This is a genomic window from Ignavibacteriota bacterium, from assembly GCA_013285405.1.
In the GTDB taxonomy this organism is placed as follows: Bacteria; Bacteroidota; Ignavibacteria; order Ignavibacteriales; family Ignavibacteriaceae; genus IGN2.
The window spans coordinates 1,960,827-2,076,169 of sequence record CP053446.1; the positions used below are offsets into that span (position 1 = coordinate 1,960,827).

Sequence of the window (115,343 nt, forward strand, 5' to 3'; positions counted from 1 at the left end):
TACAATCCAGATATTTTTCTTTGAATTAGAAGCAATTATTTTTTCGTTAAGAAGAGCGCCGCCACCACCCTTTATTCCATTCAGATTTTCATCAACCTCATCAGCGCCATCAATATTTAAGTCAATCTCATCAACCTCGCTGAGCATGGTTATTTTAATTCCAAGTGAGGAAGCAAGTTTTGTTGTAGCCTGTGAACTGGATACCGCAGTAATATTCAATCCTGATTTTATTCGTTCTGCAAGTTTATTAAGCATAAATGAAACAGTTGAACCGGTGCCAAGTCCGATAACCATCCCATCTTCGATATAATCAACTGAATATTCAGCGGCATTTTTCTTTTCATTCATAAATTATCTCCCAAATCATTAAAACTTACAAATGAAAAATCATTTATTTATTTTTACAAAGCAAATTTAGAGGAGAATTAATATGCACCACTTTGACCCTTCAAATGAAATACAGGATTACCTTGTATTTGGAGAATACGGCGACGTAAATCCATCAATAACTGATTCATCAACATTTACTTTTTTAAGTCCCGAAAAAATGAAAGAGCTTTTTGAACAAGAAGTTGAAGGCTGCTTTCTCTATTCACGTCACTGGAATCCAACAAATAAATATTTAGCAGATGCACTTGCAAGATTGGAAGATAGCGAAGCCGCACTCGTTACTGGTTCTGGTATGGCAGCTATTGTCTGTTCAATTTTACAAGTGTGTAGTTACGGTGATGAAATAATTTCCAGCAGAACAATTTATGGCGGTACTTATGCATTTCTGAAAAACCTGTTACCAAGATTCGGTATAAATGTTAAGTTTGTTAATACTCAGGATCTTGAAACGGTAAAAAAAGCTATCACTAAAAAAACAAAAATTATTTATTGTGAAGCAATAAGTAATCCATTACTTGAAATTGCTGATATTCCAAAACTCAGCGAAATTGCAAATGCAAACAATGTTAAGTTGATGATTGATAATACATTCAGCCCGATAATTATTAGTCCGATTCAATTAGGCGCACATATCGTCGTTCATAGTCTTACAAAATTTATTAATGGAACAAGTGATTGTGTTGCAGGATGTGTTTGCAGCAGCAAAGACTTTATTTGCCAGATGATGGATATAAATTCAGGTACGGCAATGCTGCTCGGACCGGTTCTGGATAGTCACAGAGCCGCGAGTATTTTGAAGAACCTTCATTCACTTCATATCAGGATTGAGAAGCACGGGAAGAATGCGCTGTATCTTGCAGAAAATTTTGAGAAACTTGGTTTGAAAGTTTACTACCCTGGTCTTCCATCACATCGGGGTCATATTCTATTAAAAAAAATAATGAATGAAGGATTTGGTTTTGGTGGAATGCTTGCAATTGATGCCGGCGATGAAAAAACAGCAGATGCATTAATGAAAAAAATGCAAGAAGAGAAAGTCGGTTATCTTGCTGTTAGTCTCGGTTATTTCAAAACATTGTTCAGTTCGCCCGGACATAGTACTTCATCTGAAATTCCGAAAGAAGAACAGGAAAAGATGGGATTGAGTGAAGGTCTGGTGCGTATTTCAATTGGGCTGGATAACAACATTCACAAAACTTTCGAACGAATAAAAAAATGTCTGGTTGATGTGGGATTGCTTAAAGCTTAGTGGTTATAAAAATCTTTTTCCACTAAGGAACTAAGATCACCTGGAAGTACTCAGCGAAAGTTAAAATCTACTACTTCCTGAACAGCCAAATTATGAGAGTAACTATCAGGCTGATTATTATCATCGTTGTGATTGGAATGTAAATTTTAAAATTTGGCTTATCTATTATTATGTCTCCCGGAAGTTTTCCAATTGGTAGTTTTATAAGCCAGGGCCAGAGTAAACCTGCCAGTAAAATTATTATTCCAATAACAATTAAAGTTCGCTGCAAGGTCCTATCCTTAATAATTTTAATTTAAAGTTCATATCGAATTATAACAGATATTAATCAAAACTGAAAGATGACCATTTTTTAAACGCAACAAAATCCATCTTCCAATTTATTATTTTTGAATTGACAAAAATTATTTACTTCGTTTTAATCATCAATGAACAAAACAGTAAAAAAAATTGCATTTATACTAATAATACTAATTCTGCTTCCTGCTGCATTCCTGACAATTAATGAAATGATTTCCCTGAACCAAAATGAAGAAGTAATTGGCAAGATATATTCTAACCAGCTTGATGCAATTCTTTTTTCAGTTAATCAGTATTCGGAAGATGTTGTAAGCAGTTGGGCAAGCAAGCTAGATATGTTTATTGATAAGGTTCAGAATATTGAAGAAAAAAAAATACCATCTGCAGTTGACAGTTTCCGGAACCAGTTCCCTTCCGTATATAATATATTCATTGCTGATAGTGTTGGGGATAAACATATAGAACTCCTCGGATTCGATAAAAATAAAAATCGTAATTCGACGTTTCAGATTAAAATGGATTCTTTGATTAATTATGTATTAAGTGAAAACAAAGTTCAGGTGGAAAAACTTTTCTTATATAGTCAGTCTGGATACAGAAAACTCGAACCAGTTAAACTTGGAATTCCCAAACAAAGAGGATATTTTCTTTTATTCATCAAAAAAACAAATTTTGGGACAAAACAAATAGTAGGAATGTTTATTGAACCTCAGGAATTTACTTACAGAATTCTTTCTCCAAAGATTCAAGAGATTGCTCAAGGTGAATTTGTAATTTCTGTTTTTAATAATGACGAAAAATTTCACCTCAATTCTGCGAAAGATCCTGATCTGCAAAAAGTTCAACAATCAAAAGCTCTGTGGATCTTTCCTGATTATCAAATTGGAATTTCGCTTGTTGGACAAACTATTGAAGACCTCGTTCAGCAAAGAGCATTGACAAATATTTTGCTCATAAGTTTGTTGACTGTTGTTTTGATTCTTGGTGTATGGATAGTATATCGGAATATCAAAAAGGAAGTCGAGCTTGCCCAGATTAAATCTGATTTTGTTTCGAATGTCTCTCACGAGCTCAGAACACCGCTTTCATTAATTAGTATGTTTTCGGAAACACTGGAGATGGACAGAGTAAAATCTGATGAAAAGAAAAAAGAATATTATTCAATCATCAGTCAGGAAGCAAACAGGCTGAGTAAGATAGTCAATTCAATTCTCAACTTTTCTAAAATGGAGGCTGGTAAGAGGCAGTTTAATTTTGTTGACAGTTATCTTAATGATGTTGCTGAAAATGTTTATCGTTCCTACAAATTTCATCTTGAACAGAAAGGGTTTTCGTTTAATATTATTAAGGATGAATCAATCCCGATAATCAAAATAGATGAAGAAGCAGTTTCGGAGTCTATTGTAAATCTTGTGGATAATGCAGTTAAGTACAGCAATGAGAAAAAAGAAATTACAATTCGTACTGGAATGGAGAGCAATTTTGCTTTTGTTGAAGTTGAAGACAAAGGCATCTGTATTCCCGAAAAAGATCAGAAAAAAGTTTTTGAAAAATTTTTCAGAGTGAGTTCCGGCGATGTTCATAATGTGAAAGGTTCTGGTTTAGGTTTAAGTATTGTTAAACATATTGTCGATGCGCATAAAGGAAAAATTGAGTTATACAGTGAAGTTGGTAAAGGAAGTAAGTTTAGATTACTGTTTCCGTTAAGTAAAATGTAGCTTTAAGCTATAAGCTGTAAGGAGAATATAAAAATGAGAGATTTTAGAAAATTAAAAGTTTGGGAAAAAGCTCATGCAATAACTTTGAAGATTTATAAGGTTACGGAGAAATATCCGCGTGAGGAATTATATGGATTAACTTCTCAAATTCGTAGAGCTTGTGTTTCAATTCCAACTAATATTGCAGAAGGTTGTGTGAGAAGTTCTGATGCTGATTTTTCTCGATTCCTTTATATTGCGCTTGGATCAACAAGCGAATTAGAATATTTAATATTGTTATCAATGGATCTAAAATTTATTAATGCAGAATTGCATATTGAATTAAATAACGAGATCAATGAAATCAAAAAAATGCTGATCTCAATGATTCAAAAACTTAAAGCTTAACGCTTAGAGCTTAAAGCTAAACGGATATTATTATGGTCAGAATTTTAATTATCGAAGACGAACCAAATATGCGAATGGGTTTGCGTGACAACCTCGAGTTCGAAGGTTACGAAGTAAACATCGCTGAAGATGGTGAAAAAGGTTTGAAGTTGATACGTGAAAAACAATACAATCTTATCATTCTTGATGTGATGATGCCGAAGATGTCTGGCTTGGAAGTTTGTAAGATAATCAGAAAAGAAGGAGTGCAGACTCCGGTTATTTTTCTTACCGCAAAAGGCGAAGAGATTGATAAAGTTCTTGGACTTGAATTAGGTGCCGATGATTACGTAACAAAACCTTTCAGTCTTCGTGAACTGCTTGCAAGAGTAAAAGCTGTTTTAAGACGAGGTGAAACTTCTATTAACACAAATGCTTCTGATGCGGTTATTGGAAAATTGACAGTGCATTTTACTGGTTACCAGGCTTATGATAAAGGAATTCCTGTGCAGATGTCTCACAAAGAATTTGAAATACTCCACTATCTCTGGAAAAAAAGAAACCAGACTGTGAGCAGAGATGAATTACTTAATAACATCTGGGGATATGAAGAAAATCCTGCAACACGTACTGTAGATAATTTTATTGTTAAGCTAAGAAACAGAGTCGAAAAAGATCCCAACCACCCGCAAATAATTTTAACTGTCCACGGGATTGGATATAAGCTGGTGAGTTGAGTAATTTAATTCGGGCTTAGACATTTCAACTAACGGATTGAAAACTTATTTATATAGTTTTTTTCTATATTCTCAGTAATCTTTCTTGTAACATTTTCTGGACTTCTCTTCGACCATCCAGAATACAATGTATAAACACTTCGTCCTGAATTATCTGATAAATTATTCTATAAGGTTTGTAAAAAATTTCCATAAAATCTTCAATCTCGAATAACTTTAATTCGGGCAGGGTACGACCTCTTTTAGGAAACGCTTGAAGCGTTAAACATTTTTTATACAAATTATCATATAATTTCTCTGCATTCGCTTCTGAATCATTCAAGTAAACATATTTATATATATCAAGTAAATCTTCTTCAGCATCATTAATAAAATTAACTTTGAATCTCATTTGGTTTCTTTTTTAAACTTAGAAATCTTTTTTCGAATGTCTTTGAAGGTTTTATCCATAGGTTTATATCTTTTATTTTTCAAATTCTTTCCACTCATAGCTAGAATTTTTAAGAGAGCCAGAGCTTCTTGAGTTTGTTCAAATACTTTTATATCCTGAACAATAACCTTTGCTTCACCGTTCTGAGTTATAACGTAAGTTTTTTGGTTTTGGTTGATTTCTTCTATCATATTGGCAGCGTTTGCTTTCAGATAGCTGATTGATTTTACTGATTCGCTGAGTCTCATATCGTGGTCCTTTTTTAGACCAAATATAGTCTATCAAACCAATTAAGTCAATTGAATTTTAATTGTTCACGGGATTGGGTATAAGCTGGTGAGTTGACTTTTTAATCACTGATTATAAACTGTATTCAATACTGCATTAGGATATTTTGCAGCAACATTTAATAAAACCTTTGCTGGTCCATCGGGTTTTCTCCTACCTTGTTCCCAATTCTGAAGTGTTGATGTGCTAATGCCAAGTAGCTTTGCAAATTTATTTTGTGATAAACCTAATCTTTCACGGATCTTTTTTGGATCGGGATTCTCGAAAATAAATTCTCTTCCAGGTTTTCTATTTCCCTTCAAGATTTTACCACCCTGTTCAACGCTTTTCTTCAATTCTTCAAATAATTTGTCTCTCATTGTAATTCCTTTTCAACTAATGATTTTAATATTTTTAATTGTGATGAAGTTAAATCATCTTGTTCATTCTTCGGATAAACCAGTAGCATCAGAATTATGTTCTTCTTTAGTAACCAGTATTATATAATTCTAACACCGCCACTTTTTCCTTTTCCCGAAATTCCCCACCTGATTTTTCTCAATCCACCACTGCCACTTATAACTTTTCCTCTTTGAGGATTTAATATCAATGCATTCTGAAGCTTACGATATTCCTCAGCGGTTAATAAAGAACTTATCTTTTTAGTAAAAATTGATGTCTCGATAATCTTCATAGAGCAAATATACCCCAATGAACGATAGATATCAAATTATGTATTATTCCTTAACATCTGGGATTATGATGAAAATTCTGCTGCACGCACAGTTGATAATTTTATTGTTGAGCTGAGGAACAAAATTGAAAATGATCCAAACCACCCGCAAATTATTTTAACTGTTCACGGGATTGGGTATAAGCTGGTGAGTTGAAAAAGTGTAACGGCGTTGTTGCTAAGCCGCCGCCCATAACAGCAATGTCGATTTAATTAGTAAATTTTATAACTAAAAAAAATCATTCACAGAAAGAAAACCTTGAACAAGAAACTAAGCACGGAATGACAAACCCTAAAATTCCAAAATTGCCAAGAGCGAAATCGCTGTCGACTTGAGCCGCGGGTTATATGGCTTTTAAGGATAATCAAAATAATCTTCTTTTACTTTTTGCCAATTGCCGTTTATAAGTTTGTGAGTAGAACTTCTAAATTTCCATTCTCCGTTGATTTCAACTTGTTCTGTTTCGGAAGTTTCAATTAACACCAGATGATTATCATTGACTTTATAAGTGCTTTCTGAACCACACATTCCCACACAGCCTCCTTGACAACCAGTTGATATGGTAGAGTCTCTTGAATTAAAATCTAAATTACAAACTAATGAATCTGAAAATTCTTGATTTATTTCAAAAGTATTATTTGCCGGATTAAAAATCCAGAAGTGATAACCCGGTTGAGCCTTAACATCTCTATTAATAACAGTCCAAAAATCAAGATAACCATCAAAATTAAAATCACCGAATTCATGGTCTGGCCAATAGACAAAATCATAAACTGTATCTACAACTTGTGTAAATAAAGATTTATCATTCAGATTTAAAAATTTAAATTCATATAAACTTGAACTAGTTTTTTCATTATCTAATTCGAAAATTTTAAACTTACCAATGAGAATTGGAATGCTTTGATTTAAGGAAACTTGATATGTTGAATCATATAGAATTTTAACAGTCTGATTTCCATTTGTTTGAGATAGAATCAGCTTATGAAAAAAAATCAAAACAAAACTTGTAATAATTAATTTATTCATTTTGTTTAAATATCTGCCATATAACGACTTGCCGATAAGCCGACGCCCAGAACAGCAATGCAGTTTAAAACGACAAAGCCAAAAATTTAGCAAACTGCACTTATCTTTCTTTGCAAGTGCAGTTTGCAACAATGTTAATTAATAGAACTACTTAGAACAAAAAACTTAAAACGGAACAACAAAGCCAAAAATTTAAAAACTGCCAAGCCTGCCTGTCGGCAGACAGGTGCGAAAAGGCAGTCGGGTTGATTGGCTGGTTAGGTTGAACATATAAAAAATTAAAGAGATATTCCTGTTTTCTCATTCAATAAAGGACCAAATGATCCTTTTTGTAAAAAGAAATCAATTAAATATCGATGTCCTTTCTCAATTTTAATATTAAACAATATTGCTTTATCAAATCCTATACAAGAAGCTTTAATATTATAAATGCCAGGTGGAATTTTTGACATTTTATAATTTCCATTGTAATCTACTGCAGCTCCAATCAAAGTTGAATCAATAATTATATTAGCATTAATAACCGGTTCGTTAGTGTCTTTAGCAACAACCCTTCCAAATATTACAGAGTTATCATCAAGATTGACATCAAGTTTACCAGAATAAAGTAAAACCGCTTCAGAATTACTTGCACAACTCGATAATAATAAGCTTGATAATATTATGAATAAATAAAATTTGATCATCTCTTAGAATGAAATTATTACTTCAACCTAACGACGTTGTTGCTAAGCCGCCGCCCAAAACAACAATGCCAAATTTATTAATTAATATTAATGTTTATAAAAACTTTTTACTATTCAACTAAGTTGAACAAGTTTGTTATAGCGGAGAACCAAAGATTAAAATTTGCAAAAAGCCGAATGCGTAAGAAGCGGTCGGCTTGAGCAACTTGTTATGCGTTTTTTGCTATTTATAAATTCTCCAACTATTTGATTCCCAAACCAAATTTCTTCCATCAAATAATTTATACTCTTTACCATCTCTAAACTTTTTTCTTTCAAAGAAGAACCTTTTAAAGAAAAAATTGAAAAATGATTCTGCATTATTATATAGTGATTCTATCTTGCTTAGCTTAAAAACTTTCTTTGCAGGTTTAACTTTGGATGTTGGTGAATAAAACCTAGTATTGCCAAAAGTTCCATCGGGAGAAATAGTGTATTGGGAATGATAAAATGAATTCCGAAGGTCAGCTTTAAGTAAATATTTTAAAATGCTTCCAATTTTAAGTTTGTTAGTTTTACAAAGAGTAGAAATCTCATCAATCTTTGAAGTTGGGCTTTCGCAGTAAAATGGTTTTCCATTTCTTGTAGTTTTAAATTCCCAATCAGGACTAAGATTATTTAGCAAGCGTAAAAGATTATAAATAATTATATATTGAAAATCATTTTCCATAACTCTACAATACATTTGAATTAATATTCTTGTCCTTTGTCTTTGATTAGAATCATATTGGTCTAACAATATTGTAAATTCACGCAAATAATCTACTAGCTCTTCAAGTTCATTATCAAATGCAAAAGTTTGAAACTGATTCGTGGGAACTTCTGATATTCCGCCGAAAGGAATAAATGCATTGATGGTTTTTTCCTTCAGTTGTGATATAGCAGAATCAAACAAATCATCAATCACATTTTGGATTTTTTCAGTTGATATATCCATAATCTGCTTATTTAATTTTTACGTGGTCACCAAAATCACGACCATAATATTCTAATAATTTTCTTACGCATAGATTTGTGTATTTTTCATAGGCATCTCTGCCAGCACCAATATAACCTTCCCAAATAGTATTAAAATTACCTTCTTTAGCGGATTCTACATCATAGAGATCTAAATAAACTTTTTTTACTGTATATGAATATGTATATGGTATTGTTGTTGTGCCACTTGTAGTTTCTTTGTATTTAGTATTACCAATTTTACCAGTGGTTGTTGTAGTTGAAGGTAGCGAATAAAATGAACTTATATCACTTGTTTTTTCATCCAAAGAAAAAAACAATATTTTATCAGCAATAGGCGCATCATCAATAATTTGAAATCCAATGCTATCCATTTCGTGTTTCAATAAGCGATAAAAGTTTCTCTCAGTAAGTGACGCATTATCAGGAAGATAAATAAATATCTTATCTTTGAAAGAAAATGAATAATCTGGGTCAATTTGTGAATGAATATATATTGAAGGTCCACAACCAATAAAGAATATCGGAAAGAGAAAAAGAAAAACTATTATTGTCTTTTTCATTTCTAACCTCGTATATTTTTGAAACGCATAACTATTACTTATACTGAACTGAATTATTATCTAAGGAAGATATATATGCGTGCAGTTGCATATCTACGTTCCTAATTCTTAGATTTTTATACATAAAGCAAATATTTAAAAATATCCTCTGCATATCTATCATCCTTGTGTTCGCTGGATAAAAATACATCCCACAAGTATAGATCAGGATTTCATCGCATCTGCTATAAACGAAAAACTAATTCAGAGTTATTTCAAAATTACAACAGCAACTTAGACAACACTAAATAAAGAGTAAAGCTATGGCGAGAGAAAATTAATAGCCACGAGCTTCAGCTCGTGGTAGAGTGAACGCCAGCAAAATTGGCTTTAGCCAAAATATTAGCAAGAATTGGGCTGAAGTCCGGATTATTCTTTAAACCAGTCCTTTAGTCCACGACTTGAAAGTCGTGGCAATTAAAGCTTCGAAGCACCTATCCTTGACAACTTTTTACAATTCCTTACTTTACCATGACCCGTGTTGCACTTCAAAAGAGTAGTTTTCAAGTGGAAATTAAATGAATATTAACCACAATAAAAAGTCCGTCGAGACTCCGTCTCGCCGAGACAAGGAGGAAAATCAAATGTTGAACAAAGTGAAATCCCGTCTTTCGGGAAAAGCAACCAAAACTTTCTTCACCGCAGTTCTTCTGACAGCAGTTTTAACAAGCTCGGGGCATACGCAGTTAAATTCTATAAAAGACATCACTGATCATAAGTATGCATTAGAAAATCTTATAGCTGGTATTCATTCAGAAAATGATGGAGTAAGAAGAAATTCAATATACTTCGCTGGTTATTATAAAATACTTGAAACAGAAGATGCACTTATAGATCAGCTTAATAATGAAAAAGATCCAAGCACAAGAATATTAATTGCACTTGTTCTTTACGAATTGGGCAGCGAAGAAGGATTGCTCGAAGTAAAAAATCTTTCACTTAATGATGAGGATGCAAAGGTGCGAAGAATGGCTGTCCAGATCTATAATGAATATCTGGTTAATAGCTCAGGAAGTACAGTTTTCATCGCTGAGTAGTATCTTACAAATGAAATTTAAATATTTGTTAAAATGAAATTAATGTTGATTAAAAAATGTTGAACGTTGAACGAAGTGAAATCCCGACTTTCGGGAAAGAGAAATCCCGCTATGCAGGGAAAAAAATTACTATCAGTTTTGGAATTCTTTTATTAATTATTGCCGGATGCAAATCAGGCAACGATGATCAACAAGAGTTTGATACTAAAAACTTTTTCAGTGAGATGCACAAAATGGTCGGAGCTAATGCAAAAAATTATTTAGATCTTGAAGGAAACTGGAGATTTTCGATTGGTGATGATACAGCCTGGTCTTCCCCTGATTTTAATGATAATAACTGGGAAAAAATTAAAGTACCCGCTGCATGGGAAGATCAGGGATTTCACGGTTACAACGGTTTTGCATGGTACAGGAAAACATTTACTGTCCCAAAAGAATTAGTTGGAAGTAATTTTGTGCTTAGTGCCGGACTTATTGATGATGTTGACCAGACTTTTATAAACGGAAAACTTATCGGAATGTCAGGAGGCTTTCCACCACAGTATGCAACTGCTTACGACGCATACCGCGAATATTATATTTCAAAAGATTTTCTGAAGGAAGGAAAAAACACAATCGCAATTCGTGTTTATGATGCGCAGCTTGGCGGAGGAATTGTGAGCGGCACTGTCGGACTGTTAGCAATTCAATCAAATGCAGGACAAACATCTTTTCCTGATCTCGATATCGATCTTAGAGGGAAGTGGAAATTTAATACAGGTGATATCAGTGATTGGAAAAATCCTGGCTATGATGATAAATCCTGGACGGAAATATTTGTCCCGGCTTTCTGGGAAACACAGGGCTACAAAGATTATGATGGCTTTGCATGGTACAGATTGAAATTCACATTACCGGAAAAATATCTGAATCAAAAAATGGTTTTAATGCTTGGGAAGATTGATGATATTGACCAGGTTTTTATTAATGGAACATTTGTTGGCTCAACCGGTGATTGGAATTTTGATGTTGTGCCTAATAGCTTCAATCAGAATTATGAATGGGAAAAGAATCGTGGATATTATATTCCTGAAAACATTTTACTCCCCGGGAAAGAAAATGTTATTGCTGTTCGTGTTTATGATGGATTTATTGACGGTGGAATTTATAAAGGTCCAATCGGATTGATCACACAAAATAAATATCGTAAATATTAGAAGAGCAGAAGAGAATAGATTTATTGTAAAAATTTATTTTCAAACAAAATCCTAAAAGCCCTCCGATTATTTTAACAAATTAAATTTGAAACTCACCAATAGACTTTGTGGTTCTCCGTGTTACCTCTGTGTAACTCAGTGTAAATTTCTTTTGTTACACAGAGAACCTCAGAGAACGCACAGAGTTTCACTGAGAAATTTTCTGAACCGGTTCAATGATAAAATTTCTTTTGCAGGTGTTAATTAGAAATAACTGTTTGAATAATGGGGTAAAGCCTATTTAACTCCGAGCGTTATCAAAACGATTTTTACTAAACATTAAAAAAGTCATAATAATAAAAAACGATCCAAACAAAACATCAGAAGCATAATGTGCACCAATAACAACTCTGCTCAAAGCTAGAGCAACTGCCCAAAAGAAAATAAAAATAAACACTAAGTTTTTAATCCAAACTTTTTTATTTGAAAATAATATTAGGATTGGTAATAGTATCCAACCCATTGCTGCATGACCGGATGGAAAAGAATCAAATCCTGTAATTCCCTGAGGCAAATACCACGGAGTAAATTGTGAAAATGCTGAGTCGAGTTCTCTGAATCGGACTCTTCCCCAAAAATATTTTACAACCTGAATACAAATAACATATCCAAACAATGCAACCTCGACTACGACTTTAGCGAATTTTATTGCGATAGTGTTCGTTACTTCTTGTTTCTTTTTAATGAAAATAAAGATAATCAGGCTTATTACTGCTGATAATATTGCAAACAAAAGAAAATATGATGATGTGTAGTTTTCAAAAAAAATATCAAATAAATAAAAGATCAGACCAGCACTAACCAGGAAGAAAAAAATTTGTTTGAGATAAGACCAAAAATCAGTTTGTGATTTTATATGCGAGTAGTAAATAAAAACTCCGGAAAGTATGACTAATAATCCAGGAATCATACCATAATCCTGAAGAAATTTTGCCCATCCTGAATTTTGATTTACAATTTGTCTTGATATTTCCAGATCATAAATCCCAAAAATTACAGCGAGAATTATCCAAACAAGCAACAGCAGCAAATAATTAATTTTAATTTGTCCCATTTTTCTTTGTTCTAATACTGAATATCTTTTACATTGATTCCAAATATTTTACGCATTAAGTTGGATTAAAATACATCATATAAAAATAATAAATAATAATTCGGAGATATAAAGTGAAGATTGGATTTATCGGACTTGGCAAAATGGGATTGAATATGGTTCACAGACTTTTAAATGATAAACATCAGATTGTAGTTTATAATAAATCAAAAGAACCAATAAAAGAAGCAGAAAAACTCGGTGCTGTTGTCGCAAACTCTGTGGAAGAACTTATTGGAAAACTTGAAGGAAGAAAAGTAATCTGGCTGATGGTTCCTTCAGGTAAACCCGTTGATGAAAATATAGATGCAATTCTTCCTCATTTAAAGAAAGATGATATAATTATTGATGGAGGAAATTCGTATTTCAAAGAATCACAGCAAAGAGCAAAACTCTGTTCCCAGAAAGGAATTAATTATATAGATTGCGGAACAAGCGGAGGAGTTTGGGGATTGAAAGAAGGTTATTGTCTGATGTATGGCGGAAATAAAAATGCGGTTGATTTCTGTGAACCGATATTCAAAACTCTCGCACCTGAAAATGGTTATTTATATTGCGGCGAATCCGGCGCAGGACATTTCGTGAAAATGGTCCACAATGGAATTGAGTATGGAATGATGCAGGCTTATGCAGAAGGATTTGAGATACTTGAAAAATCAGAATTTAATATTGACTTGAAAGCAGTTTCTAATGTATGGCAGTATGGAAGTGTTGTTCGTTCCTGGCTTCTTGAACTTGCACACCTGGCATTAACAGATGATCCAAAACTTGAAAAGATTAAAGGATTTGTCCAAGACAGCGGTGAAGGCAGATGGACAGTTCAAACAGCAATTGATCTTGGTGTACCTGCTCACATCATTACTTCATCCCTGTTCAATAGATTTCAATCGCGACAGGATGATTCATTTGCGATGAAGATGCTGGCAGCACTACGGAATGAATTCGGCGGGCATGCTGTTAAAAAAAATTAACAAATGAAAAAAGAAAAATGAGAATACCTGAAAATCACATATTGGTAATATTCGGCGCTTCGGGAGATCTGGCGTACAGAAAATTAATTCCTGCAATTTATAATCTTCACAAGCAGAAACTCCTGCCTGAAAAATTTGAAGTGCTCGGTGCAAGTCGCACTGAACTATCTGATGAATCATTTAGAAAAAAAATGAAGGAAGGGATAAAACTATTTTCAAATTATAAAGATGATAATGAAGAAACATTAAATAATTTTCTGAAACAGCTTTTCTATATTAAACTTGATACTGATAAGCATGAAGACTTCAAAAAACTGAAATCTCATCTTGAAAAACTATTTGAAGATAAGCAAATAAACGGCAATACAATTTATTATCTCTCAACTCCGCCAAGTCTTTATGGAGTAATTCCAACTCTTCTCGGTGAAGTAGGTTTAAATAATCATAGCAACGGAAACTGGAAAAAACTTATTGTTGAAAAACCTTTTGGTTATGATCTTGATTCGGCACAGGAATTAAATAAAAAGTTGTCAAAATATTTTAAAGAAGATCAGATTTACAGAATAGATCATTATCTCGGGAAAGAAACTGTCCAGAACATTTTAGTAACTCGTTTTTCAAATGGAGTGTTTGAACCGCTTTGGAACAGGAATTATGTTGATCATGTTGAAATCACTTCAGTAGAAAATATTGGCATTGAAAACCGTGGTGGATATTATGATTCTTCAGGTGCATTAAGAGATATGGTTCAGAATCATCTTCTTCAACTAACAGGATTGATTGCTATGGAACCTCCATCTTCTTTCGATTCAAATGCTATCAGAAATGAAATGGTAAAAGTTTTTCAATCATTAAGACCATTTAGCAGCAAAGACATCCAGAAGAATTCAATCAGAGGTCAATATACAGCAGCCACTATCAAAGGGAAAAAAGTTCCCGGTTATCGTGAAGAGTTAAATGTGAATAAAGATTCACGGACTGAGTCGTACGTCGCAATAAAATTATTTATTGATAACTGGCGTTGGGGCGGAGTTCCGTTTTATATCCGCACCGGTAAAAGAATGCCGACAAAAGTAACTGAAGTTGTAATTCATTTTAAACAGACACCTCATTTTCTTTTTTCAAATCAGGATCAGGTTAACTCCTGTAATCAGCTTGTGCTTCGCATTCAACCGGATGAGGGTATGATATTTAAAATCGGGATGAAAGTTCCTGGTCAGGGATTTAATATTCAAACAGTCAATCTTGATTTTCATTACGCAGATCTTTCAAATACATATTTGCCAACAGCTTATGAAAGACTTCTTCACGATTGTATGATTGGTGATTCAACACTTTACCAGCGTGCTGATGCGGTGGAAGCAGCCTGGAAATTTGTTGATCCTATTTTGAAAGCCTGGGAAAGTGATGACAAGATTCCTCTTTATGGATATCCGGCAGGAACCTGGGGTCCTGAAAAAGCTGATGAAATGATTGAAGGAAAAAATATGACCTGGCGTCATCCGTGCAAAAATATTTCAGGGGATGGAATTTATTGCGAGCTTTAGTTTATGTTAAGAGTTTTTAAGAACAAAGAAGAATTATCATCTGAATTTTGTAATGAATTGCAGTGGATCAGTGTTAATAAAAAGAAGATATTCATAGCTCTTTCAGGCGGGAACACTCCTAAGATCATTTACGATAAACTTGCAAAAAACTATAAAGATAGTATTGACTGGTCGCGGGTTCATCTCTTCTGGAGTGATGAAAGATGTGTGCCTCCTGATGATGCTGAAAGTAATTATGGAATGACAAAAAAATATCTTCTTGATCACATTGAAATTCCGGAAGAAAATGTTCATCGGATTAAAGGAGAAAATGAACCAGAAGCTGAAGCGAAAAGATATTCTGACGAAATAGTAAATAAAGTCACCATTGCTAATGGTCTTCCCAAATTCGATCTTGTGATGCTGGGTTTAGGTGAAGATGGACATACAGCTTCAATTTTTCTTGATCAGATGCATTTGCTCAAATCGAAAAATATTTGTGATGTTGCAATTCATCCTTCATCCAAACAAAAAAGAATAACAATTACTGGTAAAGTGATAAACAATTCAGGAAGAGTTATTTTTTTAGTAACAGGAAAAAATAAAGCTGGTATCATAAAAAAAGTTATTGAAGAGAAAAAACAGATTTGTCCGGCTGAATTTATCAATCCTGTTAGTGGTGAATTATTGTATTTTTTAGATGCTGAAGCTTCATTACAATTGAATTCAGATGAGTCCGGTCAAATGAAAAATTATTAACTTTAAATGGTTAATTTGAACTGAAAAAATTTTAATCTTAATAAATTGAAGAGGAAAAATTATGACTAAGTTAAATCAATTAGAAAAACTGGGGCAATCAGTCTGGCTTGATTACATTGGCAGAAAACTTTTAACAAGCGGTGATCTGATAAAGCTGAGAGAAATGGGTGTAAGAGGGATGACTTCAAATCCTACAATATTTGATAAGGCAATCTCAAAAAGTTCTGACTATGATGAAGATATAAGAACGCTAATGTTGAAAGGATTCTCAGTTGAAGATATTCTGGAAAAGCTTACTTTGAAAGATATCGGGATTGCAGCCGATGAGATGCGAAAAGTTTATAATGAAACGGACGGAGACGATGGTTATATCAGTATTGAAGTCAATCCGCTTCTCGCAAATAATACTGAAGAAACGATCAGGCAGGCGAAGCATCTTTTCAAAGAATTAGGCAGACCAAATATTATGATAAAGATTCCCGGAACAGACGCAGGTATGCCTGCAATAACTGAAACACTTGCTTCAGGAATTAATGTTAACATAACATTAATATTTAGCACTGATAGCTATCGGAAAGTTGTTGAAGCATTTATGGCTGGTCTGGAAAAATACGATGCTGCTGGCGGCGATATTCGCAGACATGCATCAGTTGCTTCGTTCTTTGTGAGCCGTGTTGATACTGCTGTAGATAAAGAACTTGAAGCAAAAGGTAATAAAGATCTTTTAGGAAAAATTGCTGTTGCAAATTCAAAAATAGCTTTTGAAATTTCGGAGGAGATGTTCAGCAGTGAACGTTGGGAAAACCTTGCAGCAAAAGGTGCCCGAAAACAAAAACTACTTTGGGCCAGCAGCAGCACCAAAAATCCGAACTATTCTGATGTACTTTATATTGACGAGTTAATAGGAAACGATACTATAAATACAATGACAATCGATTCTATAAATGCATTTATTGATCATGGTAAAGTTGAACTTACTTTAAATAAAGGAATTGGTGAAGCGAAATCTCAACTGAAAAAATTAAAAGAACTCGGAATAGATTTGAATAAAATAACGGATACGCTTTTAAATGATGGTGTGAAAGCTTTTTCTCATTCATTTGAATCACTGCTCGAAAGTTTGAAGCAGAAAGTGAAAAAGTTTAAAGCTGAGGTCAGTGTATGAAGTATGATCTTGGTCTGTATTCCGGTGTAGTTAAAGAAAAAATTGAACAGCTAAACAGTGAACGAATAATAGAAAGAATATGGGAAAAAGATTTTACTGTTTGGGGAAACGAACCAACTGAGATATCGAATCGGCTTGGCTGGCTCGATTGCAGTGAAGTTACAAAAGAATCTTTTGCCGAGATTAAATCCTTTGTTGATGATGTACGGAAAGAAGGATTCACCGATGCACTTTTGATGGGAATGGGTGGATCGAGTTTGGCTCCTGAAGTTTTTCGATTAACCTTCGAAGTTAAAAAAGATTATCTTGATCTTCATGTTTTAGACAGCACACACCCGGAAGCAATTTCCGAATTCGAAAAAAAACTTCATCCCGGGAAAACATTATATATTGTTTCAACAAAATCAGGCGGAACGGTTGAGACAATGTCCTTTATGAAATATTTTTTTAACACCGTATCAAAGAAACTCGGTAAAGAAAAAGTTTCTAAACACTTTATTGCAATAACTGATCCTGGAAGCGGATTAGAGGAAATTGCAAAGAAATTGAAATTCAGAAAAATATTTTTAAACGATCCTGATATCGGTGGAAGATTTTCAGCGCTTTCACTTTTCGGAATAGTTCCGGCAGCATTAGTCGGTGTTGATATTGAAAAGTTATTTGATGAATTATTAAATATGGAAAATGAAAGTAAGCTTATAGCCGTAGAAAAAAATTCGAGCGCAGTACTCGGCATAATTCTCGGTTCGCTTGCCAATGCAACCGTTGATAAAGTTACAATCATTACTTCACCGAAGATACAGCATCTTGGTGGCTGGCTTGAACAATTAATTGCTGAAAGCACAGGAAAAAACGGTAAAGGGATACTGCCTGTAGATCTTGAACCATCTGCTTCAGTTAACAGTTACGGCAAAGACAGAATATTTGTTTATTTAAAAATTGAAGGTGACAATGAATTCGATGATAGAATAAATAAATTAAAAAAAGCCGGCTTTCCTACAATTGAATTTTCGATGAATAATATTTATCAACTTGGTGCTGAATTTTTCAGATGGGAATTTGCAATTTCTGTTGCAGGACATTTGATCGGGATCCAGCCTTTTGATCAGCCAAATGTTGAGTCAGCTAAAATAATCGCAAGAACAATGGTAAAAGAATTTCAGGAAAATGGAAAACTTCCTGAGTTGAAAAATGAAATGTCTCAACAATCCATTTCATCATTCCTTTCAACTACAAAAAGCGGTCAAAATTATATGGCTATTCAGGCTTATATAAAACCTGATAAAAAAAGCTGGCAGCAGCTTCAATCATTAAGATTAAAAATTTTAGAGAAATATAAAGTTGCTACAACTCTTGGTTATGGTCCAAGATATCTTCATTCAACTGGTCAGTTGCATAAAGGAGATTCTGGAAACGGATTTTTCATTCAGTTTATTTCTGAAATTCAAAATGATTTACCAATACCGGATGAAGCCGGAAGCAATCGTTCTTCAATTTCTTTCGGAACATTGATTAAAGCTCAGGCACTGGGAGACAGACAGGTATTAATCGATAATAAAAGAAAAGTTCTAACGATTAACCTTGGTAAAGATATTATTGAGTCAGTATCGAAGATAGTAGTTTAAGCTCCGTTAATTACCAGAACGGGGCAAGTACAATTGTTCAGTATTCTTTCAACTCTTGGACCGAGATATAATTTATCTGTACCTGGTCTTACATCTGTTCCCAAAATTATTAAGTCAAAATTCTTTTCACGCGACATTTTCAATATAACTTTATCAGGATCTTCACCGATTTCAACTTCGGTGAAAGTATTAACATTAAGTGATTCACCAAGTTTTTTCAATTCGTTTACAATCTGATAAGCAAAAGATAATCTGCGTTCCGTCACGCTTCCTTCAATATCGAGAGAGGCAAAACTATCTTTACTTTCAACAACATTTAGAATGTGAACCTGATCATAATCGTGATAAGCAATTCCAAATGCAACTTCGGCGGCTCTCTTTGATGCAACACTGCCGTTTGTTGGCACAAGGATTCTGCTTGGTCTCCAGTCTTCATCAACATTTCTGCTTTGAACGATTATACTCGGACAAGGTGATAGACGAACAAGATTATCTACAATTGAATTGAAAAGCATTTCAGAATTTTTTTGTTTCTCAGTTGCACCAACTAAAAGCAAATCATAATCTTTCCGCACTTCTTCAAGAATACTTTCAAGTCTGTTTTTACTTTCAATAATTTTTTTACTAACAGGGAATTTGTTGAAAAACCCTGCAAGCGTATTCAGGAATTGCTGACTTTTCGTTTTGTCTTTTTCTTCAGAAATGGTAAACAGAGTTACATCAATTTTTGTTTTTCTTCCGATTCGTTCAAGTATTCTTGCCTCAATCATTTTTGAAAGAGTAACATTACTTGTATCTCTTGTTCTTACAGGCAAAAGCACCCGATGAATTCTGTTGAGAATATTATCTCGTAGAAGTTCTTCCTTTTGAAGTCTTTTTAATTCCTCATCTTCAATTTTGACATGACTCAGCGTCCATCTTAACATAACAGGAGCCATAAGAGAAGTGACAACTGCGGTAATAATTATTAAGGAATAAATTTCCTGTGAAAGGATACCGAATGATAGACCGATAGTTGCAACAATTATTTGAATAGCACCTCTTGCGTTCAAACCAGCGCCAAAACTCAATGCAGTCCAGTGATCGGTTTTTGTCAATAGCCTTGAACCCAGGTACGTTCCAATTATTTTACTAAGTACTGCAACAACTATTAAACAAATACCAATAAGAAGAAGATCGGTTCTGAATAAATAAAGAACATTTACCTTCAAACCGGCGCCAGCGAAAAATATTGGAGCAAAAATTCCAAAGGTGATGCCTTCAATTTTCTCAATTGAATCTTTTGGAATCGAAGGAAGCTGGGCTATTATCATTCCTGCAACAAATGCACCCAGTACGGCTTCAAGATGAATAGCTTGAGCAATCGCACCTACTGCAAAAGTAAAAACAATCACAAGTGTCAGGATTTTATCCCTGGAAGATATTTTGCTAAGTGTGAATGATATCAAATATTTTATAATCAGCTTTCCAAAATAGAAGCTCAGTATTACAAATAATATTACTTTCCCGAATGAATAAGCTATTGTACTGGCTGTGATCGCTCCTCCACCAATTAAGCCGAGGACAATGGATAAAACTATCCAGGCTGTGGTATCATCAATCATTCCTGCTGCAATTGTAATCTGACCAATATCTCGTCTGATTAATTTTAGATCAATTAAAACTTTCGCAATAACCGGTATTGACGAAACTGATATAGCAGTAGCAAAGAACAATTCGAAAACAATTCTCTGAGAGGAATCTGCAAGAAAATGATCGGGTATATATTTGCTGAAAATATACCCGGCAGCAAAAGGAATGAGCAATCCTCCGAATGCTGCTGCTGCTGCTTTTTTAGAATGATGCTTTATAAGTACAAGATCAGTTTCAAGACCGGTAATAAGCAGGAGAAAGATTGCACCAATTAATGTTATAACTTCAAACAGATTAATTTGTACCGGAGTTGTTGGTACAATCCAGTTTTCAATAACCGGAAACAGACTTCCCAGAAGTGAAGGACCAAGAACTATCCCTGCCAATATTTCACCAAGTACTGCAGGTTGACCAACTTTTTGAGAAAGTTCACCAAAAATTCTTGCAGTGAACAATAGTACAGCTATCTGAATCAATAGTTTCAGAATATCATTGTTGAAAGCTGCGTGTATTATTTCGATCGGAATAGTCATTCAGCTAAAAGTGTATAATCTTAAGTAAATCGTAATTTTTTTTTCGTGAAGCTACTCAAAATCGCACTTAATCGAAAGAATTATCAGGGGAAATTTCTCTCCGGATTTTAATGCTGATTAGGGGCATTGACATTTTTAGAATCTATCGTATATTTACGATGAACGATTGAGGAGTTATTAATGGCAGTTTCAAAAAAGAATGAATTTACACAAGAAGATATCTGGCTGGCTGATGTAGCAAAAGCTCTTTCTCATCCGGCAAGAATCAGAATTCTAAAAATTTTAAATGAGATGGAATCCTGTATGGTTGGGAATATTGTTGATCAGTTACCACTTGCACAAGCTACTGTATCTCAGCATCTAAAAGAACTCAAGAGAGTTGGATTAATCCAGGGTGAAATCGACGGACCAAAAATCTGTTACTGCGTAAACAATAAGAATTTACTGAAAGCCAAAACAGCTTTGGATAAAATGTTTACAAAAATTGGTTGTTGTTAATCAGCTTATAGGATTACACGATTTCAAGAATTCAAATTTGCAGGTTTACACGATCATTCTTTAAAGAATTTATTATCATAAAAATAAAAGGAGTAAAAAATGAAAAACCCGAATGAACCAAAAAAAAATGTCCATGAGAAAAATGAACAGAGTGAAAAATCAAATGATTCTTCTAACTGTTGTGGACCTACTTGCTGCAGTAGTTCAGATAAAAACGATTCTCGGAGAAAGGGTAAATAAAATGGGAACAGCCAAAGAATTAAAACAAACCGTAAAGGAAAAATACGGCGAAATAGCTGTGAAGAATCAAACAGGTTGTGGATGCGGCTGCGGCTCAAAATCGAATAAAATAGTTGGTTACACAGTAATGCAGGACAATTATACAAATCTTGAAGGTTATATTGCCGAAGCTGATCTTGGACTTGGTTGTGGTGTTCCAACCGAGTATGCAGGAATAAAAAAAGGTGATACAGTCGTTGACCTTGGCAGCGGTGCAGGAAACGATGTCTTTGTTGCAAGAGCAATTGTGGGAGATGAAGGTAAAGTTATAGGTATTGATTTCACTTTGGAAATGATTGGTAAAGCGATGGCTAATAAATTAAAAGTTGGTTTTGACAATGTTGATTTTAAACTCGGAGAAATCGAAAATATCCCGTTTGCAGATAATGCAGCGGATGTTGTTATCAGCAATTGCGTTCTAAATCTTGTTCCCGATAAACGAAAAGCATTCGCTGAGATTTACAGGATATTAAAACCTGAGGCTCATTTCTGTGTTTCTGATATTGTGATAAAGGGCGAGTTACCTGAAGAATTAAAAAAGTCAGCAGAAATGTACGCTGGTTGTGTTGCTGGTGCACTTCAGCAGGACGAGTATATTGGAATAATCAAAGAAACCGGTTTTAATAATGTTCAGATTAAAAAAACTAAAGTGATAGAAATTCCTGATGATGTGTTAAAAGAATATTTAAGTGATTCTGAAATCGAAAAGTTCAGAAATAATAAAGTTGGAATATTCAGCATAACAGTTGTCGGATATAAGAATTGAAGATTTTAATTTTATGCACAGGAAATTCTTGTCGCAGTCAGATGGCGGAAGGATTTCTTAAATCATTCGATAAAAAACTTGAAGTGTATTCTGCCGGTACAAGTCCGGCTGAAAAAGTAAATCCTTTTGCCATCAAAGCAATGAAGGAAATCGGTATTGATATCAGCAAAGGTATCGCTGAAAATGTTGATAAATATTTACATCAATCTTTTGATTACTTAATTACAGTTTGTGATAATGCAAAAGAGACCTGTCCTGTTTTTATTGGAAATGTAAAGTATCGATTGCATATCGGCTTTGACGATCCTGCAGATGCAGTTGGAACGGAAGAAGAAATTATTTGCGTTTACAGAAGAGTCAGGGATGAAATCAAAAAAGATTTTTATGAGTTGTATCTGAAAAAACTAAAACAAAAATGTGATCAATAACTAAAAGATTTTCTTTTATCTATCGCTATTCGATTTTGTGGGAATAAAGATACCGCTGTTTCTGTACTTTGTGATAATGTTCCTTGTTTCATTTTATCTGTGAAAAAAATGGTGATGTGTAAAACAGCAGCTCTCTCATTCATTTAATCAAGCAACAATTGTGAGCTTTCCATTGCAGTTATCACCATAATTAAAATTGCAGTATTTGAAATAAATTCAGATGAATCATTTGCTGCTTTTATATTCCACCGGATTAATGACCAGTTTAAGTTGTATTGGTTGATGTTGTGTTATGTGTTTAGATAAAATATTTTATTTATAAACCAGATTTAAAAAGAAAAATATTTATTTCTTATCTGTCAACAATTTATTCTTTCACTTTATTTCTATTTATTAAGTATTTGTAAATAGAAAATCATCACCGCAGTTCAGCAATCTTTTTATCGAGAATCAATTTCCTGATTATTAGAAATATTCATTCCTTTAGTCATAGAAAATTCTATGGGTGAACATCATTTCTTTTATTTTCCATTGGTTCACTAAAGTTTATTCTTCGCTTCAACAAGTCTGAGTTCAAAATTTTCCGGGCACAGTAGTTGAAACTTTTCAATTGTTGAAGAAAGTGAACAGATGGAAAAACTAAACAATCACTCATTATTTCTCCTTTCACTTAATCGTTTCTGCTATGATGTTGGAAGAATCATATCCAGAAAATATCATCTTTCAGTAAATGAAAGAAATGCTCTCATTATTCTATCCAATCTTGAAATTAGTTCAGTCAAAGAATTATCCGGGCATCTATCAATTTCAAAAACCAACACTTCCAAAGTCCTTAGTTCACTTGAAAAGAAAGCTTTCGTTCTCAGAATATTCGATAAAAAAGATAAAAGATTTGTCCAGCTTCTTTTAACTGAGCAGGGTAAACTGACTTCAGATCAGGTTGCCAATGAAATAAATGAGTTGTTAATAAAAAGACTTTCTATGGTACCTGGAGAATTGGGTGAAAATTTTAAAAAACTTATTGATGAAAATCACGAGCTAATTAATTATCATACTTTCAAAACAAAAAATCAAAGATAGGAGTTCTTTATGGATAACAACCTTACAAGAAAAGATTTTTTATTAAAATCTTCGAAAGCAGCAGTGGGTATAACTGCAATTGCCGGTGCAACAAGCCTGATAACAACTGCTGTAAATGCGAAACCACCTGTAACACCCTGGCCTTGGCCATATACACAATTAGATCCTGAAGCGGTAAGAATTCAAGCACATAATCTTTATTGGAATGGTAAAGACTGCTGTGCGGGAGTTTTCGGCGCCATAGTTCAAGCACTTGCAACAGCAATTGGCGAACCCTGGGCAAGTCTTCCAATGGAAATAATGCTTTATGGTCGTGGTGGAGTTTCCGGATGGGGAACTCTTTGCGGTGCAATAAATGGAGGTTTGGCACTTATAAGTTTAGCTACAGAAAAAACGCCGTCCGGTGCACTATTAACAGAACTTCAAGGATGGTACACAGAAGCAGAGTTACCCTCTGATGAAGCTAACCAGATTGGTGTTAGTGGTGGTTACCTGGTACACAATTTTGATGGAGATCTGGTGCAAAATATTTCCGGAAGCCCTTTGTGTCATACATCTGTTACTGAATGGTGTATAGCTGCTAATAAGAAAGTGAGTGATGTGGAAAGGAAAGAAAGATGTGCACGTATTGCGGGAGATTGTGCTGCAAAAACAGTTAAAATACTTAACGAATTCTTTGCTGGAACATTTGTACCATCTTATGTTGATCCAGCCTCTGTTACTGCATGTTTAAGCTGTCATGGTTCAACCGGGTTCAACAATGTAATGACAAGAATGGATTGTCAGCCATGTCACGGTGACCCACACAATCCACAAGCAGTCGAGACTCTTATTGGGTCTGCAAACGCATTTGAATTGAGTCAAAATTATCCAAATCCATTTAACCCAAATACTAAAATTCAGTTCGCGGTTTCTGAAACTGAAAAAGTTAGCCTCGCAGTTTATGACATTCAAGGAAGATTGATTAGAAATTTAGTTGATCATGAATTGTATCAAAGAGGAAAGTATGAAGTAACCTGGGATGGACGTGATAGTAAAGGTAACATTGTTGCAAGCGGAGTTTATTTTGCCAAGATGCATGCTGGAAAATTTGCAAATACTAAAAAGATGATAATGAACAAATAGTTTAAATGATATAATTGATCAGGTGCTTAAGTATTTTATTTATACATAAGCACCTGATGTTTTATTGAAAGCCTCGTTCCACTCTGAATAATGAAATTTTAACCAGCTTATCTATTTCCTTAATGATAATGTATTGCCTCGATTAACCATTGTGACACCAATTAAAATTAAACTTGAAGCGACAAAAACTGTGATAGTCAGCGGTTCATTTAGAATGTACCATCCCAAAAAAATTGCGATGATGGGATTGATATAAGCATAAGTTGAAAGCAACGAAAGCGGAAGTTTTGTAACTGAATAAATGTATGAAGCATAACCGATTATTGACCCAAAAATTATCAGGTAAGCAAAAGCCAGCACCCCGTTCTGTGTAAGATGAAAACTATTTTGTTCACCAAGAATTAAACCCAGTGCGGTCTGTAATATTCCGGCAATCAGCATTTGTATTGAGGCGCCCATCATAGGTTTAACATCGGATTTTTTATATTTCCAGTATATGCTGCCCGCTGCCCATGCAATCACAGCACCGAGCAAACACAAACCACCAAGCACTACATTAAATTCCAAAGAGATTTTCAAGTCTTCTGCAAATATTAAAACAACTCCTGCTGAACCTAAAAATAATCCGGTAATTATAAATAAATTTATTTTTGGTTTGTTAGGAAGAAAAAATTCAATACCAACAACCCAAAATGGAAGTGTGCTGAGAATGAGTGCGGTTAATCCACTTGGCAGCCATTGTTCAGCAACAACTACCAAACCGTTTCCGAGTCCGAGCAGCAAAATCCCGACTATCGCGAGCTGCTTCAAATCTTTTAATCTAGGGAACTTATATTGCCTCAGTTTTAAAAATACTGTCATCAACAATCCAGCAATAATCCACCTCAAGCCAGCAAATAACATTGGTGGTAAATCATTAACCCCAACTCTGATTGCTAAATAAGTAGTTCCCCACACTATACAAATTGTTAACCAGGCAAGATAAGCTTTTAATCCGTACTTCTCGTGCATTTGATATGATACTTAATTTATTAATGGCTGTAAAAATAGACTAATAACTTCAAGCAGCAATCTACATTTGATGACCGGTTGAGTGGTTGTTATCCTTATCACATATTTAAAGTGAACATTCGGTTTGTTTGTCTTATTTTATCTTTAATTACCATTCACATTCTATCTTTGGCTTGTTTAGCCAAGCCGAGTTCGGTAATTTTCTAAACACAAATATTATAATTAATTGAAATCCCCACGGAGAATAAAATGACCACAATTATTGATGTAATTGCAAGAGAAATACTTGATTCAAGAGGTAATCCCACAGTAGAAGTTGAAGTGATGCTTGAAGGCGGAGTTATCGGAAGAGCTGCCGTTCCAAGCGGTGCATCAACCGGTGAACACGAGGCTGTTGAATTACGTGACGGTGATAAAAATCGTTATAACGGCAAAGGAGTTCAAAAAGCAGTTGAGAATGTAAATGAAAAAATAGCAGATCAAATAATTGAACTTGATGCTTCTGATCAGGTATCGATTGATAATCTTTTAATTGATCTTGATGGAACGGAAAACAAATCAAACTTTGGCGCTAATGCAATTCTTGGAGTTTCACTTGCTTGTGCAAAAGCTTCTGCTGCTTCTCTTGATCTCCCGCTTTATAGATATATCGGAGGAACAAATGCAAAAACTTTGCCTGTTCCGATGATGAATATTTTAAACGGCGGAAAACATGCTGATAATAATGTTGACTTCCAGGAATTTATGGTTATGCCTGTTGGTGCACCAAGTTTTGCTGAAGCCTTGAGAATGGGTACGGAAACTTTTCATGCTTTAAAATCCGTTCTTTCAAAAAAAGGCTACAACACAGCCGTTGGTGATGAAGGTGGTTTCGCACCAAATCTCAGATCGAATGAAGAAGCAATTGAAGTAATTCTAGAAGCAATTCAGAAAACTGGTTACAAGATTGGTGATGAAATTGCAATTGCTCTCGATCCTGCTGCAAGTGAGTTCTTCATTAAAGAAAGAAATGCATATCATCTATTTAAATCCGCGCCAAATCAGGAAATCCCGATTGAGAAAATGGTTGACTATTGGGCTGGATGGGCAAGTAAATATCCAATCGTGTCAATTGAAGATGGTCTTGCTGAAGATGACTGGAACGGCTGGAGATTACTTACTGAAAAAATCGGAGATAAAATTCAGCTTGTTGGTGACGATCTTTTTGTAACAAACACAAACAGACTTGCAAAAGGAATTGAGCTCGGTGTGGCGAATTCAATTCTGATAAAAGTTAATCAGATTGGAACTTTAACTGAAACACTCGATGCAATTGAACTTGCAAAAATAAATGGCTACACAAGTGTTATCAGTCATCGCTCCGGTGAAACCGAAGATACAACGATTGCTGACATTGCGGTTGCAACCAATTCCGGTCAGATAAAAACAGGTTCTGCATCCAGAACTGATCGCATTGCTAAATACAATCAACTGCTTCGGATTGAAGAAGAACTGGATGCAACAGCGGTTTACCCAGGACTTGATGCACTGAATTACAATATGTAATTCCTCAGCCCGGTTGATTGAATTCTGCCGGGCATTTTTATCTTTAATAAAATTATAGTTGAAAAAAATACACACCATAAAAAGGTCGATTTATGAAAAACAATTATCTCCAGTACTGTAACAACATAATCAAAAAAAACAAGATAGAATTCATTGATCTTAAAGCGATAGATCTGGTTGGAAGATTACATCATATCACACTTCCATATTATCCGAATATTCTTGAGAAACTATTGAGTGAGGGTGTAGGATTCGATGGTTCGAGCTACGGTTTTAGAAAAGTTGAGAACAGTGATATGATACTTATTCCTGATCTTTCAACTGCGAAAATAGATCCATTTCGGGATGCACCAACTTTAAGTTTCTATTCACATATTGTTTTAACGGATGCTAAACGGACTCCTTTTAATCAGGATGGAAGATTTATTGCAAGGAAAGCAGAAGAGCTTCTGAAAAAAACTACCGGGGCAGAGCATTCATGGTGGGGACCAGAATTTGAGTTTTATATCTTCTCCAAAGTTGAATTCGATACAAGAACGGCATCATCTTTTTACAGAGTTGAACACGCTGAAGAGTTTTATAAAAAAGCTTACCACGCTGCAAATCCATTTGATGAGTATGATGATTTCAGAGATGAGCTGACAAAACTTTTAATTCATCAAGGTGTAAAAGTTAAATATCATCATCACGAAGTAGGTGAACGTGGTCAGCAGGAAATTGAAACATATTTCTCCACGTTACTTGACTCTGGTGATAACATTGTAACCACAAAATATATTCTGTTCAACTTTGCGAAACAGAAAGGATTGTACATTACCTTTATGCCGAAACCGATGTACCAGCAAGCCGGGAACGGTATGCATCTTCATTTATATCTTACCAAAAAAGGAAAGAATGCTTTCTATAAAAAAGGCGAGTATGGTAACATCAACGAGCTTGGAAGATTTTTTATTGGCGGACTTTTAAAACATGGTCCGGCACTTTCTGCTTTTACAAATCCAAGTACTAACTCATACAAACGATTAGTACCAGGTTTTGAAGCACCTGTCGCATTGACTTACGGACAGGGTAATCGTGCATCCGCAGTACGAATTCCGAAATACATTTCTAATCCTGATGAAACCAGGTTTGAGTATCGTCCACCAGATGCAACTGCAAATCCGTATTTATGTTTAGTCGCAATGCTTCTTGCCGGAATAGATGGTGTTGTAAACAAAATCGATCCGGTTAAAGAAGGATTCGGACCTATCGATAAAAACTTTCTGGCAGATGACTACAAAGGTAAAATTCATTTTCTTCCGAGAAATCTTGCTGAAGCCTTGGATGCTTTGGAAGCAGATAACGACTTTTTACATCGCGGCGGAATTTTTACAGATGAACTTCTTGATCAATGGGTGAAGATAAAGAATGAAGAAATTCATTCTATTGGTACGATGCCGCATCCGTTTGAATATAAGATGTATTTTAATCTTTAATGTTTTGTGGTGAAAAATATTTTAAATATTTTTTATTTCAATTGACTGAACAGAATTTTTTAATAAAAATTATCTTATTTAAGTTTAGCCCGCTTTTTTATGCGGGCTTTATTAATTTTAGTCTTTCTTTTAAAATATGAGTGAAAATATTTGAACTTTGTTGGTGAATTAGCAGCACTCGCAACAGCTTTTTGTTGGGCTATAACTTCGTATGCATTTACAAATGCATCAAGAAGAGTCGGTGCAATTCAGGTCAATATTGATCGAATGGCATTCGCAAGCATTCTGCTTTTTCTTATCATTTTCGTTTCCGGCATCAGTCTGCATTTATCTTTCAACCAGATTTCAAATCTTGTAATCAGCGGAATACTTGGTTTGGTTCTGGGCGATTCATTTCTGTTTAAATCTTTTCAATTAATTGGCGCACGGCTTGGTATAATTTTAATGGCATCTGTTCCCGTTCTTAGTTCCATACTTGCATTCTTCTTTTTGAATGAAGTTATTTCATATCTTGGAATGTTCGGAATGGTTTTAACGATTGCAGGAATATTGATTGTTGTATCAGAAAAAAAAACAGGTGAGACGAACAGTATTACTTTTAACAAACTTGGAATATTTTACGGATTTCTTGGTGCACTTGGTCAGGCAAGCGGATTAATATTCGCAAAGTTTGCTTTTTTAGAAAACGCGGCACTTAACGGGCAGGGTGGAGAACTGAATGGATTTGCAGCCAGCTTTATAAGATTATTTTCCGCATCAATAATTATTCTTCCTTTAGCTTCTATGTTCAAAAGATATAAAAATCCAATTAGGATTTATTCCAAAGACAAATACTCTGCGAAAGTAATTTTAATTGGAACCATATTCGGACCTGTGCTCGGAATTACAGGAAGCCTTATAGCAATTGCGTATGCAAAAGTTGGAATTGCTTCAACATTAATGGCAACAATGCCTATAATTATGTTACCCATCTCAAGATTTTATTTTAATGAAAAGCTGGATTGGAAAGCAATTGCAGGTGCATTTGTGGCAGTAATTGGTGCAGCGATAATTTTTTTAAGGTGAGATAGAGGTGATAGCTCTTAATGAGAATTGATTATCTTACCTTTATTCAATAATTTTAAATAAATAATTGGAGCATATAAATGTTATTAGAATATATAAACAAAGCGATGATAAAAGCGCATTATGAAATTCTTCAAGATGATCGATCTTATTATGGTGAAATTCCTGGATTTGAAGGCGTCTATGCTAGTGCTTCTGATCTTGAAACATGTCGGAATGAATTAAAAGAGGTCTTGGAAGAATGGATTCTGCTCAGAGTCTCACGGAATCTTGAGATACCTAAAGTAGAAGGACTAAGTCTTAAAATAGTTGATGTAGCTTAGTGCCAACTGTTAAGCCACTAAAAAGAAAAGAGTTAATTCATTTTTTGAAAAAGCTTGGATTTGTAGGACCATATTCTGGGGGGAAGCATCAGTTTATGATTAGAGATAAATTAACTTTAACTATTCCAAACCCACATAAATCCGAAATTGGAAAAGAATTGCTGATACGAATTTTAAAACAAGCTAAAATAGAAATTAGTGAATGGGTAAAACTCTGAGTTAATACTTAGAAGCTAAAACACTTTTATAAATCTCATAAGTTTCCTCATCAAAGCAAACAAAAATTACTTTCTCAATAGAGTCATTTTTCTCTAAAAACTTTTTCACTTCAGTAATAGCAATCTTTGTTGCTCTCTCCAATGGAAAGCGATAAATACCCGTACTAATTGCAGGGAAAGCCATTGATTTTATTTTGTTTTCTACTGCAAGCTTTAATGAATTGATGTAGCAATCAGCAAGTAATTTATCTTCATTATGTTTTCCGCCATTCCAAACCGGACCGACTGTATGAATAATAAATTTTGCTGGAAGATTAAATCCCGGAGAAATTTTTGCTTCACCTGTTTTGCATCCACCAAGCTTCTTGTTGAATTTAAGTAATTCTGGTCCGGCTGCTCTATGGATAGCTCCATCAACTCCACCACCGCCAAGAAGAGAAGTATTTGCTGCGTTGACTATTGCATCAACTTTTAGTTTGGTGATATCGCCTTTGTAAAGTTCAATTCTCATCATTCAATTTTTTAATATTTGTTCATTAAAATAAAAAGCCCCTCCTTTGGAGGGGTTGGGGAGGCATTATATTCCCATCTCCTTTTTCACCTCAACAAATTTTTCTACCGCAAAATCCAGATCATCTTTTGAATGAGCTGCAGAAATCTGTACACGGATTCTTGCCGTGCCTTTTGGTACTACAGGATAGAAAAACCCAATAACATAAATTCCTTTTTCAAGTAATCGTGCAGCCATCTTTTGTGAAAGCACTGCATCACCGAGCATAATCGGTACAATTGGATGAATACCGTCTTTAATTTCAAAACCTGCTGATTTGATTTTCTCTCTGAAATATTTTGTGTTCTCTTCGAGTTTATCTCGTAAATGAGTCGTTGAAGAAAGCATTTCAAGAACTTTTAAAGATGCTGCCACAATACTTGGTGCAACCGTATTTGAAAATAAATATGGACGTGATCGTTGTCTGAGTAATTCCACAATTTCTTTTCTTGCAGATGTATAACCACCACTTGCACCACCGAGTGCTTTTCCTAATGTGCCAGTTATTATATCAACTCTTCCCAAAACATTATTATGTTCATGAGTTCCTTTTCCGTGCTTACCCATAAAACCAACTGCGTGAGAATCATCAACCATTACCATTGCATTGTATTTATCAGCAAGGTCACAAATTCCTTTCAGGTTTGCGATGTATCCATCCATTGAAAACACACCATCAGTTGCAATCAGAATCTGCTTTGCGTTATTTGCTTTTGCTTCTTTTAATTTTTCTTCGAGGTCATTCATATTGTTATTTTTATAACGATATCGTTGTGCTTTACACAATCTTACTCCATCTATAATACTTGCGTGATTTAGTTCATCACTTATAACCGCATCATTTTCATTTAATATTGTTTCAAATAATCCGCCATTCGCATCGAAGCAGGAAGTGTAGAGGATTGTATCATCCATTTCAAGAAACCCGGAAATCTTTTTCTCAAGCTCTTTATGAATTTGCTGTGTTCCGCAGATGAATCTTACAGATGAAAGCCCATAACCCCATTTATCATAACTTTCTTTTGCTGCTTTGATTATATCAGGATTATTTGCGAGACCGAGATAATTATTAGCACACATATTTAAAACTTTTTGTCCGCCTGTAACTTCTATGTTTGCGCTTTGTGGAGAAGTGATAACACGCTCATTTTTGAAAAGTCCATCTTGTTTGATTTGCTCAATAATATTTGAATAATGTGTTTTAATATTTGTAAACATTTGTTCTCCTGTTAATTACACAATTAAAAGATTACAAAATTGAAAAATTGTTTAGTGAAATATTGCTGTAATCTTTTAATCTTTCAATTTTTTTATTAGCTATTTTCCCAATCCAAAATAACTTTACCTGAATTTCCCGACTTCATTATCTCGAATCCTTCAAGGTAATTATCAATCTTGAATCGGTGAGTTATGATTGGTTGAATCGACAAACCACTCTGAACCATTGCCTGCATCTTGAACCATGTTTCAAACATCATTCTACCGTAAATCCCTTTGATAGTAAGCCCGTTAAAAATAATTTTATTCCAATTGACACCAGCTTTTTCAGGAAGTATTCCAAGCAACGCAATTTTTCCACCGTGATACATAACATCAATCATATCATTAAATGCATGAATGCTTCCACTCATTTCTAACCCGACATCAAAACCGCCAACCATTCCAAGTTCTTTCATTACATCAGGAAGTTTTTCTTTTGTAATATTGACTGTTCTTGTGGCTCCAAGTTTTTTTGCAAGTCCAAGCCGGTATTCATTCATATCTGTAATTACAATATTTCTTGCACCTGAATGTTTTACTATTGCCGCAGCCATAATTCCAATTGGTCCGGCTCCGGTTATGAGCACATCTTCACCAAGCACATCAAATGAAAGTGCAGTGTGAACAGCATTTCCAAGAGGATCGAATATTGAAAAAATTTCGGTTGAAATTTTTGGATCGCAATGCCAGATGTTTGAAACAGGAATAACAAGATACTCTGCAAAACATCCCGGACGATTTACCCCAACTCCTTTTGTATTCGGGCAAAGATGACCTCTTCCTTCACGGCAGTTTCTGCAAGTTCCGCAAACGATATGACCTTCACCACTAACAAGTTCACCAACTTTTACATCGTGAACGTTATTTCCAAACGCTTCAACTGTTCCGACATACTCATGTCCGGTAACCATTGGAACAGGAATAGTTTTTTGTGCCCACTCATCCCAGTTATAAATGTGAATATCAGTTCCACAGATTGCAGTTTTATGGATTTTAATTAATACATCATTTGGTCCGTATTCAGGAACAGGAACTTCATCCATCCAGATTCCGGGTTTTGCAAATTTTTTTACGAGTGCTTTCATTTTTTTCATGCCATTACCTTTCAGGAAATGATTACGAGCAGGCTTTTATAGTTTTACAAAAAAGAAAAATATTTAACGGTTTAAAATTAGATATAAGGATAGTAATCAGCAATAAATTGTGGAAGTAAATAGGATAGAGTATGCGTTGATTCTAAATCAGATCAAAGAAAACAAAGCAAATTCTGATTTCATTAATGAAATTGGCTTTGCTTTAATTTCCTTAATTTTTTTATCAACTAATTCTTCATCAAAGCCATTAACTTTTGCTGTGTCTTTTAACCAGGAAATTTCGGCTTCGTTTATTGTATTCTCAGACAATGCAAGTTTTAATCCATCTTCGATAAAAGATTTTGAAATACTTTGACTGGAAAATTTTAATGGATCTTCAGTTATATATTTATTTTCAAGAAGATTTTTTATTGTTTCTGTAACAAAGTCCGAAGAAAAGCCCATTCTTTTTGCGAACTTATTAATGATAGAAATCTCAGTTTCGCTTAGTTGATTATCCATTCTTGCGATAATCAGCAATCCTTTAAGGTAGTTGCTTCGATCGAGCAGGGGAATTTCCAATTTTGCCTCTTGTAATTTTAATGCTTTTCAAAGCTAAAAAATTTGTGATGAGAAAAAAACTCATTAATAATTACACTCAAACTTAATACCACACCTTCCTGAAAAAATTTGATTGATGAAGAGTCAAATTATAAAGTGATTATCAGTTGCTCCTTCAAATTATCTGAGAATTACGTAATTAATAGTGCAACAACTTCTATTTGTCATGTTTTTATTACCGGTCTCAAATGTAATTTTCAGAAATTACTTCACTGAGAATCTAACTATTTATGAATAAAAACGCGGAGATAAACTCCGCATTCAAAATTTATTGTTTAACCAAAATAAGATGTGGTGGTATCGGATCCGGAACTTTATTCTTCACTGCAGGTAAAGATTTCAAAAACATAAATATTGCTTTTAAGTCTTCATCAGTTTGCTGAGCCAGATTTTGCCATGGCATTGGTGGTAATATTGGTCGTCCTTCTGCAACACCAAGATGCTTACCTGTTTTCATTGCAGATACAAACATCTCCAACTGCCAGCTACCGATTCCGGTTTCATTATCAGGTGTAATGTTGGAAGAAAAAGTAATTCCCCACGGACCAACTGCCGTTGTCATATCATGCGAAAGAAATGCCCAGTATTTCATCAGTGAAGTATCAACTGGTGGAATCTGTGTGCCTTCAGGATGACCTGAAAATCGTCTGCTCATATCAAGTTCAGGACCTTTCGGACCAAATATTTTTGGTGTATGACAATCATCACAGCCTCCAACTGTAACGAGCAGCTTACCGCGTTCAAGCATTTGCTGTTCAGTCATTTCAGTTTTAGCTTCTTGCTGATTACAGCCAATGAAAAGAATAATTGCTGAAAAAGAGAGGAAAGACAAATAAACAAAAATAAACCTATTGAACCTCATAAAAATTAAACCTCCTTAGTTTAGGGATAATTTATAAAAATATGGTAAATGAACGGGGACAAATTTAGAATGACTAAAGCTGATCAGCAACAAAATTGATGATGAACGGTTTTTTATAAAGTTGAAATGTATCTGATGCGTATAAAATTTCTTCACGAGTTTATGATGCTTATTAATGAATGATAGTAAAATAAAATTGTATTAAATTTCGGTTATCAATTATCAGGATTACTAATTTTTTCAGCTTTAAGCTGTTCCCGCTTTACGGGAAATTTTTCAACTTAGCAGGGAGATTAAAATGAACTACCGCATTGAAAAAGACACAATGGGAGAAATCAAAGTTCCTTCCGATAAATATTATGGCGCACAAACTGCACGATCACTGATGAATTTTAAAATCGGCGGCGATCGTTTTCCAAGAGAATTAATCAAAGCACTTGGCATACTAAAAAAAGCCGCAGCTTTGACAAACCAGGAATTGGGAACGCTTCCAAATGAAAAAGCTGAACTTATTATTAAAGCTGCTGATGAAGTGATTGCAGGAAAGCTTGATGAACATTTTCCTCTGGTAGTATGGCAAACCGGAAGCGGAACGCAAACTAATATGAATGCCAATGAAGTCATATCAAACCGTGCTATTGAACTTGCTGGCGGCGAAATCGGAAGCAAGAAACCTATTCATCCAAACGATGATGTAAATAAATCGCAATCATCGAATGATACATTTCCAACAGCAATGCACATTGCAGCAGTTGAAGAAATTCACCGCAGATTAATACCAATGGTAACAAAACTCAGAGATGCGCTCCAGAAAAAATCTGATGAGTTTAAAAATATTATCAAGATTGGAAGAACTCACTTGATGGATGCTGTTCCGCTAACACTCGGACAGGAATTTGGTGGTTACGCTCAGCAATTAACAAATGGACTCGAAAGAATTAATGCAGCCTTACCAAGATTATATGAATTAGCTCTTGGTGGAACTGCAGTTGGAACTGGATTGAACACTCATCCACAGTTTGCTGTTAAATCGGCGGAACATATTGCTAGAATCACTGGATTAAAATTTGTAACTGCACGAAATAAATTTGAAGCGCTTGCAGCACACGATGCACTTGTTGAATTCAGTGGAGTTTTGAAAACTCTTGCTGCTTCATTAATGAAAATTGCAAATGATATAAGATTACTTGGTTCCGGTCCTCGCTGTGGTTTGGGTGAAATACATCTTCCTGAAAATGAACCAGGTTCCTCAATTATGCCGGGAAAAGTAAATCCAACTCAAAGTGAAGCAATGACAATGGTTTGTGCTCAGGTTTTTGGGAATGATGTCGCTGTAAATTTTGGTGGTGCAACAGGACATTTTGAATTAAACGTTTTTAAACCAGTGATAATTTTTAATATTCTAAATTCAATCAGATTAATTTCTGATGCGTGTGAAAGTTTTACTGATCATTGTGTAGTTGGAATTGAAGCAAACACAGGCAACATTAAAAAGCATCTTGAAAATTCTTTGATGCTTGTAACTGCATTGAATCCGCACATTGGTTATGACAACGCCGCTAAAGCGGCGAAGAAAGCTCACGCTGAAGATAAAACTTTGAAGGAAGCAGTAGTTGAACTTGGATTATTGACAGCAGAAAAATTTGATGAAGTTGTCAGACCGGAAAAAATGATTGGTCCAAAAGCGTAAAACATTGCGGTTGCACAGATTAGTAATCTGTGCAACAATTAATATTAAAATATCAACTTTTGAACGAAACTATTTTAAATATTTATCCGGTAATAATTGACAGATAAAAAACAATTCTTTTTAACGGTAAAATTTTTTACACAGCCGTGAAAATTTCTGCTTCATCACTTACTGTTTTACACACTCACAATTTTTTGGATTGATATTTTGACCGATATACAAAGTTTCATCTTAGTATGATTGTTGATTAATAAAATCGGGGCTCTAAAATTTTGTTCTGAGGTTATAAAGAAAAAATGTCTCTTTAAATTCTTTCTCCATTAACTAACGAGATAATTGGAGTTATTAACTTGAATATTTTTTGGCACAATATTTTACTCTCTCTCTGCGAAATTTTCGGAGCGGAGTATGAAAATATCCTCTCATACTACTATCCTTAACCACATTATACTCTTATTTATAACTAACCGATTACTGTTATATTTTTTATTTTGCTTAAAGTTTTTAACAAAAAGACAAAATGCAATGAATACAAAAATAATTCTGCCGGTAACTTTACTATTATTAAACATAGTAGCTTGCAACACAACCGATCCACCTCCGGACAGTGAAAAGCCAACGCTTAAACTAAAGCTTGAAGATGTATCCTGTATCGAAGCGTGGATAAGACTTACAACCACAAATCTACAACTGCCAGCAACTGTAATAATAAAACAATATAACTCAACAGGTGATACATTATCTCATATCTCAATACTAGATACTCAAGACTCACTTCTCTACATTGATTCTCTTTTACCAAATCAAACATATAAATTTCATACAACCATACAGTCATACAACCAAGCAGAAGTAAAAAGTAATGAGCTAAGCGTTACAACTATGGACACAACAAGCCACAATTTTACATTTGAAACTTTTACTTTTGGCGGTACAGCGGGCAGCAGTGTGCTTTACGATGTAGCAATTATAAATGATAACTATATAATTGCTGTTGGTAATGTTTTTTTACTTGAATCAATTGGTCAACCAGATCCTCAACCGTATGGGATTGCTATTTGGAACGGACAATCCTGGGAATTAAAAAAGATATTCCATAGCACAAATATACCAGTAACACCGAGAGGAATACTTGTAATCAGTGAGAATGAAATATATCTGGCAGCAGGAAGTATATTCCGATGGGATGGTGTTTCATCCACAGTACAAATGGTCTATTCAAGACTCAGTTTACCAAATCCAAATGCAACAATAGAAAAGTTATGGGGAGAATCAAACTCACAGATTTATGGAGTAGGGAATGCTGGCAGTATTGTTTTCTACAATGGCACATCGTGGAGCCGGATAGAAAGTGGAACGGAATTGAACATAAACGACATTTGGGGAGATTATAATCAGAAAACCGGTGAATGGGAAATACTGGCTGTAGCATCAAATAAGTTTTTTAATGAGGGTAAAAAAATTTTCAAAATTGATGGTCTTTTGGTAACTGAAATAAATGTTGTTGGTTTAACGTGGAGCTTAAGTTCAATTTGGTTTAATGCAGCAAGAAAATATTTCATTGCAGGAGACGGTATTTATTATAAGAAAACATTAAATGAAAGCTGGGTAAAAGACTTAACATTTATACAAATCTATAAGGATAGAATTCGGGGCACCCAACTCAATAATATTTTGGTAAGCGGATCAAACGGTTTGATATCGCATTTTAATGGTGTGAATTGGAAACACTACATTAACAATGAACTTCCGTACTACAGTGGCCGGTTACTTTCCTGTGATGTCAAAGATAACATACTCATTGCTGTTGGGTGGAAAGAAATACAAGCCATAATAACAATGGGTAAAAAGTAAAGAAAGGAGTTATAGTAAGATGAGTCCGCCGTACAATAAAACTAGCGAGTAGCGATGTAGCAGCATCGCTACTCAGAAAATGCAAATAATAAAGGTTGGGTTGAATAATTCAATGAATCATTCTGCCTTTTTATTTGCCTGCTAAACTTAACATAATTATTCAAAAAAATAAGGGAGAATAAAAATGAAAACTTTATCAGTTATGCTATCTACAGTAAAATATTCTACACACTTTTACCTTTAGAGAAGTTGTATTTTAATTCTTAGAATAAAAACCAATAAAAATAAACAGCATCATTTTTGTTATATAATATTAGTGGCATTCTTCTCTGTATAATTTTAAATTAGGACTAAATAACTAATAGTTTTTAGGAGAGAAAAATGAAACGGGTAATTTTTGGTGCACTAATAATAAGCCTTAGTTTGTTACTACAGGCTTGTAACACAACCGATCCTCCACCACCCGACGGTGAGAAGGCAACGCTTGAGTTAAAACTTGAAGATGTATCCTGTATCGAAGCGTGGATAGAACTGACTACAACCAACCTGCAGCTGCCAGCAACCATAACATTAGAACAAATTAATCCTGCGGGTGATACTACTTCTCATATCGCAATACTAAATACTCAAGACTCATTACTCTACATTGATTCTCTTTTACCAAACCAAACATATAAGTTTCATACAACCATACAGGCATACAATCTTACAAGCAATGAGTTGAGCGTTACAACTATGGACACCACAAGCCACAATTTTACATTTGAAACTTTTACTTTTGGCGGTACAGCGGGCAGCAGTGTGCTTTACGATGTTGCTATAATTAATGAAAACAATATATGGGCAGTGGGTGAAATTTATGTTGCCGATACAAGCCAGAATGGATACACAATGTATAATGCAGTTCATTGGGACGGAAATCAGTGGGAATTAAAAAGGATTTTATATGATGGAAATATTTGGACTATTAAAACAATTTTTGCATTTAACCAAAACGATATTTGGTTTTCTGCATTTGTAAGATATGATGGTCAAAAATTTATTGAACTGCCAATCTCTCCTATACTAACAGGGTGGTCGATAAACAAAATCTGGGGAAGCAGCAGCCGTAATCTGTATGTGGTTGGAAATAATGGAAATATTGTTTTCTACAATGGCACATCGTGGAGCCGGATAGAAAGCGGAACGGAATTACAATTTACTGATATATATGGTGCAAGTGATCCTAAAACTGGTGAGCCGGAAATACTTGCTGTATGCACAAGAAACCTTCCGTTAGCTAAAGGCATATACAGAATAAAAGGAAATACTGCTGTTGAAATTTCGTCTGTTCCAATTCAGTGGGAATTAGCAGGTGTTTGGTTTATACCTAATAGACATTACTACGTAGTTGGTAGCGGAATTTATGAGAAGAAATCTCTTACAGATAGTCTGTGGTTAAACAAACCACTAGATATTACACATTACGTAACACCAAAGATTAGAGGAAATGGTTTGAACGATGTGTTCGCGGTTGGAGCTTTTGGTGAAACGCTTCACTATAATGGAGTTAGCTGGAAAAGTTATATTGAGGAAACAGGTCTTAATTCAGGAGGATATTTTTCTGTTTGTGTAAAAAATAATACAATGGTAGCCGTTGGATTCACCTACCAAAGTGCAGTCGTAACAATAGGAAAACGAACAAATTGAAAACGAAAGGAGGTAAAAAATGAGTCCACCAGACAAAACTAAAAGCGAGTAGCGATGCGGCAACATCGCTACTCAGAAATGCAAATAATAAAGGTTGGGTTGAATAATTCAATGAATCATTCTGCCTTTTTATTTGCCTGCTAAACTTAACATAATTATTCAAAAAAATAAGGGAGAATAAAAATGAAAACCTTATCAGTTATGCTATCTACAGTAAAATATTCTACACACTTTTACCTATAGAGAAGTTGTATTTTAATTCTTAGAATAAAAACCAATAAAAATAAACAGAATCATTTTTGTTATATAATATTAGTGGTATTCTTCTCTGTATAATTTTAAATTAGGACTAAATAACTAATAGTTTTTAGGAGAGAAAAATGAAACGGGTAATTTTTGGTGCACTAATAATAAGCCTTAGTTTGTTACTACAGGCTTGTAACACAACCGATCCTCCACCACCCGACGGTGAGAAGGCAACGCTTGAGTTAAAACTTGAAGATGTATCCTGTATCGAAGCGTGGATAGAACTAACTACAACCAACCTGCAGCTACCAGCAACCATAACATTAGAACAAATTAATCCTGCGGGTGATACATTATCTCATATCTCAATACTCAATACTCAAGACTCATTACTTTACATAGATTCTCTGCTGCCAAACCAAACATATAAGTTTCATACAACCATACAGGCATTCAACCATACAAGCAATGAGTTGAGCGTTACAACTATGGACACCACAAGCCACAATTTTACATTTGAAACTTTTACTTTTGGCGGTACAGCGGGCAGCAGTGTGCTTTACGATGTTGCTATAATTAATGAAAACAATATCTGGGCAGTGGGTGAAATTTATGTTGCCGATACAAGCCAGAATGGATACACAATGTATAATGCAGTTCATTGGGACGGAAATCAGTGGGAATTAAAAAGGATTTTATATGATGGAAATATTTGGACTATTAAAACAATTTTTGCATTTAACCAAAACGATATTTGGTTTTCTGCATTTGTAAGATATGATGGTCAAAAATTTATTGAACTGCCAATCTCTCCTATACTAACAGGGTGGTCGATAAACAAAATCTGGGGGAGTAGCAGCAGTAATCTGTATGTGGTTGGAAATAATGGGAATATCGTTTTCTACAATGGCACATCGTGGAGCCGGATAGAAAGCGGAACGGATTTGAATATTGGAGATATCTGGGGAATAACAGACGACAGTGGAGGTTACAATAAATACATAGCTGCAGATAATGCAATGTTAAAGTTAGACGAAGATAATAATTTATCAAGAATTGATGCTGAACCAGGAATGATTCTTAATTCAGTTTGGGGAATTTCGAACAGATTAATATATACAGCAGGAGATGGAATAGTTTTATATAAAAATAATAATTGGGAAAAAATATACAGCCAGGGAGTAAACACTATATACAGAATCAGAGGACAATATTATAATGACATTTGCGGAATTGGTTCTCCAGGTTCAATCATTTATCACTTCAATGGATATAGCTGGGCATCTATTAACCCTGATCCAAATAATCGGTATCGAAGTATTGATATAAAGGAAAATACTATAGCTGTCTCTGGCTACCAGGGAGAAAAAGCAGCCATTACAATATTAAGGAGAAACAATTAAAGAGAGGTAAAAGCATAAAAATAAAAAATCTCATCCCCGTGGTGCAACGCAGGGATGAGTTAAGCTGCATACAAAAATTTACGTTACGCAAAAGCCTCGCAAGCTAATGCTTTTTTTGTACGCAGTTTAAGATAAACATAAAACGACTAATCTTAAATTAAAAGGAGATGACAATGAAAAACCAAATTCTCTTTCTTGCGTTATTCACGTTATTCTATATCAGTAGTGCAGTATCGCAGGATAACACCCCGGTTCTGGAAGGAACACATAATAATGCTTACACGACGGTTGAGCCGCCATCAATTTTTAAATACAGAACATTACTTGGTAAAACGGCAACATCTGATTTTCAGATTAATTACGAAAATCCCGCTCCCCCTTATCAAGCACAAATAGCAATTGAGTATGCAGTTAAAATTTGGGAATTTTTGATCAACTCCAACCAGATAATCAAAATAAATATTAAGTGGGAAGATTTAGGTTACAGCAGTACGTCAGGTTATACATTAGCAAAGTGTGGCACAGATACTTTTTATAATTCTCCTTCTCTGCCTGAATCAAATGTTCAATACCCTATAGCACTTGCTGAACATTTGCTGGGTCAGAATTTAAACGGAAGTAGTTTTGATATTGTAATGTATATTAATTCAAATGACAGTATTGATTGGTATTTTGGTACAGAGGGTATTCCACAGGAAGATAAAAATGATATGGTAAGTGTTATTTTACACGAAATTGCACACGGGCTTGGGTATATTGGTTTCTTTGGTGTCAGCGGAAGCTACGGCTACAGAGGAATAAGTGGTATTCCTGTTGATACAAACTCGCACCCTTCTATTTATGATACTTACGGGGCGTTAGCAAATTATTACCCGGCTTTAGATTTTTTAATTAATTATCCGAATCATTCTACAGAATTAAAAGGCAAGCTTACAGGAAACAGTGTTTATTTCAGCGGAGATAATTCCTGGATTCAATACGGACGTAACATCCTTCCAAAACTTTACGCACCTGCAAGCTGGAAATCAGGTTCTAGTATTTTTCATCTTGATGATGAAACTTTTCCTCAGGGTAATAGTAATTCATTAATGACTCCTTCAATAGACCAAGCAGAAGTGATTCATTCGCCCGGTGAAGTAGGTCTTGCAATATTACAAGACATTGGATGGAGCATAAACAGACTTGCTACCTTTTTACATCCTGAACCGGGAGTAGCATTACAGAAAGGTGCAATTGATACTATAAAATGGACAGATAATGAAGGAGGTTCATTCAGCCTGGTTTTACTTGATTCGATAGATAATTTTATAATGACTGTATGCACTCTTGGTACTGCTGATGTAGGATTGAACGAATATATTTGGACAGTTCCCACGAATGTTACGAATGGTAAATATCGGATTAAAGTTCAATTTGGTGGTGCATTCGGAATAACAAATTTATTTACAATAACCAATCAACAGCAGGTTGCAACGCCTGTATTTACACCTCCGCCTGGTACTTATCCTGATACGGTCTCTATAACCGCTTCTTGTCCAACACCAGGTGCGACTATAAGATACACAACCAACGGCACTGAGCCGAACAGCAATTCACCTGTGTTTCCACCCTCATTACTTATTTCAACATTTACAACAATAAAAGCTAAAGCTTTTAAGGATGGTATGCTTCCGAGTTTAACTACTGTAGCAATATATAGTATAGGTATTGAGGTTGCAGCACCAGAGATTTCTCCTGTTTCAGGAAGCTACGCGGGTGAAGTTTACTTAGAAATAACTTGTCCAGATCCAGCAGCTGTAATAAGGTACAATTGGAGTTATGATCCGAACAATCCTCCAGCAGATCCTGATGAAAACTCAACCAGGTGGGATTGGAACCCCGGAACTGGAAATGGAATACATTTCTTGTATCCAACATTTCATAATTTAATTGTGAAAGCTAAGACTTATAGACCTGGTTATGTACCTAGCCCGGTAATTTCAACGACATACCAGATTGTTCACGGAGTAAACATAAAACAATTCGATGCTTCAGGAACACCGTTTGGACAAGCAGCATTCTGGAATACTTCACAATGGAATTATGTTGATCCTGATTCCGCAATAGTTTTAGAAACCAACAAAAACCATTTTCTATCTACTCAAGATTTTAAACCCGGCACAAATCAAAAGTTTAATTTTTGGGATGATAATCTTTTAATCACAAATGATTCGTATCGTAATTGGGATACAATAACCATTAAATCAAGTACGACAGAAGTAAGTTCACATTTTAATATAACTGTCGATGGAGTTGTTATAAAAAATAACCTCGAATCAACAGGAATAAACGGAGGATCAATCGAATTTATGGACCCTTGGCTTGTAGATTTTAATGAACCTCCTTATGGTTATAGGAGTAGAGGAATGGATGCACCATTCTTTCCAAAGACATCACCATTTAATCCAAACTATTCCAGCTCATACAAAGGAGTCTTCCTGAATCAAGGTTCACCTAACTGGACTCCGCCTTACTACAAAGTCGGTATGCTGGAAGAACAGCCAATAACAGTAAACGGAAAAGAGAGAAAATTCTATCCATACAAATGGCAGAATGATGGAGGAGTAACTTTTCAGGTTGAATATGCAAGACAAACAGGTGTTGTATTCACTTCATCAAACGCAACTGCAACCGCGGTGCTCAAAGGACAATTGATGAGCAACGACCAGAACGGAATAAGCAGCGGCTCACAGCGTAAGCTTGTGCGCACGGATAATGGAATTTACCATTGTGTTTATGAATCTATGGGTGAAGTATGGTACACACATAGCTTAACAACAAATTATAATGGTCAGTGGCGTCAGGATATCTGTATTTCGAATACTATTGGTAATATGAGTAAAAATCCCTCGATTGATTTTGAAGGAAACAAAATAAAAACTGTATCAGTTATACTATCAACAGTAAAATATTCTTTGGCTGCAAGTACCTTTCTACCTGTGGAAAAATTGTATGTTGATTCCTGGAATAAAAACTAATAAAAATAAACTGCATCATTTTAGTTGCTTAATTAGTGGTATTCCTCGCTGTATAATTTTAAATTAAGGCTAAATAACTAATAGTTTTTTAGGAGTTTCGGATGAAAAGAATAATTGTGAGCGCATTAAGTATAATTTTTATATTGCTGGTTATTTACAACTGCAAAGATGAACCGCCAGTGGTACCGCCGCCGCCTCCACCTGCAGGAGTAAGTGATACTATTACATTATCAGTTGAGCAGGTTACTCACAGAAGTATCATCATAAATATTAAAACAACGACCAACAACCCGAATTCCTTCCTGAAATTATACAGACAATATAATAACACAGATACGCTTGCAGCAGAATATGCAATAACAATAGCAGACACAAGCATTATAGATGACAACAATGGAAATGATTTACAACTTAACACAAGCTACACATATTACGCAGTTAGAATAGACACAACAGGAGAAAGAAAAGACAGTAGTAGTTTTATAACAGCAGCAACACTTGCAGCAACGAATTTTAATTACACCTGGCAGGAATTTGCCTTGGGCGATCCCGGTAGTGTGCTATTTGATGTATGGGGAACTGATGAGAATAACGTGTACGGTTGTGGTGTTATAATAATGGGCGATACTGTTTATGGAGTTATGCATTGGAATGGAGCTGAATGGAAACCGGTAAAAAGAAATGGAGGATTAGAAGCAATTTTCGGCTTCACAAATAATGATATCTGGACAGTGGGCGGCAGTATCTTTCATTTTGATGGTTTGGAGTGGAAGGAAATAATGTTTTATGATCAGATATTAGTTGATAATCTGCCATACTACTCGGTTTGGGGAACAAACAGCAATAATGTTTATTTCGGCAGTGGACGAGGAAAAATCATACACTGGAATGGAAACAGAGCACAAGTCGTTTATAGTAATCCCGATCAGGTATTTGTTAAAGATTTAGATGGTTACGCTTCAGATTTTATTATTGGCGTTGGTACTGGAATGGTTCCGCCATTACTTGCAGTAAAGTATGATGGGGTTAATTGGACAGAGCTTCCAATAAGCAGCAACTGGTCATTAAACGCAGTAAGCATAGCAACGAGAAGACATATTTATTTTGGAGGAGATGGTGTATTTGAAATGAAGGGAAATAATTTTTCACGAATACAAAGTTTTGGTTACTACATCTGGGATGTTGAGTATAACAGACAAACAGGAGTAACAGTTGCTTCCGGCGCTTATGATGGTATTTACGTCTATAATGGTCTGGAATGGAGAGATTACAGAGGCCAAATATCTTCGGATCATACTAGATACTCAGGAATTTTCATAGCTAATAACATAATTTTTTGTGTTGGCAGTACAGTTAATGAAGCTAAAATAATAATAGGGAAAAATTAAAATGGAGGAAATATGAAAGGCTTAACAATCACACTTTTTCTTTTATCATTATCAGTTCAAAATATCTTTGCTATTCCGGGCGAAATATGGTTTTATATTGATGATAATAACAATACCAATTTCAAAGTTGTGGCAAGGAGAATCAGCCTTACGGAACCACTCTTTGGTTACAACTTTATGGAAATTGGTAATAGTCAATTTGATGAAGTCACTTCCGATACTGACGTACTCGGTAATCCGCTCGCACACCCTTGGGATGTTCTAAGAGGATTTGATTATTTAAGAGATCCACACGTATGGCCGTTAATTGGAGAGGGCAAATTGGAATTTTTCGTTTACAGGAATGACATTCTTTTATTTCAATTTGGTATTGATTTAGTTCATTATCCATTACCACCTCAACCTTTGTTTGCTGATATTACATTTTATTTTACCGCAACTACAAATTCGTTGATTGCTTATACAAATGGTATCTACACAGAAATCTTGAATAACAGCTTTGTTAATTGTTGGGAATTACAGGGGATGGAAAGAAATATTAGCAAATATGTTAACCCAGTTGGTCTTACAAATCTAGTTGGAGGTGTTGTTGAAAATAATATTAAAACAACTTTCAACGCTGCAACAATGGGCTTTCCTTATGGAGATGTTCAGCTTGGCGTACCATATAATCCTGGAACAAATGTTCGTTTATGGCGTGGAGTTGAGTATGGATTATCAACGTCCCATAGCACATATACTAAAAATGGTATCATTTATAATTTTAGAAATTGGATTGGTTATGAAGCCTACACAATGTCATCTACATTAAGAGTTTTAGATGGAACTGATGAATTCAGATCAATGTACTACCCAACAATCCCACTCACTGTTTCAAACAACCTTGAAGGAGGTAGTTCAAGTAATGATTTTGAAATTACGTGGCAAACGCCTCCTATAACACAAACCTGGCAATATGGAATACCTTTCAATGCTTTTTCATATCCACTTTTTCTGGATTTATATTCAGCAACAGCCACGAATCAATTTCAGGCACTGAGTACAACCTGGTGGTTTTATAAATGGAATGATGGCTCAACAAACAGACTAAAACAAAACTTGCAGATAACATCTCCAACAAATTTAACGGCATATTATAAAGGACATCTTCGTTCAAACGATCAGAACGCAATAAGCAGCGGCTCACAGCGTAAGCTTATCCGTACAGATAATGGAATTTACCATTGTGTATATGAATCTATGGGCGAGGTTTGGTACACACATAGCTTAACAACAAATTTTAATGGCCAGTGGCGTCCGGATATCTGTATTTCGAATACTATTGGTAATATTAGTAAAAATCCCTCGATTGATTTTGAAGGAAACAAGATAAAAATAGTTTTTGAAACTGTTCTTAATGATGAAGCTGCTATTTATCTTTCAACTTATATCCCTGATGTGAATGGGAATTATATTTTTAGTGAAGCAGAAGAAGTGTTGTATTACCCGCTATCTTATTTTGGCAATGCAAAGCCGGTTATTGCTTACACTAATGTTATTGTTTTTATAGCATACAGAAAAAACACGACGGACGGTCTTTATCAAAAAACAAAATGGAATGTCGCCAGCAATTGGTTTTGGGACACAGAAGGCACAATACCGAATACAACTTTATATTCAAGCAACCCAAGCATTGCCGGAAGTGGTGGCGTGGTATATTTAGCCTGGCAGCACTCACTGGGCATAAGATATATTTTGGGACACAACCAATCCCAGTCCTGGGGATATAGAGATTATAGTATAGTCTCTACAGGAAGCGGCTACACAAATAGTTACTCGCCGTCAATAAGCCTTGCAAAAAATGGCTATCCAGTAGTAAGCTGGATAGGGTATAATTATGTGGCTGACCCTGGCGGAGGAATTAATAAAATTGAAGGTGAGCCACCAACTTCAAAAGTTGTTGTAAGAAGAGCAATCGACAACAATTGGAGTTCATTCTTCAAAGCAGGTTACAATGCAGTAACAACAAACAATAATTCAACAAGCAGCACGCTCAACGAAGAAAGTATAATTGCGTGGAGCGAAGGAAGCAGTCCTAACTTTTTAAGCAAATGGGTTAGAAGAGTAAACGGCAGTTACACAGACGCACATTCATTAAGCCATAACGGAAAACAGAATCAGGTTTCCAACGGAACGTCCATAGATAATATTGAAGGTACTGTTTTTACAATTACACAACTTCCATATATGCTTTCATTGGTAACAACTGATTTCAATCAGCAATTTTCTGGCGGAAGTGGTTTAAACAAAGCTGGTGAACTAATCGAACTAAGCTATGGAAGAGAAGGAGTAATATATAAGAATGGAGTTGAGTTTCTTTTTAATATTGGGGATATAATTGTAGGCGACAGTGTAATTAAATTCATTGAACAGCCAGATACGATATTGTATTCATCAGCAGAAGAACTCAACACAGTAGTAAAGACAGTTCCGTTTTATCTATCAGCATCAACAGAATTTTATTTCACTGATTTTTATTATGTATTGAATGACAGTCTTGCAGATACATCACTAACGGCAGAAGACGAGGTAAATTTCAAGGTTGAGTTGATAAATAACCAGTCGGGGCAGGTAATAGGAACATTTGATAACATTACATATACGAAGGAATATCTTGATAAATATGCAAATGTATCATATCAGGTAGATTGCAGCAACATTGCATCTGGAAATTATTTTCTGCGATTGGTAACAACAGTAGAAGGCGAAGCTGAATATCATCTTGGCAATGTTCAGAACAGCGGTGAAGAATTGAGCAAGCATAATTACCAGCGTATAAATTTCAACGGAACAGAACTTCCTGAATCATATTCACTTGAACAAAACTACCCGAATCCATTTAATCCAAATACGGTAATCAGTTATCAGTTGCCGGTAAATGGTTTTGTAACGTTAAAAGTATATGACATTCTTGGTTCAGAAGTAACAACACTTGTAAATGAAGAAAAGACAGCCGGCAGATATGAAATAAACTACAACGCATCATCACTTGCGAGTGGGGTTTATTTATACAAGCTTCAAGTAAATGATTTTATTAATGTGAAGAAGATGATACTGTTGAAGTGAATATTTCCATTTCTTTCATAAAGCCGGAATTGAACTTCCGGCTTTTTTATTTTCTTCCATACAATTCAATTCATTAAATTTCCATTGTAAAAATTTATCTCAACTTATTGAACGAAACTATTTTAAATATTTATCTAGTAATAAACGACGGACAAGTTGTTGAATTCCGTGCAGCGGCGTATGAAATGGAAGGCGGAGACGACAGGAAAATTAATTTCCTTAAAAGCAAAGTAAGAGAAGATTTTGAAAAAGCATACAAATTCGATGCACCGATGGATAAAAAAGGAAAATTTATGAGCTACAACCGCTTCCATAAATTTGAAAAACGCGGAATGCACTTTCAGTTGTTTGAAGAAATATTTTCTAGCTTTAAAGTTGCAGAACATCCGCTTATTTGTGTTACACCGGTTGTGGATGGAAAGATTTATAGCAGTTAGGTTAGTGTCATTCCGGAGACTCCGCTTTAGCGGAGGCGTCCGGAATCTTATGTCGAAATATTAAAATCAGATTCTGGACAAGCCAGAATGACAATTAAATAAATTTCATTTATAAGATTATGAAAATATTATCCAACAAAATATTTTTTATAACAGTAATTCTTTTCACAATTATGGGAAGTAAATTGCCAATTTCAGCACAAACAAAAACACCTCTCAGTTCAATTCAAAAAAAACAAAAAGAATTCGATAAATTTTATTCTGACCTGCCTGACCGGCAGGCAGGAAAAAGACTTGGTTCATTTGTAGAAAATGGTAAAACATATTTCAGATTGTTTACTCCAAATGCAGAAAAAGTCTCTCTGCTCACTTTCGAAAAACCTGAGCAGACAAAAGGAAAAGAATTCCAAATGATGAGAGATGAAAATGGTGTGTGGGAAACTTCTCTTGATGGAGAACTTTACGGATTATTTTATGGTTTCAAAGTTTGTCATCCCGGAACTCCGTGCATTGAAGACCTTGTTTGTGTTGATCCGTATGCAAAAGCTGTTGCAACTTTTCAAACTTATTTCAGCCCGAGAAGAGCAATTGTTGTAAAAGAAGGAAATTACCTTTGGGAAGGTGATGAATGGATTCAAAGAGATTGGAGAGATTTAATAATTTATGAAATGCATATTCGTGATATGACAGAACATCCTTCCTCAGGTGTAACGGAAAGAGGAACGTATAAAGGATTAGTTGAGAAAGGAAAGGTCGGTGGAATCGATTACATAAAAAATCTTGGCATAAATACAGTCGAACTTTTACCTTCTCATGAATTTGCCAACATCGAAATTCCATTTAAAGATTCTCTCAATGGAAAATTTAATAACTGGAATCCTTACGAAAGAAATCACTGGGGCTATATGACCGCAGCATTCTTCGCACCGGAAAGTTATTACAGTGAAAATGTCCGCGAACTAGAATGGGAAAAATGGAGTGGTGGAGATGCGAAAGCAGTTAATGATTTTAAAGATATGGTGAAAGCATTTCACAAAGAGGGAATTGCTGTCATAATGGATGTGGTTTATAATCACATTTCAGAATATGAAATTGGAAATCTGAAACAAATTGACAAAGATTATTATTTCAGACTTGATGAGAAAGGAAATTACATTCAGCAAAGCGGATGTGGAAATGATTTGAGAACCGAAGCACCCATGGCAAGAAGAATGATTGTTGAAAGTATTTTATACTGGATGAAAGAATATCACATTGACGGATTCCGTTTTGATCTTGGAAAATTAATTGATTGGGAAACAATAGAAGAAATAATTTTTGAAGCAAAAAAAATAAATCCGTATGTAGTTTTTGTTTGTGAACCATGGGGTGGTGGATATGATCCTGCAGGATTTTCAGTTCGCGGCTGGGGCGCGTGGAATGATCAGATTCGAAATGGAATTAAAGGTGAAAATCCTTTTGACGGACACGGCTGGATTTTTGGAAAATGGTACGGTAACAACAATCCTAACAGAATAAAAAGTTATGTGAATGGAACTCTCACAAAAGATACGCTGGGATTATTTCAAAAACCTGAACACTCAGTAAATTATCTTGAATCTCACGATGGATATTCTCTCGGTGATTTTATTCGACTTGGACTTGGCGATGTGAAGAGGGATGAAATAATTAAAGATCTTGATAAGAAAATTAAACTCACTCCACAGCAATTGAAGTTGAATAAACTTGCAGCGTTATTTCTGTTCACTTCAAGAGGAATAACGATGATCAGCGAAGGGCAGGAGTTTGCGAGAAGTAAAGTGATACCGTTTAATGAATCCGAACAAGATCCACAAAAAGGAATGATTGACCACAATAGTTACGATAAAGACAATGAAACGAACTACATCAACTACAATCACGTAAAAATTAATCAGGAGCTTTTTAACTACTACAAAGGATTGATTGGGATAAGAAAGAAGTTTGAAACTTTCAGAAGAGCTGAAAATAAAAATGTTCATTTTATAAATGTTAAAGAAAATCCTTTCGCATTTGGTTATTCAACAGATTATGCGGATGAACATTTTCTCGTCCTGTTCAATGCTAACACAAAATTACAACATGAATTTATCCTGCCGGAAGGTGAGTGGCAAGTTTTTGCTGATGAAAATCAGGCAGGTGTTCAACCAATGAGAACTGTTCAGCAAAAAGTGACAATAAATTATTCAAGCGGAATGATTCTTAAGAAAGAATAATGAGAAAAATATTTTTAACTATATCCATTCTTATTCTTGTATTTAATTATCAGATTTTTCCGCAGCAGTTTTCAGAAGGTTCACCGGAATGGCTGATAGACATGTTTTTTAACAAAGACAGCTTCCCTGGAAAAACAAATTATTTTTTCGGTGAGATGGTTGAGGAATCGGATCAGAAAACAATCGGTGAAGAATTAAACGGAAAGGGTGGTATTTTATTTCATCAGTTAATCGCAACGAACAGTAATTGTGTCTTTGCAGTTGAAGTTCAATCGGAAAATAAAACGATTGATTTTTATGCTTATCTTGTTAAGATGGAAAGCAATTGGAAACTCATGGCAATTCGGAGATTTTTCTTACCTGAATTTATTTACACTGTTCTTGATTCACTTCAAAAAATTCAAAACTTACCAGCGAATGATTCAGCATTTTTACTTTCTCTGCAACTCTTTACAAAGTCTGATCGTGAGTTGAGAAATTATCTTTCTGTGAATCAACAAAAATTTCAGGAGTTGATTTCACTATTTGCAAATAATGAAAAAGACAAAGCAGATATTGCTTTAGCTGAAGTTGGCTGCACCGCTATCTATAATGATAAAAAATATCCGGGATGTACGTTCATTCAAATATTACAATTTAAAAATATGGAAGCTGGATTTATTCATGCTGCTGATTCAGCTTTTTTGCCGGCAATTTCACTTGATGAATTTATCTATATCGAAGAAGTAGTTCCGGAATGGTTTGTGTTTCGGGTTATGTGAGGATAACTGATTCTAACGATTTCTTTTTCGTAAAGATTTTTCGATAGCAGTTTTAAGGCTTATCAGATTGACAGGTTTGTTAAAAATATATTCCACACCGAGTTCGGTATATTCCTGAATTTCTGCACGATCAATTTCACCGGAAAGAATAATTATAGGTATAGTTTCTTTTAGATTATTCTTTATTAGTTCATGAACCAATGCCAGCCCACCCATTATCGGCATTTTGTGTTCCGTAATTACAAGCGCCGGTGGAGATTGAATAATGCGGTCGAGTGCTTCTTTACCATTTGAAACAATATTAATAGCATAATCAGTTGTGATGTTTATGAGAACTTTTGAGTAGAACATACGTTCTCTTGTATTCGGATCAACAAGAAGAATTTTCGTTGATGCAACAGGAATTGTAAAAATAAATTCAGTTCCTCTGCCAAATTCACTTTTGACTTCTATTGAACCACCGTGCTTATCAATAATATCCTTTACAAGCGAAAGTCCAAGCCCGCTTCCTTTTTCCCCGGCAGTTCCCTCAGATGTAAATTTCGTATCTATGCTGAAAAGTTTATCCAGGTTGTTTGCCTTTATTCCGATACCGGTATCTTTCACTGAAAAAGTGATAAACCTTGATGTTGCAGACGTATTTACTGATACCATAATCCTGTCACCAAGTTTTGTAAACTTCACAGCATTAGAAAAAAGATTATTAAAAACCTGAAGGATTAGATTTTTATCTCCGAAAATATGAAGCGCGGGATCGACAAGATTTTCTATCTCAACGCCTTTTTTAAGTGCAGTGCCAGATACTGTACTTATTGAGCTCTCAATTATTTCCCTTGCATTAAGTTTTTCAGGTTCAAATTTTATTCTGCCTGTTTGAAGTCTTGTCCAATCGAGCATTGAGTTTACCAGCGCAAGCATTGATTTTGAAGAATCTTGTATATATGAGATGTATTGCTGTCGTTCAACATCTGAAAGAGATTCATCCTCAAGAAGTAAATCAGTGAAACCAAGTATTGAGCTGAAAGGTGCACGCAAATCGTGAGAAATTATAGATAAAAATCTATCTTTAGCATCATTAAGTTTTTTAAGATTTGCAGCCGATTGCTTTAGTTCTTCCTCGGCTTTTTTATTAAATGTAATATCACTTACCAATCCATAAATTTTTTGGATCTGTCCATTTTCATTACGAGTGAAATTAATTTTGTTTCTTACCCAAACGATATTTCCTGATTTATTAATTATTCTTAGCTCGAATTCTCCAGCAGATTGTTTTTCGCTTTTCCAGAGGAATGCTAATCTTTTCTTCATATCCGTGAAGTCATCCGGATGAACTATCTTTAAAAAGAGCCTGTGGTCACTTAAAAAGTCAGCCTGTGAGTAACCCGTTATTTTTTCAATTGCTGATGAAAAATATGTAGGCATCATTTTACCTTCATAAAGTTCAAAGGTATAGAGTAAGTCATCAATGTTTTCGGCAATATTTCTGAATTTCTGTTCAGAATCTTTTACAGCTTCCTGCATCCGTTTACGTTCACTAATATCTTCGGCGACAAAAATAAGATAAGGTTTTTCTACGTGCTCAAGTTTGAAAGAATAGAATTCTGCATAGAAAGAAGACCCATCTTTTTTCCTGGCAAGAAATTCAATTCTATTTTTTGATATTAATGATTCTCGTATTGATTTTTGAAAATCGAGAACGTGCGGAATACTCTCTTCCGTAACCAGCTCGAGAATATTTCTGTATTCAAGTTCCTTTCCGCTATCATAACCAAAAATCTTTGCAAAGGAATCATTCGCCGTTGTGATAACTTCGTCAAGTTCAATAGCCATTCCATCATTTGAAGAACTGAACAACGATTTGTATATATCATCATCCATCGGCTTCAGTTCATAAAGCGCTTTATCAAGGTAACAATTTACAGTAAATAATTTTTCATCAATTACTTCAGCAGCTTCCAGTATTAATAGGAAATCACTCAAACTCTGATTAGGTTTTTTGAACTTTACAGGGAGTGATTTTTTTGTGCCATATTCCAGAACAGAAATTTCTTTTTTTATTGCGGTGATGTTTTCATCAGCAAGGAAAGTGAAAAAATTGCTGAAGAGGATTTCATTTTTCTTAAGTCCGATTAATGAAGCGAATGCTGAATTAACTGAAATTATTGAACCTTCAATACCAATCCTGCACATTGGTTGTGAAATTTCTCTTATTGGTTCTTGTTCTTGATGGTTTTTCCATGTCTGTCGAACGACCGCTGTATCAAGCTTAATTCTGCTGCAAAGCACAATTGCTGCGGCGTTAACATCCTGACCGCGATAGAAATTCAGTTTAACCGGAAATCTTTCAAAACTTTCTTTTAAAAGAAAAGTAATTATCTCACAAGTATTATCCTCGTTCAATTGTTGAATAACATAGAGTAATTCATCTTTGTTCATTGCAGGGAACAAATCATTAAAAGAGAGATTAGACTCAGTTCTTTTTCTGCCACTGATATTTTCAAATTGTTTATCCCAATCGAAAATAGTTCCATCACCATTGATTAAAAAGATACCGCTTTCTTTTCTCCGGGAAATTTCCTGGTAATATTCAAGTTTGCGCAATTTTTCAACCATTGCATCAATCTCCTCTGGAGGAAGAGGACTCTCTTTGAAGATCAGATAAAGAATCTGAACAAAACCATTTTCCCCGATTACAGGTTCTATAGTACAGTCATAACGTTTTTTATTATTATTGCTGCCAAATTCAAGTTTGATAAATTGTGCTCTGCCAAATTGGGCTGCAGTATTAAATGAATCAGTTATTTTTTGCTGATGTTGCAGATTGAAAATCTCTTTTATATTTCTGCCTGTAATTTCTCTTCTTGAAAGATTCGCCTGTTGAATCTCTTTTCCTGAGGAATATTTTATATCACCTCTCGCATCGGTTACAATAAGAAACATCTCTTCCTTATCAATAGAATCTGTAGGCAGTTTCAATTGCGATGTATCAGCATTTTCAGGTAAGAACTCTAGGTTTTCAATAATTAACATCCCGCCTATTATGCTATCATCTTCAAAAATGGGTGAGCCTTTAGCTATCAATGAAATAAGTCTTCCATCATTAGCTTTGATATGTTTGATTTCTTTTTCGAATGGCTTTCCTTTAACCGCTGCTTTAAGATCTTCAATGATATTTATCGGAGGGAAAATATTATACTTGAAAATATTTATGTTCAAGAGTGAAGTGTTGAATTGATGTAGCAGACCCATCTTATGGAAATTCTGATTAATAAACTCCACTCTTCCATGAGAAGAGAATGTAAGAATCCCCAGCGGAATCTGGTCTATGAGTATTTCCGTACTCTGTTGCAAAAAAAATTGCCCACACTAAATAGTTTGAAAAGCAGATTTAACGTGCATTTACAGCAATTATAGTGCTAATCGGTAAAAATTTTTTCATAATTTTTTTGTTTAAAAATCACTTTGCTAACTAAATTCGATTTTAATAAAACATTCGTGAAAGTCCTTCAAAAAAACAAAATAATTATAACTTTAAGCGAAATGATTCATCATCAAAAAAGATTTTACTTGCTTGTTGATAACAATGTTTGTCGTCTCAGAATGATATGTTTTATTATGTTAACGTAGCAAAATAAGAAAGAATTCAGGTAGTCAAACCCAGAATTGTCAGAGACATAAATTAGAAAAATTTCCTTAAATTTTAGTTAGAAATATTAATAATTCCGTGTGTTGTGTTAAATAAATTTTTCCAAACAATCGGCAGGAGATCATTAGCTTTTCTTGAAGAGACCGGGCAGATATTCCTGATGCTTTTTGGAATTATTAAGAGTTTAAAAAGTCTTCATCGCACAAGAAAAGAAGTGATGTTTCAGATGCAGCACATCGGCGTAGATTCATTACCGTTAGTTGTAATCATTGCAACATTCACCGGTGCAGTTGCTGCGTGGCAAGCTGCGTATCAATTAAAAGGAATAGCTCCGCTCTCGCTTTTGGGCGGAACTACAAGCCGAGCCATTATCACTGAGTTAGGTCCGGTTTTAACGGGAATTGTTATTGCAGGAAGAGTCGGTGCATCCATAGCCGCAGAACTTGGAACTATGAAAGTTACAGAGCAAATAGATGCACTTGAAATTATGGCAATTGATCCGGTAAGATATTTAGCAATGCCAAGATTCCTCGCCGCAATTTTAATGATGCCCGTGCTGGTTATATTTGCAAACACAATTGCAGTTGCCGGTGCGTATGTTGTTTCCGATTATTTTTTGCAAGTTCCCTATGGTGTATTCTTTGGTTCAGTGCGACAATTTTTTGAATTTTCTGACCTTACGGGAGGTCTGATTAAAACAGTTGTATTTGGCGGTGTTACTTCACTGCTCGGTTGCCATATAGGATTTAAAACTTCCGGCGGTGCTGAAGGTGTTGGTCTTTCAACAATCCGATCATTTGTGCTTTCTGCGGCACTTATTTTAATACTTGATTACTTTTTGTGGACATTGCTTTTTTAAGTGAATATTCATTAAATATTTTAATGTGATGTTTGTCAATTTGGAGTTTAAATTCTCAACAAAATTGAGTACCATTAATTATCAATTAAGAAAATTCTGGAGTAAACAATGGAACCAATTCAATTCAATTTAAAAGAAAGAAAATACAAAGTTAACCTTCCTGAATCTCTTGGTTTCGGCAAAATTTTTACCGACCACATGTTTGAAATGGATTATAATGAAAAGAATGGTTGGCATAATCCAATTATACGACCAGTTGACGAATTACCAGTTCATCCGGCGTCAATGTTTATTCATTATGGTCAGGCTGTATTTGAAGGATTAAAAGCATTCAAACAGGATTCTGGTGATATAGTAATTTTTAGACCTGATAAACATTTTGAAAGATTAAATAATTCTTCAAGACGAATTTGTATCCCTGAGATTGATATCAACTTTGCAATTGAAGCGCTTAAAGAATTAATCAATGTCGATAAAGATTGGATTCCGATAAAGCATGGTGAAGCACTTTATATCAGACCTTTCATTTTTGGTTCTGATCCCTTTCTTGGTGTTAAGCCTGCAAAAGAATATAAATTTATTCTGTTGTTATCACCTGTTGGCGCATATTATCCCGAAGGATTTAAACCCGTAAAAATTTTAGTAACAGATGAATATGTGAGAGCAGCACCTAAGGGATTAGGTGAATGTAAAACGCCAGCTAATTATGCTGCAAGTCTTCTTGCTGGTCAGGAAGCTATTAAACGAGGATTCACTCAGGTCTTGTGGCTTGATGGAGTTTACCAGAAATACATCGAAGAAGTCGGAACGATGAACATCTTTATAAATTTTAAAGATGAAGTTGTAACACCAAAACTTAATGGAACAATCCTGCCAGGAGTTACCAGAAGATCAGTTATTGACATTCTGAAAGAATGGAAGATGAATATTGTTGAAAGAGAAATTTCAATTGATGAAGTAGTTGAAGCTTATGATACAGGTAAACTACTTGGTCTTTTTGGAACAGGAACAGCAGCTATAATTTCATCGGTTGGCTGGTTAACTTACAAAAACAAACAAATGGTTTTCAATAATGGAAAACCGGGCGAATTGGATCTGAAACTTTTTAATGAGCTCACCTCAATTCATTATGGAGAGAAGAAAGATGTTCACGGTTGGTTGATGCCAGTTGAACAAAAAGAAGTTGTTTTCTCGTAAAATCAATTATTGGGCAGAATGAAATGATTCTTCTGCCCAACTACTAAGCGATCCCCACCTCTGGTTCAATAATTTTATAAAAAGTACTTGACAAGTGGTCAAATGTGCACTATATTTGCAGTGAACAATTGAGCACTATAATGAAAAATAAATTAACAGACAGGCAAGAAGAAATACTAACTTTTATCCGACAATTCACTAATGAAGCCGGGTATCCTCCGACACTCAGGGAAATCGCCAGAAATTTTCAGATCTCTTCAACGTTTGGAGTAAAGAGACACCTTGATGCTTTGGTAAAGAAAGGGTTCATTAACATTGAAAGCAATGCAAGCAGGGGAATCTCTTTTATCAAAAAGAATGTTGATGAAACGGGGGAACTGACAGCAAGAGATGAAAATATTTTTATAAAAATTCCAATTCTCGGTCGTGTCGCAGCAGGACTTCCCATTAATGCTGTGGAAAATTTAGAGGGTTCATTAGTTGTAGATCCATCTTTTCTTAAAAAAGTTGAAGATGCGTTTGCACTTCGTGTAAAAGGAGACAGCATGATAAATGCTGGTATTAATGACAGGGATTTAGTTATTGTCTCACCAAAGGAACAGGCGAAGAATGGTGATATAGTAGTTGCCATGTTAAATGATGAGACTACAGTAAAGAAATTCGAATATATAAATAATAAAATCAGATTGATCGCAGAAAACAACTCCTACAAACCAATTGATGTAAAAACCACAGATGAATTCAGACTAATTGGGAAAGTAAAAGGTGTTGTGCGATGGTTAAATTAACAGGAGTCAAAATGAAGACAGATATTTTCATTCAAGCAATTAAAAACAGATATAATCTTCAATTTCTTTATGGTTTGGAAGAATTCAATATTGAGCCATACTACATTTCAAAGAATACTTTTGGAAGAAAAATAATTTATGGTCGGATCAAAAATACAAATGAGGTTCGCAAATTTGAATATAATAGAATTGCAAATATTCGAATTGTAAACTCATTCAGATTTTCACCGGTTATTCCATTAAACTCTTTTGCTTCCTAAGGAGATAAAAATTCATGAACACTTCAGAAAAAAAAGCAATTGATCTTCTGGTAAATGAATTCTGGCGACTTGGTTATTTTACTTTGAGCAGAAGACTTGGTACCTATCTTCCCGAACCATCAAATATTGGCAGATTCTCTGTTGATGTAATTGGAAGACTTAAAGAAAAGTATGCAATTGGAATTACTCTCACCAAAGAAGATATTTTCAATTCTGATTTAATTGAAAAGATCAACTATCTTGCTTCCAGAAAAAGTAAAGCAACTGATAAATCGATACTATTATTAATCGGCGTGCCAGATGAATACTTTAAACAAGTAAAAGAAATTTTATCCTATGTTGATGACAAGATTATAAAAAATATAAAGCTTACGAGAATCGTTGAGCATGAAGAAATTAATAAACGAAATTATAAATTGAAGCAAGAACCGATTTTCTCCTGAGATTAAATTTCCCACTATGATTATTGCCTTTCTTCCCACCTATGCAATCCTAATATTCTGAACACTGGATTTTAATTTAGTGTGTATTATTCATTTTCCTTGATTTATTAGCGAACCCGCTATAATTTTACAGGCTTCATCAATTAAATAAATTTAAGATTGGCAAGAAAAACATCACAATCTGATAAATCCCTTCAGGAGGAACTGAAGAGAAGCGGTGAAATACCTACCCATATTGCAATAATTATGGATGGAAATGGAAGATGGGCTAAAAAACGTGGATTACCACGTGTTGCCGGGCATCGAAAAGGTGTAGAGACTGTAAGAGAAATTGTAGAAGTTTGTGCTGAGATAGGAGTACAATATCTGACACTTTACACATTCTCAACAGAAAACTGGAAAAGACCCAAGGATGAGGTCTCAACATTAATGAGACTTTTACTTAAAAGTCTTAAGGATAGACTCGATGAGCTTAATAAAAATAATATAAAACTAACCTGTATTGGAAACATTGAATCTCTTCCGGACGTCGTACAGCAGCAGCTTTTTAAAGATATTGAAAGAACCAAAAATAATAAGCGAATGACATTAAATCTTGCTCTGAGCTATAGTGGTCGATGGGAACTTTTGGAAGCTGTAAAAAATATTTCAAAAAAAATTGCGGAAGGTAAAATTTCTGCTGATACTATTTCTGAAAAAACTATTTCTGATCACTTGACAACTAAAAACATACCCGATCCCGATCTTCTAATCAGAACGAGTGGAGAATTTAGAGTAAGTAATTTTCTGCTCTGGCAAATAGCTTATTCAGAATTTGTGATCCTTGATGTTTATTGGCCGGATTTTTCCAGGGAACATCTTTACAATGCTATCAGGCAATACCAAAAACGAGAGCGCAGATTTGGTAAAGTAAGCGAACAAATTATTAGCTCATCAAACGAATTACATAACAAGGATTAAACTTTTGTTGTTATATAGATCGCTAATAATTTTCTTTGTCATTTTTCTATCGATAAATTCATTCCCACAGGGAACTCAAAAGAGTTATAAAATTTTAGGTATATCTGTTGAAGGCAACAAATCTGCAGATGCTACAACGATAATTGCAAACAGCGGATTAAAAGTTGGAAGTGAGATTCAAGTACCCGGTGATCAAACTTTGAGTGCAATCAGACAACTCTGGACACTAAATATTTTTTCAGATATTCAAATTCTGATTGAAAGAGAAATTTCCGAAGGTGTTTTTCTTCTCATTAAAGTTGAAGAATATCCCCGCCTTGAAAAAGTTGTAATTGAAGGTAATGATGAAATAGATACAGAAGACATCGAGAGCAAAGTAACTTTTCTTCGAGGAACTGTAATTTCTCCGCAGTCCATCGCAAAACTAAAATTAAGAATAAAAGATCTTTATGCTGAGGAAGGATTTTTAAACGCTGAAATAAAAGATGACATTTTTGAGTTTGTCACTGCTGATACAGTTGATGATGAAATTACAGTTTACTGGAGGAATAAAAAAGATTTCTCAGATGAGTACAACTTCACCTATGAAAGCAGCGATCTGATTTACTCTAACCTTATCGAAAGAATTAAAGACAGAGTATTATTAAAATTAACCATAAATGAAGGTAACGAGGTAGTCGTACGGGAAATTGATTTTAGCGGCAATACTGTATTCGATAGTGATGAACTTGCAGGAGAAATGGAAGAAACATCTATAGCAAAATGGTGGAAGTTCTGGTCGAGTGCTCAATTCAAACCTAAAGAATTTGAAAAAGATAAACAACTTGTAGTAGATTTTTATAAGAAGAATGGTTATCGTGATGCAGAAATCCTGAGCGATTCGCTCGATTATTTTAATGACAATAAAGACTTAAAAATTCTTATCAATGTATATGAGGGACCTCAGTACATGATTAGAAATATTACGTGGGAAGGTAACACGGTCTATCCGGATTATGTACTAAATGAAAGACTCGATTTTGCAAAAGGTGATGTCTATGATTATGAAAAGTTCCAGCAAAATCTACGTGGAAACGAAGCGCAAACAGATATTTCTGCATTATATCTTGATAATGGTTACCTTACATTCAATGCACAGGCAGAAGAAAAAAGAGTAAGCACTGATTCAATTGATATTCATATTCGTGTTGAAGAACGAAATCAGTTCAGAGTTTCACGTGTTGAAATCGAAGGTAATACAAAAACGAAGGATAAAGTTATAAGAAGAGAACTTTATACTATTCCGGGAGATTATTTTAACCGCGCTTTTTTATTCAGAAGTGTTCAGCAGCTTGCCAATCTTCAATACTTCAGTGCGGAAAAATTATATGGTCCCGGAGGAATCGATACCAGGCTTGAAAGTGACAGCACAGTTGCGGTCGTTTTCAACGTGGAGGAGAAATCAAGTGATTACCTTAATGCATCAGTTGGGTATAGCGGTGCATTCGGCTTCAGCGGATCAATTGGAGTTACACTGACAAATTTTTCCATCACAGAACCTTTCTCACTTGGCGGTGGTCAGATTTTAAACTTCAATTGGCAGTTTGGCTTTGGTAATATCTACAGAACCTTTACGGTCGGTTTCACTGAACCGTGGATGTTCGACACTCCGACCTCTGCTGGTGTTGATGTATTCGATACACGTCAGCAGTATGTTTACGATTTGCGTCAGACAGGTGCTACTTTAAGAGTTGGCAGAAGATTAAAATGGCCTGACGATTTCTTTTATGTCCAGGGAAGATTCAGATACCAATATAACAATGTCATCGAAGGACAACAATATTACCAGGAAGGAGTAACGCATCAATATACTCTTGGTGCAACATTTAGCAGAAGAAATATTGATAATCCAATCTTCCCTTCACAGGGATCCTCTTATACTCTTGATTTGGAAATTTCCGGTGGACCATTTTTACCTGGTGATGTCGATTATCATAAAAACACTTTCAAAGCTGAATGGTACAAACGTCTGTTCAATACTAACAGACTGGTATTTTATACGGTTGCTGATTTTGGTTACATTGATGAAATCGTAAAAGGAACACCGATCCAGCCATTTGAATTTTTTTATATGGGTGGTAATGGTTTAGTAATTTCAACTGTATCGCTGAGAGGATATCCTGATAGAAGTGTCGGTCCGAGAAATGTTTTCGGACAAGTGATTGGCGGAAGAGTTTTTGATAAGATTGGAGCCGAACTTCGTTTTGCCGTAACACTTGAACCTATTCCGTTGTACTTGCTTACTTTTGCGGAAGCGGGAAATGTTTTTGAAAGTTTTGATAAAACAGATATTTTTGATATGAGGAGATCTGCAGGTGTGGGGGCTAGAATTTTAATCAATCCTATCGGTTTAATCGGCTTCGATTTTGGTTATGGTTTTGATCGTAAAATTGTTGATGGCAGAGACCCAGAATGGCTCTTCCATTTTCAGTTTGGTAAAGGATTTTAGTTTAACTCAATTTAAAATAACATAAGGAAACAAACTGTGAGAAATTTTCTTTTAATTGTATTCGTGCTTTTCAGCGCTTCTGTTTTTGCGCAAAATAATCAGAAAATTGGTTATGTGGATTCTCAGGTAATACTAACTCAACTTCCGGAAGCAATTAAAGCACAAAGTGATCTTGATGCATTAACAAAAATTTGGTCTGATCAGCTTGATTCGATGACGCTCGGATATCAACAATTACTCACTGACTATCAGAAGCAAGCAGCTACTATGACCGACGAGCAGAAGTTATCTAAACAACAGGAACTTATCGCAATGGAACAAAATATTCTTGGTTTCAGAAATAAGAAATTCGGTCAGCCAAACGGAGAAATTTACCTTAAGCAGGAAGAAATTTTTGAACCCGTTAAAAGAAAAATATATGCTGGAATTGAACAGGTTGCAAAGAGTGAAGGTATGCAGTTTGTGTTTGATAAAAGCGGAGATATCGTTCTTTTGTACGCTGATGCTGCATTCGACATTACCTTTAAGGTTCTTGACAACCTTAAAAGGGGCAAATAATTTCATTTATTTTAATAACCAGGTTCTTTCTTTTTGTGGAAGAACCTGTAATTAAAAATTTTAACTCCACGGAGTCACTATGAAATTGATTCTCTTCTCATTGTTTTTATTCTTACCATTTTACTCATTCGTAAGCCTTGCTCAATTAAAAATCGGATATGTTGATTCTGATACGATCATGGATAATTATCCGGATATACAGGATGCACGACAACAGCTTGATGCTCTTGTGCAGGAGTGGCAAACTGAAGTAAGAAAAATGGAATCCGACCTCAAAGTAAAGCAGGATGATTACGAAAAAAGAAAACTGATAATGACTGAACAAACAAGCTCGGAAGCTTTAGCAGAAATTACCAAACTGCAAAAAGAAATTTCTGATTACCGTGATAAAAAATTCGGAGCGAACGGAGAACTCTTCCAAAAACAAAATGATGTGATGAAACCAATTCAGAATAAAATATTCACCATCATTCAGCAAATTGCATCAGAAGAAAATCTGGATTTTGTTTTTGACAGAAGTGGGGATATCCTTTTCCTTTTTGCAAAACCTGAGTATGACCTGACAGCAAAAGTTATTGAAAGATTAAAACTTGAGTAAAAATATCAACATCAAACTTTCGGAAATTGCTAAACTAATCAATGGTAAAATTATTGGCAATCCAGACTTACGTATCAATTCTCTCGCACGAATTGATGAAGCAGGCAAAGAAGACCTGACATTTTTATATCTTCCTGCGTTTGAAAAATTTCTGTCAACCACAAATGCTGCGGCAATTATCGTTAAAAAAGATTTCGACAAAATCCGTAATGATATTACATACATTGAAGTGGATGCACCTGAGAAAGCTTTCGCTGCTGTTCTATTAAAATTCTTTGCACCAGTTTTTGAACTTAACGGTATTGATAAAAGTGCTTTTATCCATGAAACAACATCACTTGGTGAAAACGTAGCCATCGGCAGAAATGTTGTAATTGGAACAAACTGCAAACTGGGGAATAACGTAAAAGTTTTTCATAATTCAGTTATCCTTAATAATGTTGAAATTGGTGATGATACTTTAATCTTTCAGAATGTAAGCATCAGGGAAGATTGTGTAATTGGAAAGAAGGTGATCATTCACGCCGGGGCTGTAATTGGATCGGATGGTTTTGGATATCAGAAAGATGAAAATAACACTTATACAAAGGTTCCTCAAATCGGTAATGTAATTTTGGAGGATGATGTTGAAATTGGTGCTAACACAACTATCGACAGAGCTGCGCTTGGAAGTACAATTATCAGAAAAGGAGTGAAGATTGATAACCTTGTGCAAATCGCGCACAATGTTACTATTGGAAATAACACCGTGATGTCAGCACAAAGCGGAGTTTCGGGAAGCGTAAAAATTGGAAGCAATGTTATTGTTGCAGGTCAGGTGGGAATTGCAGGTCATCTTGAAATCACAGACAACGTCATACTGATGGCACAGTCAGGTGTACCTAAAACTATTTCTAAACCAGGACTATATTTTGGTTATCCGGCAAAAGAAGCAAAGAAGGCTAAAATACTTGAAGCACATTACAGAAATTTTCCTGAATATGCAGAACGAATTAAAAAATTAGAAGAAGAAATCAAACATCTTAAAGAACTTCTTCTACCAAAAGATTCGTGATCTGATTGGGCGTTGAACGTTAGCTTTTATTGGAATTCATGCCCTATCTTACTAATTTTCACATCAATTAATACATTCAAATCGTAAACAAATCGGATTTTCAATGTTAGAGCAGCAAAGAACTATTATCAAACCTGTAACTATAACAGGAATCGGGCTTCATACCGGAACAGAATGTAAACTTACCTTTAAACCAGCACCCGAAAATCACGGAATTAAATTTGTCAGAACTGATCTTGGAGGAAGACCGGAAATCCCTGCAATTGCTGAAAATGTTGTTGATGTATCCAGAGGAACAACTATCGGAATTGGTGAGGCAAAAGTTCACACAGTCGAACACGTATTAGCAGCAATTATGGGTTTGCAAATTGATAATATTATAATAGAAGTTGAAGGGATTGAACCACCGGTTGGTGATGGTAGTTCACTTCCTTTTGTTGAAGTTTTACAAAGTGCAGGTTTTGAACAGCAGGAAGCACCAAAAGATTATCTGGTAATTGATCAAACAATTATGCATCACGAAGATGACAGACAGGTTGATATTGTTGCTTTACCTCTTGATGATTATCGAGTTACTGTTATGGTAGATTATCAGAATGCTGCTTTGGGAAGTCAGCACACTGGTTTATTTGATTTTGAAAAAGAATTTGCGACAGAGTTTGCACCAGCAAGAACTTTTTGTTTTCTTAGTGAAGTTGAAGCACTTGCAGATCAGGGATTGATTAAAGGTGGAGATATTGATAATGCCGTAGTGATTGTTGATAACAAACTAAACGAAAAACAGCTTTCAGAATTAGGAAAAAAAATTGGTGTGAAAAATAATTTTGTGTTAGGTGAAAACGGAATTCTTAATAATAAACAATTACGTTTTAAAAATGAACCTGTCAGACATAAATTGCTTGACCTGATTGGAGATCTTGCACTTATCGGTGCACCACTTAAAGCACAGATACTTGCTGCACGTCCCGGACACAAAGCTAATGTTGAATTTGCAAAACAGGTCAGAAAACTTTATCAGCAGAAGAAACTTGTAAAGAAATTTCAGGTTGTAAAGAAAGAAGGTATCGTATTCGATGCAAATGCAATTGAACGAATACTGCCGCACAGATATCCATTCCTTCTTGTTGACAAAATCATTCAGCTTGAAGTAGATAAAAAAGTGATCGGGGTCAAATCAGTAACTACAAATGAACCTTTCTTCCCCGGACATTTTCCCGGTAATCCAATAATGCCAGGTGTTTTAATAATTGAAGCTATGGCTCAAACAGGAGGAATTCTCTTGCTTGGCTCTATTCAAAATCCTGAAAATCATCTGGTCTTATTTATGCAAATTAATAATGCAAAGTTCAGAAAACCTGTTGTTCCGGGTGATCAGTTGTTCATGGAAGTCGAGCTTGTTCAGAAAAAAAGTAAAGTTATTCTAATGAGAGGGAAAGCTTATGTTAATGAGGTTCTTGTTGCTGAAGCTGATTTTATGGCTGGTGTTGTGGACAAACCAAAGACTAATAATCTTTCAGTATAAATATGAAAAATATCCATCCTACTGCAATTGTTGATCCCAGATCTAAATTGGGAAATAATTTATCTGTTGGTCCATACGCAATTATCGAAGCCGATGTTGAAATCGGAGATGATTGTTCGGTTGGTCCTCATGCCGTTATCTATAATGGTGCAAGAATTGGTAATCGTGTTAAGATCTTTCAAGGTGCTTCTATTGCAAATTTGCCACAGGACTTAAAATTTTCTGGTGAACCAACTCTTTTTAATGTTGGTGACAATACAGTTATAAGAGAATTTGCGACACTTCACAGAGGTACCAAGGAAACAGGTAAATCCCAGGTTGGAAAAAATTGTTTGTTGATGGCTTATGCTCATGTTGCACACGATTGTGTTGTAGGAGATAATTGTATTATTGCAAATGCAGTTCAGATTGGCGGTCATGCTCAAATAGATGATTGGGTAATTATCGGTGGATCAACACCTGTTCATCAATTTTCACTCATCGGTGAGCATTCCATGGTGGCTGGTGGAATACGTATTACACAGGATGTTCCACCATTTATATTGACTGCACATTTCCCTGCAGATTATGCTGGATTGAATGTAATTGGATTGAGAAGAAGAGGCTTTAAACCAGAAGATATTCAGATTCTAAAGGATGCTTATGGACATATCTACAGCAAGTCACTTAATGTTTCGCAGGCAGTTGAAGTAATAAAAGAAAAATATGGGGATAATATTTATGTGCAAAAAATTATAAATTTTCTGAGCAAAAGTAAAAGAGGAATTGTTGGGAAATGACCTGGCAATTCATAAACACACTTACAAATACAGGTTCCTTTAATATGGAATTTGATTTAGAACTTGTCAGGAATTTTTCGGGGATACCTGTGTTAAGAGTTTACCAATGGGAACCATCCTGCATTTCACTCGGTGCTAACCAGGATATCAGTTCCATAAATCAAAAAAAAATATCCGATGATGGTTTTGATTTTGTAAAGAGACCGACTGGTGGAAGAGCAATTCTTCATTCTGAAGAACTAACATATTCAGTTGTTTATCCTGTTTCAGATGATAAAACGCCAAAACATCTTTATCGTGAAATTAATCTTGCACTGAGGAAAGGTTTAATTCATTATAATGCTGAACTAGAAAAAATTGAGCTCGAACATTTACAACCTCATTTCCCGTCTATTTACAAAGATTCAAAAAGTGCACTTTGCTTTGCTGTATCCGCAATGAATGAACTTAATTATCTTGGGAAAAAAATTGTTGGAAGTGCGCAGCGCAAAATTGGCAGCGTAATACTTCAACACGGATCAATTTTATGTGGTAATTTCCACAAACGGATAATTAATTATCTGACTCTTCCAGCAAATAAAATAGAAGAAATAAGTTTGGAAATTGAACAGACAACTACTGAATTGGAAACGATACTTGGTGAAGAGACACACTATCAGAATTTAGCTTTGTCGATTAAAAATGGATTTGAAAATCACTTTAATATTACATTCGTAGAAAAAATATTTACTGAAAGCATTTCACAGGTAAATTAATGTCAGCAGAAAAAGAAATTAAAAAAGTTACTACGAAAGCTCTCGAAATTTTAAAGAAGAAGAAACTCAGGATTACCGCGCTTACTGCTTACGATTTTATTACGGCAAAAATTCTTGACGAAGCAGGAATTGATATTATTCTTGTGGGCGATTCTTTAAGTAATGTTTTCCAGGGCAATGAAACCACGCTGCCGGTTACGATGGACGAAATGATCTATCACACTAAAGCTGTAACTAAAGGAGTCAATCGTGCAATGGTGGTTGTTGATATGCCTTTTATGTCCTATCAGCTTGGTGCTGATGATGGTTTCAGGAATGCAGGGAGAATTTTAAAAGAAACTCATGCTGCGGCAGTTAAACTCGAAGGTGGAAAACGTGTTGCAGAAACCGTTCGAAAAATAACTGAGAATGGAATACCTGTGATGGGACATATTGGTTTAACACCGCAAAGCATTCACCAATTCGGAAGTTATAAAGAACGTGGCACCACCAAAAAAGAAGCCGACGAAATTTTTCAAGATGCAAAGATTCTGGAAGATGCTGGTGCGTTCGCGGTGGTTCTTGAAAAAATTCCCGCATCACTCGCAAAAAAAATCACATCCTCGTTATCGATTCCTACAATCGGAATTGGTGCTGGAAAATATTGTGACGGACAAATTCTCGTTACTCCAGATATGCTTGCATTAAATGTTGATTTTCATCCAAGATTTGTCAGACATTATTCAAATCTGGCTGAAGAAATGAATAAAGCAGTAACCGAATATATTTCAGATGTAAAAAAAGGCAGCTTCCCGTCGGTAGATGAAAGTTATTAGTTCGAATATGGATTTCCTTATTAGAGCATTCCAAAATAAAACTTCAGTATTTATTTGTGTAATTATCCTTTTCTTTTTTGTATCGCTTGAAATTTTTTCACAGGTGCAGTCAGAAGTTTTTCTTAAAGGTGCTGCAATTACAGATATCGCTGAAGAAGAAGGATATCTCTGGGTTTCAACTTACGGGCAGGGAATCTATCGTTACGCAATTGCGGAAAGCAAGTGGACCAACTTTTCAACTAAAAGCGGAAATCTGAGTGATGATCTTTTCTATGCAATAGAGGTGAGTCAGAATTTTGTCTGGGCTGCTTCAGTGGAAGGCTTGTTCACTTTTACTAAAAAAGCAAATCGTTGGGATAAAAGAAAATTTGCTCAAGGTGGTGAATTCGGAAACTGGATTCGTTCTCTCAAATTTGATCCATCGCAGAATGTTTTATGGATTGGAAGGTTCCGAAACATTACAAGGTTTGATCTTAAAACCAGAAGCTATGAGGACATTAATCGGATACAGGGGAATGATCAAAAATCAAATACCATAAAATCAATTGAACTGGACGGAGACAGCCTGATCTGGTTCGGAACAGAATCGGGTGTTCACATCTTCAATAAAAAAAAGAAATACTCTGATCTAAAGGCATGGAGATATTTTTCTAACAAAGACAAAGCTTTTAAAGAAGAAGGTAAAACAGTTTCGGTTTCAAAAATTCTCTTTGAAGGAAAAAATATCTGGTTTGGAACCGATGAGTTTATCACCGCTGAAGAACCTGATTTTAATCTTGGCGGGATTTATATCTATGACAGAAAAATTAATTGGGACAGGATTTACAAACGTGATGGACTCGGTGGTAACGGAATTTATTCGCTTTGCAGAATTGGTAATTACATCTGGGCGGGTGTTTATGAATTTGACAAACAAAAAAAAGTTGAATACGGAAAAGGACTTTTTATCATAAACAGAATTACACGACAGGTTATACCTGTTGATCTGAATGAATTGAACATCACATCATCATCTATTTTATCTTTTCATTTTGACGGAACTTATCTCTGGATAGGAACCGGCGAAGGTTTGGTAAGACTAAAAATTGATAATAGACTTGCTGTTTGGCCCAAAACCAAATAAATCCCCATCAATATTGAACCAATAAATTCTGGTATAAATTTATCCCAGTATTTCTTTCAACAGTTGGTTTACTCTGACAATTTAATTTCTTAAGTTTAAAGTAATCAGGGAAAAAATTAAGGATGCATTATGAAAATTATATGCAAATTCTTACTGGCACTTTGGGTTTATCTGCCTGTCTTCGCACAAATAACGGAAATATCAAAACTTCCCGTTCAGGACAATTCACAATCAATTAATGAATCAGCTCTGGTCTGGCTTACAGAAAATGAAATGATCATTTTCTTTGTAAACGAAACGCAGGATACAATTTTCTCAACAAGAAGCACTAACCGGGGTGCTGCTTGGCAGGTACCTGAAATTGTTCAGGATATAAATCTATTATCATTCCAAGATGCCATTTACCTCACTACACTTCAAACCTCATCAGGGAGAATATTGCTTGTTTGGAGTATTAGAAGTGAAACAATGAAATTAATATATTCTGATGATAAAGGTTTGACATGGTCATCTCCAATAGATATTTTAGGTGGGGGCTACCCATTATTTCAAAAAAACTCTTCTTATCTTAATCTTACACTGTGGACTAACAATGAAATATGTCTGAGTTTTTACAGTCCTCAAGACGGCAGTTATTATAAATTAAGTTTTGACGATGGATTGACTTGGAGTACAGATGCATTTGAATTCCCAAGACCACCTCAATTCAGGTCATTGGATCTTACAATCATTTCTATTAGCTCAGATACTTTGATAGGTATATACGAAAAAGCAATTAACGAGTTCAATGGTATCTTTTACAGATTGAGTACAGACCATGGACTCAGCTGGTCTGATCCTTTTGTTATTGCTGATGAGGTTTATCATGAAACAAGACCAAAAGTTTCAATATTAGATAATGGAAACATTATGGTTGTTTATCAGAGAGACAAAGTTAAAGTTGCAACTAACTACGGCGAAAAGGATATTTACTTCAAAGTGAGCAGTGATAATGGAATCTCATGGTCTGAGGAAAATAAATTTACGAAGTATATTGGCGAGGATAACTCACACAGCGTTTCAACACTTAACAATAAAACATTTATTTCGTTTGCTACTGAAAGATATTCAGAAATTGTTCCTGCAGAATATCATTATAATTTAGCGTATGGTGTTATCCAAGAGTCTCAAGATAAATTTACACCACCAAAAGTTTATTACGCATATGCACCACCTGAACTGAAAGATTTAGTGAATGAAACTTTTGTTTATCAACTTACTGTTATTGATGACGAAGCAGTTAAGTCAGTAGAAGTAATGTTAGAAGATTCAGTTTATATCGGAGAGGCTTTTGATGATGGGCTGCACAATGATGGAGCAGCAAATGATTCTGTCTTTGCAAACACTTTTCCATTGCTTAACCCCAGATATATTTATGGATATAATTTCAATGTAAATAAAATTGAACTGCCAATGAACAATGCCGGACTTCTGGCTGATATTATGATAAGGTATGGTATTGAAGCAACGGTGATTCCATCTGATTATGGAGAAAATAAGTCAGCTTACAAAAACGATATTTCATTTAGCGGAACAAGTTCATTAGGAAAGTATGACGATGTAGGTTTTCTCTTCTCATCTGGTTTCTTTCTATCGGGCTATACTAATGGATCTAAGTGGGCTAACGCCGTAGCATCAGCATCTCTGGTAGAAGATTATTTAGCTGGAACAGTTGGTTCTGATCCGGAAGACCCGCTTTTTGGAATTTATGTTGTTAAAAGAGATGATATACCTTTTAGTTTGTCCTGGCAGGACTGGCAAAATGCGGTTTCACTGGGTGCAGAATTTTATGACGGGGATGCAGATGGTGTCTATAATCCTATTGATAAAAATTTTAATGGGACCTGGGATTTGAATGAGGATATGCCGCCATTGATTGGAGATGTAATTGCATGGTGTGTTTATAATGATGGACTTCCGGCAAATCAACGCAGATGGCAATCAGAACCACAAGGAATAGAAATAAGGCAAACGCTTTTTGCAGTAAATGATCCGGCATTAGAGAATGTTATTTTCATTAAATACAATATTCTGAATACGGGTTCGGCAGCTCAATTGATGGATTCAGTTTATTTCGGAATTTGGGAAGATGGTGATGTTGGTGATGCAACTGATGACATGGTTGGCTGCGACACTTTGCTTCAATCTGGTTTCTATTATTCAAATGTACCTGACTGGGAGTATGGTGAAAATCCGCCATCGTTTTTTACTACGCTTTTACAGGGACCAATAATCAAAACAAATAATCCGGCAGATACAGCTTATAATTTTTATGGAGAATTAATAGGAAGAGAAAATTCTGTTGAAGCTAAAAATCTTAATATAACTTCGAGCATCTTTCACTTAGGAGGTGTCGTAGTGGCAGGTGATCCTAATGATGCAAATGAGGCAAGAAATTATTTGGAAGGAAAAACCCGTGTCGGAAATTATCCTAATCCCTGTACATTCCCATTTTGCCAGGTAAGGGGAGGAGTAGATTGTCAGCAGGTCAATCCGTACTTTTGGGCATCTGGAGACCCAATCACGGATGTTGGCTGGATTGATACGCAAAATAGAGACCATAGAAATTTAGTAAGTACCGGTCCATTCAAATTAGAAAAAGATAACCCACAGGAAATAATTATTGCTTATGTAATTGGCAGAGGAACTGATCCGCTTAACTCAATAACTGTTGCAAGAGAAAATGTTCAGCGAGCAATTGAAGAATATGAAAGCAACTTTGCAACTATGACTTACACACCACCACCTGCAACAAATCCGGTTACGAGTTATGTGCTTTATCAGAATTATCCAAATCCATTCAACCCAAATACGACAATAAGATACGAACTCCCGCAGGATGGGCAAGTTACAATAGAAATATTTGATATACTTGGTCAAAAAGTTAAAACAATATTAAACGAATTTAAGAAAGCTGACAGGTACGAAGTAACTTTCAGTTCAACAGGACTGGCAAGCGGAGTTTACATTTATCAATTGAGAGTGAATGATTTCATCACAAGTAAAAAAATGATTGTGTTGAGATAAAAGTAATCAATAAATATTATTAAGAATGGAGGAAGAAATGAAAACAACGATTTTCAAAAAAGAAATTCTTTTCTGGTTCTTCCTGATTTTCCTGATTGGCTATTCAGGAACTTTCAGCCAGAATGTTGGTTCAGCAACATACATACAGGTAAATGATATTTATCTGCCATTCAACAACAAAGGAATTATAGCAGATGTGAATGTTCCACCGCTTGGCTCGACAGGTCAATTTGCAGGCGGCACTTTTTTATTTTCTTCTGGTTTTTGGCTGAGTGGTTACTCAAATGATTCTCTCTGGGCTAATGGAGTCGCATCTGCTTCACTTGTAGAAGATTATGTTGCAGGAACAGTTGGAATGAACCCAAACGACCCTAAAGCATCGATCTATAAATTAACCTCATCTGATATTCCATTCGGACAAAGTTGGCAGGATTGGATTGATGCTGTTGATCTTGGCGCAGATTTTTATGATGGGAACGAAGATGGTATTTACAATCCTGTTGACCTCAACGGAAACAACCAGTGGGATCCTGATGAGGACAAGCCTGATTTAATTTTGGATGAAACATATTGGTGTGTTTTCAACGATGGACTTCCTGCAAACCAGAGAAGATGGGAAGAAGAACCTTTTGGTATTGAGATAAAACAAACAATTTTTGCTGAAGCTTCTTCAGGTGCAACTAATAATCTAGTATTTGTCAGATATAGAATTAAAAATACCGGGGCGGTTGCAGATACATTAAAAGAAGTTTATTTCAGTATGCAGGCTGATGCAGATGTCGGAGATCCAACTGACGATCTTTATGGATGTGATACTACCAGACAAGCAACTTACTATTACAATAATTCGATCGATCAGGTTTATGGTAATCAGGTCCCTTCATTTATGATGGATATGTTGACTGGACCTGTAGCTTATATTCCTGGTGAAACTTTTATTGATATGAACGGAAATAATATTTATGAAAATGGAGTGGATACTCCTTTAGATACAGCAGTTAATTATCTCGGACCAATTGGTATCACAATTTATCCTGGGGCAAAAAATTTAATTTTAAACTCGGCAGTTTGTCAATTTGGTGGTGACCCTGTTGTAAGAGAACCTGCAAACATTACTGAAGTGCGAAACTATATCTTCGGATTAACCGCAACCGGAACAATTGTAAATCCTTGTACGTTTGCGTATGGGCAGGTAGTTGGAATTCCCTGTAATCAGGTAAACCCATATTTCTGGTTTTCAGGTGATCCGGTTGCAAACATAGGATGGATTTCAACTGATGAGCGTGATGTTCGTGGGAATGGAACAACAGGTCCATTCATTTTAGTGACAAATCAAGAAGTCGAGATACTAATTGCGTACGAAGTGGACAACAGCATAACACCGCTTGGCGGAATAACTGCAGTAAGATCAATCTCAGATGAAGTACAAACTTTTTATGAAAATAATTTTGGTTACCCAATTGTTTCTGTTGATGATGAGCAAGAAATAGTTTCTGAATTCAGGCTTGAACAAAACTATCCAAATCCATTTAATCCAAACACAAAAATAAAATTTACTATCCCAAATGTCATTGCGATCCGGCAATTGCCGGAGAAGCAATCTCAGTTAGTTACTTTGAAAATTTACGATATTCTCGGTAACGAAATTGCAACTTTGGTTAATGACGAACTTTCACCGGGAGAGTATGAAGTTGAATTTAATACATCATCCATCAAACATCTTCCATCTTCCGGAATTTATTTTTATACTTTGAAAGCTGGTGATTTCGTTCAGACGAAGAAAATGATTCTACTCAAATAAAAATCATTTTTAATAATATCCATTAATATAAATGGAGGAAGAAATGAAAATAATATTTGCAATTTTATTTATAGGATATGCAATAAATGTTTATTCACAGGGGAATGGTCATCCTTTGACATATGATGATTTTGACACTTTGGACGTGAACAATATTCAGTTGGTAACTTCGAATGTTGGAAACTGTGATGGAGCTAAATGGTTGGAGCTTGCGCCTAATAATCAGCAAGGTTATGGCGACTGGATCATTTTTGATCATGGTCCCTGGTTGGTTGGTAAAGTCAATGGTGAACCTATACTTTCAATCATTCAATGGTGGAAAGCATGGAACTACTCACCAGGTCCTATTATTAATGGTCAGGCTGCAATGCTTATTCACCCTGAGGATTCATTAAAATACAGAACTTATAAAATAACTCAAGGTGATGATGATACTAATCCTGATTATGCTGAATGGCCTGTTGAATATGGTGCGCCTGTAAAACCAAATGGAGATCCCTTAATCAAAGGATATCAGACTATTTGGAGTGCATATAATTCTTTCGATACTACTGCAACAATTTTCAGTGGTCTTTGGAATGGACCTTTGACAAGCTATCCGGTTGAAATTCATCAGACAGTTTTCGCAAAAAATGGTTTTGAAAGTGATTCGGTAGATATTTTATCTAATGTTGTTTTTCTAGAATGGGAGATAATTAATAAGAGTAACTCAGTAATAGACTCGGCTTATTTTGGTTTTTGGTCAGATATTGATTTTAATGGAGCAGTTGACAACAATCCTGGAGTTGACACTTTAAGGCAAATAGGATACTGCTGGAATGACCAAGAAAATATTTGGGACTCACTTTATCCGGCAGTGGGATATGTGCTATTGTTCGGTCCTGCTGTTGACTCACCTGGGAATACAGCAACTTTTAAGGGAAGAAATTTACCTGATCATAAAAATCTTCAGTTGAATGCGTTTCGAGGTATTGGTGATGATTCAATTTGGAATATGCCTCTGATAGCTCCGGTTCGTTCAATGCTCGAATCGCAATATGTAGCAAATGGGCTTCAAGCAGATGGAAATCTGATTATAAATCCAATTACTAATCTTCAAACGACTTTTCCGTTTTCAGGTGATCCCGTAACTGGAGAAGGATGGATATATAATCTTGTTACTTCAGGCGGTGCAGGTTTTGTTTTTTTCTCCGGACCGTTTACAATTTCACCAAATGATACACAGTGGTCGATGATTGCTGTTGTTCCCGGATTAGGAACGGATCGGCTTAACAGTATAACGAAGATGAGAAGAAAAGCAGAAATACTACATTCTTTACCCTATGATAGTCTTGCATTCGGTACTTTAAGTTATCCAATTACAGATGTTGAATATGAGGGAACATCTATACCAATGGAATTTAAACTCGAACAAAACTATCCTAACCCATTCAACCCAAGCACTAAAATAAGTTGGCAGTCGCCGATAGGTAGTTGGCAAACTTTAATAGTGTTTGATATTCTCGGACGGGAAATAGCAACGCTTGTTAATGAATATAGACCAGCAGGTAATTATGAAGTTGAGTTCAATGGTCATTCTGACGAAGGTCAGAATCTTCCAAGTGGTGTGTATTTTTATCAGCTAAGGATTCAAGGTCCTGAAACAAGTTCAGGACAAGGAATAATCCAGACTAAGAAAATGATTCTACTCAAATAAATTACCTCATTTCAAAATAAATCATTTCAAAGCTCCGCAATTCGGGGCTTTATAACCTCTCTATTTATACTTATTTTAATTTTCAAATTTTATAATAATCAGGAATAAAATGGTAGATATTTCTAATAAACGACTTGATGAATTAAAGAAAGGTTTCGATGGAAAAAGAATTGCAGTTATTGGTGATATGATGCTGGATGGTTATTTCTGGGGAGATGTTAAAAGAATTTCCCCTGAAGCTCCGGTCCCTGTGCTTGACGTTGAAGATGAGTTTTTTCGCTTTGGCGGTGCAGCAAATGTCGCTTTGAATGTTTTAACTCTCGGAGGAATTCCTGTCCCGGTTGGTGTAATTGGTAATGATACTTACGGTAATATTTTTTCTTCGTTACTTAAAGAAAAGAAAATTAATTCGGATGGAATTATAATTGATAGTGATAGACCAACAACTACAAAAACCAGGGTAATCGCGAACAATCAGCATGTAGTCAGGATTGATAAAGAAAGTAAAGTAAATATTAGTAATCATATTGAATCAAAGATTCTATACTTTCTCGAAAGTGTTCTCAGCAGTATTGACGGAATAATACTTCAGGATTACAATAAGGGAGTTTTAACTCCATCACTCATCTCAAAAATTATTTCAATCGCAAACAAAAAAAATATACTCATCACAGTTGATCCTAAATTCGATAATTTTTTTGAATATAAAAACGTCACTGTAATAAAACCAAACAGAAAAGAAACTGAGACCATTCTTGGAATCAGAATTAAGGATGATAAAGATATTTCATCCGCCGGAAGAAATCTTTTGCAAAAACTGAATTCGGAGTACGTGCTTCTCACACTTGGCGAAGGTGGAATTGCAGTTTTTGAAAAAGGCGGCAATGAAAGAAGAATGCCGACAAAAGCCAGAAAGGTTGCTGATGTTTCGGGTGCAGGTGATACCGTAATATCAACTCTTACTATTGGTCTTACTTCGGGTGCAAATATTTATGAAGCATGTTTCCTTGCTAATTATGCTGCGGGAATTGTGTGTGGTGAAGCCGGAATTGTCCCGATCGAAAAAGAAACTCTTTTTCAAACTGTACTAAAAGATAACTTATGAGTTCAGCAACTTCCCTGACTGAAATAAAAAAGATAAGATCAAAACTTAAAACCGAAGGACAAAAAATTGTTTTTACTAACGGAGTTTTTGATTTAGTTCATGCGGGTCATGTCGATTATCTCTCCAAAGCAAAAAAACTTGGCGATGTTCTTATCGTTGGCTTGAATTCTGATGATTCTGTTAAAAGAATTAAGGGCGATAGAAGACCTATTCTCAAGCAGGAAGAGAGAGCGTTTATTATCTCCAATCTCAAACCGGTTGATTATGTAGTTCTGTTTGACGATGACACACCGGAAAAATTAATTTCTGAAATAATTCCTGATATACTTGTTAAAGGTGCAGACTGGTCAATTGAAAAAATAATAGGCAAAGATATTGTTGAAAGAAATGGAGGCAAGGTGATGAACATCAAATTTGTCAATGATCAGTCAACTTCCAAAATAATTGATCTTATTGTTAAAAGATTTTCGAACTAATAAATATGCTTTTTCGCAGGAAGTCAGATGTTAAAAGACCGCTTTTCAGGAAAATAGTTAATTATTTTCTTGGCGCAGGTATCGGTCTTTTATTAATTCTGCTTGTTGCTTTTGGTTACACTCAAACATCTTCATTTCGTAATTGGCTTAAAGAAGTTATTGTTGAACAGGTCAACTCATCTACGAATGGAAAGTTATACATCGGAAATATTGATGGAACTATTTTCACTACATTAATTTTATCTAACACCTCATACACACTAGAGCAGGATACACTTTTTTCAGCAAAAAAAATTGAATTGAAAGTAAGTCCGTTAAGAGTTCTTCTGAAAACTATCTACTTACGAAAACTCGAAATCGAAAACGCTGATATCTCATTGCTGAAAAATGAGAATGGTGAGTTAAATATTTCCAGAATTACCTCTCCTGCTGAAGAAAAAGTTGAAGAAATCGAAGACTCACTCTCCACTTCGCAGCCATTTAGCTGGAAGATTGATGTAGCTGAACTTAATCTTATCAATGTGAACTTTAAGCATCAGACAATTGCCAATAAGAATAGTACTAACTTGTACTTGCAGCCAGATATGGATGATTTAAGGCTTCAAAATATTAATCTTTCACTCTCAGCATCTGCTGATATGATTGAAAATGAATACCAGGTTCTCATTTCTGAATTTAGTGTAATTCCAAACTTAATTGGTTTCAAGCTGCTTAATCTTTCCGGCAATTTTATTCTCCTCGATGATATGGCAGGAGTAACAGATCTTAAAATCATTACCGAACGATCGTACGTTTCTCTCAACGCTGCAATATCTGATTTTCATCTCTTTAATGGTGAAGAACTGGATCTTGAAAAGTCACCGGTTAAAATTGAAATGAGTGCGATGGATTTTAACTTTGATGATTTGACAAACTTCATTGATGGAACTGATATTCTTAAAGGAAGTCTGGAAACGCATGTAAATGCGCAGGGTACGTTTGATGAACTTGAATTAAAAAATCTTGAAGTAAAATTTAACGAAACCAGTCTCAATGCTTCGGGCTATCTTCAAAATATTCTTGGTGGAGAGAATATGTTGATAGACATGAAATTCAGGGATTCATTTGTCAATCAAGATGATATAACCAACTTGTTACCTACTATCGGAATACCTACTTACAAAGATTACGGCGTACTTCGGTTTGATTCTCTGGCTTTTGTTGGGAAGCCGCTTGATTTCACTGCTAATATGCTTTTAAAGACAGATAAAGGCGGCGTAAGTGGATTAGTAAAGATGAACTTAACAGGTGAGGAAATAGAATATGATTATCAAATCAAAACAACTGATCTAAATCTTATGCCGGTTGCAGGAATAAATACAAGTTTGAATTTAGTCGGCAATTTAAAAGGCAAAGGTTTTTCACCTGAAAATCTTGAAACCTCAATACACATTCAGGCAGGTACTTCAAATATCGAAAATATTTTTTTCAGGGATTTCAATATTAATGTGGATGGTTCAGGTGGTTTAATTAATACTGATATCTCCTTTTCTTCTGCCAAAACCAGAGGAAGTTTTGATGCTCATTTTAATTTTACTGACACCACAACATCGAAATATAATTTTGACTTGGTTCTGAAGGGTTTTAATCTTGATGATTTTGTGAAGCAAAGCGGAATTAATACGGAGTTGAATATCTCGCTGAAAGGTGATGGTGAAAATTTTGATCAGGACAGGTTGAACTTATTTGCTGTGTTGGAAATTGACAGCTCGCATCTTGATAACATCGTAATAGATAGCACTACATTGATAGCTGATATTAGAAGCGGACAAGAAGACAGAGTCATAAACATTATATCTGATTTAGCAGATCTTACAATTACAGGTGAGTTTACCTTGACTGAAGCAATCGATGTTATCTCAGATGAAATACAACTCATCTCGAATTCGATTCAGAAAAAAATGGAAAAAATTCAACCACCTGATTTCAGAGATGTGACTCATGAAACTGCATTGAACACCGTTTCAGAAAATTCAGATTTATATCTTCCGGAAAAAAGATTAAATATTCAGTATTTACTCGAACTGAAGTCATTCGAATTACTTTCACTTTTCTTGGGAAATGCTGAAATTGAAGTTGATGGCGAAATTTCAGGGAAACTTGCTTCGAGCGGGGATACAACAATTCTTACACTTGATACTAAAATTGATCAGATGAAATACTGGGATGGGCAGGAACTTTATTACTTGTCGGATTTTGAATTTACTACTGAAGTCAATAGTCAATTATATGCTGATTCTTTTGATGGGTTCACTGCTGACCTAAATTTATCTGCAAAAAGAATTTTTACTGGCAGCGAAATAACAGATTTGAAACTGGATATTAATTTTATTGATAACGATGCTCAGGTTGATCTTAATGTCACTTATGATACGGATTTTACAATTGATTTAAATGGAGGACTTTCAGTTAAAGATGGATTTGTGGAAGTTAACTTTGAAAAGTTTCGTGCTAGTTACATTGACTTTAACCTCACTAATAGCGGAGACATAAAATTTAATTACTCAAATGATAACTTCAGTTTTGATGCATTCAGACTTGTTCATAATAGCGGAAACCTTGATTTGAATGGTGTTCTGTCACTCGAAGGCAATGAAGATTTAACACTGAAACTCAGTACTTTTAAGATGAATGACTTGAGTAAAAATCTTCTTGGTCTTGGTAAGGATAAATCTATTGATGGTGAACTTAATCTTGACTTCCGATTGACTGGGACTGCGAAGAATCCTGTCATGAATCTTGAATATTCGGTTGATTCACTTAAAGTTCAAAATTATAATTTCGGCTCGTTAAATTGTAATGCATCTTATGCCTCAAAGTTATTTGGATTTGATTTAAGTTTTCTCGGATCGAATAATCTTTTGCAGAAAAAAAGTCTGGGCATTGAAGGCTCTCTACCAGTTGATCTTTCATTCTTTGCAGAAAATAGAAATACCGGCGATGATTATTTTGATGTAAAACTTTTTGCTGACAATTTCGATCTGAGTTTTGTTGGAAGCTTTCTGCCCGGAATAAAAAATATGAAAGGAATGTTGAACGGAAATGTTCGTTTCTTCGGTCCTTACGAAAATATTTTAAATGAAGGTGAGCTGACAATAAATAATTCATCCTTCTTGCTTGAAGCAGTAAATCTGACTTACCTGCTCGATGGCAAAATTAATTTTAACGAGAATAAAATATTCCTGACAAATCTGAATTTATCTAATGACAGTAAAGTGAAAAATGGCGGAACCATCAGGGCTGCAGGTGAAATCGCTTATCATAATTTTGCAATCGACAGTATTACTATTCGGGCTGCAGGTGAATTAAAATTACTTGATCAACGATCGAAAGCTGCAAATCCTTCTCTTTATGGTGATATTGCTATTAGAACCCGTAACGAAATAATTTTCAAATCGAACAGTGATCGCAATTATCTGAATATTGACCTGATCCTGAAAGAAGATGCAAACATAACTTACTCACCGACTCAAACAGCTTTTTCAAATGAGAACGATAAATTCACGTATATTTTATCTTCACCGGTCGAGGAGGATATGATTCAGAAAGAGATTGATAGTCTTATTCACGTTGCTGAGCAGAAGAAAGCAGAACTTCAGTCGGAATCTGAAATACCATTTGACTTTGATTTTAAACTGGAAGTTGAAAATGAAGCAAAAGTTGAATATGTGTTATCAAAAGAGTTTAAACAGAAATTGACCGCATATCTTGGTGGAAAAGTTGAATATTCGGAAATTAATAATCAACCGGTTACGAGTGGCGAATTAATCTTACTCGATGGTTCTAAATTAGATTTTATAAAAACCTTTCAGGCGAACGGCAACATCAGGTTTCTGGATGAGATTGATAATCCGTACGTCGATGTAACAGCAACTTATGAAAGTTTTTACAGCCCTGATACTGTTCGGACAGGTACAAATGAATGGGATGTTAGAATAATAATCAAACTGGAAGGACCCGCAAAAAATTTAACAGCAAATTTTCTGCAGGATGAAAATAATATTGCAGTTTATAAAAGCCGAAGAAATGCCAATCAATTTGAACTTGATGCAACAAAAACATTTTCGGATGCGATGACCTTCATCATATTAAATAAATTTCCTGAAGACGCATCAATGCAGGAATCTAACTTTGCAGCTTCAACTTTAACTTCACTTGCCGGCTCCATTCTTGGTGGTGTGTTGAATGAAAAATTTGGAGATGTGGTTAGAAGTGTAAATGTTCAGCAGGTTGGTACTGAAACTCAATTCAGTTTAATTGGCAAAGTTGCTGATTTCAGATATGAGATTGGCGGTACATCACAAGTCTTTCAGGATTTGAGCCGAGCAAACGTGAAAATTGAACATCCGCTCTTCTTCCAGAATTTTATCATCAGATTCGATAGAAGAGAACCGCCTTATCAATCATCAACCTACAGTGAAATGATAAATGAACTTGGGTTGAAATATAGTTTTGTGTTTTAATGAAAAATCAAATCAAGTCCTTCTTTAAAGAAAATCCCACTCGTTCCTTTAAATCTAAAGAAATTGCTAAACGATTAAAGATAAAAGATGATCGAACATATCTTTTGCTGAAAAATGAATTGCATAAGCTTGAAGCAGAATTATTTCTTTCAAGAAATGGCAAACGATATAAAATTTATTCATTACCTGATACAAATAAATTGATCGGGTATTTCAATTTAAATGAAGGCGGCTATGGTTTTGTTACTCCAAAAAATTCTAAGACTGGTGATATCTTCATTGCCGCACGTAATATTAACAATGCTTTTCATGGCGATAAAGTAGAGGTTGTCGTCTTTGCAAAACAAAAAGGAAAAAATCTTGAGGGGCAGATAACTAAAGTCATCGAGCGGAAAAGAAAAGAAATAGTTGGTCAGTTAAAGAAAAGCAAATCATTTTATTTCGTCACACCGGACGATCCAAAGATCCATCGTGATATTTATGTAGATGAAAAGAGTTTAAAGGAATCTAAAACGGGAGACAAAGTTGCGGTGGGAAATATTTCATGGGAAGATAGAATGCTTAATCCTGTCGGTAAGATCGTTGAAATTATTGGCAGAGAAGGAACACTTCAGACAGAGGTTACTTCAATTGCCCGCGAGTTTGGGATACCTTTTCTTTTTAAAGAGAAATCTTTGAAAGAAGCTGAAAGCATTTCCCTTGACATAAGCGATTATGAATTAGGAAAACGGATTGATTTCAGAGATAAAAATGTTTTTACAATTGATCCGGTAGATGCAAAAGATTTTGATGATGCACTTTCAATTGAAAAACTGGAGAATGGTAATTACAGAGTTGGTGTTCATATTGCGGATGTGGGTCATTACGTGAAACAAGGGACTTCGATTGATAAAGAAGCATCCGAAAGAGGTAACAGTGTTTACTTTGTGGGTAAAGCTATTCCAATGCTGCCGGAAAAGTTGTCAAATAATCTTTGCTCACTCGTACCGAACGAAGATAGACTGACGTTCTCAGTTATATTTGAAATGACACCAAAAGCCGTTATCATCAAGAATCAGATTGCAAAGACAATTATAAACAGCAAACGAAGATTTACTTATGAAGAAGCCCAGAATATTATTGAATCCGGATCAGGTGATTATTCCAATGAAATAAATCTATCGAACGAATTAGCTAAAAAACTTCGGGCTCAAAGAATGAAAGCCGGCAGTTTCGAATTTTTTACGCCTGAAGTACAATTCAAACTTGATCAAAAAGGTTTTCCAGTTGAAGTTCTAAAAAAAGAAATTAAAGAAAGCAATATGCTCATTGAAGAGTTTATGCTGCTTGCAAATAAAACTATTGCAGAAAGAATTTTCTCTAAAGGTAATATTTCTTTTGTTTACAGAGTGCACGATTATCCCGATGAAGAAAAAATTACGGAGTTTGCAAGATTTGTAAAATCGCTTGGTTATGTTTTCAATCCAAAAGGAGGAAAAGCAGCCGGTCAATTTAATCAGTTGATGAAGCAAGTTAGAGGAACAGAAGAAGAGGGTGTTATAAATGAGCTCGCTGTTCGTTCAATGGCGAAAGCAATTTATTCAACAAAAAATATTGGACATTACGGATTAGGATTTAGCAATTACACTCATTTTACTTCACCGATTAGACGTTATGCAGACTTATTGGTTCACCGTATTTTAGATAAAACTTTGATTTCAAAAACCGGAAGGAATTATTCTCTTGACCAGTTGAATAAAATTTGTGAACATATTTCAGCAACAGAAAGAACCGCAATGGAAGCTGAGCGCAGATCAGTTAAGTTAAAGCAGATTCAATTCCTTCACGATAAGCTTGGTGAAGATTTCCATGCTGTAATTTCAGGTGTAGCAAATTATGGGATTTTCGTTGAATTAGTTGATATTTTAGCTGAAGGGTTGATAAGAGTAAAAGATTTAGAGGGAGATTTTTATGTTTTGGATGAAAAGAAATATTCATTAATTGGCAGACGAACAAAAAAAGCATTTCGGCTTGGTGATAAAATAACGGTCAAGCTGGTTCGTGTGGATTTAGAAAATCTTGAGCTTGATTTTATTACCGTGAATGATCAAATAAATTAATGTTAAAACAGATTTTTAAAATATTTGCCATAGTGTTCATTATTCAGGTGGCACTGTTTGCGCAGTTTGGTAAAAATAAAGTACAATTTAAATATTTTGACTGGTATTTTATCCAGACAAAACACTTTGATATTTACTTCAATAATAAAGGCGAGACTCTCGCTGAATTTACTGCACACGCTTCAGAAGATGCATTAGCTAAAATTCTGAACAGTTTTAACTATTCTGTAAACAGTAGAATAACAATTATCGTTTATAACTCGCAAAATGACTTTCAGGAAACAAACGTTACTGATTCATATCTTAGCGAAGGAATCGAAGGTTTCACTGAATTATTCAAGAACAGAGTTGTTGTCCAGTTCCACGGTTCATATAAACAATTCAGACATCTGATTCATCATGAACTGGTTCACGCAGTAATCAATGATATGTTTTATGGTGGATCACTTCAAAACATAATTTCAAATAATATCACCGTACAGATTCCATTATGGTTTAACGAAGGAATGGCTGAATACCAGGCTCTTGGCTGGGATGAAGATACTGATATGTTTATCAGAGATGCTGCAATAAATGAATATCTTCCGGATGTTCAGAATTTATCTGGTTATTTTGCGTATCGTGGCGGACAGGCGGTTTTTTATTACATCGCAAAGAGATATGGTAAAGAAAAAATTGGTGAAATAATTAATGCGATGAGAAGCCTGGGTAATGTTGATGCAGCATTTAAACAAACAATAGGACTCAACATTAAAGAATTTAATGAAAGATGGAAGAAAGATATTAAGCGTGTTTACTGGCCCGATATTGAGATAACTCAGGACCCTGATGAATTTGCAAAAAGGCTTACCGATCCGGATGGAGATGAAAGTTTTTATAATACCAGTCCTGCAATCTCACCACAAGGTAATAAGATTGCTTTCATAACCAATCGCGATTTCTTTTTTAGTCTGTACATCATGGATGCAAATACCGGCGAAATAATCACGAAGCTGGCGGAAGGAAATCAATCACCAAATTTTGAAGAACTGAACATTCTTACTCCTGGTTTAACCTGGTCACCTGATGGTTCAAAGATTGCGATTGCAGCATTAAGTCATGGTTATGATATCATATATATTTTTGATGTTGAAGAAGATGATTATTACACTTTACCGATCAAGATGGATGGTGTTCAGAGTGTTACCTGGTCCCGGGATGGAAAACAACTCGCATTTATCGGGCAGAACTCCAGGCAGACTGATATTTATACTTATGATTTCAATACAAAGGAAATCAAAAATCTGACAGATGATATTTTTACTGATAAAGACCCCAACTGGTCTCATGATGGAAAAACAATTTATTTCTCTTCAGATAGAAATGGGTATGAAAATATTGAGGATGTACCAGCTGGATTTAAAATTTACAATTACGACTTTTCACAACTGGAAATCTATGCGCTTGATGTTGAAACTAAATCAATAAAAAGAATCACTGATTTGCCTGCCAGCAATGAAACTTCACCAATTGTGAGCCCCGATGGAAGTCAGATACTTTTTATTTCAGACTTAAATGGGATAAATAATATTTACAAGAAGAATCTTGTTTTCGCTTCAACAGATAATTACGTTAATGATATAAAAGATATTAAACCAATTCCGGTTACAAATTCGCAGTCAGGTTTGTATCAGCTATCTGCATCTGAAGATGGGAAAAAACTTGCATTTTCATCTCTGTATAAATCTTCATTCAATATATTTTTATTGAACAACCCTTTTGAATCAGAACTTGATGTTAATGAATTACCATTAACAAAATACAGACAGGGAAAATTGAATCTCGATGCACCTCCATTGGAATTATTGAAAGAGGAGAATGAATCGTCAAAAGACAGCACAGATTTTAATCCCTCAAAATTTTTTGCAGGTAATGATTCTACAAAAAAATACGGTGATTCTATCACGGTTGATTTTGGTAATTATGTTTTCGGAACAGAGCAAGTTGCAGTATCAAATGAAGAAAAATCTGATACACTTGGTTTAATTGATAACCTTGATGAAAGAGGTAACTTCAAAATAAATAAGTATAAAATAAATTTTGCACCTGATCTCGTTTATGCAAACGCAGGTTACAGTACTCTTTATGGACTTATTGGTACTACTGTAATTTCTTTTAGTGATGTACTCGGAAATCATCGTCTGATTGGAGTTACAGGTTTACAAATTGACTTAAAGAACAGTGACTATGGTTTAGCATATTACTATCTTGCGAAAAGAATACACTGGGGAATTGAAGGTTACCATACAGCCAGATTTGTTCGTTTATTAAGATTGGATCCGAGAGGATTTTTCACGTCGAATTTATTTCGTTACAGAAACTTTGGTGTCTCTGGTTCAGCAAGTTTTCCACTAAATAGATTTTATAGATTTGACTTCGGAATTAGTGTATTAAATGTCACTGGTGAAAATCTTGACAATATTTTAGAACCTACTGAAAATGTTACCTTTACTGTCCCGCAAGTTAGTTTTGTTCATGATAATGTTCTCTGGGGTTACACAGCACCAATTCAGGGAACACGCTACCGATTTGATGTATTTGGAAACCTTGGTGCTACTGACCCAGGCAAAAGCTTTTACTCAATAATTGGTGATCTACGTACGTATTTAAGATTTTTTTATGATCATTCACTTGCATTGAGACTTTCGGGTGGATATTCAGGTGGTGAAAATCCTCAAAGATTTTTTATTGGTGGAACTGAAAATTGGATAAACAGAACTTTTGCAACAACTGAAGTCCCGATTCAATCAGCTTCTGATTTTGCATTCCTTACCGCAGTACTGCCATTAAGAGGTTACAATTATTCAGAACGGATTGGTACAAGATACTTGCTCGCAAATATGGAATTAAGATTTCCACTTATCAGATACTTACTAACCGGAGGTATTCCTCTGTTATTTAACAATATCATTGGTGTGGCTTTTATTGATGCAGGAACTACATGGTATGATAACAGTAAAATAAAACTTTTTAGCAGAAACACTGCCGGCAGTATTATTACAGATGATTTGCTTGTAGGTACTGGTGTGGGAGCGAGAGTTTATTTCCTCTACTTTTTACTTCGATTTGATGTCGCGTGGGCGTATAATATTGAAGGATTCTCAAGTCCTAAATTTTATTTTTCTTTGGGTGCTGATTTTTGACATCAGCTTCAAAGAGATAATCATGTCCTGGATTACTTCAAAATAAATGATTAATTATCCTTTTTTTCAGTTCCTGATTTCTTCTCAGTGTCAGATGATTTATCTGAAGGTTTACTGCTGCTATTAGAAGAATTTCTCTTATAATCAGTTTGATAAAAACCACTTCCTTTGAAAATTGTGCCAGCTCCTGTTCCAATTATTCTCTTTACACGCCCTTTGCATTTTGGACATTCAGTTATAGGATCGGCTGACATTGGCTGAAAATATTCGAAAGTATAACCGCAGTTTGTACATTTATAGTCGTATGTTGGCATAACGAAATCTGATTATTACAAAATAAATTTAATAAGTAAGCGAATTTAATTTTTTTTCTCTAAATTTGATTAGCAATCTTTAAAGTGGATTCAAGATAATGCTGAATTTTATAAAATCATCCTCAAAACAAAAAGGTAAATTCCTTCTTTTAATCTTATTCCTTGTATTGATGTATAGTTTAGGTGGTTGCCTGAATTATTATCAGGAAGTAACTCTCTATCCTGATGGTTCTGGCAAAATGCATATTGACTACTGGATGAAATTTATGAATGAAGAAAGCGAAAAAGTTGTGCAAAATCTTGGAATTTTTAATCCTGACTCCATTCGTTCAGGCTTCAGTTCAGCTTATAGCTCTGTGGATAATGTTCTTGTCAATAAAGATAGTACTGATTCAACAACTCATGCGTTAATCGATATTAGTTTTAACCATATTGATTCGTTAAATAAAACCAAAGTTTTCAGTGAATACAATTTTTCATTCCAGGAAAAAGGTAAAGATCAAATTATTTTTAGCCAGTTTATTCCACCCATTGCAACTGGATTCGGAATTGATGCAAGCACATTCAATGTAGAATACAAGTATAAAATTTCAGGAGATATTCTTTCGCATAATGCTCAGGAGGTTTCTGGGAAAACCTTAATCTGGCGGTATAAACTCTCTGACATTGGCAGCGGAAAAACCATAAATGTTGTTTTTCAGCCATACAAACTGAAAGAAACACCTACCTGGATTTACATTCTATCAGGGATTGTATTACTCGTAGTTCTTTTCTTTTTATTGAAAAAAAGAAAAAGTTGAGCTCTTTTGCTTTAAAACAGCGGGAGTGAACTTCAATATTTTATTGACATAACAATAGGCTTTCCATATATTTGTCCTCTATTTTTTGAAAGAAACTCCAAGAACTTATGGCAACGAACGATTATATGATATTTGCGGGTGCGTCTAATTCTCCTCTCGCAAAAAAAATTGCTTCCAGAGTTGGAAAACCGCTCGGATTAATCGAATTAAAAAGATTTAGCGACGGAGAAATATGGGTTAAATTTGGAGAGAACATCAGAGGATTAGATATATTTTTAATACAATCAACCAATCCTCCGGCTGATAACTTGATGGAGCTGCTCATTATGATCGATGCAGCAAAACGTGCTTCAGCAAAAAATATTACAGCTGTGATTCCTTATTTTGGATATGCAAGACAAGACAGAAAAGATCAACCAAGAGTTGCAATTACAGCAAAATTAATAGCTAACCTGTTGACAGTTGCTGGCGCTGATCGTATTATCACGATGGATTTACATGCAGCACAAATTCAAGGTTATTTTGATATTCCGTTTGATCACTTATATGGTTCTTCAGTATTCAAAGATAGAATAGAAGTTTATAAGAAAAATCTTGTAGTTGTTTCTCCGGATGTAGGCGGAATTAAAATGGCACGAGCTTATGCTAAGTTGCTTGATTGTGGATTGGTTGTTATTGATAAAAGAAGACCGAAGCAGAATTTTGCAGAAGTGATGAACATTATTGGAGACGTTGATGGGAAAGATATTTTGATAGTTGATGATCTTATAGATACTGCAGGTACTTTCGTTGGGGCAATTGATGCTTTGAAGGAAAAAGGTGCACTGAATATTTATGGAGCAATAACGCACCCAGTGCTTTCAGGTCAGGCTTTGGAAAGAATAAATGATTCCAAAGTGGCCAAACTTTTTGTTTCTGACACAATTAGTATAGAAGGAATAGATCGCGTAGAAAAAATCCAGGTTATTTCATCTGCTGAATTATTTTCAGAAGCAATTCGCAGAACATTCAATAACGAGTCAATTAGTTCATTATTTCATATCGATAAAGGTTAACAGGAGTTGTAGCAAAAATGGAAAAAAAAATATTAAAAGCATCCGAAAGAAATGTGTTTAATAAATCAGGAAGAAGAAGATTTAGAAGAGAGGGATCGATTCCCGGCGTCTTCTATTCAAAGAATATTAAACCTCTTCATATCAATGTAGCTGATAAAGCAATCAACCCTCTGGTTTTCACATCGAAAACACATTTGATTTCTCTGGAGTTGGAAGGGCATGAAGAATATGAGTGCATCATTAAAGATGTACAATTTGATCCTGTAACAGATAGAGTAATTCATTTTGATCTGTTAGGATTGACAAAGGGTGAAAAAATAAAACTTGCAATTCCGGTTCAATTGGTGGGATCTCCAATTGGTGTAAAAGAGGGTGGAATAATCCAGCATGTAATGTATAAAGTCGAAGTTGAATGTCTGCCCCGCAATATTCCTGAACATATTGTTATTGATATTTCAGGTTTAAAACTTAACGACTCGATCCATATAGGTGATTTGAAATTTGAAAACATCGAATTCACTGATCCAAAAGAATCATTGGTTGTTCAGGTAACTCACGCCAAGATAAAAGAAGAAGCTGCTCCTGCTGCTGAAGGTGCTGTTGAAGAACCAAAAGAACCTGAAGTGATTTCCAAAGGCAAACAGGAAGAAAAAGAAGAAGAATAATTCCCAGTTTGTTTTGCGAGTAATATTTGGAATTGGTAATCCCGGCATTAAGTATGCATTTAGCAGACATAATGCCGGATTTTTATTATTAGACTTCTTCGCACAAAAAAGGGATGTAAGATTTCTGGAAACTACTGGTGATTATTTAGAAGCTGCCGGTAACATAGGTACTAATGATTTTATTTTAATTAAACCTGTAAGTTTTGTAAATAATAGTGGAATTGCTGCTAAACAGGTTTTTGATCGCTACGAAATTGAACCAAAAGATTTTCTTGTAGTGTGTGACGATATAAATTTAAAAAATTTTAGCTTAAGAGTTCGACTTTCAGGTGGGGATGGTGGACATAACGGACTGAGCTCAATCATATACAACCTGCTGACAGACCAGTTTCCCAGAATCAGAATTGGAATTGGCAGTAATCCGGAGGGTGAATCTTTATCAGATTATGTTCTTTCGAACTTCAGCGACGATGAGTTGAAAAAGTATTTAGATACCTTTCAAATGTGCAACCTACTTATTGAAGAATTCATCATAGGCGGTTCAAAAAAAATGCTGGAAATAAATAGCACTTTACTCTCCAACAAAAAGACTGAAGGTTCAAAAGAGGAGGAAGTGTAATTGAGTGATTAAATTCGCTTGAATTTTACCAAAATTTTGATGACTCTACTTAGCATTCATAAAGAATTACAGGTAACAATTTCATTTGGTAATGCCCCATTAATTAAATAGATTTGTTGCCCAAAGAAAACTAATTTTTATAACCCTGTTTCTAATAACTGTGTTGTTAGAGGCCTAAAGTCCAAAGGGAGTTTATTATTTATATGAATAAGCGTGTATACGAAAGTGCAGTTCTTATTAATGCTGCCCTCGATGACGAAGCAATAAAAATTCTCATCTCAAAAATCAAAGAAACAATTTCCGGCAACGGCGGGGAAATCCGGGAAATCGAAGATTGGGGAAGAAAAAGACTTGCATACCAGATTAAAAAAAGTAAGATCGGCTATTATGTTATATTTAGATTTGATTCACAGCCTGATCTGATTACGAAACTCGAAAGGTATTATCAGTTGGATGAAACCATTCTGCGATATCTGACGATTACCCTATCTAATGATGCACTTGAACAAATCGATATTGATAAAGCTCAGCAGACTCAGTTAGTGGAAGAAGTCGAAGAAATACCAATTGTAATTTCGGAAGCTGAAGAGGATGATGAGGAAACCACTGAAAAAGACGCATAAATTTAACCACTGATAGTTTGGAGGATTCAACCATGGCCGATTTGAAAATGCCGGAAATTAATTATGTTATTGTTGCTGGCAATTTAACCAAAGACCCGATATTCAGAGAAACGACGAATAAAACACCAGTCGTTAATTTCTCTCTTGCTTCTAACAGAAGATTTAAAGACAGCACTAACCAATGGCAGGAGGATGTTTGCTATGTTGGGATTGTGGCATGGAACAAACTTGCTGAGAGTTGTAAGGAACGACTAAAAAAAGGTTCGGCTGTTTTAGTCGATGGAGAACTGCAAAGCAGAACCTGGAAAACTGATGATGGACACAACAGAAGTATTGTTGAGATTAAAGCAAGAAGAATTCAATTTTTAAATAAAAGAGGAAAATTTGTTGATGCTGGAGTTGGTGGTGAGGAAGAAGAAAATTCTGTAGTAACAGATGAAAACGACGTTGATTATACAGAAGACTCGTTCGATAAATTTCTCTCAAATGAAGAATCAGATTTAATGAAGGATAAATAAACATGATGCAGCAGAAGAAAGAAATTAAAACAAAAAAGATCTGCCGGTTTACTCAGGCAAAAATTAAATACATCGATTATAAAAATGTGAAACTTCTTCAGAAATTCGTTTCCGAACAGGGAAGGATTATTCCTAAAAGGATTACAGGAACCAGTTCGAAGTATCAAAGACAGTTAGCAATTGCGGTAAAGCGAGCGCGTCATATGGCATTATTACCGTATGTATCTGAAAGTATAAGATAAATCAGGAGTTAATATGAAAGTAATACTGAGACAAAACTATGAACCTCTTGGTCAGGTCGGTGAAGTTGTTGATGTTAAAGACGGATATGCACACAACTTTCTCCTGCCAAGAAAAATTGCTTACATCGCACTCGATGGAAATTTGAGGGCGCTTGAAGAAGAAAAGAAAGCAGTTTTGAAAAAAGCAAAACACGAATTGCAGGCTGCGGAAACACTCGCAACCGATCTTGAAAAAGTATCTATTACAATTCCGGTTCAGGTCGGTGAAGAAGATAAAATATTCGGGGCAGTTACTTCACAAATGATTGCTGATAACCTTAAAGAAAAAGGCTACGATATCGATAAAAGAAAAATTGAAATTATTGAGGTAATCAAAACGTTAGGTATTTATAGTGTGAATGTTAAAATTCATCCAAATGTAAGTGCAAAGGTTAAAGTGTGGGTGGTGAGAGAATAAATTCAAAAGAAATAAAAATAAAAAAGGGAAGCTTGGTGCTTCCCTTTTCATTTTTAAACGAATAGTATTATCAGTTAACTTTTATCTTTTTTTCACGTATCAATTTTGCTATATCAGCAGTTCCATTTTTACTAATTGTCTTAATCGATTTTGCTGATAGTTTTATGGTAACTTCACGGTTTAATTCCTGAACCCAGATTTTTTTCTTCTGTAAATTGGGTAAAAATCTTCTTTTAGATTTATTATGAGCATGCGAAATACTGCTGCCGTATCTGGGGCCAACACCAGATACCTGACATTTTCTGGCCATTATTAACTCCTTTTATATCAATAACTTTGAAAATTTGAGCGCTTAATATAAAGATTTTTTTCTTAAACAAAACGATTTTAAACAATCCAAATTACTTTAAATAGCTTGAAAACGCTTTTTCGGATTGAATAATTCAATTAAACTTCTAACTTAGCAGTAGTCTTTTACATCTTATCAATAATAATTGTCTATAGAAATAATAAGAGGTTTTCAATGGATTACTATGAACTACATCCCGTTAACCCTGAATTGAGGTTTATTAACAAAGCAATAAATACACTTAAAGATGGTGGAGTTATTATCTATCCAACTGATACTGTTTATGGAATTGGTTGCGATATTTTTAACAAGCATGCATTGGATAGAGTCATGGAAATGAAAAGTAACCCGGATATCAAGTTACTAAGTTTCATCTGTCCGAATCTTAAAGATATTGCCAAATATGCAAGGGTATCGGATTATGCGTACAAAACCATGAAAAAATTATTACCCGGACCTTATACATTTATTTTGCCTGCTGCTAAAAATGTTCCAAAAAAATTATGGAGTAAAAGAAAAACCGTAGGGATAAGAATTCCTGATCATTCAGTAACGTTAAAAATAGTTCAGGGATTAGGAAATCCTATCATAAGTACCAGCACAACGACACGTAAAGGTGAATTACTAGTTGATCCACTTGAGATAAAATCTGTTTTTGATTTTCAGGTTGATTTGATGCTTGCTTCCGGTAATTTAATTGGGAAACCTTCAAGCGTGATTGATTTGAATGGAGACCAACCGGTTATAGTAAGGGAAGGTGCAGGTGATACTTCAATGTTTGTCTGACAATTTTCATTTTCTAATAATTTGAGTAGAGGATGCTTGATAAAGTGGAGTCAAAATCACCTGATTAATGTTTACGTTTTGAGGTCTTGTTACACAGAATAAAACTGTTTCTGCTACATCTTCCGGACTAAGTGGTTTTATCCCCGTATAAACTTTCCTGGCGCTTTCTTTATCACCTCTGAATCTTACGATACTAAATTCTGTTTCAACCATTCCAGGATCAACGCTCGTTACTTTAATTCCTTTATCCAGAACATCGATGCGTGTTGATTTACTCAATGCATTTACTGCAAACTTTGTAGCGGCATAAATATTTCCGTTTGGATAAACATCGTGTCCTGCTGTTGAACCAATATTTATAATATGACCTTTTTTTCTTTTAATCATCAGAGGAAGAACTTGTCTGGTTACATAAACCAATCCTTTAATATTTGTATCAATCATTTCGTCCCAGTCTTCTTTTTTACCTTCGTATATTCTATCCAATCCACGGGAAAGTCCTGCATTATTGATGAGGATGTCAATCTTCTTCCAATGACTATCCAATGCGTTGATTGTCTCTTCAACTTTTTCATAGTTGCGTACATCGAGTTTTATACATTTCGTTTTTATTCCATATTTCTTTTCTAATTTTTTAGCGATTGATTTTATTCTCTCTATTCTTCTTGCTGATAGTATCAAGTTTGATTTTTCTTTTGCAAAAACTTCTGCACAAGCTTTGCCAATTCCAGAAGAAGCACCGGTGATGAGAGTAGTTTTGCCTTTTAATTGATTCATTTGATAACCTGAAAAGTAGAGTTTGATGGAAACAAAATTAAAAATATTTAAAGAGAAAAATAATTATTAATAATTGTTCAAAAACATTAATTAAAAACACCTGCAATCTTTTCACCGCAGGAATTACAGCAGCCATTGACAATTTTATTTGAGATGACTGAATGCCAATCACGTTTAATTAATTTTTCATTGCAGTTTGGACAATAAGTAGCTTGTCCCTCAGTGTTATGAACATTTCCAACGTAACAGTACTTAATTCCTAAATCCATTGCAATTTTTCTTGCTCTGGTTAAAGTTTTTTCTGGTGTCCTTTCTTTATCCATCATTCTGAAATCAGGATGGAAAGCTGTGAAATGCAACGGAACAGTATCACCAAGATTTTTTAATATCCATTCACATTCAAATTTAACTTCTTCAGCTGAATCATTTTCGTCCGGAATAAGTAAAGTTGTGATTTCAAACCAGACATCCGTTTCTTTTTTTAACCAGATAAGAGTGTCAAGTACATCATTAAGATGTGAATAAGTATTCTTCCAATAAAATCTATCCGTGAATCCTTTCAAATCAATATTAGCTGCATCGATATATTTATAAATATCTTTACGTGCTTCTTTGTCAATATATCCTGCAGTTACCATTACAGATTTTATTCCTTCTTCTCTCGCAATCTTTGAAATATCAATAACGTACTCACCAAAAATTGTTGGATCATTATATGTAAATGCAATAGAAGGTGTGCCGTAACTTTTTGCCAATGCAACAACTCCTTCTGGCGAAACATCAAGAGAATTTTCATCATCAAGTTTGGCTTTACTAATTGACCAGTTCTGGCAAAACTTGCATCCAAGATTACAGCCTGCCGTTCCAAAACTTAAAATAGTTGTGCCGGGAAGAAAATGATTAAGAGGTTTTTTTTCTATTGGATCAACTGCAAAGCCGGTTGGTTTTCCATAACCAATTGTGTACAACTTTCCACCGTGATTTTGTCTGATATAACAAAATCCGGGCTGACCATCGCCTATTTTACAATATCGTGGGCAGAGAGTACATAAAATTTTATTATTATCAGTTGGTTCCCACCATTTTGCTAAAACTTTTTCCATCTATCATCAAATATTAATTATACAACTTCAAAATGAAGAAAATCTCTTCTTCCGGTTTCAAATGCTGGCGCGCGTGATAAAAATATAACAAGTTCACCTTTATTAACAAGTCCGGCATTCAGTATTAGTTGTTTAGCATCTTCAATTGCAGCATTTTGTTTGTCAATTTTATTAATGAAGAGAGATTTAACACCCCATCGCAAACACAAATTGTTCATCGTTTCAAAGCTGTCAGATATCGCAATTATTTTTGCTGATGGACGAAATTTTGCCAAACCTCTTGCTGCTCTTCCTTTGTAAGTAAATACAACAATCGCATTCGCTTTAATTTGTTCGGCAACTGATGTAATTCCTTTTAAAACCGAATCGAATAAATTTTCTTCCAATACATCAGGTATCTGAAATTTTATAGTTTCATCGTTAATAAAATGCTGCTCAGCGTTTATAATAATTTCATTCATCATTTGTACTGTTTCAACCGGATATTTCCCGATGGAAGTTTCACCACTAAGCATTACAACATCGGTTCCATCCCAAACAGCATTAGCAACATCCGCAGCTTCGGCACGTGTTGGAATTGGTGATTTAATCATTGACTCAAGCATTTGGGTTGCAGTTATGACCAGCTTGCCAGTTTCATTACATCGTTTGATAATTTCTTTTTGAATTACAGGAACTTTAGCCAAAGATAATTCAACGCCCAGATCACCACGTGCAACCATAATTCCATCAGAAGCTTGTAATATTGATTCAAATGAATCAATCGCTTCTTTCTTTTCAATCTTTGCAATGATTGGAATTACCTTTCCTTTTTTATTTAGCCATTCTTTCAGCAGCAGAATATCCTCTGCTTTTCGCACAAAAGAAAGTGCGATGTAATCAACTGGTTTGGTGCTCAGATATTCAAGATTTGCAAAATCTTTCTCTGTCAACGAGGGAGTTGAAAGTTTCATCCCCGGTAAATTCAGACCTTTTCGGGCGGAAAGAATTCCGCCGTTTATAATTTTACAAATAACAGAATTGGTATTCTTACTGATTATCTTTAGCCTGATTAAGCCATCATTGATTAATATTAAATCACCAACCTCGGCATCTTCCGCAAGAACTTTGTAAGAAGTAGAAATTAATTTATCATCGCCAATCACTTCTTCATTCGTGATTTCAATCTTATTTCCAGAAAAAATTTCAATTTGTTTTTCTTTCAATTCGCCTATTCTAATCTTCGGTCCCTGGAGATCAGCGAGAATAGCCACTGAAGAATTTGACTCCGTACGAGCTGTGTGGATATTCTCAAACAAAGATGAATAAAAATCATAGTCGCCATGAGACATATTTAATCTGACGGCATCTACTCCAGCAGTTATCAATTGCTTAATAATTTCTACGCTTGATGATTGTGGACCAAGTGTTGCAAGAATTTTTGTTTTTGCGTGACTGAAACCCAAAAATTTATTTCCTCCTCTTTTTCCTGGTTGATTTTGACGGCGCATCTTTTATGTTGCGGGATTTTTTATACATTTCTTTAAGTTTCTTTTCGACTAAATCAAACACAGAGTCTTTCTCATAACCTTTAGCTGTTCTTTTACCTGCTATTACTCCTGTTAATATTTCAATCCCTTCTTCAATTCTTGAAATAGCGTAGATGTGGAATTGTTTTTTATTCACAGCATCAATCACTTCTTCTTTAAGCATTAATTCTTTTACATTCTGAATTGGTATAACAACACCTTGTTTACCATTCAGTCCATTATATTTACAAACTTCAAAGAAGCCTTCAATTTTTTCATTCACTCCTCCGATTGGCTGAACATCACCTTTTTGATTAAGCGATCCGGTTACAGCAATTCCCTGTTTGATTGGAATACCAGAAAGTGTAGAAAGAAGAGCATATATTTCTGCACAGGATGCGCTGTCTCCATCAACTGTTCCGTAGGATTGTTCGAATACAAGATTCACATTGAATGCAAGTGGAATATCCTGACCAAAAGTTTCTTTAAAATAACCTGAGATAATTAAAACACCTTTGTTGTAATGTCTGCCGCTCATTCCTGCTTCACGTTCAACATTAATAATATTTCCACTACCGAGCGAAACCGTCGCTGTGATTCTCGTCGGTCTTCCGAATGAATAAAAATCTGCTTCATAAACTGCAAGACCATTTATTTGTCCAATTCGTTCTCCGGTTGTATCCATCAGGAAAGTTCCGTTTTCATACATCTCAGAGATTTTAGCTTCGAGCATACCGTGCCGGTTAACCGCATTCTTATACGCTTTTTTAATGTGCTCGGCAGTTACAATATCAAAACCATCATCAACTGCCCAGAAGTTAGCCTCACGAGCAAGGTCGGCAATTTTTGAAAACCGGGTTGTTAGCTTATTTTTCTGACCTGCGAAGACTGCTCCCAATTCTAAAAGATATGCGATAGCGGTCCTATCAAACTCTTTTAACTTTTCTTCTTTGATTAATTTTTTTATGACACGTGCGTATTCTGTTAAAACTTTATCGGATCGTTTAATTTCGTAATCGAAGTCAGCTTTTATTTTGAACATCTTTTTAAAATCATATTCATACGAAGAAAGCAGAGAATAGATATACTGGCTTCCGATTAAAATTACCTTTAGATCAATTTCTATAGGTTCAGGCTTAAGCGTGGATGTTGATAATTGAAAGATTGTCGGTGAATCCTGAAACTCAAGTTTGTTGTATGTAAGAACGCGTTTTAAAGTTTTCCATACACCGGGTTCTTCAAATAAGTGTGTTACATTTAAGACCATGTAACCTCCATTTGCTCTCAGCAAAGATCCTGCTTTAATGTTAGTGAAGTCACTATAAAAACTTCCTCTGCCATCGCTGATTCGTTCAACAGCACCGAATAGATTTGAGTAAGTCGGTGAGGTTTCCACTATAATCGGACATTCATTAGTATCTGTGTTGTCGAGGATAATGTTAACATTGTATTCTTTAAAGTAATCAATAATAAATCCTTCTTCTGTTCTATCGCCTACCGGTTTAGCTCCTTTGAATATCTGAACGTTTTCCAAAATATTTTTTTCGATCTGATCAAGATATTCAACTACTTTGGAATCATTATATTTTTCCTGAAGATTATCAATTATTCCTTTTACAACATTTACTATGCTTCCTCTTTCAAGTGCCTGCAATTTTTCCTGGAATTCTTCACTCGTTTTCAATCCTTTTTTGAAAAGTATCTGTAACTCCTGCTGATGGTCATTATATTTTTTTACTAATTCCTGCGCTTCTTCTTTTGTGATGTTGCCTTGTTCAATTTGTTCATTTAATTGAAAAACAGGAACAAGCTTATCTTTTATTATTGGCATTAAGTCAGGTCTCGCAATTTCACCGACTTTTACCTGACCAAGCGAGAACCCAACTTTTCTCATCTTCTCATCAAAGTCATGCATCAATTCCTGTTCACGCTCAGAATAATCTGAAACAATTTTTTTCTTTCTCTCCAGATAATCTTCGCTTTCAAGCGCCTGTGGAATTTTTCGCTTCAGAATTTCAATTGCATGAAATAAATTTCTTTTGAAAACTTTTGCTTTACCTTTTGAGAACTTGAGCAGAATTGGTCTGTCGGGATCTTTAAAGTTATTTACATACGCATAATCAAAAAGCGGAGGACAATCAGCCCCGATTGTTTCCAGCACTTGTTTAACTGTTGTTGCTTTTCCAGAACCAGACATTCCACAAATAAAAATGTTATAACCCGGTGCTCGCATTTCAACTCCTAATCTCATTGCTTTCAGAGCACGCTCCTGACCAAGAATTCCTTCTATCGGTTTTAAGTCTTGAGTAGAATCGAATTCAAGTAAATCCGGGTTGCATTTCCATCTTAAATCTTCAAGAGAAAGTTCTTTATGCTTTTGTGATTTTGGGTAAGTCATCTTTTATACCTTATTATTTGAATATGGTTGGTATTTTTCGGTATTTGATTGTAAAATCTTATATCAAAATTAATTATTATTGACGCTAATATCAACGAAGGAAAAATTGATATGAATCTTGAATTGCTGGAAAAAGCCAGAAATTATTTCCCTTACCTGAAGCATGGAATTATTTATTTCAATCACGCATCAACTTCACCAATTAATACTTTAATAAAAAGCAGGATAGATGAATTTATTAAAGAGAGAGGCGAATATGCTTCAGATGATTATCAGGCATTTCGAGCTGTTACTGAGGAAACCAAATCAATGATAAGTGAAATGATTAATTGCGAAAGCGACAGAATTGCATTTCTTGATAATACTACGAACGGAATAATCTGGTTGACACTTGGAATAGATTGGAAAGCGGGTGACAGAATTATTTTAAATGATGTTGAATTTCCTGCGAATGTTTATCCATTCCTTCAACTAAAAGAAAAAGGTGTTGAGGTTGATTTCGTCAAATCAAATAATGGAATCGTAACTTCCGAAGAAATTATTTCCGCAGTTAAACCCGGTACAAAGTTAATCTCAGTCAGCTTTGTACAGTTTTTATCCGGCTACAGAATCGATCTTGAAAAAATCGGAAAAGTCTGCAAAGAGAAAGGAATTATTTTTTGCGTTGACTCTATTCAAGGTTTGGGTGCTATTAATCTTGATGTTGAAAAATGTAATATAGATTACCTTTCAAACGGAACACAAAAATGGATGCTCGGTTTACAGGGATTGGCTTTTATTTATGTGAGAAAAGCACTTCAGGAAAAAATGAAATCGGCACCGATTGGCTGGCTTGCAGTCAAAGATGCCTGGGATTTATTAAAATTTGATCTGACGACAAAAGAAACTGCTGAAAGATTTCAACCCGGGACATTAAATAACATTGGTATTTATGCTTTTAATTCATCGATGAAATTATTCAAGGAATTTGATATTGATGAAATTGAAAGACATGTTGTAAGTAACTCAAAATATTTTATTGAGGAGCTTGCAAAGATTGGCTATAAATCGCCTTTGCTATCTTTATCAGAGAATCATTTATCAGGTATAGTAAGTTTCAAAACAGATAATGGGCAAAAAATATTTGATCATCTGAAGCAAAAAAAAATAGTTTGCTCGTTACGTGAAGGATATATTAGATTTGCACCGCATTTCTACAATACGAAACAAGAAATAGATTATGTAGTTGATGCACTAAAATTCATTTAAAGAATTATTTTTTTGATATAAAGGGTATAAGTATGAAAATGATTAAACGTATGTTTCCATTATCCACATTATTATTAGTTATATTTTTAATTGGAATCTATTCGATAAATAACTTCTCACAGAAAAAAGAAGAAGTACGAATAAGTCCGAAAGCATTAGTTGAACAGACAGTAGGTTATACTGAAGTTAAAATAGAATACGGCAGACCGGGTGTCAAAGGGAGAGCAATCTGGGGCGGATTAGTTCCTTACAACGCTGTCTGGCGTGCAGGTGCAAATGAAGCTACAAAAATAACTTTCTCTACCGATGTGAAAATTGACGGGAAAAAACTTAATGCAGGCAGTTACAGTTTCTTTGCAATTCCGACAGCAAAAACATGGACTTTAATATTCAACAAGGTAGCTAACCAATGGGGTGCATTTGAATACAATGACGTTGAAGATGCTTTGCGTATTGAAGTTACTCCAATGCAGAATATTTGCTGGCAGGAATGGCTGGCATATTCAATTAATAAAAGCTCCGATAAGAAAGCAGTTGTAATGCTCGAATGGGAAAAATTAAAAGTGCCGTTTAATGTTGAAGTAGAGATATAAATTTAATATCAGTTATCATGGACGATGAGACTGTCTGAGAATTAAAAATTTGTCAACCTGAACTTGCCTGCCTGACAGCAAGGCAGGTTTCAGGTTCTCATTTCCGTTAACATTCGAATTATTTGATTCCGAAATAAATTCGGATTGACAGTATTCGGACAGACTCCGATTCCGTGAAAACTTCGTTTAGCTTCTTATAATCTTTAACAACTCATCCGTTTTTTGTTTCAAAAGTTTCTCATCACCACGACTTTCTACATTCAGACGGAGTATTGGCTCTGTGTTACTCATTCTCAAGTTAAATCTCCAATCAGGATATTCAATAGAAACACCATCAAGATGATCAATCTTTCCATCTGAATATTTCTTTTCAATCTCTTTAATTTTTCCAGCAGGGTCGTTTATTGTAGAATTAATTTCTCCCGAACAAGGATAATCAGCGATCATTTCATCAACGAGTTCTGAGAGCTTTTTCTTTTCTTCAGACATCAACTGAAGAATCAAAAGAAACGGAATCATTCCGCTGTCACTGTAAGCGTTTTCTCTGAAATAATGATGTGCAGACATTTCGCCTCCGTAGATCGAGTTTACTTCTCTCATTTTTTGTTTTATGAATGCGTGTCCGCTTTTTGAAACAACAGTTTTTCCACCGGACTTTTCTACAACTTCTATTGTATTCCAGACAAGTCTTGGATCGTGAACAATTTTTTCACCGGGATGATTTTTAAGAATTGATTTTGCAAGAAGACCGATTATGTAATAACCTTCGATAAAATTTCCGTGTTCATCAAAAAAGAAACAACGGTCATAATCACCATCCCACGCAACTCCGAGATCAGCATTTTCCCTTTTAATGATTTCGATAGTTGGTTTCCTGTTTTCCTCGAGCATTGGATTTGGAACTCCATTCGGGAAATTGCCATCTGGATTATTGAACATTTTTATCATCTTTACTGGCAGTTTAGATTCAAGAGAATCCAATGCTAGTCCCGCACATCCGTTTCCAGCATTAACAACTACTTTCAGTGAGTTTATTTTTTTTGCATCATAGAATTGTGAAAGATGAGTAATAAATTCTTTCATCACTTCTTTTTTAGTAACTGTTCCTTTGGTTTTGCTGATTTCTCCCAGTTCATTATTTACAATCATCTTTTCAACTTCATTCAAACCTGAATCATACCCAACCGGGACAGAACCTTTTGCTACGAATTTCATTCCATTATATTCGGATGGATTATGACTTGCGGTTATCATTATTCCACCATCAGCATCAAAAAATGGTGTTGAAAAATAAATCATCTCCGTTCCACAAAGACCAATATCAATCACATCGGCTCCACTGTCTGTTAATCCGTTTTTCAGAGCTTCAGAAATTTCCAAAGATGATTTTCTTATATCATAACCAATAACAATTTTTTTTGCTTGTGTCAGTTTTGAAAATGCTCTGCCGATTTTATAACCTAGCTCATTATTCAACTCTGAAGGAACTTTGCCTCTAATATCATAAGCCTTAAAGCAAGCTATTTTACTCATTATTTCTCCGTTTTTGCTTGGTGTGGATAAGATTTTCAAGTACAAAGATAGGTATTTTTTAGTCCGGTAAGTTGGCATAAGTTTGGTTTTGTAAATGCATAATATTTGTTGGAGAAAAAGTTTTTGGGAGAAAAATTTTTTAGTGGACTTTTAATAATGAACTCATTACATTGGAGATACAAAAATTGTGGAGAGCGTTATCGAAACTAAAGATACTGTTAAGTGGCACTTCGCTAAATGCAACAACATAAAATGTAACTCAATATTCCTGGTGGATCCGGAAGAATCACAGGGTGAATTGGGGTATTTGTGTCCTGATTGCAGCAGAAAAACAACTTCATCACACATCGTTCAATGTTCAAGCTGCAAAACAGTATTGAACTTCGTTCGTGCAGCGCCAAGTGAAGAGAAAGTTGTATTTAACGTGACTAAATGTTCACATTGCATCGGAACAATTGAAGATGAATGGGAAATAGAACCTCTTTATTTTCCGGATTCTTACATTTAATTTTTACGTCACACATTATATTGCGAAGAAATATTTTACCGGGTGGATTTATTCATCCGGTTTTTTTATTCATCTGCAGTATCATTCCAGCGAAGTTCTGAAGGAACAAGTCAGGAACCTAACTGTTGAAAATAATCCCTGGATTCTGGACAAGCCAGAATTACATTACTTTATCAATTCAACTTTTCAAATATTTGAAGGAATAATAATATCCTTTCGTCCACCTGTTATTTCTGTGTAATTTTGAACTATCAAAACGTTATTACATTCTATATAAAACATGGACTAAAATGAAATTCACTTCTGCTTTTTTCCGATTTAAAATTATAATTATTCTTCTCATTTTTCTATCCTATCAAAACGCCTTCTCTCAAACTCAGGATTGGAGTGATATCGATTCAATTAAAGCCGGAAAATTTGATACAGGGAAGATGTGGACTTTCGAATATCCCCCTGCAAAATATTTTGAAGAGGAATATGGATTTAGACCTGATGAAGAATGGTTTAAACACGTGCAGCTTTCAACATTAAAATTTGCTGATTACTGTTCCGCTTCTTTTGTCTCGGAAGATGGATTGATTATGTCCAACAATCACTGTGCACGTCAAAGTATAACAGAAGTAAATCGTGACGGAGAAGATCTTCACAAAGATGGATTTATTGCATGGGAATTTGAAGACGAAAGACAAGTACCTGGTTTGTTTGTTGAACAATGCATCAGCATAGAGGATGTTACGGAAGAAATTCATAAAGCTCTTGAGTCAGCAAAATCAGATAGCGAAAGACTTGAAATAGAAACACAAAAAATTACTGAGATTGAAAACAGGTTCCGTAATGATGAGGAAACCTTTACGAAAGTTACTCCACTTTATTTTGGTGGAAAGTATTCTCTTTATAAATATAAAAGATATAACGATGTCCGGCTGGTCTTTGCTCCTGAAATGCAGGCTGGTTATTTCGGAGGTGATTATGATAACTTTACATATCCTCGTTACAATCTAGATTGTTCCTTCTTCCGTGTTTATGATAAAGGAATTCCGCTAAAAGTTAATCATTATTTTACATGGAGTAAAAACGGAGCCGAAGAAGGAGAATTAGTTTTTGTTCCGGGAAATCCCGGCTCAACAAACCGGCTTAGCACAGTTGCGCAGCTTGAGTATGCGAGAGATTTTATTTATCCACAAACTATCCAGCTTATTGACAGCTTTATTGAATTCCTGCAGGGAATAATTGAGGAAGATTCAGAGTCAGCTAATTATCTCACCGACCAATTATTGAACTATTACAATTCCAAGAAAGCTTATAAAGGAATGCTTGATGGATTGAGAGATCCGGTAATGATGCAGAAGAAAAAAGATTTTGAAAATATTCTGAAGGAAAAAGTGCAGACTGATGCAAAACTGAATGAAAAATATGGAACTTTATGGACAGATATAGAAAATGTTATTAATGAAATGAAAAAATTAACTGCAGAGCAGTCAGCGCTATCTTATGATAATTATGATTCGCCGGAATATTTTTCGATTGCTGATCAGCTTGTCGGACTCGCTGAAGAGCTGAAGCTCGCCGAAACGGATTCAACTTATGCTTACACAGAATATGAAATAGATGAATTGATTAACACATTGCTACCGGATGATTTTGATTTTGCAAAGAATAAAAAGTTATTGAAAAATAAAATTGATTTCCTGTATGCTGAGTTTGGTGATGTTGAATTCTTAAACAAATTCACAAACGGTAAAAAAGGTAACGAAGCAGTTGATGATATTTTATCACGCACTGTTTTAACTTCAAATGAAAGTATCAAACTTTTAATTAATCAGGGACCTGAAGCAATCTTCAACAGTGACGACCCTTTTATTAAATTCGTTCAGATCTCCGGTGAGGAATCCAAAAATATTTCTATGCAAATTGATGAGCTTACCGTAAAGGAAACAATCACGAATCAGAAACTTGGTAGAGCAATATTTGAAGTTTACGGTACTTCTATTCCGCCAGATGCAACTTTCACTTTGAGAATTTCTGATGGAATTGTAAAAGGTTTTAATTACAACGGAACATTTGCACCACCAATTACAACATTTTATGGGATGCTTGATCGTTATTATTCTTTCGATGGTAAGTTTCCGTGGAATCTTCACGAACGCTGGCTTGATGCACCGGAAGAATTTGATTTCTCAACTCCGTTTAATTTTGTGGCTACTTGCGATGTTGTCGGAGGAAACTCAGGAAGCCCGATAATTAATAAAGATGCAGAAATAGTTGGCGTAGCATTCGATGGAAATATACAAAGTCTTGCCGGTGATTTTATTTACGATCCTGATGTAAACAGGTCGGTTGGTGTTCATTCAGCCGGAATGCTGGAAGCAATTAAAGATTTATATAAGTTTGAAAGACTTGCTGAAGAGCTTAAACTGTCTAAGATGGAAAGTGAGTATACCGAATAGTAAAAATCTCTGAACTACTTTAACATTTTTACTTCACAGAAAATTTTTATGTTGTATTATGAGTAAAAAATAAACTATCTTTACGTGAGACTCACCTCGAAGGTGAGCCTCACATTGGTTTTGCTTTGTAGCACAGATTAGTGGCAAAGCCATTCCTTCGGAATGATCTGTGCTATTTTTTAAACATACGATAGCATCCGTCAATTACCGGAGGTTATCTCTTTAGCAGCAAACTAAAAAGTATATTGAACAAACAGATGTATTGACGAATACTGCGGTAATGCATTTGTAAAAGTGATTCCGTATTCAGCACCGGCGCCGAGCTTGAATCCATCGAGATTAAATCCTCTCAAATCAAAACCACCGTTAATAGAAAGAGCAACTCCGTAATTCCAGTTGTCAGTATCGCTGAAAGTTCTGTCGTTCAGTGCAAGCAAGCCGACACCTTCTTCAAGAAAATATCTGCCGTCAAAATATTGAGTCGTAATACCTTTAAAAGTTATTCCCTGCACCCACGGGAAGTATGGTTTCTCAACATTCGGAATGATTGCATTAAAATCCTTTGCGAAGATAAAACTGAGTCTGGGAAAAACTTCCTCGAAAAGAACCGTGTTGGTTTCAATAAAAACAGAAGTTGTAAATGTTCCGACAGATGGCGAATTACTCTGAATAAATCCACCACCAACAGTTGCACCTGCCGAAAACATAAACTGAGCACTTGCGGTCACAAAAATTCCTGAGAACAGGATTAAGTAAAACAATAATCGTATTTGCAAATAGAATTTTTTCAATTAACTTCAGAAAAGTTTATCATAAAATTATTTATCAACACACAAAGATAAAGGTAAAAAATGGAGCACACACTATATCATTACAAAGCAATCGTAACTTCTGTTTACGATGGTGATACCTGCACAGTTGATATTGATCTCGGGCTCAGTGCCTGGATTCGTGGAGAAAAACTTCGACTAAACAGAATCAACGCACCAGAGCTAACTGGAAAAGAAAGACCAGAAGGAATAAAGTCGCGTGATTTTCTTAAAGGAAAAATAGAAGGAAAAGAAATAACAATTGAAACAATTAAAGACAGAAGAGAAAAGTATGGGAGATATCTTGCAGAAATCTGGCTTGAAGATAAAAAAGGAAAGTTTATAAATATGAATGACCTAATGGTAAGTGAAGGATTTGCAAAATATCAGAAGTATTGAATTGTCATTCCGGCCCTGCCTATCCGGCAGGCAGGTTGTCCGGAATCAAAGTTTATTTTCATAGACAGATTCTGGACTCGTTCTGCCAGTGCAGGACATCTCCAGAATGACACTAGGTATTCAATTTCTTCTTTCCGAACTCAGGATCAATTTTGATAAACTTTGTAATTATGAATGCCGGAATTGTTGAAATGCAAACCCACATAAAAAAATTAAGATAACCAACTTGTTCTTGTATCCATCCGCTGATCATTCCTGGTAACATCATTCCCAATGCCATTAAACCGGTTGCGATTGCAAAGTGTGCAGTTTTATATTCGCCATCAGAAATTAAAATAAGATAAAGCATAAACGCTGTAAATCCGAATCCATAACCAAATTGTTCAATTGCAACGCAGATGTTGATCAAAATAAAATTTGAAGTTTGAGTTGCCGCGAGATAAACATAAACAAGATCAGGTAAGTTGATTGCAATCAACATCCACCACAGCCAGAACTTTAATCCGTGTCGCGATGCAGCAATTCCACCTAAAATTCCTCCAAGAGAAAGTGCAATTACTCCGACAGTTCCGTAAACAAATCCGACATCACTTGTTGAAAGACCAAGTCCGCCAACTTCTTTGCTATCAAGTAAAAACGGAGAAGCCAATTTAATAAGCTGAGATTCACCAAGCCTGTAAAGAAGAATGAAAAGAACGATCACTAAAATTTCTTTCTTCCTGAAAAATGAAACAAATGTTCTGATAAATTCATTGGTAAAATGATTTAACGTAATTTTCTCTCTGTGTGAATCGCTCTTTGGCTTTGGAATAATAAATAAATGATAAATGAAAAACAGAAAAAATAAAGCAGCGATGATTAAAAAAGTTATCTGCCAAGCAAAATGAATTTTGCCAGAACTTTCTTCAAGATGTCCTGCAAGAATGACAAGCAATCCTTGTCCGGCAAGCATTGCAATTCTATAAAACGTTGATCTTATCCCAACAAAATATGCCTGTAGATGCTGTTTCAGTCCGAGCATATAAAAACCGTCCGCAGCAATGTCGTGTGTTGCAGAACTGAATGCAAGCAGCCAGAAAAAAGCAAGTGTGTATTGAAAAAAATTATTTGTTGGAAGTGTGAATGCAACTCCGGCAAGTCCTGCACCGATAACAAGCTGCAATATTATTATCCAGAATCTTTTTGTTTTAAGCAGATCAACTATCGGACTCCAGAATGGTTTTAATACCCAAGGCAGATAAAGCCAGCTTGTATAAAGTGCAATTTCAGTGTTTGAGATTTCAAGCCGCTTATACATAATGACAGAAACTGTCATCACAACAACATAAGGCAAACCTTCAGCAAGATAGAGAGAAGGAATCCAAAGCCAGGGATTTCTTTCTCCTAATTTATTTTTCATCCCTGCCCGCCTTTGGCGGATGATAATTTTTTTGCGAACAGAATTGCACCTCCGATTGGAGAAAGTACGGCTTGAGTTATTTTCACATTTGGTAATGTGGATTTGATTTTTCGTTTGAGCAGATCGGAATAAAAATTTTCATTATCAATCAGACTGCCGGAAAATGCAACACTTAGAATGTTTGTTCGGAATTTTTCAATAAGAGACCGGATATGAAGAACTAATTCATCGGCTTCTTCATCGAGAATATCTTCAGCAATCAGATCACCTTCTTCCGCAGCTTCAATTACAATTTTTGCTACTGAAGCAACATCGAGTTTTTCATTGTAAACTTTATTGATAATCGCATTTGCGGAACCTGAATTCATTTTTGAATTCAATAATTCTGAAATCAAAGTTTCTTCACCTCTGCCGTCAGATGATTTTGAAACGGCGTTCAATGCTTTCCTGCCGATTGAGTAACCGCTTCCTTCATCACCTATCAATCTGCCGAATCCACCAACACGATGAATTACACCTTTCTCATCTTTGCCAAAAAGAATTGAACCTGTACCAGCAATTAAAATACATCCGGCAGAATCAGGAAATGCGCCTTCGAGTGCGATGTGTGCATCGCTTATAACTTTTACACCTTTGAAATGAATTCCTTCTTCATCCGCAAAATCTTTAAATCCTTTTTCGAGAAGCTTCGCATCCTCATCACGACCAGCACCGGCAACACCAATCACAATTTGTTTTACATCCGAAAAATCTCCTTCAAGCGCAAAAATATTTTCTTCAATCAAAGCAAAAATATTTCTGACAGTTTCCTTAACTCCGATGATGAGGAAGTTGGAAGGTTTGCCAGATGACTGTTGTATAATTTTCCCTGACAAATCTGCAATTGCACAGTCTGTCTTTGTTCCGCCGCCGTCTATTCCGATTAAGTATTTCATAATTTAAAAGCTTGTATTCTGAATGTAAAAATAAAGAAAAAGCGGAATAGCTTAAACAAGATTTATATAATTGAGATTTCTGAAAAATTACTCTATTGTCATTCTGAACAAAGTGAAGAGTCTCTTTTCAAAACAAATTTAAGATATTTCGCTTCGCTCAATATGACAATTATTAGTTATTCAGAAGTCTCATTATTGATATCGAAAGATAAAGGAATAGAGTTTTTTCAAACTTACTTGGTGACCGGCAACTAAAATTTATTCGCGAGACGTTGCTTCTGATCTTATTTTGACTAAATTTTAGAAAGCAAAAAGGAAAAGTTCTGATGAGAATAACAATTGAATCTGAATATCTTCCGAACTCACTAAGTAATTGCGAATCTTCAGGGAGAAAACATATTAGACCATTCCACAGTGATGTGCGGATTGACACCAGTCATATAATATTTTCAGACTTAAATGAGTGAGTTATAGAGATGAAAAATCTTTTACTTGTCATCATACTTATAATAATCACCGGCATTAAACTTTTTTCCCAATGGTCAACTGATCCCAACAATAATTTGATAGTTGGTTACGGATTAGACCCGCACATTTGCAGCGATAGCGCTGGCGGATGTTATATAACTTATGATTACCACAGTACAGCTTATCCGCGTTGGCTTGCAATTGAAAAATTGGATTTGTATGGCTACAAACCCTGGGGTATAAATAAGCGAATACTAGGAGAATCTCCAGAACAATCAGGTGCAGAAATAATTGAAGACGGTGAAGGTGGAGTAATTGTGAGTTACATCGACCGTTACGAAAATCTTCCTTACTGGACACAGAGAGTGAGAGTGCAAAAAATTGACAGCAATGGTAACTTTTTGTGGGAACCAACAGGAGTTAAGGTAACACTTGATGAAATTAATCAAAGTTCACAAAAAATTGTAAATGACGGTGAAGGAGGAGCAGTTGTAATATGGGTAAATACACAAGCAAAATATAAAGTTAACAGAATAAGCAGCGATGGACAAAGAATATGGGGAGACAGTGGAGTTGTAGCTGGGATAAATGGATGGTATGATCCTGCACTGCTAGCTAGAACTACAGCTAACAAGTACGTTGTAAGTGCTGAGAGAAACAAAATTAAATACTTTGATGAAAATGGAAGTGCATTTTACAATGATAGTTTAGATTTTTGGTTATTTAATATAATTTCAGACGGAGTGGGTGGAATAATAGTAAGCGGCAAAGTTTGGAATGGTATGATTCCAAAACTTGTAGCACAAAGAAAAGACTCACTTGGTAATAACCTCTGGCAGGAACCTTATGTTGAAGTTGCTGATAGTCTTTATATAAACACATCATTAAGCATAAAGCAAAATAAAAATAATATTTACTGTGGCTGGACGGGGAAAAGAAACGGTATCGATAAAGTGGCTCAGTTTCAGGTATTGAGGTTGGACGGAAGCATGCTCTTTCCTGATGAAAGTATTCAAGTTGGTATTCCACCTTTAAACGGTACGATTGTTCAACCTTTAGAAGAAAACAGAACAGCATTTATTTATTATAGTTCTGATTTTTTACCTGACTCATTATTAGTTCAATCTTATGATACACTAGGTAACAAATTATGGAATGAAGAAGGAATTCTCATTGCACATCCACCTATTGAATATCAGTCATATACAACAGACGGTAATGGTGGATTTATTATAGGAGGAGTAATAAGCAACTTTACGGTTGTAGCACAACAAGTTAATAAATTTGGAAACTTGGGAGAAATCATTACTTCAATGCATCAAGAATGTCAAGAAATATTTCCAACAGAAATGATTCTATACCAAAACTATCCCAATCCATTTAATTCAAGTACGGTTATAAGTTATTCAATTACATTTGAGGAAAATATTTCTATAAAAATTTATAATTCTTTAGGAGAACTAATTAAAACAATTACAAATGGGTTAGTAAGATCAGGAATTCACACAGTAAATTTATCATCTGACGATTTACCATCAGGCGTTTATATCTATAAATTACAAACGGAAACTAAATTCTTAACTAAAAAATTATTAATCATTAAGTGAAAGGGATTCACTGTGAAAAATTTGTTTAAAATATTGTTATGTGTTTTAATTCTATTCACAGAAATAGAAATTAAATCGGCACCATTCGACACAGGAATGATCACACTCACTCAGCCCAACGATGTTACCTTTATTGGGCAGATTTGGGGTGATGAATTTATTTACTGGATGGAAACGGAAGATGGTTACCGTTTTATTGAAACTTATAGCGGTTGGTATTATTACGCAGCATTAGATCAAAACGGTGAATATGCACCAACAAATTATAAAGTCGGAATAGATTCACCTCCTGCATCATCTTACAAACTTGAAAGATCTCAAGCGAGAATAAATGAAATAGTTGAACAGATTGAACAATTCAATGAACAAATTGAAATTAATAGGCAATGGTTTGCACAGAAGCAAGCAGAAGCACAAGGGCAGCCTGTTACTTTAAAAGTAGGTGTTATTTTAATTGGATTCACAGATACTTTGCATTATCAAGGTGGAAACAGACCAAACGGCTACCTGACAGCAGATTTTGATAGTTTGATGTTCTCTTACAATTATTGGATTGGTTCTGGCGTTAATAGTCCTCATCCCGAGGAAGAAGAAGTATTTGGTAGTTTCAGAGATTACTGGCATCAAATATCAAAAGGTAAATTAAGAATAGAAGGACGTGTAGCAAATCCAACAGACCAGAACGGTGTACCCAAATGGTTAAGAGCAAACTATAATAAACAACATTATTATGATTCGGGTAATTGGCAGGAACTATCAAACGAAGCAATTACTAAAGCGTTAGATTCAATGTATATTGATACAACAAATACTAACTCACCTAACTACTTTGATAAATTAGTAATTGTTTATGCGGGTGTAGTAAGATTTCATGGTGCTTTACTTGTAAACGGTCATCGTCTAGGGGGAAAATATATTTTGCTTGCCGAACGTAGTTCAAAAAAATTACATCACAGCCCAGATTGGTCATTTACTCATATAGGAATTTATGCTCATGAATTTGGGCATAATTTAGGAATAAACGATGAATATTCTGGCTATTATGAATACACAGATATACTAAATTACTGCTTAATGGGACATGGGATTTATAACGGTCCTCTTGAAAAAGGAGAATGCCCAGCTACACTATCACCTTATCATAGATTAAACAAAAATTGGGTGAGTGCAATTCCTATTGAGAATGATACAATTGATTTTATTGTTGAATATGACTATGATAATCCCAAACTATACAGAATCGATCCCATCAATGCTACTAACGGTGAACATTACATAATAGAATCAAGAAATAGGGAAGGATTCGATTTATATACCCCATCGGATCCCGCAGACACAGTTGATCAACCTGGAAGATTATTAGTCTGGCATCACGATATTGATCCATATCCATTTGATGAAGACAAGGATCGTATAATGGTTAAGCCTGCTGATAATGAACTTGAGGATGATTCTAAATTAACAGACTTCTTTCCAAGACAAATTAATCCAAATAGCCAGGATTTAACCGATATTACAATACCATCTTCAACTCTTGGTAGAATAGGCTCTAACTTCTCAAATGAAAGACCTGCTCATTTTTCTTTATCTGGAATTCAAAAATTATCAAATGGAAACACTCTAATTGATGAAGTAATATTAGATAATAATTTATCATCAGATACAATTACAGTAGTGAGAAACTATCAAAGCGGATGGCGTTTTGCAAGTGTTCCGGTCGTAATTTCTGATTATTCTGTTCAATCAGTTTTCCCTACTGCAGATACCAATAGCGTTTATAAATATTTATTCGGTTACATTAAAGTTAACACATTAGAAAATGGTCTTGGTTATTGGGTAAAATTCTTGTCATCAGCACAGAAATCTTTTTTTGGTTGGCCATTAAACTATCTTGACATAATAGTGTTTCCGGGCTGGAATATTACAGGCACTCTCTCGAGCAATTTCCTGATATCAAATATTTGCACAGAGCCCGAAAATATAATCGACTATATATATGGATATGAGAACGGATATGTTCTTATGACCAAAGACAGTTCTTTTATTCCTGGAAAGGGTTATTGGGTTAAAACTAAAAACTTAACTAGCACAGGTCATTTAATCTTGAATAAGTATGGTGATCCTTGCTGGATGCCCAAGATTACTTCTTCTTTCGACTTAGATTTATCCAAAATGGATAAATTTATTGTTACAGACTCTACAGGATACTCGCAAACTCTTTATGTCTCGAACACTGATGTTGATACTTTGATGTTGAATCTAAACTTAGATCTTCCACCTATATTCTCGGAAATAGATTTTGATTCGAGATTTGAATACAACGAGTAT

At 35.0% G+C, this 115,343-nt stretch carries 99 protein-coding genes and 1 pseudogene (2 of these 100 cut by a window edge); 71 read left to right on the forward strand and 29 right to left on the reverse strand.

The window, feature by feature from the left end:
• A protein-coding gene (gene rpiA / locus HND39_08460; protein QKJ96312.1) for a ribose-5-phosphate isomerase RpiA crosses the window boundary here: on the reverse strand, positions 1-348 show its 5' portion. 330 nt of this gene lie to the left of the window's left edge; 348 of the gene's 678 nt are visible here — the first part of the coding sequence; its start codon is at positions 346-348; the stop codon falls past the left edge of the window.
• Between the two features lie 82 nt (positions 349-430).
• Between rpiA and HND39_08465 the strand changes: the two genes are divergently transcribed.
• Positions 431-1,639: an aminotransferase class I/II-fold pyridoxal phosphate-dependent enzyme gene (locus HND39_08465; protein QKJ96313.1), complete on the forward strand. Its 1,209-nt coding sequence runs from the start codon at positions 431-433 to the stop codon at positions 1,637-1,639.
• A gap of 70 nt (positions 1,640-1,709) precedes the next feature.
• Here HND39_08465 and HND39_08470 read toward each other — a convergent pair whose 3' ends face one another.
• Positions 1,710-1,910, reverse strand: a complete 201-nt coding sequence (locus tag HND39_08470; GenBank protein QKJ96314.1) for a DUF2905 domain-containing protein — start codon at positions 1,908-1,910, stop codon at positions 1,710-1,712.
• A gap of 157 nt (positions 1,911-2,067) precedes the next feature.
• Between HND39_08470 and HND39_08475 the strand changes: the two genes are divergently transcribed.
• The 3 genes from HND39_08475 to HND39_08485 are packed head-to-tail and all read left to right on the forward strand — an operon-like array spanning position 2,068 to position 4,760.
• Positions 2,068-3,657, forward strand: coding sequence for a HAMP domain-containing histidine kinase (locus tag HND39_08475; protein ID QKJ96315.1), 1,590 nt, complete (start codon positions 2,068-2,070; stop codon positions 3,655-3,657).
• Between the two features lie 33 nt (positions 3,658-3,690).
• A complete protein-coding gene (locus tag HND39_08480; protein QKJ96316.1) occupies positions 3,691-4,044 on the forward strand; it encodes a four helix bundle protein in 354 nt (117 codons plus the stop codon).
• A 32-nt stretch (positions 4,045-4,076) separates the two neighbouring features.
• Positions 4,077-4,760: a response regulator transcription factor gene (locus HND39_08485; GenBank protein ID QKJ96317.1), complete on the forward strand. Its 684-nt coding sequence runs from the start codon at positions 4,077-4,079 to the stop codon at positions 4,758-4,760.
• A gap of 64 nt (positions 4,761-4,824) precedes the next feature.
• On the opposite strand, the gene HND39_08490 is transcribed toward HND39_08485, so the two are convergent.
• The 4 genes and pseudogenes from HND39_08490 to HND39_08505 form a co-directional block, all read right to left on the reverse strand.
• Complete coding sequence (locus HND39_08490; GenBank protein ID QKJ96318.1) at positions 4,825-5,151, reverse strand: type II toxin-antitoxin system RelE/ParE family toxin; 327 nt, start codon at positions 5,149-5,151, stop codon at positions 4,825-4,827.
• Positions 5,148-5,438: a type II toxin-antitoxin system Phd/YefM family antitoxin gene (locus HND39_08495; GenBank protein QKJ96319.1), complete on the reverse strand. Its 291-nt coding sequence runs from the start codon at positions 5,436-5,438 to the stop codon at positions 5,148-5,150. Before HND39_08495 ends, HND39_08490 begins: the two co-directional genes overlap by 4 nt.
• A gap of 105 nt (positions 5,439-5,543) precedes the next feature.
• A complete protein-coding gene (locus tag HND39_08500) occupies positions 5,544-5,837 on the reverse strand; it encodes a helix-turn-helix domain-containing protein (protein ID QKJ96320.1) in 294 nt (97 codons plus the stop codon).
• Positions 5,834-6,151: pseudogene (locus HND39_08505) on the reverse strand (type II toxin-antitoxin system RelE/ParE family toxin). The gene HND39_08500 and the pseudogene HND39_08505 overlap by 4 nt, the downstream one beginning before the upstream one ends.
• 28 nt (positions 6,152-6,179) lie before the next feature.
• On the opposite strand from HND39_08505, the gene HND39_08510 reads away from it, so the two are divergent.
• Positions 6,180-6,347: a winged helix-turn-helix domain-containing protein gene (locus HND39_08510; protein QKJ97938.1), complete on the forward strand. Its 168-nt coding sequence runs from the start codon at positions 6,180-6,182 to the stop codon at positions 6,345-6,347.
• 198 nt (positions 6,348-6,545) lie between these two features.
• On the opposite strand, the gene HND39_08515 is transcribed toward HND39_08510, so the two are convergent.
• From HND39_08515 to HND39_08530, 4 genes are all read right to left on the reverse strand, one after another.
• On the reverse strand, positions 6,546-7,220 hold the full coding sequence (locus HND39_08515; GenBank protein QKJ96321.1) for a hypothetical protein: 675 nt from the start codon (positions 7,218-7,220) through the stop codon (positions 6,546-6,548).
• Between the two features lie 278 nt (positions 7,221-7,498).
• Entirely contained in the window at positions 7,499-7,906 is a 408-nt protein-coding gene (locus HND39_08520; GenBank protein QKJ96322.1) for a carboxypeptidase-like regulatory domain-containing protein, read from the reverse strand.
• Between the two features lie 223 nt (positions 7,907-8,129).
• Positions 8,130-8,882, reverse strand: coding sequence for a hypothetical protein (locus HND39_08525; GenBank protein ID QKJ96323.1), 753 nt, complete (start codon positions 8,880-8,882; stop codon positions 8,130-8,132).
• Positions 8,883-8,889: 7 nt separating this feature from the next.
• A complete protein-coding gene (locus HND39_08530; protein QKJ96324.1) occupies positions 8,890-9,465 on the reverse strand; it encodes a hypothetical protein in 576 nt (191 codons plus the stop codon).
• 623 nt (positions 9,466-10,088) lie between these two features.
• Here HND39_08530 and HND39_08535 point away from each other — a divergent pair.
• Together HND39_08535 and HND39_08540 are read left to right on the forward strand one after the other, a co-directional pair.
• Entirely contained in the window at positions 10,089-10,541 is a 453-nt protein-coding gene (locus HND39_08535; GenBank protein QKJ96325.1) for a HEAT repeat domain-containing protein, read from the forward strand.
• A 56-nt stretch (positions 10,542-10,597) separates the two neighbouring features.
• Positions 10,598-11,737, forward strand: a complete 1,140-nt coding sequence (locus tag HND39_08540; protein ID QKJ96326.1) for a glycoside hydrolase — start codon at positions 10,598-10,600, stop codon at positions 11,735-11,737.
• 280 nt (positions 11,738-12,017) lie between these two features.
• On the opposite strand, the gene HND39_08545 is transcribed toward HND39_08540, so the two are convergent.
• Complete coding sequence (locus HND39_08545) at positions 12,018-12,830, reverse strand: phosphatase PAP2 family protein (protein ID QKJ96327.1); 813 nt, start codon at positions 12,828-12,830, stop codon at positions 12,018-12,020.
• A 113-nt stretch (positions 12,831-12,943) separates the two neighbouring features.
• Between HND39_08545 and gnd the strand changes: the two genes are divergently transcribed.
• From gnd to HND39_08570, 5 genes are all read left to right on the forward strand, one after another.
• On the forward strand, positions 12,944-13,840 hold the full coding sequence (gnd, locus tag HND39_08550; protein QKJ96328.1) for a decarboxylating 6-phosphogluconate dehydrogenase: 897 nt from the start codon (positions 12,944-12,946) through the stop codon (positions 13,838-13,840).
• Between the two features lie 17 nt (positions 13,841-13,857).
• The gene (gene zwf, locus HND39_08555; protein ID QKJ96329.1) at positions 13,858-15,387 is read left to right on the forward strand and encodes a glucose-6-phosphate dehydrogenase; all 1,530 of its coding nucleotides are present in this window, start codon (positions 13,858-13,860) and stop codon (positions 15,385-15,387) included.
• 3 nt (positions 15,388-15,390) lie between these two features.
• Positions 15,391-16,125, forward strand: a complete 735-nt coding sequence (pgl, locus tag HND39_08560; protein ID QKJ96330.1) for a 6-phosphogluconolactonase — start codon at positions 15,391-15,393, stop codon at positions 16,123-16,125.
• A 61-nt stretch (positions 16,126-16,186) separates the two neighbouring features.
• Positions 16,187-17,290, forward strand: coding sequence for a transaldolase (gene tal, locus HND39_08565; GenBank protein QKJ96331.1), 1,104 nt, complete (start codon positions 16,187-16,189; stop codon positions 17,288-17,290).
• Entirely contained in the window at positions 17,287-18,915 is a 1,629-nt protein-coding gene (locus HND39_08570; protein QKJ96332.1) for a glucose-6-phosphate isomerase, read from the forward strand. The genes tal and HND39_08570 overlap by 4 nt, the downstream gene beginning before the upstream one ends.
• Here HND39_08570 and HND39_08575 read toward each other — a convergent pair.
• Positions 18,912-21,080: a universal stress protein gene (locus HND39_08575; protein ID QKJ96333.1), complete on the reverse strand. Its 2,169-nt coding sequence runs from the start codon at positions 21,078-21,080 to the stop codon at positions 18,912-18,914. The two genes, HND39_08570 and HND39_08575, sit on opposite strands and share 4 nt — an antisense overlap.
• Before the next feature lie 180 nt (positions 21,081-21,260).
• Here HND39_08575 and HND39_08580 point away from each other — a divergent pair, with 180 nt between their 5' ends.
• From HND39_08580 to HND39_08600, 5 genes are all read left to right on the forward strand, one after another.
• The gene (locus HND39_08580; protein QKJ96334.1) at positions 21,261-21,578 is read left to right on the forward strand and encodes a winged helix-turn-helix transcriptional regulator; all 318 of its coding nucleotides are present in this window, start codon (positions 21,261-21,263) and stop codon (positions 21,576-21,578) included.
• Between the two features lie 241 nt (positions 21,579-21,819).
• The gene (gene arsM, locus HND39_08585) at positions 21,820-22,623 is read left to right on the forward strand and encodes an arsenite methyltransferase (GenBank protein QKJ97939.1); all 804 of its coding nucleotides are present in this window, start codon (positions 21,820-21,822) and stop codon (positions 22,621-22,623) included.
• Positions 22,620-23,051: an arsenate reductase ArsC gene (locus HND39_08590; GenBank protein QKJ96335.1), complete on the forward strand. Its 432-nt coding sequence runs from the start codon at positions 22,620-22,622 to the stop codon at positions 23,049-23,051. Before arsM ends, HND39_08590 begins: the two co-directional genes overlap by 4 nt.
• 630 nt (positions 23,052-23,681) lie before the next feature.
• Positions 23,682-24,131, forward strand: a complete 450-nt coding sequence (locus tag HND39_08595; protein ID QKJ96336.1) for a MarR family transcriptional regulator — start codon at positions 23,682-23,684, stop codon at positions 24,129-24,131.
• A 9-nt stretch (positions 24,132-24,140) separates the two neighbouring features.
• Positions 24,141-25,256 carry a T9SS type A sorting domain-containing protein gene (locus HND39_08600; protein QKJ96337.1) on the forward strand — a complete coding sequence of 372 codons (1,116 nt, stop codon included), beginning with the start codon at positions 24,141-24,143 and terminating at the stop codon, positions 25,254-25,256.
• Between the two features lie 111 nt (positions 25,257-25,367).
• On the opposite strand, the gene HND39_08605 is transcribed toward HND39_08600, so the two are convergent.
• Entirely contained in the window at positions 25,368-26,267 is a 900-nt protein-coding gene (locus HND39_08605) for an EamA family transporter (protein ID QKJ96338.1), read from the reverse strand.
• A gap of 249 nt (positions 26,268-26,516) precedes the next feature.
• Here HND39_08605 and eno point away from each other — a divergent pair, with 249 nt between their 5' ends.
• From eno to HND39_08630, 5 genes are all read left to right on the forward strand, one after another.
• Positions 26,517-27,812 carry a phosphopyruvate hydratase gene (gene eno, locus HND39_08610; protein QKJ96339.1) on the forward strand — a complete coding sequence of 432 codons (1,296 nt, stop codon included), beginning with the start codon at positions 26,517-26,519 and terminating at the stop codon, positions 27,810-27,812.
• Between the two features lie 92 nt (positions 27,813-27,904).
• Complete coding sequence (gene glnA, locus HND39_08615; GenBank protein QKJ96340.1) at positions 27,905-29,287, forward strand: type I glutamate--ammonia ligase; 1,383 nt, start codon at positions 27,905-27,907, stop codon at positions 29,285-29,287.
• A gap of 150 nt (positions 29,288-29,437) precedes the next feature.
• Positions 29,438-30,352, forward strand: coding sequence for a DMT family transporter (locus tag HND39_08620; protein QKJ96341.1), 915 nt, complete (start codon positions 29,438-29,440; stop codon positions 30,350-30,352).
• Positions 30,353-30,432: 80 nt separating this feature from the next.
• Positions 30,433-30,675 carry a type II toxin-antitoxin system HicB family antitoxin gene (locus tag HND39_08625; GenBank protein QKJ96342.1) on the forward strand — a complete coding sequence of 81 codons (243 nt, stop codon included), beginning with the start codon at positions 30,433-30,435 and terminating at the stop codon, positions 30,673-30,675.
• Positions 30,675-30,893: a type II toxin-antitoxin system HicA family toxin gene (locus HND39_08630; protein QKJ96343.1), complete on the forward strand. Its 219-nt coding sequence runs from the start codon at positions 30,675-30,677 to the stop codon at positions 30,891-30,893. Before HND39_08625 ends, HND39_08630 begins: the two co-directional genes overlap by 1 nt.
• A 1-nt stretch (position 30,894) precedes the next feature.
• Here the strand turns inward: HND39_08630 and HND39_08635 are convergent, their stop codons facing one another.
• From HND39_08635 to HND39_08655, 5 genes are all read right to left on the reverse strand, one after another.
• Positions 30,895-31,407, reverse strand: a complete 513-nt coding sequence (locus tag HND39_08635; GenBank protein ID QKJ96344.1) for an O-acetyl-ADP-ribose deacetylase — start codon at positions 31,405-31,407, stop codon at positions 30,895-30,897.
• 63 nt (positions 31,408-31,470) lie between these two features.
• On the reverse strand, positions 31,471-32,661 hold the full coding sequence (locus HND39_08640) for a glycine C-acetyltransferase (GenBank protein ID QKJ96345.1): 1,191 nt from the start codon (positions 32,659-32,661) through the stop codon (positions 31,471-31,473).
• A gap of 95 nt (positions 32,662-32,756) precedes the next feature.
• Positions 32,757-33,788 (reverse strand): L-threonine 3-dehydrogenase, encoded by a 1,032-nt coding sequence (gene tdh, locus HND39_08645; protein QKJ97940.1) that lies wholly within the window; start codon positions 33,786-33,788, stop codon positions 32,757-32,759.
• Positions 33,789-33,944: 156 nt separating this feature from the next.
• A complete protein-coding gene (locus tag HND39_08650; protein ID QKJ96346.1) occupies positions 33,945-34,358 on the reverse strand; it encodes a hypothetical protein in 414 nt (137 codons plus the stop codon).
• A gap of 307 nt (positions 34,359-34,665) precedes the next feature.
• Positions 34,666-35,259, reverse strand: coding sequence for a diheme cytochrome c-553 (locus tag HND39_08655; GenBank protein ID QKJ96347.1), 594 nt, complete (start codon positions 35,257-35,259; stop codon positions 34,666-34,668).
• A gap of 298 nt (positions 35,260-35,557) precedes the next feature.
• Here HND39_08655 and fumC point away from each other — a divergent pair, with 298 nt between their 5' ends.
• The 10 genes from fumC to HND39_08705 all read left to right on the forward strand — a co-directional run bounded on the left by fumC (position 35,558) and on the right by HND39_08705 (position 53,083).
• Entirely contained in the window at positions 35,558-36,949 is a 1,392-nt protein-coding gene (fumC, locus tag HND39_08660; protein ID QKJ96348.1) for a class II fumarate hydratase, read from the forward strand.
• A gap of 525 nt (positions 36,950-37,474) precedes the next feature.
• The gene (locus HND39_08665; protein QKJ96349.1) at positions 37,475-38,803 is read left to right on the forward strand and encodes a glucosyl transferase; all 1,329 of its coding nucleotides are present in this window, start codon (positions 37,475-37,477) and stop codon (positions 38,801-38,803) included.
• A 381-nt stretch (positions 38,804-39,184) separates the two neighbouring features.
• Complete coding sequence (locus HND39_08670; protein QKJ96350.1) at positions 39,185-40,492, forward strand: glucosyl transferase; 1,308 nt, start codon at positions 39,185-39,187, stop codon at positions 40,490-40,492.
• A gap of 380 nt (positions 40,493-40,872) precedes the next feature.
• Positions 40,873-42,141 carry a glucosyl transferase gene (locus HND39_08675; GenBank protein ID QKJ96351.1) on the forward strand — a complete coding sequence of 423 codons (1,269 nt, stop codon included), beginning with the start codon at positions 40,873-40,875 and terminating at the stop codon, positions 42,139-42,141.
• Positions 42,142-42,314: 173 nt separating this feature from the next.
• Positions 42,315-45,158 (forward strand): chitobiase/beta-hexosaminidase C-terminal domain-containing protein, encoded by a 2,844-nt coding sequence (locus HND39_08680; GenBank protein QKJ96352.1) that lies wholly within the window; start codon positions 42,315-42,317, stop codon positions 45,156-45,158.
• A 101-nt stretch (positions 45,159-45,259) separates the two neighbouring features.
• Positions 45,260-46,546, forward strand: coding sequence for a hypothetical protein (locus tag HND39_08685; GenBank protein ID QKJ96353.1), 1,287 nt, complete (start codon positions 45,260-45,262; stop codon positions 46,544-46,546).
• Positions 46,547-48,772: 2,226 nt separating this feature from the next.
• Complete coding sequence (locus tag HND39_08690; protein QKJ97941.1) at positions 48,773-49,651, forward strand: T9SS type A sorting domain-containing protein; 879 nt, start codon at positions 48,773-48,775, stop codon at positions 49,649-49,651.
• Between the two features lie 107 nt (positions 49,652-49,758).
• Positions 49,759-50,088: a hypothetical protein gene (locus tag HND39_08695; protein ID QKJ96354.1), complete on the forward strand. Its 330-nt coding sequence runs from the start codon at positions 49,759-49,761 to the stop codon at positions 50,086-50,088.
• Positions 50,089-50,261: 173 nt separating this feature from the next.
• Positions 50,262-52,322: a pullulanase gene (locus HND39_08700; GenBank protein QKJ97942.1), complete on the forward strand. Its 2,061-nt coding sequence runs from the start codon at positions 50,262-50,264 to the stop codon at positions 52,320-52,322.
• Positions 52,322-53,083 (forward strand): hypothetical protein, encoded by a 762-nt coding sequence (locus HND39_08705; protein QKJ96355.1) that lies wholly within the window; start codon positions 52,322-52,324, stop codon positions 53,081-53,083. The genes HND39_08700 and HND39_08705 overlap by 1 nt, the downstream gene beginning before the upstream one ends.
• A 12-nt stretch (positions 53,084-53,095) precedes the next feature.
• Here HND39_08705 and HND39_08710 read toward each other — a convergent pair whose 3' ends face one another.
• Entirely contained in the window at positions 53,096-56,434 is a 3,339-nt protein-coding gene (locus HND39_08710) for a PAS domain S-box protein (GenBank protein ID QKJ96356.1), read from the reverse strand.
• A 380-nt stretch (positions 56,435-56,814) separates the two neighbouring features.
• On the opposite strand from HND39_08710, the gene HND39_08715 reads away from it, so the two are divergent.
• The 23 genes from HND39_08715 to HND39_08825 all read left to right on the forward strand — a co-directional run bounded on the left by HND39_08715 (position 56,815) and on the right by HND39_08825 (position 88,855).
• The gene (locus HND39_08715; protein QKJ96357.1) at positions 56,815-57,588 is read left to right on the forward strand and encodes an ABC transporter permease; all 774 of its coding nucleotides are present in this window, start codon (positions 56,815-56,817) and stop codon (positions 57,586-57,588) included.
• Between the two features lie 108 nt (positions 57,589-57,696).
• Positions 57,697-58,785 (forward strand): branched-chain amino acid aminotransferase, encoded by a 1,089-nt coding sequence (locus tag HND39_08720; GenBank protein QKJ96358.1) that lies wholly within the window; start codon positions 57,697-57,699, stop codon positions 58,783-58,785.
• A gap of 140 nt (positions 58,786-58,925) precedes the next feature.
• On the forward strand, positions 58,926-59,573 hold the full coding sequence (gene lexA, locus HND39_08725) for a transcriptional repressor LexA (protein QKJ96359.1): 648 nt from the start codon (positions 58,926-58,928) through the stop codon (positions 59,571-59,573).
• A gap of 11 nt (positions 59,574-59,584) precedes the next feature.
• On the forward strand, positions 59,585-59,833 hold the full coding sequence (locus tag HND39_08730; protein QKJ96360.1) for a hypothetical protein: 249 nt from the start codon (positions 59,585-59,587) through the stop codon (positions 59,831-59,833).
• 14 nt (positions 59,834-59,847) lie between these two features.
• Positions 59,848-60,276 (forward strand): hypothetical protein, encoded by a 429-nt coding sequence (locus HND39_08735; protein ID QKJ96361.1) that lies wholly within the window; start codon positions 59,848-59,850, stop codon positions 60,274-60,276.
• A gap of 159 nt (positions 60,277-60,435) precedes the next feature.
• Entirely contained in the window at positions 60,436-61,236 is an 801-nt protein-coding gene (locus HND39_08740; GenBank protein QKJ96362.1) for an isoprenyl transferase, read from the forward strand.
• Positions 61,223-63,724, forward strand: coding sequence for an outer membrane protein assembly factor BamA (gene bamA / locus HND39_08745; protein ID QKJ97943.1), 2,502 nt, complete (start codon positions 61,223-61,225; stop codon positions 63,722-63,724). The genes HND39_08740 and bamA overlap by 14 nt, the downstream gene beginning before the upstream one ends.
• A gap of 36 nt (positions 63,725-63,760) precedes the next feature.
• Positions 63,761-64,282, forward strand: a complete 522-nt coding sequence (locus HND39_08750) for an OmpH family outer membrane protein (GenBank protein QKJ96363.1) — start codon at positions 63,761-63,763, stop codon at positions 64,280-64,282.
• Positions 64,283-64,361: 79 nt separating this feature from the next.
• Positions 64,362-64,880: an OmpH family outer membrane protein gene (locus HND39_08755; protein ID QKJ96364.1), complete on the forward strand. Its 519-nt coding sequence runs from the start codon at positions 64,362-64,364 to the stop codon at positions 64,878-64,880.
• A 4-nt stretch (positions 64,881-64,884) separates the two neighbouring features.
• Positions 64,885-65,934, forward strand: coding sequence for a UDP-3-O-(3-hydroxymyristoyl)glucosamine N-acyltransferase (lpxD, locus tag HND39_08760; GenBank protein ID QKJ97944.1), 1,050 nt, complete (start codon positions 64,885-64,887; stop codon positions 65,932-65,934).
• 103 nt (positions 65,935-66,037) lie between these two features.
• A complete protein-coding gene (locus HND39_08765; GenBank protein ID QKJ96365.1) occupies positions 66,038-67,456 on the forward strand; it encodes a bifunctional UDP-3-O-[3-hydroxymyristoyl] N-acetylglucosamine deacetylase/3-hydroxyacyl-ACP dehydratase in 1,419 nt (472 codons plus the stop codon).
• A gap of 2 nt (positions 67,457-67,458) precedes the next feature.
• Complete coding sequence (gene lpxA / locus HND39_08770) at positions 67,459-68,235, forward strand: acyl-ACP--UDP-N-acetylglucosamine O-acyltransferase (protein ID QKJ96366.1); 777 nt, start codon at positions 67,459-67,461, stop codon at positions 68,233-68,235.
• A complete protein-coding gene (locus HND39_08775) occupies positions 68,232-68,990 on the forward strand; it encodes a hypothetical protein (protein ID QKJ96367.1) in 759 nt (252 codons plus the stop codon). The genes lpxA and HND39_08775 overlap by 4 nt, the downstream gene beginning before the upstream one ends.
• The gene (gene panB, locus HND39_08780; protein ID QKJ96368.1) at positions 68,990-69,805 is read left to right on the forward strand and encodes a 3-methyl-2-oxobutanoate hydroxymethyltransferase; all 816 of its coding nucleotides are present in this window, start codon (positions 68,990-68,992) and stop codon (positions 69,803-69,805) included. Before HND39_08775 ends, panB begins: the two co-directional genes overlap by 1 nt.
• Before the next feature lie 7 nt (positions 69,806-69,812).
• Positions 69,813-70,928 carry a hypothetical protein gene (locus HND39_08785; GenBank protein QKJ96369.1) on the forward strand — a complete coding sequence of 372 codons (1,116 nt, stop codon included), beginning with the start codon at positions 69,813-69,815 and terminating at the stop codon, positions 70,926-70,928.
• A 129-nt stretch (positions 70,929-71,057) separates the two neighbouring features.
• A complete protein-coding gene (locus HND39_08790) occupies positions 71,058-73,994 on the forward strand; it encodes a T9SS type A sorting domain-containing protein (protein QKJ96370.1) in 2,937 nt (978 codons plus the stop codon).
• A 943-nt stretch (positions 73,995-74,937) separates the two neighbouring features.
• Positions 74,938-75,795 (forward strand): T9SS type A sorting domain-containing protein, encoded by an 858-nt coding sequence (locus HND39_08795; GenBank protein QKJ97945.1) that lies wholly within the window; start codon positions 74,938-74,940, stop codon positions 75,793-75,795.
• A gap of 43 nt (positions 75,796-75,838) precedes the next feature.
• Positions 75,839-77,491, forward strand: a complete 1,653-nt coding sequence (locus HND39_08800) for a hypothetical protein (protein ID QKJ96371.1) — start codon at positions 75,839-75,841, stop codon at positions 77,489-77,491.
• A gap of 109 nt (positions 77,492-77,600) precedes the next feature.
• On the forward strand, positions 77,601-78,596 hold the full coding sequence (gene rfaE1, locus HND39_08805; GenBank protein QKJ96372.1) for a D-glycero-beta-D-manno-heptose-7-phosphate kinase: 996 nt from the start codon (positions 77,601-77,603) through the stop codon (positions 78,594-78,596).
• Positions 78,593-79,072, forward strand: a complete 480-nt coding sequence (rfaE2, locus tag HND39_08810; GenBank protein QKJ96373.1) for a D-glycero-beta-D-manno-heptose 1-phosphate adenylyltransferase — start codon at positions 78,593-78,595, stop codon at positions 79,070-79,072. Before rfaE1 ends, rfaE2 begins: the two co-directional genes overlap by 4 nt.
• A gap of 5 nt (positions 79,073-79,077) precedes the next feature.
• A complete protein-coding gene (locus HND39_08815) occupies positions 79,078-83,574 on the forward strand; it encodes a hypothetical protein (protein ID QKJ96374.1) in 4,497 nt (1,498 codons plus the stop codon).
• Positions 83,574-85,673 (forward strand): ribonuclease R, encoded by a 2,100-nt coding sequence (gene rnr, locus HND39_08820; GenBank protein ID QKJ96375.1) that lies wholly within the window; start codon positions 83,574-83,576, stop codon positions 85,671-85,673. The genes HND39_08815 and rnr overlap by 1 nt, the downstream gene beginning before the upstream one ends.
• Complete coding sequence (locus HND39_08825; GenBank protein ID QKJ96376.1) at positions 85,673-88,855, forward strand: biopolymer transporter Tol; 3,183 nt, start codon at positions 85,673-85,675, stop codon at positions 88,853-88,855. Before rnr ends, HND39_08825 begins: the two co-directional genes overlap by 1 nt.
• Before the next feature lie 50 nt (positions 88,856-88,905).
• Here HND39_08825 and HND39_08830 read toward each other — a convergent pair whose 3' ends face one another.
• Positions 88,906-89,169: a zinc ribbon domain-containing protein gene (locus tag HND39_08830; protein ID QKJ96377.1), complete on the reverse strand. Its 264-nt coding sequence runs from the start codon at positions 89,167-89,169 to the stop codon at positions 88,906-88,908.
• A gap of 98 nt (positions 89,170-89,267) precedes the next feature.
• Here HND39_08830 and HND39_08835 point away from each other — a divergent pair, with 98 nt between their 5' ends.
• From HND39_08835 to HND39_08870, 8 genes are all read left to right on the forward strand, one after another.
• On the forward strand, positions 89,268-89,969 hold the full coding sequence (locus HND39_08835) for an LPXTG cell wall anchor domain-containing protein (GenBank protein QKJ96378.1): 702 nt from the start codon (positions 89,268-89,270) through the stop codon (positions 89,967-89,969).
• 107 nt (positions 89,970-90,076) lie between these two features.
• Complete coding sequence (locus tag HND39_08840) at positions 90,077-91,024, forward strand: ribose-phosphate pyrophosphokinase (GenBank protein ID QKJ96379.1); 948 nt, start codon at positions 90,077-90,079, stop codon at positions 91,022-91,024.
• 17 nt (positions 91,025-91,041) lie between these two features.
• The gene (locus HND39_08845; GenBank protein QKJ96380.1) at positions 91,042-91,689 is read left to right on the forward strand and encodes a 50S ribosomal protein L25; all 648 of its coding nucleotides are present in this window, start codon (positions 91,042-91,044) and stop codon (positions 91,687-91,689) included.
• A gap of 13 nt (positions 91,690-91,702) precedes the next feature.
• The gene (locus tag HND39_08850) at positions 91,703-92,308 is read left to right on the forward strand and encodes an aminoacyl-tRNA hydrolase (GenBank protein QKJ96381.1); all 606 of its coding nucleotides are present in this window, start codon (positions 91,703-91,705) and stop codon (positions 92,306-92,308) included.
• Between the two features lie 203 nt (positions 92,309-92,511).
• Positions 92,512-92,931 carry a 30S ribosomal protein S6 gene (rpsF, locus tag HND39_08855; protein ID QKJ96382.1) on the forward strand — a complete coding sequence of 140 codons (420 nt, stop codon included), beginning with the start codon at positions 92,512-92,514 and terminating at the stop codon, positions 92,929-92,931.
• A gap of 32 nt (positions 92,932-92,963) precedes the next feature.
• Entirely contained in the window at positions 92,964-93,449 is a 486-nt protein-coding gene (locus HND39_08860) for a single-stranded DNA-binding protein (protein ID QKJ96383.1), read from the forward strand.
• A gap of 2 nt (positions 93,450-93,451) precedes the next feature.
• On the forward strand, positions 93,452-93,691 hold the full coding sequence (locus tag HND39_08865) for a 30S ribosomal protein S18 (GenBank protein QKJ96384.1): 240 nt from the start codon (positions 93,452-93,454) through the stop codon (positions 93,689-93,691).
• Positions 93,692-93,704: 13 nt separating this feature from the next.
• Positions 93,705-94,148 (forward strand): 50S ribosomal protein L9, encoded by a 444-nt coding sequence (locus tag HND39_08870; protein QKJ96385.1) that lies wholly within the window; start codon positions 93,705-93,707, stop codon positions 94,146-94,148.
• A gap of 70 nt (positions 94,149-94,218) precedes the next feature.
• Here the strand turns inward: HND39_08870 and rpmB are convergent, their stop codons facing one another.
• Entirely contained in the window at positions 94,219-94,458 is a 240-nt protein-coding gene (gene rpmB / locus HND39_08875; GenBank protein QKJ96386.1) for a 50S ribosomal protein L28, read from the reverse strand.
• A gap of 213 nt (positions 94,459-94,671) precedes the next feature.
• Between rpmB and HND39_08880 the strand changes: the two genes are divergently transcribed.
• A complete protein-coding gene (locus tag HND39_08880) occupies positions 94,672-95,283 on the forward strand; it encodes a threonylcarbamoyl-AMP synthase (GenBank protein ID QKJ96387.1) in 612 nt (203 codons plus the stop codon).
• A 6-nt stretch (positions 95,284-95,289) separates the two neighbouring features.
• On the opposite strand, the gene HND39_08885 is transcribed toward HND39_08880, so the two are convergent.
• From HND39_08885 to HND39_08900, 4 genes are all read right to left on the reverse strand, one after another.
• A complete protein-coding gene (locus HND39_08885) occupies positions 95,290-96,060 on the reverse strand; it encodes an SDR family NAD(P)-dependent oxidoreductase (protein ID QKJ96388.1) in 771 nt (256 codons plus the stop codon).
• Positions 96,061-96,146: 86 nt separating this feature from the next.
• The gene (gene amrS / locus HND39_08890; GenBank protein ID QKJ96389.1) at positions 96,147-97,163 is read right to left on the reverse strand and encodes an AmmeMemoRadiSam system radical SAM enzyme; all 1,017 of its coding nucleotides are present in this window, start codon (positions 97,161-97,163) and stop codon (positions 96,147-96,149) included.
• Positions 97,164-97,180: 17 nt separating this feature from the next.
• The gene (pyk, locus tag HND39_08895; GenBank protein ID QKJ96390.1) at positions 97,181-98,653 is read right to left on the reverse strand and encodes a pyruvate kinase; all 1,473 of its coding nucleotides are present in this window, start codon (positions 98,651-98,653) and stop codon (positions 97,181-97,183) included.
• Entirely contained in the window at positions 98,613-101,069 is a 2,457-nt protein-coding gene (locus HND39_08900; GenBank protein ID QKJ96391.1) for an AAA family ATPase, read from the reverse strand. The genes pyk and HND39_08900 overlap by 41 nt, the downstream gene beginning before the upstream one ends.
• 111 nt (positions 101,070-101,180) lie before the next feature.
• On the opposite strand from HND39_08900, the gene HND39_08905 reads away from it, so the two are divergent.
• Positions 101,181-102,317, forward strand: a complete 1,137-nt coding sequence (locus HND39_08905; protein QKJ96392.1) for an aminotransferase class V-fold PLP-dependent enzyme — start codon at positions 101,181-101,183, stop codon at positions 102,315-102,317.
• Between the two features lie 32 nt (positions 102,318-102,349).
• Positions 102,350-102,910, forward strand: a complete 561-nt coding sequence (locus tag HND39_08910; GenBank protein ID QKJ96393.1) for a DUF2911 domain-containing protein — start codon at positions 102,350-102,352, stop codon at positions 102,908-102,910.
• 186 nt (positions 102,911-103,096) lie between these two features.
• Here HND39_08910 and HND39_08915 read toward each other — a convergent pair whose 3' ends face one another.
• Positions 103,097-104,443 carry a phosphomannomutase gene (locus HND39_08915; protein ID QKJ96394.1) on the reverse strand — a complete coding sequence of 449 codons (1,347 nt, stop codon included), beginning with the start codon at positions 104,441-104,443 and terminating at the stop codon, positions 103,097-103,099.
• A 187-nt stretch (positions 104,444-104,630) separates the two neighbouring features.
• Here HND39_08915 and HND39_08920 point away from each other — a divergent pair, with 187 nt between their 5' ends.
• Both HND39_08920 and HND39_08925 read left to right on the forward strand, forming a co-directional pair.
• The gene (locus HND39_08920; protein ID QKJ96395.1) at positions 104,631-104,951 is read left to right on the forward strand and encodes a hypothetical protein; all 321 of its coding nucleotides are present in this window, start codon (positions 104,631-104,633) and stop codon (positions 104,949-104,951) included.
• 290 nt (positions 104,952-105,241) lie between these two features.
• A complete protein-coding gene (locus HND39_08925; GenBank protein QKJ96396.1) occupies positions 105,242-107,398 on the forward strand; it encodes a S46 family peptidase in 2,157 nt (718 codons plus the stop codon).
• 233 nt (positions 107,399-107,631) lie between these two features.
• On the opposite strand, the gene HND39_08930 is transcribed toward HND39_08925, so the two are convergent.
• Positions 107,632-108,126: a hypothetical protein gene (locus HND39_08930; GenBank protein QKJ96397.1), complete on the reverse strand. Its 495-nt coding sequence runs from the start codon at positions 108,124-108,126 to the stop codon at positions 107,632-107,634.
• Positions 108,127-108,249: 123 nt separating this feature from the next.
• Here HND39_08930 and HND39_08935 point away from each other — a divergent pair, with 123 nt between their 5' ends.
• Positions 108,250-108,606, forward strand: coding sequence for a nuclease (locus HND39_08935; protein QKJ96398.1), 357 nt, complete (start codon positions 108,250-108,252; stop codon positions 108,604-108,606).
• Positions 108,607-108,718: 112 nt separating this feature from the next.
• Here the strand turns inward: HND39_08935 and HND39_08940 are convergent, their stop codons facing one another.
• Both HND39_08940 and HND39_08945 read right to left on the reverse strand, forming a co-directional pair.
• Complete coding sequence (locus HND39_08940) at positions 108,719-110,005, reverse strand: AmpG family muropeptide MFS transporter (protein QKJ96399.1); 1,287 nt, start codon at positions 110,003-110,005, stop codon at positions 108,719-108,721.
• On the reverse strand, positions 110,002-110,940 hold the full coding sequence (locus HND39_08945) for a hypothetical protein (GenBank protein ID QKJ96400.1): 939 nt from the start codon (positions 110,938-110,940) through the stop codon (positions 110,002-110,004). Before HND39_08945 ends, HND39_08940 begins: the two co-directional genes overlap by 4 nt.
• A 476-nt stretch (positions 110,941-111,416) precedes the next feature.
• On the opposite strand from HND39_08945, the gene HND39_08950 reads away from it, so the two are divergent.
• Entirely contained in the window at positions 111,417-113,015 is a 1,599-nt protein-coding gene (locus tag HND39_08950; protein ID QKJ96401.1) for a T9SS type A sorting domain-containing protein, read from the forward strand.
• Between the two features lie 12 nt (positions 113,016-113,027).
• On the forward strand, positions 113,028-115,343 hold the 5' portion of the coding sequence (locus HND39_08955) for a T9SS type A sorting domain-containing protein (GenBank protein QKJ96402.1). The gene runs 519 nt beyond the window's last position; only the first 2,316 of its 2,835 coding nucleotides appear in the window; its start codon is at positions 113,028-113,030; the stop codon falls past the right edge of the window.

Excerpts from the sequence above, each read along its gene's own strand:
- HND39_08465 (QKJ96313.1), top strand. The coding sequence starts at position 431 with ATGCACCACTTTGACCCTTCAAATGAAATACAGGATTACCTTGTATTT.
- HND39_08475 (QKJ96315.1), top strand. The coding sequence starts at position 2,068 with ATGAACAAAACAGTAAAAAAAATTGCATTTATACTAATAATACTAATT.
- HND39_08480 (QKJ96316.1), top strand. The coding sequence starts at position 3,691 with ATGAGAGATTTTAGAAAATTAAAAGTTTGGGAAAAAGCTCATGCAATA.
- HND39_08485 (QKJ96317.1), top strand. The coding sequence starts at position 4,077 with ATGGTCAGAATTTTAATTATCGAAGACGAACCAAATATGCGAATGGGT.
- HND39_08490 (QKJ96318.1), bottom strand. The coding sequence starts at position 5,151 with ATGAGATTCAAAGTTAATTTTATTAATGATGCTGAAGAAGATTTACTT.
- HND39_08495 (QKJ96319.1), bottom strand. The coding sequence starts at position 5,438 with ATGAGACTCAGCGAATCAGTAAAATCAATCAGCTATCTGAAAGCAAAC.
- HND39_08500 (QKJ96320.1), bottom strand. The coding sequence starts at position 5,837 with ATGAGAGACAAATTATTTGAAGAATTGAAGAAAAGCGTTGAACAGGGT.
- HND39_08515 (QKJ96321.1), bottom strand. The coding sequence starts at position 7,220 with ATGAATAAATTAATTATTACAAGTTTTGTTTTGATTTTTTTTCATAAG.
- HND39_08520 (QKJ96322.1), bottom strand. The coding sequence starts at position 7,906 with ATGATCAAATTTTATTTATTCATAATATTATCAAGCTTATTATTATCG.
- HND39_08525 (QKJ96323.1), bottom strand. The coding sequence starts at position 8,882 with ATGGATATATCAACTGAAAAAATCCAAAATGTGATTGATGATTTGTTT.
- HND39_08530 (QKJ96324.1), bottom strand. The coding sequence starts at position 9,465 with ATGAAAAAGACAATAATAGTTTTTCTTTTTCTCTTTCCGATATTCTTT.
- HND39_08535 (QKJ96325.1), top strand. The coding sequence starts at position 10,089 with ATGTTGAACAAAGTGAAATCCCGTCTTTCGGGAAAAGCAACCAAAACT.
- HND39_08540 (QKJ96326.1), top strand. The coding sequence starts at position 10,598 with ATGTTGAACGTTGAACGAAGTGAAATCCCGACTTTCGGGAAAGAGAAA.
- HND39_08545 (QKJ96327.1), bottom strand. The coding sequence starts at position 12,830 with ATGGGACAAATTAAAATTAATTATTTGCTGCTGTTGCTTGTTTGGATA.
- zwf (QKJ96329.1), top strand. The coding sequence starts at position 13,858 with ATGAGAATACCTGAAAATCACATATTGGTAATATTCGGCGCTTCGGGA.
- pgl (QKJ96330.1), top strand. The coding sequence starts at position 15,391 with ATGTTAAGAGTTTTTAAGAACAAAGAAGAATTATCATCTGAATTTTGT.
- tal (QKJ96331.1), top strand. The coding sequence starts at position 16,187 with ATGACTAAGTTAAATCAATTAGAAAAACTGGGGCAATCAGTCTGGCTT.
- HND39_08570 (QKJ96332.1), top strand. The coding sequence starts at position 17,287 with ATGAAGTATGATCTTGGTCTGTATTCCGGTGTAGTTAAAGAAAAAATT.
- HND39_08575 (QKJ96333.1), bottom strand. The coding sequence starts at position 21,080 with ATGACTATTCCGATCGAAATAATACACGCAGCTTTCAACAATGATATT.
- HND39_08580 (QKJ96334.1), top strand. The coding sequence starts at position 21,261 with ATGGCAGTTTCAAAAAAGAATGAATTTACACAAGAAGATATCTGGCTG.
- arsM (QKJ97939.1), top strand. The coding sequence starts at position 21,820 with ATGGGAACAGCCAAAGAATTAAAACAAACCGTAAAGGAAAAATACGGC.
- HND39_08595 (QKJ96336.1), top strand. The coding sequence starts at position 23,682 with ATGGAAAAACTAAACAATCACTCATTATTTCTCCTTTCACTTAATCGT.
- HND39_08600 (QKJ96337.1), top strand. The coding sequence starts at position 24,141 with ATGGATAACAACCTTACAAGAAAAGATTTTTTATTAAAATCTTCGAAA.
- HND39_08605 (QKJ96338.1), bottom strand. The coding sequence starts at position 26,267 with ATGCACGAGAAGTACGGATTAAAAGCTTATCTTGCCTGGTTAACAATT.
- eno (QKJ96339.1), top strand. The coding sequence starts at position 26,517 with ATGACCACAATTATTGATGTAATTGCAAGAGAAATACTTGATTCAAGA.
- glnA (QKJ96340.1), top strand. The coding sequence starts at position 27,905 with ATGAAAAACAATTATCTCCAGTACTGTAACAACATAATCAAAAAAAAC.
- HND39_08625 (QKJ96342.1), top strand. The coding sequence starts at position 30,433 with ATGTTATTAGAATATATAAACAAAGCGATGATAAAAGCGCATTATGAA.
- HND39_08635 (QKJ96344.1), bottom strand. The coding sequence starts at position 31,407 with ATGATGAGAATTGAACTTTACAAAGGCGATATCACCAAACTAAAAGTT.
- HND39_08640 (QKJ96345.1), bottom strand. The coding sequence starts at position 32,661 with ATGTTTACAAATATTAAAACACATTATTCAAATATTATTGAGCAAATC.
- tdh (QKJ97940.1), bottom strand. The coding sequence starts at position 33,788 with ATGAAAGCACTCGTAAAAAAATTTGCAAAACCCGGAATCTGGATGGAT.
- HND39_08655 (QKJ96347.1), bottom strand. The coding sequence starts at position 35,259 with ATGAGGTTCAATAGGTTTATTTTTGTTTATTTGTCTTTCCTCTCTTTT.
- fumC (QKJ96348.1), top strand. The coding sequence starts at position 35,558 with ATGAACTACCGCATTGAAAAAGACACAATGGGAGAAATCAAAGTTCCT.
- HND39_08665 (QKJ96349.1), top strand. The coding sequence starts at position 37,475 with ATGAATACAAAAATAATTCTGCCGGTAACTTTACTATTATTAAACATA.
- HND39_08670 (QKJ96350.1), top strand. The coding sequence starts at position 39,185 with ATGAAACGGGTAATTTTTGGTGCACTAATAATAAGCCTTAGTTTGTTA.
- HND39_08675 (QKJ96351.1), top strand. The coding sequence starts at position 40,873 with ATGAAACGGGTAATTTTTGGTGCACTAATAATAAGCCTTAGTTTGTTA.
- HND39_08680 (QKJ96352.1), top strand. The coding sequence starts at position 42,315 with ATGAAAAACCAAATTCTCTTTCTTGCGTTATTCACGTTATTCTATATC.
- HND39_08685 (QKJ96353.1), top strand. The coding sequence starts at position 45,260 with ATGAAAAGAATAATTGTGAGCGCATTAAGTATAATTTTTATATTGCTG.
- HND39_08690 (QKJ97941.1), top strand. The coding sequence starts at position 48,773 with ATGCTTTCATTGGTAACAACTGATTTCAATCAGCAATTTTCTGGCGGA.
- HND39_08700 (QKJ97942.1), top strand. The coding sequence starts at position 50,262 with ATGGGAAGTAAATTGCCAATTTCAGCACAAACAAAAACACCTCTCAGT.
- HND39_08705 (QKJ96355.1), top strand. The coding sequence starts at position 52,322 with ATGAGAAAAATATTTTTAACTATATCCATTCTTATTCTTGTATTTAAT.
- HND39_08720 (QKJ96358.1), top strand. The coding sequence starts at position 57,697 with ATGGAACCAATTCAATTCAATTTAAAAGAAAGAAAATACAAAGTTAAC.
- lexA (QKJ96359.1), top strand. The coding sequence starts at position 58,926 with ATGAAAAATAAATTAACAGACAGGCAAGAAGAAATACTAACTTTTATC.
- HND39_08730 (QKJ96360.1), top strand. The coding sequence starts at position 59,585 with ATGAAGACAGATATTTTCATTCAAGCAATTAAAAACAGATATAATCTT.
- HND39_08735 (QKJ96361.1), top strand. The coding sequence starts at position 59,848 with ATGAACACTTCAGAAAAAAAAGCAATTGATCTTCTGGTAAATGAATTC.
- HND39_08755 (QKJ96364.1), top strand. The coding sequence starts at position 64,362 with ATGAAATTGATTCTCTTCTCATTGTTTTTATTCTTACCATTTTACTCA.
- HND39_08765 (QKJ96365.1), top strand. The coding sequence starts at position 66,038 with ATGTTAGAGCAGCAAAGAACTATTATCAAACCTGTAACTATAACAGGA.
- lpxA (QKJ96366.1), top strand. The coding sequence starts at position 67,459 with ATGAAAAATATCCATCCTACTGCAATTGTTGATCCCAGATCTAAATTG.
- HND39_08775 (QKJ96367.1), top strand. The coding sequence starts at position 68,232 with ATGACCTGGCAATTCATAAACACACTTACAAATACAGGTTCCTTTAAT.
- panB (QKJ96368.1), top strand. The coding sequence starts at position 68,990 with ATGTCAGCAGAAAAAGAAATTAAAAAAGTTACTACGAAAGCTCTCGAA.
- HND39_08785 (QKJ96369.1), top strand. The coding sequence starts at position 69,813 with ATGGATTTCCTTATTAGAGCATTCCAAAATAAAACTTCAGTATTTATT.
- HND39_08790 (QKJ96370.1), top strand. The coding sequence starts at position 71,058 with ATGAAAATTATATGCAAATTCTTACTGGCACTTTGGGTTTATCTGCCT.
- HND39_08795 (QKJ97945.1), top strand. The coding sequence starts at position 74,938 with ATGAACGGAAATAATATTTATGAAAATGGAGTGGATACTCCTTTAGAT.
- HND39_08800 (QKJ96371.1), top strand. The coding sequence starts at position 75,839 with ATGAAAATAATATTTGCAATTTTATTTATAGGATATGCAATAAATGTT.
- rfaE1 (QKJ96372.1), top strand. The coding sequence starts at position 77,601 with ATGGTAGATATTTCTAATAAACGACTTGATGAATTAAAGAAAGGTTTC.
- rfaE2 (QKJ96373.1), top strand. The coding sequence starts at position 78,593 with ATGAGTTCAGCAACTTCCCTGACTGAAATAAAAAAGATAAGATCAAAA.
- HND39_08815 (QKJ96374.1), top strand. The coding sequence starts at position 79,078 with ATGCTTTTTCGCAGGAAGTCAGATGTTAAAAGACCGCTTTTCAGGAAA.
- rnr (QKJ96375.1), top strand. The coding sequence starts at position 83,574 with ATGAAAAATCAAATCAAGTCCTTCTTTAAAGAAAATCCCACTCGTTCC.
- HND39_08825 (QKJ96376.1), top strand. The coding sequence starts at position 85,673 with ATGTTAAAACAGATTTTTAAAATATTTGCCATAGTGTTCATTATTCAG.
- HND39_08830 (QKJ96377.1), bottom strand. The coding sequence starts at position 89,169 with ATGCCAACATACGACTATAAATGTACAAACTGCGGTTATACTTTCGAA.
- HND39_08835 (QKJ96378.1), top strand. The coding sequence starts at position 89,268 with ATGCTGAATTTTATAAAATCATCCTCAAAACAAAAAGGTAAATTCCTT.
- HND39_08840 (QKJ96379.1), top strand. The coding sequence starts at position 90,077 with ATGGCAACGAACGATTATATGATATTTGCGGGTGCGTCTAATTCTCCT.
- HND39_08845 (QKJ96380.1), top strand. The coding sequence starts at position 91,042 with ATGGAAAAAAAAATATTAAAAGCATCCGAAAGAAATGTGTTTAATAAA.
- rpsF (QKJ96382.1), top strand. The coding sequence starts at position 92,512 with ATGAATAAGCGTGTATACGAAAGTGCAGTTCTTATTAATGCTGCCCTC.
- HND39_08860 (QKJ96383.1), top strand. The coding sequence starts at position 92,964 with ATGGCCGATTTGAAAATGCCGGAAATTAATTATGTTATTGTTGCTGGC.
- HND39_08865 (QKJ96384.1), top strand. The coding sequence starts at position 93,452 with ATGATGCAGCAGAAGAAAGAAATTAAAACAAAAAAGATCTGCCGGTTT.
- HND39_08870 (QKJ96385.1), top strand. The coding sequence starts at position 93,705 with ATGAAAGTAATACTGAGACAAAACTATGAACCTCTTGGTCAGGTCGGT.
- rpmB (QKJ96386.1), bottom strand. The coding sequence starts at position 94,458 with ATGGCCAGAAAATGTCAGGTATCTGGTGTTGGCCCCAGATACGGCAGC.
- HND39_08880 (QKJ96387.1), top strand. The coding sequence starts at position 94,672 with ATGGATTACTATGAACTACATCCCGTTAACCCTGAATTGAGGTTTATT.
- HND39_08885 (QKJ96388.1), bottom strand. The coding sequence starts at position 96,060 with ATGAATCAATTAAAAGGCAAAACTACTCTCATCACCGGTGCTTCTTCT.
- amrS (QKJ96389.1), bottom strand. The coding sequence starts at position 97,163 with ATGGAAAAAGTTTTAGCAAAATGGTGGGAACCAACTGATAATAATAAA.
- pyk (QKJ96390.1), bottom strand. The coding sequence starts at position 98,653 with ATGCGCCGTCAAAATCAACCAGGAAAAAGAGGAGGAAATAAATTTTTG.
- HND39_08900 (QKJ96391.1), bottom strand. The coding sequence starts at position 101,069 with ATGACTTACCCAAAATCACAAAAGCATAAAGAACTTTCTCTTGAAGAT.
- HND39_08905 (QKJ96392.1), top strand. The coding sequence starts at position 101,181 with ATGAATCTTGAATTGCTGGAAAAAGCCAGAAATTATTTCCCTTACCTG.
- HND39_08910 (QKJ96393.1), top strand. The coding sequence starts at position 102,350 with ATGAAAATGATTAAACGTATGTTTCCATTATCCACATTATTATTAGTT.
- HND39_08915 (QKJ96394.1), bottom strand. The coding sequence starts at position 104,443 with ATGAGTAAAATAGCTTGCTTTAAGGCTTATGATATTAGAGGCAAAGTT.
- HND39_08925 (QKJ96396.1), top strand. The coding sequence starts at position 105,242 with ATGAAATTCACTTCTGCTTTTTTCCGATTTAAAATTATAATTATTCTT.
- HND39_08935 (QKJ96398.1), top strand. The coding sequence starts at position 108,250 with ATGGAGCACACACTATATCATTACAAAGCAATCGTAACTTCTGTTTAC.
- HND39_08940 (QKJ96399.1), bottom strand. The coding sequence starts at position 110,005 with ATGAAAAATAAATTAGGAGAAAGAAATCCCTGGCTTTGGATTCCTTCT.
- HND39_08945 (QKJ96400.1), bottom strand. The coding sequence starts at position 110,940 with ATGAAATACTTAATCGGAATAGACGGCGGCGGAACAAAGACAGACTGT.
- HND39_08950 (QKJ96401.1), top strand. The coding sequence starts at position 111,417 with ATGAAAAATCTTTTACTTGTCATCATACTTATAATAATCACCGGCATT.